At 62.4% G+C, this 115343-nt stretch carries 99 protein-coding genes, 3 tRNA genes and 2 pseudogenes (2 of these 104 only partly in view); 62 read left to right on the forward strand and 42 right to left on the reverse strand.

Translation table 11 applies throughout. The features are described from left to right. From Q0X18_RS10215 to Q0X18_RS10245, 7 genes are all read right to left on the reverse strand, one after another. A protein-coding gene (locus tag Q0X18_RS10215; protein ID WP_297561890.1) for a carboxypeptidase regulatory-like domain-containing protein crosses the window boundary here: on the reverse strand, positions 1-692 show its 5' portion. 1183 nt of this gene lie to the left of the window's left edge; 692 of the gene's 1875 nt are visible here — the first part of the coding sequence; its start codon is at positions 690-692; the stop codon falls past the left edge of the window. 8 nt (positions 693-700) lie between these two features. After that, positions 701-1807, reverse strand: coding sequence for a YncE family protein (locus Q0X18_RS10220; RefSeq protein ID WP_297561892.1), 1107 nt, complete (start codon positions 1805-1807; stop codon positions 701-703). A gap of 13 nt (positions 1808-1820) precedes the next feature. Then, positions 1821-2912: a hypothetical protein gene (locus Q0X18_RS10225; RefSeq protein WP_297561894.1), complete on the reverse strand. Its 1092-nt coding sequence runs from the start codon at positions 2910-2912 to the stop codon at positions 1821-1823. Between the two features lie 43 nt (positions 2913-2955). Next, on the reverse strand, positions 2956-3138 hold the full coding sequence (locus Q0X18_RS10230) for a hypothetical protein (protein WP_297561897.1): 183 nt from the start codon (positions 3136-3138) through the stop codon (positions 2956-2958). Positions 3139-3220: 82 nt separating this feature from the next. After that, positions 3221-5314 (reverse strand): fibronectin type III domain-containing protein, encoded by a 2094-nt coding sequence (locus Q0X18_RS10235; RefSeq protein ID WP_297561901.1) that lies wholly within the window; start codon positions 5312-5314, stop codon positions 3221-3223. 538 nt (positions 5315-5852) lie between these two features. Beyond that, a complete protein-coding gene (locus tag Q0X18_RS10240) occupies positions 5853-9287 on the reverse strand; it encodes a BTAD domain-containing putative transcriptional regulator (RefSeq protein ID WP_297561904.1) in 3435 nt (1144 codons plus the stop codon). A gap of 79 nt (positions 9288-9366) precedes the next feature. Next, positions 9367-10002 (reverse strand): hypothetical protein, encoded by a 636-nt coding sequence (locus Q0X18_RS10245; RefSeq protein ID WP_297561906.1) that lies wholly within the window; start codon positions 10000-10002, stop codon positions 9367-9369. Positions 10003-10139: 137 nt separating this feature from the next. On the opposite strand from Q0X18_RS10245, the gene Q0X18_RS10250 reads away from it, so the two are divergent. The 4 genes and pseudogenes from Q0X18_RS10250 (at position 10140) to Q0X18_RS10265 (ending at position 14599) form a co-directional block, all read left to right on the forward strand. Beyond that, the gene (locus Q0X18_RS10250) at positions 10140-11969 is read left to right on the forward strand and encodes a tetratricopeptide repeat protein (protein ID WP_297561909.1); all 1830 of its coding nucleotides are present in this window, start codon (positions 10140-10142) and stop codon (positions 11967-11969) included. A 69-nt stretch (positions 11970-12038) separates the two neighbouring features. After that, entirely contained in the window at positions 12039-12923 is an 885-nt protein-coding gene (locus Q0X18_RS10255) for a pseudouridine-5'-phosphate glycosidase (RefSeq protein ID WP_297561912.1), read from the forward strand. Between the two features lie 54 nt (positions 12924-12977). Continuing rightward, positions 12978-13910 (forward strand): RodZ domain-containing protein, encoded by a 933-nt coding sequence (locus Q0X18_RS10260; protein ID WP_297561914.1) that lies wholly within the window; start codon positions 12978-12980, stop codon positions 13908-13910. A 64-nt stretch (positions 13911-13974) separates the two neighbouring features. Next, positions 13975-14599 (forward strand): annotated as a pseudogene (locus tag Q0X18_RS10265) (transposase). 6 nt (positions 14600-14605) lie between these two features. Here the strand turns inward: Q0X18_RS10265 and Q0X18_RS10270 are convergent. Then, positions 14606-15190, reverse strand: a complete 585-nt coding sequence (locus Q0X18_RS10270) for a DUF937 domain-containing protein (RefSeq protein ID WP_297561917.1) — start codon at positions 15188-15190, stop codon at positions 14606-14608. A gap of 169 nt (positions 15191-15359) precedes the next feature. Here Q0X18_RS10270 and rimO point away from each other — a divergent pair, with 169 nt between their 5' ends. The 5 genes from rimO (at position 15360) to Q0X18_RS10295 (ending at position 21735) form a co-directional block, all read left to right on the forward strand. Further along, on the forward strand, positions 15360-16736 hold the full coding sequence (gene rimO / locus Q0X18_RS10275; protein ID WP_297561920.1) for a 30S ribosomal protein S12 methylthiotransferase RimO: 1377 nt from the start codon (positions 15360-15362) through the stop codon (positions 16734-16736). Positions 16737-16913: 177 nt separating this feature from the next. Then, positions 16914-18251 (forward strand): Trk system potassium transporter TrkA, encoded by a 1338-nt coding sequence (gene trkA, locus Q0X18_RS10280; protein WP_297561923.1) that lies wholly within the window; start codon positions 16914-16916, stop codon positions 18249-18251. Continuing rightward, positions 18226-19710, forward strand: a complete 1485-nt coding sequence (locus tag Q0X18_RS10285; protein WP_297561925.1) for a TrkH family potassium uptake protein — start codon at positions 18226-18228, stop codon at positions 19708-19710. Before trkA ends, Q0X18_RS10285 begins: the two co-directional genes overlap by 26 nt. 12 nt (positions 19711-19722) lie before the next feature. Beyond that, positions 19723-21210 carry a TrkH family potassium uptake protein gene (locus Q0X18_RS10290; protein WP_297561927.1) on the forward strand — a complete coding sequence of 496 codons (1488 nt, stop codon included), beginning with the start codon at positions 19723-19725 and terminating at the stop codon, positions 21208-21210. A gap of 21 nt (positions 21211-21231) precedes the next feature. Then, entirely contained in the window at positions 21232-21735 is a 504-nt protein-coding gene (locus Q0X18_RS10295; protein WP_297561931.1) for an S-ribosylhomocysteine lyase, read from the forward strand. Here Q0X18_RS10295 and Q0X18_RS10300 read toward each other — a convergent pair. From Q0X18_RS10300 to Q0X18_RS10315, 4 genes are all read right to left on the reverse strand, one after another. Next, positions 21714-22496, reverse strand: coding sequence for a PilW family protein (locus Q0X18_RS10300; protein ID WP_297561940.1), 783 nt, complete (start codon positions 22494-22496; stop codon positions 21714-21716). The two genes, Q0X18_RS10295 and Q0X18_RS10300, sit on opposite strands and share 22 nt — an antisense overlap. Positions 22497-22505: 9 nt before the next feature. Further along, complete coding sequence (locus Q0X18_RS10305) at positions 22506-22943, reverse strand: prepilin-type N-terminal cleavage/methylation domain-containing protein (protein WP_297561944.1); 438 nt, start codon at positions 22941-22943, stop codon at positions 22506-22508. A 64-nt stretch (positions 22944-23007) separates the two neighbouring features. Then, complete coding sequence (locus Q0X18_RS10310; protein ID WP_297561947.1) at positions 23008-23508, reverse strand: type II secretion system protein; 501 nt, start codon at positions 23506-23508, stop codon at positions 23008-23010. 9 nt (positions 23509-23517) lie between these two features. Further along, a complete protein-coding gene (locus tag Q0X18_RS10315; protein ID WP_297561950.1) occupies positions 23518-26313 on the reverse strand; it encodes a pilus assembly PilX N-terminal domain-containing protein in 2796 nt (931 codons plus the stop codon). A gap of 156 nt (positions 26314-26469) precedes the next feature. Here Q0X18_RS10315 and mtnN point away from each other — a divergent pair, with 156 nt between their 5' ends. Both mtnN and Q0X18_RS10325 read left to right on the forward strand, forming a co-directional pair. Continuing rightward, positions 26470-27147, forward strand: coding sequence for a 5'-methylthioadenosine/S-adenosylhomocysteine nucleosidase (gene mtnN, locus Q0X18_RS10320; RefSeq protein ID WP_297563067.1), 678 nt, complete (start codon positions 26470-26472; stop codon positions 27145-27147). A 153-nt stretch (positions 27148-27300) separates the two neighbouring features. Then, a complete protein-coding gene (locus tag Q0X18_RS10325) occupies positions 27301-28281 on the forward strand; it encodes a ribose-phosphate pyrophosphokinase (RefSeq protein ID WP_297561954.1) in 981 nt (326 codons plus the stop codon). On the opposite strand, the gene Q0X18_RS10330 is transcribed toward Q0X18_RS10325, so the two are convergent. The 3 genes from Q0X18_RS10330 to Q0X18_RS10340 all read right to left on the reverse strand — a co-directional run bounded on the left by Q0X18_RS10330 (position 28278) and on the right by Q0X18_RS10340 (position 34777). Continuing rightward, positions 28278-29903: a S8 family serine peptidase gene (locus Q0X18_RS10330; RefSeq protein ID WP_297561959.1), complete on the reverse strand. Its 1626-nt coding sequence runs from the start codon at positions 29901-29903 to the stop codon at positions 28278-28280. The genes Q0X18_RS10325 and Q0X18_RS10330 overlap by 4 nt on opposite strands. 70 nt (positions 29904-29973) lie before the next feature. After that, positions 29974-32352, reverse strand: a complete 2379-nt coding sequence (locus tag Q0X18_RS10335; RefSeq protein WP_297561961.1) for a tetratricopeptide repeat protein — start codon at positions 32350-32352, stop codon at positions 29974-29976. Positions 32353-32464: 112 nt separating this feature from the next. After that, positions 32465-34777, reverse strand: coding sequence for a hypothetical protein (locus Q0X18_RS10340; RefSeq protein WP_297561963.1), 2313 nt, complete (start codon positions 34775-34777; stop codon positions 32465-32467). A 425-nt stretch (positions 34778-35202) separates the two neighbouring features. Between Q0X18_RS10340 and Q0X18_RS10345 the strand changes: the two genes are divergently transcribed. From Q0X18_RS10345 to Q0X18_RS10355, 3 genes are all read left to right on the forward strand, one after another. Beyond that, the gene (locus Q0X18_RS10345) at positions 35203-36522 is read left to right on the forward strand and encodes a hypothetical protein (protein ID WP_297561966.1); all 1320 of its coding nucleotides are present in this window, start codon (positions 35203-35205) and stop codon (positions 36520-36522) included. A 265-nt stretch (positions 36523-36787) separates the two neighbouring features. After that, positions 36788-39319: a S8 family serine peptidase gene (locus Q0X18_RS10350; protein ID WP_297561967.1), complete on the forward strand. Its 2532-nt coding sequence runs from the start codon at positions 36788-36790 to the stop codon at positions 39317-39319. An 88-nt stretch (positions 39320-39407) separates the two neighbouring features. Then, the gene (locus Q0X18_RS10355) at positions 39408-40043 is read left to right on the forward strand and encodes a hypothetical protein (RefSeq protein ID WP_297561969.1); all 636 of its coding nucleotides are present in this window, start codon (positions 39408-39410) and stop codon (positions 40041-40043) included. A 66-nt stretch (positions 40044-40109) separates the two neighbouring features. On the opposite strand, the gene rplS is transcribed toward Q0X18_RS10355, so the two are convergent. The 7 genes from rplS to truD all read right to left on the reverse strand — a co-directional run bounded on the left by rplS (position 40110) and on the right by truD (position 45068). Further along, positions 40110-40553 carry a 50S ribosomal protein L19 gene (gene rplS, locus Q0X18_RS10360; protein WP_297561972.1) on the reverse strand — a complete coding sequence of 148 codons (444 nt, stop codon included), beginning with the start codon at positions 40551-40553 and terminating at the stop codon, positions 40110-40112. A 133-nt stretch (positions 40554-40686) separates the two neighbouring features. Then, on the reverse strand, positions 40687-41421 hold the full coding sequence (trmD, locus tag Q0X18_RS10365; protein WP_297561974.1) for a tRNA (guanosine(37)-N1)-methyltransferase TrmD: 735 nt from the start codon (positions 41419-41421) through the stop codon (positions 40687-40689). Positions 41422-41430: 9 nt separating this feature from the next. Continuing rightward, positions 41431-41919 carry a ribosome maturation factor RimM gene (gene rimM, locus Q0X18_RS10370; protein WP_297561977.1) on the reverse strand — a complete coding sequence of 163 codons (489 nt, stop codon included), beginning with the start codon at positions 41917-41919 and terminating at the stop codon, positions 41431-41433. A gap of 15 nt (positions 41920-41934) precedes the next feature. Beyond that, entirely contained in the window at positions 41935-42153 is a 219-nt protein-coding gene (locus tag Q0X18_RS10375; protein ID WP_015586465.1) for a KH domain-containing protein, read from the reverse strand. A gap of 75 nt (positions 42154-42228) precedes the next feature. Next, positions 42229-42474: a 30S ribosomal protein S16 gene (gene rpsP / locus Q0X18_RS10380; RefSeq protein ID WP_013013291.1), complete on the reverse strand. Its 246-nt coding sequence runs from the start codon at positions 42472-42474 to the stop codon at positions 42229-42231. Positions 42475-42558: 84 nt separating this feature from the next. Further along, positions 42559-43863, reverse strand: a complete 1305-nt coding sequence (gene ffh / locus Q0X18_RS10385; protein WP_297561988.1) for a signal recognition particle protein — start codon at positions 43861-43863, stop codon at positions 42559-42561. A gap of 125 nt (positions 43864-43988) precedes the next feature. Further along, on the reverse strand, positions 43989-45068 hold the full coding sequence (gene truD, locus Q0X18_RS10390) for a tRNA pseudouridine(13) synthase TruD (protein WP_297561991.1): 1080 nt from the start codon (positions 45066-45068) through the stop codon (positions 43989-43991). A gap of 75 nt (positions 45069-45143) precedes the next feature. On the opposite strand from truD, the gene tilS reads away from it, so the two are divergent. The 3 genes from tilS (at position 45144) to Q0X18_RS10405 (ending at position 47319) form a co-directional block, all read left to right on the forward strand. Continuing rightward, on the forward strand, positions 45144-46652 hold the full coding sequence (gene tilS / locus Q0X18_RS10395; protein WP_297563069.1) for a tRNA lysidine(34) synthetase TilS: 1509 nt from the start codon (positions 45144-45146) through the stop codon (positions 46650-46652). A 71-nt stretch (positions 46653-46723) separates the two neighbouring features. Continuing rightward, positions 46724-46815 (forward strand) — tRNA-Ser (locus Q0X18_RS10400). Positions 46816-46911: 96 nt separating this feature from the next. Further along, positions 46912-47319, forward strand: a complete 408-nt coding sequence (locus tag Q0X18_RS10405; RefSeq protein WP_297561994.1) for a YbjN domain-containing protein — start codon at positions 46912-46914, stop codon at positions 47317-47319. A gap of 6 nt (positions 47320-47325) precedes the next feature. Here Q0X18_RS10405 and Q0X18_RS10410 read toward each other — a convergent pair whose 3' ends face one another. After that, on the reverse strand, positions 47326-48030 hold the full coding sequence (locus Q0X18_RS10410; RefSeq protein ID WP_297561996.1) for a YkgJ family cysteine cluster protein: 705 nt from the start codon (positions 48028-48030) through the stop codon (positions 47326-47328). Between the two features lie 102 nt (positions 48031-48132). On the opposite strand from Q0X18_RS10410, the gene glgP reads away from it, so the two are divergent. The 5 genes from glgP (at position 48133) to Q0X18_RS10435 (ending at position 54015) form a co-directional block, all read left to right on the forward strand. Further along, positions 48133-50649, forward strand: coding sequence for an alpha-glucan family phosphorylase (glgP, locus tag Q0X18_RS10415; RefSeq protein ID WP_297562000.1), 2517 nt, complete (start codon positions 48133-48135; stop codon positions 50647-50649). A 69-nt stretch (positions 50650-50718) separates the two neighbouring features. Beyond that, positions 50719-51882: a serine hydrolase gene (locus Q0X18_RS10420; RefSeq protein ID WP_297562002.1), complete on the forward strand. Its 1164-nt coding sequence runs from the start codon at positions 50719-50721 to the stop codon at positions 51880-51882. Between the two features lie 9 nt (positions 51883-51891). Further along, positions 51892-52875, forward strand: coding sequence for an S-methyl-5-thioribose-1-phosphate isomerase (gene mtnA / locus Q0X18_RS10425; protein WP_297562005.1), 984 nt, complete (start codon positions 51892-51894; stop codon positions 52873-52875). A gap of 3 nt (positions 52876-52878) precedes the next feature. Then, positions 52879-53505 carry a ComF family protein gene (locus tag Q0X18_RS10430; protein WP_297562007.1) on the forward strand — a complete coding sequence of 209 codons (627 nt, stop codon included), beginning with the start codon at positions 52879-52881 and terminating at the stop codon, positions 53503-53505. A 96-nt stretch (positions 53506-53601) separates the two neighbouring features. Further along, positions 53602-54015 (forward strand): DUF4258 domain-containing protein, encoded by a 414-nt coding sequence (locus tag Q0X18_RS10435; RefSeq protein WP_297562010.1) that lies wholly within the window; start codon positions 53602-53604, stop codon positions 54013-54015. Here Q0X18_RS10435 and ribF read toward each other — a convergent pair. Together ribF and Q0X18_RS10445 are read right to left on the reverse strand one after the other, a co-directional pair. Further along, positions 54012-54899, reverse strand: coding sequence for a riboflavin biosynthesis protein RibF (gene ribF / locus Q0X18_RS10440; RefSeq protein WP_297562012.1), 888 nt, complete (start codon positions 54897-54899; stop codon positions 54012-54014). The two genes, Q0X18_RS10435 and ribF, sit on opposite strands and share 4 nt — an antisense overlap. A 67-nt stretch (positions 54900-54966) precedes the next feature. Continuing rightward, complete coding sequence (locus Q0X18_RS10445; RefSeq protein ID WP_297562014.1) at positions 54967-55479, reverse strand: NUDIX hydrolase; 513 nt, start codon at positions 55477-55479, stop codon at positions 54967-54969. Between the two features lie 271 nt (positions 55480-55750). Between Q0X18_RS10445 and Q0X18_RS10450 the strand changes: the two genes are divergently transcribed. From Q0X18_RS10450 to murJ, 12 genes are all read left to right on the forward strand, one after another. Further along, on the forward strand, positions 55751-58402 hold the full coding sequence (locus Q0X18_RS10450) for a phosphoenolpyruvate carboxylase (protein ID WP_297562016.1): 2652 nt from the start codon (positions 55751-55753) through the stop codon (positions 58400-58402). Positions 58403-58429: 27 nt separating this feature from the next. Then, a complete protein-coding gene (locus Q0X18_RS10455; protein WP_297562018.1) occupies positions 58430-59398 on the forward strand; it encodes an esterase family protein in 969 nt (322 codons plus the stop codon). 13 nt (positions 59399-59411) lie between these two features. Beyond that, positions 59412-60113 carry a DUF475 domain-containing protein gene (locus Q0X18_RS10460; protein WP_297562021.1) on the forward strand — a complete coding sequence of 234 codons (702 nt, stop codon included), beginning with the start codon at positions 59412-59414 and terminating at the stop codon, positions 60111-60113. Positions 60114-60115: 2 nt separating this feature from the next. Continuing rightward, entirely contained in the window at positions 60116-60664 is a 549-nt protein-coding gene (locus Q0X18_RS10465; RefSeq protein ID WP_297563070.1) for an SAM-dependent methyltransferase, read from the forward strand. Positions 60665-60713: 49 nt separating this feature from the next. Further along, positions 60714-62384 (forward strand): glycerol-3-phosphate acyltransferase, encoded by a 1671-nt coding sequence (locus Q0X18_RS10470; RefSeq protein WP_297562024.1) that lies wholly within the window; start codon positions 60714-60716, stop codon positions 62382-62384. A 265-nt stretch (positions 62385-62649) separates the two neighbouring features. Continuing rightward, positions 62650-63810 (forward strand): glycosyltransferase family 2 protein, encoded by a 1161-nt coding sequence (locus Q0X18_RS10475; protein WP_297562026.1) that lies wholly within the window; start codon positions 62650-62652, stop codon positions 63808-63810. Between the two features lie 8 nt (positions 63811-63818). Then, positions 63819-64478 (forward strand): futalosine hydrolase, encoded by a 660-nt coding sequence (gene mqnB, locus Q0X18_RS10480; RefSeq protein WP_297562029.1) that lies wholly within the window; start codon positions 63819-63821, stop codon positions 64476-64478. Next, positions 64475-65077 (forward strand): cyclase family protein, encoded by a 603-nt coding sequence (locus tag Q0X18_RS10485; RefSeq protein WP_297562032.1) that lies wholly within the window; start codon positions 64475-64477, stop codon positions 65075-65077. Before mqnB ends, Q0X18_RS10485 begins: the two co-directional genes overlap by 4 nt. Before the next feature lie 57 nt (positions 65078-65134). Further along, entirely contained in the window at positions 65135-66073 is a 939-nt protein-coding gene (locus Q0X18_RS10490; protein WP_297562034.1) for a DUF1385 domain-containing protein, read from the forward strand. A gap of 98 nt (positions 66074-66171) precedes the next feature. Continuing rightward, on the forward strand, positions 66172-67323 hold the full coding sequence (locus tag Q0X18_RS10495; RefSeq protein WP_297562037.1) for an exonuclease SbcCD subunit D: 1152 nt from the start codon (positions 66172-66174) through the stop codon (positions 67321-67323). 8 nt (positions 67324-67331) lie between these two features. Beyond that, positions 67332-70052: an SMC family ATPase gene (locus tag Q0X18_RS10500; protein ID WP_297562040.1), complete on the forward strand. Its 2721-nt coding sequence runs from the start codon at positions 67332-67334 to the stop codon at positions 70050-70052. Between the two features lie 229 nt (positions 70053-70281). After that, complete coding sequence (murJ, locus tag Q0X18_RS10505) at positions 70282-71784, forward strand: murein biosynthesis integral membrane protein MurJ (protein ID WP_297562048.1); 1503 nt, start codon at positions 70282-70284, stop codon at positions 71782-71784. Here murJ and hspR read toward each other — a convergent pair. The 5 genes from hspR to Q0X18_RS10530 all read right to left on the reverse strand — a co-directional run bounded on the left by hspR (position 71781) and on the right by Q0X18_RS10530 (position 76830). Further along, positions 71781-72503, reverse strand: coding sequence for a heat shock protein transcriptional repressor HspR, fused homodimer type (gene hspR / locus Q0X18_RS10510; RefSeq protein WP_297562051.1), 723 nt, complete (start codon positions 72501-72503; stop codon positions 71781-71783). The genes murJ and hspR overlap by 4 nt on opposite strands. Before the next feature lie 163 nt (positions 72504-72666). After that, positions 72667-73538, reverse strand: a protein-coding gene (locus Q0X18_RS10515; protein ID WP_297562055.1) for an IS5 family transposase whose coding sequence is annotated in 2 segments (ribosomal slippage) — positions 72667-73190 and positions 73190-73538 — 873 coding nt in all. Because the reading frame shifts where the segments join, the coding sequence is not laid out codon by codon here. Between the two features lie 253 nt (positions 73539-73791). Beyond that, positions 73792-75429: a chaperonin GroEL gene (gene groL, locus Q0X18_RS10520; protein ID WP_297562058.1), complete on the reverse strand. Its 1638-nt coding sequence runs from the start codon at positions 75427-75429 to the stop codon at positions 73792-73794. A 46-nt stretch (positions 75430-75475) separates the two neighbouring features. Next, positions 75476-75757 (reverse strand): co-chaperone GroES, encoded by a 282-nt coding sequence (gene groES, locus Q0X18_RS10525; RefSeq protein ID WP_374707529.1) that lies wholly within the window; start codon positions 75755-75757, stop codon positions 75476-75478. A 284-nt stretch (positions 75758-76041) separates the two neighbouring features. Continuing rightward, positions 76042-76830, reverse strand: a complete 789-nt coding sequence (locus Q0X18_RS10530) for an RNA methyltransferase (protein ID WP_297562063.1) — start codon at positions 76828-76830, stop codon at positions 76042-76044. Between the two features lie 158 nt (positions 76831-76988). Between Q0X18_RS10530 and Q0X18_RS10535 the strand changes: the two genes are divergently transcribed. Next, the gene (locus Q0X18_RS10535) at positions 76989-77828 is read left to right on the forward strand and encodes a trypsin-like serine protease (protein WP_297562065.1); all 840 of its coding nucleotides are present in this window, start codon (positions 76989-76991) and stop codon (positions 77826-77828) included. Positions 77829-77978: 150 nt separating this feature from the next. On the opposite strand, the gene Q0X18_RS10540 is transcribed toward Q0X18_RS10535, so the two are convergent. Then, positions 77979-78407, reverse strand: a complete 429-nt coding sequence (locus tag Q0X18_RS10540) for a hypothetical protein (RefSeq protein ID WP_297562068.1) — start codon at positions 78405-78407, stop codon at positions 77979-77981. 27 nt (positions 78408-78434) lie between these two features. Next, on the reverse strand, positions 78435-79256 hold the full coding sequence (locus tag Q0X18_RS10545; protein ID WP_297562070.1) for a Fumble domain-containing protein: 822 nt from the start codon (positions 79254-79256) through the stop codon (positions 78435-78437). A gap of 85 nt (positions 79257-79341) precedes the next feature. Here Q0X18_RS10545 and Q0X18_RS10550 point away from each other — a divergent pair, with 85 nt between their 5' ends. The 22 genes and pseudogenes from Q0X18_RS10550 (at position 79342) to Q0X18_RS10655 (ending at position 104719) form a co-directional block, all read left to right on the forward strand. Beyond that, positions 79342-80121, forward strand: coding sequence for a VOC family protein (locus Q0X18_RS10550; protein ID WP_297562073.1), 780 nt, complete (start codon positions 79342-79344; stop codon positions 80119-80121). Between the two features lie 130 nt (positions 80122-80251). Then, complete coding sequence (locus tag Q0X18_RS10555) at positions 80252-81595, forward strand: GH1 family beta-glucosidase (protein WP_297562075.1); 1344 nt, start codon at positions 80252-80254, stop codon at positions 81593-81595. A 26-nt stretch (positions 81596-81621) separates the two neighbouring features. After that, positions 81622-83463: an oligoendopeptidase F gene (gene pepF, locus Q0X18_RS10560; RefSeq protein WP_297562078.1), complete on the forward strand. Its 1842-nt coding sequence runs from the start codon at positions 81622-81624 to the stop codon at positions 83461-83463. Between the two features lie 268 nt (positions 83464-83731). After that, positions 83732-87475, forward strand: a complete 3744-nt coding sequence (locus Q0X18_RS10565; protein ID WP_297562081.1) for a PKD domain-containing protein — start codon at positions 83732-83734, stop codon at positions 87473-87475. A 605-nt stretch (positions 87476-88080) separates the two neighbouring features. Next, positions 88081-88803: a hypothetical protein gene (locus Q0X18_RS10570; protein WP_297562084.1), complete on the forward strand. Its 723-nt coding sequence runs from the start codon at positions 88081-88083 to the stop codon at positions 88801-88803. A gap of 31 nt (positions 88804-88834) precedes the next feature. Beyond that, positions 88835-89173 carry a hypothetical protein gene (locus Q0X18_RS10575; protein WP_297562087.1) on the forward strand — a complete coding sequence of 113 codons (339 nt, stop codon included), beginning with the start codon at positions 88835-88837 and terminating at the stop codon, positions 89171-89173. 727 nt (positions 89174-89900) lie between these two features. Beyond that, a complete protein-coding gene (locus Q0X18_RS10580; protein WP_297559156.1) occupies positions 89901-91079 on the forward strand; it encodes an IS256 family transposase in 1179 nt (392 codons plus the stop codon). A 21-nt stretch (positions 91080-91100) separates the two neighbouring features. Continuing rightward, complete coding sequence (locus tag Q0X18_RS10585; RefSeq protein WP_297562090.1) at positions 91101-91520, forward strand: hypothetical protein; 420 nt, start codon at positions 91101-91103, stop codon at positions 91518-91520. Positions 91521-91537: 17 nt separating this feature from the next. Continuing rightward, positions 91538-92383 carry a hypothetical protein gene (locus tag Q0X18_RS10590; protein ID WP_297562092.1) on the forward strand — a complete coding sequence of 282 codons (846 nt, stop codon included), beginning with the start codon at positions 91538-91540 and terminating at the stop codon, positions 92381-92383. Between the two features lie 63 nt (positions 92384-92446). Next, positions 92447-92842 (forward strand): annotated as a pseudogene (locus Q0X18_RS10595) (transposase); the annotation flags it as partial. A 508-nt stretch (positions 92843-93350) separates the two neighbouring features. Beyond that, entirely contained in the window at positions 93351-94220 is an 870-nt protein-coding gene (locus Q0X18_RS10600; protein WP_297562094.1) for a hypothetical protein, read from the forward strand. 88 nt (positions 94221-94308) lie between these two features. After that, positions 94309-95271 carry an EndoU domain-containing protein gene (locus tag Q0X18_RS10605; RefSeq protein WP_297562098.1) on the forward strand — a complete coding sequence of 321 codons (963 nt, stop codon included), beginning with the start codon at positions 94309-94311 and terminating at the stop codon, positions 95269-95271. Positions 95272-95658: 387 nt separating this feature from the next. After that, positions 95659-96129, forward strand: coding sequence for a hypothetical protein (locus Q0X18_RS10610; RefSeq protein WP_297562101.1), 471 nt, complete (start codon positions 95659-95661; stop codon positions 96127-96129). A 166-nt stretch (positions 96130-96295) separates the two neighbouring features. Further along, entirely contained in the window at positions 96296-97324 is a 1029-nt protein-coding gene (locus Q0X18_RS10615) for a transposase (RefSeq protein ID WP_297562104.1), read from the forward strand. 23 nt (positions 97325-97347) lie between these two features. Next, positions 97348-98157, forward strand: coding sequence for a hypothetical protein (locus Q0X18_RS10620; protein ID WP_297562106.1), 810 nt, complete (start codon positions 97348-97350; stop codon positions 98155-98157). Between the two features lie 88 nt (positions 98158-98245). Then, positions 98246-99259: a DNA/RNA non-specific endonuclease gene (locus Q0X18_RS10625; protein WP_297562108.1), complete on the forward strand. Its 1014-nt coding sequence runs from the start codon at positions 98246-98248 to the stop codon at positions 99257-99259. A 249-nt stretch (positions 99260-99508) separates the two neighbouring features. Then, complete coding sequence (locus tag Q0X18_RS10630) at positions 99509-100030, forward strand: hypothetical protein (protein WP_297562110.1); 522 nt, start codon at positions 99509-99511, stop codon at positions 100028-100030. Positions 100031-100140: 110 nt separating this feature from the next. Next, complete coding sequence (locus Q0X18_RS10635) at positions 100141-100863, forward strand: hypothetical protein (protein ID WP_297562113.1); 723 nt, start codon at positions 100141-100143, stop codon at positions 100861-100863. Positions 100864-100894: 31 nt separating this feature from the next. Beyond that, positions 100895-101233, forward strand: coding sequence for a hypothetical protein (locus Q0X18_RS10640; RefSeq protein ID WP_297562115.1), 339 nt, complete (start codon positions 100895-100897; stop codon positions 101231-101233). 134 nt (positions 101234-101367) lie between these two features. Then, positions 101368-102501 (forward strand): glutamate 5-kinase, encoded by a 1134-nt coding sequence (gene proB, locus Q0X18_RS10645; RefSeq protein WP_297562117.1) that lies wholly within the window; start codon positions 101368-101370, stop codon positions 102499-102501. A 15-nt stretch (positions 102502-102516) separates the two neighbouring features. After that, positions 102517-103770, forward strand: a complete 1254-nt coding sequence (locus Q0X18_RS10650) for a glutamate-5-semialdehyde dehydrogenase (protein ID WP_297562119.1) — start codon at positions 102517-102519, stop codon at positions 103768-103770. A 55-nt stretch (positions 103771-103825) separates the two neighbouring features. Then, entirely contained in the window at positions 103826-104719 is an 894-nt protein-coding gene (locus Q0X18_RS10655; protein WP_297562122.1) for a YhjD/YihY/BrkB family envelope integrity protein, read from the forward strand. 211 nt (positions 104720-104930) lie between these two features. Here Q0X18_RS10655 and Q0X18_RS10660 read toward each other — a convergent pair whose 3' ends face one another. The 5 genes from Q0X18_RS10660 to Q0X18_RS10680 all read right to left on the reverse strand — a co-directional run bounded on the left by Q0X18_RS10660 (position 104931) and on the right by Q0X18_RS10680 (position 108698). Next, entirely contained in the window at positions 104931-105227 is a 297-nt protein-coding gene (locus tag Q0X18_RS10660; protein WP_297562126.1) for a transposase, read from the reverse strand. A 123-nt stretch (positions 105228-105350) separates the two neighbouring features. Beyond that, entirely contained in the window at positions 105351-106487 is a 1137-nt protein-coding gene (locus tag Q0X18_RS10665; RefSeq protein WP_297562128.1) for an AI-2E family transporter, read from the reverse strand. Positions 106488-106493: 6 nt separating this feature from the next. Next, positions 106494-107603 carry an AI-2E family transporter gene (locus tag Q0X18_RS10670; RefSeq protein WP_297562130.1) on the reverse strand — a complete coding sequence of 370 codons (1110 nt, stop codon included), beginning with the start codon at positions 107601-107603 and terminating at the stop codon, positions 106494-106496. A 20-nt stretch (positions 107604-107623) separates the two neighbouring features. After that, positions 107624-108337 (reverse strand): M23 family metallopeptidase, encoded by a 714-nt coding sequence (locus tag Q0X18_RS10675; protein WP_297562132.1) that lies wholly within the window; start codon positions 108335-108337, stop codon positions 107624-107626. 64 nt (positions 108338-108401) lie between these two features. Next, positions 108402-108698, reverse strand: a complete 297-nt coding sequence (locus tag Q0X18_RS10680; protein ID WP_297562135.1) for a L28 family ribosomal protein — start codon at positions 108696-108698, stop codon at positions 108402-108404. Positions 108699-108801: 103 nt separating this feature from the next. On the opposite strand from Q0X18_RS10680, the gene lspA reads away from it, so the two are divergent. Continuing rightward, entirely contained in the window at positions 108802-109290 is a 489-nt protein-coding gene (gene lspA / locus Q0X18_RS10685; protein WP_297562138.1) for a signal peptidase II, read from the forward strand. Positions 109291-109376: 86 nt separating this feature from the next. Here lspA and Q0X18_RS10690 read toward each other — a convergent pair whose 3' ends face one another. From Q0X18_RS10690 to Q0X18_RS10710, 5 genes are all read right to left on the reverse strand, one after another. After that, a complete protein-coding gene (locus Q0X18_RS10690; protein WP_297562141.1) occupies positions 109377-109892 on the reverse strand; it encodes a bioflim formation protein in 516 nt (171 codons plus the stop codon). 42 nt (positions 109893-109934) lie between these two features. After that, positions 109935-111023, reverse strand: a complete 1089-nt coding sequence (locus tag Q0X18_RS10695; protein ID WP_297562144.1) for an aromatic ring-hydroxylating dioxygenase subunit alpha — start codon at positions 111021-111023, stop codon at positions 109935-109937. Between the two features lie 238 nt (positions 111024-111261). Beyond that, on the reverse strand, positions 111262-112125 hold the full coding sequence (locus Q0X18_RS16180; RefSeq protein ID WP_374707513.1) for a DUF4384 domain-containing protein: 864 nt from the start codon (positions 112123-112125) through the stop codon (positions 111262-111264). A gap of 177 nt (positions 112126-112302) precedes the next feature. Further along, positions 112303-112378, reverse strand: a tRNA-Val gene (locus tag Q0X18_RS10705). A gap of 3 nt (positions 112379-112381) precedes the next feature. Next, positions 112382-112457, reverse strand: a tRNA-Glu gene (locus Q0X18_RS10710). Between the two features lie 422 nt (positions 112458-112879). Between Q0X18_RS10710 and Q0X18_RS10715 the strand changes: the two genes are divergently transcribed. The 4 genes in view from Q0X18_RS10715 to Q0X18_RS10730 are tightly spaced (at most 56 nt apart) and all read left to right on the forward strand, a layout consistent with a single transcriptional unit that may run on beyond the window. Continuing rightward, positions 112880-113437: a hypothetical protein gene (locus tag Q0X18_RS10715; protein ID WP_297562146.1), complete on the forward strand. Its 558-nt coding sequence runs from the start codon at positions 112880-112882 to the stop codon at positions 113435-113437. Between the two features lie 56 nt (positions 113438-113493). Then, the gene (locus Q0X18_RS10720; protein WP_297562149.1) at positions 113494-113706 is read left to right on the forward strand and encodes a hypothetical protein; all 213 of its coding nucleotides are present in this window, start codon (positions 113494-113496) and stop codon (positions 113704-113706) included. Positions 113707-113717: 11 nt separating this feature from the next. Continuing rightward, positions 113718-114176 carry a hypothetical protein gene (locus tag Q0X18_RS10725; protein ID WP_297562152.1) on the forward strand — a complete coding sequence of 153 codons (459 nt, stop codon included), beginning with the start codon at positions 113718-113720 and terminating at the stop codon, positions 114174-114176. Next, positions 114169-115343 carry the start of a bifunctional DNA primase/polymerase gene (locus Q0X18_RS10730; protein WP_297562154.1) on the forward strand. It continues 1603 nt past the right edge of the window, so only the first 1175 of its 2778 coding nucleotides appear in the window; the start codon lies at positions 114169-114171; its stop codon lies off the right edge, out of view. The genes Q0X18_RS10725 and Q0X18_RS10730 overlap by 8 nt, the downstream gene beginning before the upstream one ends.

The raw sequence follows: 115343 nt of genomic DNA on the forward strand, positions 1-115343 counted from the left end.
GCGTAGCAGTGGATCTTGTCACCAATCTTGTACTGGCTGCGCAGCTCCGGGGGGATGGGCAACTCTACGATGGCGCTCGAGCCCGGCTTGAGGTTGATGCGGCGGTTTTGCGAGTCGAGGATGCTGAACTCGGCAAAGGTCACCGGAGCCAGCGGCGTGGGGCTGACCCCTCCGGCCACCAGATCGCCGGGCAGGGCTGCGTCTTCCTTGGTAGGGTCGAGCGGCGTGACCACCACCCGCAGGTTGGTATCGGTGGTCTCGAGGCTGTTGGGCTGGAAGATGACCGCATACGGCCCGGCCTCGGTGCGCTGGAAGAGGGTGCGGGCCTGGGTGGGGTTGTAGCTTTGCTCGGTTCCGTCTTTCTTCAGGGCCACCAGCACGGTCTGGGCGCTGTCGGCCGACTCCGCGATGCCGTGGCCGGGGGCGTAGCCAGTCTTCTCGAAGTCGAGCTTGACCAGGCCTGCTGGTAAACCGCGCAGCTCGAACTCGCCCCGCGCATCGGTGGTGGTGGTACGGCTGCTGCCCACCACCCGCACCGTCACGCCCGAGAGCCGCGCCCCAGAGCCAATATCCGTTACCAGCCCCGCCACAGTGTTGGGGGCGCTGGGGGCCGTATTACCCCCACTGTTGTCGCCGCCGTTGCAGGCCCCAAGGAGCCCCATCAGAGCCACCAGCCATAGTCTGTTTCGCATAATTCCTCCTATTGCCGACGAACCACCACCACATCGAACGAGAGGCCATCTATCGGGATGGCCTGGGTTACTTGCTTGCGCTCCAGGTCGAAGACCACCAGGTGGCCCTCGGTACCGCTGCTCACGATGTACACCCGCCTGCCGTCGGGCGAGAGGGCCGCGTGGGTGGGGTTGACAAAGACTTTATTGGCGAGCTCGAGCCGGAAGTTTTGCACCTGACCCGAGTCCAGATCCACCAGCGAGACCGCGTTGGAGTAGTAGTTGAGCGATAGGATTTTCCCCTTGCCCACGGCCAGCATCCCCAGCGGCCCCGGCGTAACGGTGAAGCTTTTGGGGCTTGCGCCGGGCGCGTGCAGGCTGAGGGTGTTGGACTCGAAGTTGGAGACCAAAGCCCCCTCCCCCAGCGGCAACACAAAGGCCGGGTCGGAGCCGGTAGGGGCCTCGGCCAGGGTTTGCCAGGTGTCCTCATCGAGCCAGCGCACCGCGCTGGCCTCGGTGCTGGGCTGGCGGGGGCGCAGCGCCACCACCAGCCGGGCGTTCACCCGCGCCACATCGGCAGCCTCGTTCGCGCTGCCCGAGGGCGGTAGGTTGACGGCCCGCACCACCTGCCCGCTGTCCAGGTCAATCTCGCTCAGGCGGCCCTGGCGGATGTGGGAGACGAAGAGCCTGGCAAAGTCGCTCGAGAAGGCGATACCCACCGGTCGTTCACCCACGATGAAGGGCCTGGCCCCGCCGGGGTTATGACAGGCAAAGCAACTGGTCTGGGAGAAGGCATCCTGCTCGAGGTGGGCCTGGATCACCGTACCGTCGGGGCGGCGCTCGGGCACCGGGGCAGTCAGGAAGGTGCGGCGAACCGATAGCGTGCGCATATCCACCTCAGCTACCGCCTGCGAGCCCACCAGCACCACGTATACCTTGTCTCCCTCCGGGCTCACGACCATCCGGTGTGGCAACCCCCCCACGGTGATGTGCTGGAGGGTTTTGCCCTGCACAGGATCTACCACGGCCACCGTACTCGAGCCGGCCTGGCTCACCAGCACATAGTGGGGACTGACCGCCGGCGCCCCCGAACAGGCTGTCAGTAAAACCCAGCCAAGGAGCATTGCCTTTCGCATAACAGCCCCTTATCTATTGCCGGCGCTCGAGGTTGTACCAGGGCCCCTGCCCGCTGGTGTAGCAAATGTAGGGGCTCCAGGCGTGGCCTGGGTAATGGCAGCCCAGCATGAAGTCCTCACGACCCGCCGGCAGGGTATAGCTCCAGCGGTGGTAGCTGGTGAGGGGCTTGAGGGTGTACTCCTGCACCCCATCCTCCGAACCACACTCACGGATGCGCACGATCAGCCTGGCCTGGGTGGCCTCGAGGCGCACATCCCCCTGGTAGGTGTAATCATCGCGCTGGTTGGTGATCTTGAACAGGGCGTTGCCCTTTTCGAAGTAGATGAGGTCTTTTTTGCAGACCCCCTCCAGGTTAACCCGGACATACGCCAGGGCCAGCTCGTAGCCACCCGGTAACCAGCGGATGAACCTGTGATGCCCGGTACCCTCAGGAAACTGGTAGGCCCCGGTCTGCGGGTTGTAGAACTGGGTATCCCGGTGTCCCCACACTCCCAGCATCTCTCTGTAGGGGCCATCGGTACCCAACTGGAACTCTTGGGGCTGGGGGGGCTGGGCAGGGTCTGCGGGTGGGCTGGGGTTGAGCAGCTTAAACTTGAGGGGATAGGGGCCACCAGAGAGAACCATCTGCACAGTGGTGTCCAGGAAGGTCTCGTAATTCGAGAGCGCTACATCAAAGATCACGGGATCGAGCGGCAGGTTGAGAGTGGCGGGGCTGGTACAGTTTTGCACGTCCAACCGCCGCTGACGGGGCCGCAGAATTAAGCGGCTGCCGCTCAATTCGGCCTGCCCTACCATCTGGTCGAAGAAGCTGACCAGCGCGCAGTTTGATGACACACCCTGCGAGTAGTGGGCAAAGTAGTACTCGCCGTTGGGCATAACCTTGAGCTGCGCCGAGTAGCCCTGGGTCATGTTGAAAGTAATCCCGGTATAGAGGTTGGTGAACTCTCCACCGCTGGCCAGGGTGTCCTGCCAGATGCCGCTGAGTTCGGCTGGAAAGCTGCCAGTGGGGGGACTGCCCCCGCCAGGAGGATTGCTACCGCTGCTGCCACCACCGCAGGCCGCTAAAAAAAGGGGTATTGCCAGTAAAAAAATAGCCTTGTACATGTTTTCCTCCTTGTGCCAGGGGTAGCGAACCCCACACAACCCCCTACTCTGGAGCCTCCTCTTGCTCGGCTTCCATTTCCTGCTTCAAAAAATCGGTGAGGCTTCGGGAATCCGCAAAGTAGTGGCGCTCCTCACCGTGGCTCACCGAGGCCCGCCAGACCTCGCCCTCGAGGCTAGGTTCGTACCAGATGCGAACCACATAAATCTTGCTAGGCGGTGTATTCACAAGAGTTCCTTCGGTCATTCGGTTAGGGGTTTGGTAGGTTGGGTGTCGGCAGGAGGAGGCACTCCACCGACACCCCGAGGTTCTACTTCTGCACCGTAATGGTCGCACCGGTAATAGGTAGACCACTCACGGTGGGGCTCCCTTGAGCGCTCAGTGCGGTTAGGTTGATCTGGTAGGTCTTGTTAACTGGAACCGTGTTCTGACCTCCGCCCCCACAGGCTGCCAGTGTGAGGGCTAGGGCCAGCGCCAGGAAGCCCACCCGCAAAGAGCGCATACGCCATGCACCCAGCAGCATCAAGGGCAGCATGGTAAGCAGCAGTGGCGCAGGTAGAGCCGGGAGGCTTTGGGCTTTCAGCACCGCCGGACGAGCAGCCAACGTACTGGCGATATCGGCTACCACCAAGAACTGGCTGTTGCCCGGACTGAGGGCCAGTGGGCTGGACAGGCTGAAGGTGAGGGTGCCGTTGTCAGCACTGAAGTTACCGGTGGCGATGGGTGTCTCACCTGAGTCAATTTGACCGTTAGCGTTGGCATCGCGGATCAGCTTGACCGCCGTGAGGTCGAGGCCGTCGTGGCCAGTACCCGTGGCCTGCAGGGTGATGCTTTGGAGCTGGGTAGCTTGCGAGGGATTGAGGGTGAAGGCCAGCATCGAGACGTTACTCTGGCCCTTGTTGCGGGTGGCATCGGTGGGGGCGTTGGCGGGCTTGGCGGCGGTAATGGTCGGGCTTCCTGCCGGTGTGGTGTTAAAGGTAGCCGTGACCGTCTTGGCAGCATCCATCGTAACCGAGCAGGTACCTGTACCTGTACAGGCCCCACTCCAGCCAGCAAAAGTAGAACCGGTATCGGCCACCGCACTCAGGATCACGCTAGCCCCCGAGCTAAAGGCAGCGTTGCAGGTCGCACCGCAGTTGATGCCCGCCGGGCTGCTGCTCACCGTGCCGCTGCCGGTACCACCTTTATTCACTGTGAGCGCGAAGCTGGCTGCAGGAGCCTGGGTGTAGTTAACGCTGGCGGTAGCGCTACCGGTGGTCACGTTCACGGTCTGGCTGGCTGGGTTGGGGTTGTAGGTGACACCACCCACCACCACACTGGGTGCGGTAACCGTGTATGTACCTGTTACCACATCGGAAAGCGACTGGCCGGTACCGGTCAGGATGGTGCGCTGCTGGTTGAAACCGTTCGGGCCGGTGATGGTGAGGGTCGCGCTGTTGCCGCTGGGCAGACCCGTCACTTGCAGGTTCAGGGTACCGAAGCTCTGAGCAGTATTGAAGGTAGCAGTCACGTTTTGCGCTGCGTTCATGGTTAGGGTACAGGTGCCCGTACCGCTGCAACCACCCCCACTCCAGCCAGCAAAGGTAGAGCCGCTGGCAGCAGCCGCGCTAAGGGTAACGGCCGTACCTGCATTGAACGACGCAGAGCAGGTAGCTCCACAGTTGATGCCACTTGGGCTGCTGGTGATCGTGCCGCTACCGGTGCCGCTTTTGTTGACGGTAAGGTTGAAGGTAGAGGTGGGCGCGGTGTTGAAGGTTGCGGTGACGCTCTGAGCCGCACTCATCGTGACCGTGCATGTACCTGTACCACCACAACCACCTCCACTCCACCCTGCGAAAACCGAACCCGACGCTGGTGCCGCGGTTAGCGTTACCGTGGTTCCCTGGGCGAAGCTGGCGGTACAGGTGGCCCCACAATTGATACCCGCTGGGCTGCTGGTTACGGTTCCTGAACCTGTGCCGTTCTTATTGACCGTGAGGGCAAAGGTGGGAGCAGCCGAGGTGGTGAAGGTCTGGGTAGGGCTGTTGAAAGTTCCCGCGTCGGTAACGAAGCGGTAGCGCCAGAAATAGGTGGTGTTGGGGGTAAGGCCGGTTAGGCTGGTGCTGACGCTGGGAAAATTGAGGGCGGTGTTGGGCACGGTAGCTGGAGGCACCGAGTTGCCGAAGGAATTGGTGGTTCCATAATCCACATACAGCAGACCACCCTTGAAATAGCTAAAAAGATTCACCCCAAGGGTCGCAGTGGTAGCGCCAATCCCGCTGCTTTGCAGGTTCTGGAAGCTGGCCTGATAAAAGACCGTCACCGGCTGCACCGGTGCAGCGTTGCCATAAACAGTCACTGCGACGGCGGTAAGGCGGTGGGTGTTGGGGCCTGCGAGCCCCAGCAACTGCTGGTTGAAGCGCACCGGTACTCTTATCTGCAGTTGCCAACCACTGGGTATAGGGGCAAACCCAAACGAGACTCCGCCCGCGTTGCCAGGTTGTGCCGCCTGTGCGCAATATCCTTGAAACCCTGATGGGTTACCAGAAAAATCAACCACCGTGCCATCGGAAAGTCTAATTAGGTAACAATAGACTGGATTCTGGGCGCTTACTTCAAAGCTGGCCCCAGTGGGTAAGAAAAAGTCAAAACCAACCGTATCATTTGTACAAGGGCTGACGTTGGTGGAACTCGCCCGAATATAAGCCAGGTCGCCGGTTTTTGGGTATGGCTCGTTAGGGTCGGCAAAGTACCCAACGGAGTTTTGTGTCGCTGTTACGGTGTTACCTGTGACCGGGCATACTGTTTTGACGGACACAGGTTGACTATCCAAATAGGCCCGCGCGGCGTGGGATAGGCTATTCAGAGCCAAGAAAAGCAGTAGGAGCAAAACCCTCGAGAGCTGGTTTTCTTTCATGCCTCCCACGGTAGCCTGGGCAGCATGACTGGAGGATGACTGTAGCCTAGAGGCTCGAGAGGCCGGCCGATCGAGCCGCCTGAAGAATCGCCTGGCTCAGAGGGTTCTGGCTTAAGAAACTGGGTCGGTGCTGGGAAGGCACTTCGTTTTCAGCGATTCTCATCAAGTAGCCCAGCACCTGCTCTATCAAGGATAGATCAGCAGGCAAGCTGGCCGCCTGGGCAGAGCAATGCACCCAGAGCACCTCGAGTTTTGTGCAACCCGTCGGCCAGTAGCCTTCCAGCAGCTTTATAGCTGCCTGTGCGTGCGCTTGAGCTTCCTTCAAACCACCTCGGGACGAACCAGACCGACACAATAAGGTCTCGGCCAGCAGGGTATGGGCGGATATTTGCAGGGCGGGAAAGTCTCTTTCCTGGGCCAGCGCCAGGGCTTCTTTAAGGTACACAGGTGCTTCATCGGGCAGTATGCGGGCTTTGGCCAACAAAAAGCGCCCATAGGCCTGGCTTTGCTGGCCATCAAAAAGTTCACTCAGCTTTTCCAACCACGAGCCGACTTCTTCTCCCCGACGGTGCGCCAGCAAAAGGCCCAGGATGCGGTAAGTGGCCTCGTCGCGCCGGGGCAGGTCGGGTGCGCCCAGGGCCCGGTTCAGCCAGTCCGAGGCGGCATCCCACGCCCCCCACACCCAGTGGAGCCGGGCCATCTGGTACTCGCTAAAAGCCCGTGTCCAGCCCCACTCCTCCGGAACAATCTCCAGTGCGCGTTCCAGGGCTTGCTGGGCCTCTGCGTAGCGCTCGAGGTCGTGGTAGCGCAGGGCCAGGTTGTTGAGGTGGTGCACCTCGCGGCCTGTAACGCCTTGCGTACCCTCGAGCAAGCGCCCGGCCTGGAGCTGCGCCTCCAGGGCTGCTTCGGCCAGACCCAGCGCAGCCAGCGAGACGGCACGGTTGAGGTGCAAACCCACCCGCATGATGCGGTTTTCGGAGCGCTCCAGAACCGGTTCGGCCTCCTGGTAGTAGGCCAGGGCCTCGCGGTGGCGCTCGAGCTGATCGTAGGCGATGCCCAGGCGCGAGGTGCAGATGGCGGCCTGAAGCACATCGCCCCGTTCCCGATGAAGCTGCCGGAGTTGCTCCAGGGCCTCGACCAGGGCAGGGGTTTTGCGCTGCACATACAGCGACTGGGCCAGCGAGTCCAGCAGGCGGATGCGGAGCTCGGGCAGCCCGGCTTGCTCGGCAGCCTGCAAGCCCTGCCGGGCCGCCGCTTCGGCCTCAGACCCATAGCCATGCTCGGCCTGCCGGATGGCCTCGCACAGCCAGGCTCTGGCCTGCTTCTCGGGGGTATCGGCCATCGTCTGCATACGCTCAATCAACCTGGCGTGGCGCTGGCCGGTATCGAAGCGAACCATCACCCGGCTTAAAACCTCCAGCAAGTCGAAGGCCTGGGCCTCTCCTGTGTGCTCGAGGGCCTGCTCGTAGAACTGGGCGGCCTCAGTCAGTCGGTAGGCCTCCTCGGCCCTGCGGGCGGCCTGTACCAGAAAAGGAACCGCCCGCGCAGGCTCAGCCCCCAGCCAGTGGCCTGCAATGCGGGCTGGATCGGCCCCTACTCCTTCCAAATACGCCGCGATTTGCCGATGTAGATAGGCTTTGATGCTGGCCGGTATGCTCCCCAGGGTAGCCTCGTAGAGCAGGTCGTGGGTAAAGGCGTTGCCCCGCAACATCTGGGCCGCCTCGAGCTCGGCCCAGGGTTCCAAGAGCTCCCAGGGGGTGGCCTCCAGCACCGAAGCGGCCAGTTCGGGCGAGAAGTCGGGCCCGGCCACAGCAGCCGTGCGAATCAGCCGTTGGGCTGGCGGAGAAAGACCCTCGAGGCGGGCCTGAATGAGGGTACGCACCCGGCCCGAAGCCGGGAGCTTTTGTGGAACCCCTTTCTGCAAGGCCCCCGACTCCACCAAGCTACGGGCCGTCTCAAGTACAAAAAATGGGTTACCCCCGGTGTAGCGCACCAGTGTTTGCGAGAGCGACGCCAGACCCGGCACCTCGAGGCTTTGTACCAAGGCTTCGACCTCGGCGGGCTGCAATGGCTCCACGTCCAGCAGCACCGCCAACCCTGCCTCCACCAGGGGCAGAAAAATGCCCTGCTCGACCTCGGGCGCAATCTCGCCCCGACGATAAATCTCGATGGTGAAGGGGGGCTGTCCTTGGCCCCCCACCCCGCCATATTTGTTGAGCTGATAAAGCATGGCCTCGAGGCTGGCCCGGTCGAGGTACTGCGCGTCGTCGCTAACCTGAATGCTGGGTCTGTCCGCAAGATGTGAATACAGCGTGAGTTCGGCCAGGGCATCGTAAAAGCGCAGTTTTTCGGCTTCGGATAGCAGGGGTGGGGGCGCATCCTGCGCCAGCTCGGGCAGGATACGGGCCACCTCGCGCCGTACCCAGGCCGGTAGGTTGTGCAGCAGTTCGGGCCGCTCGGCAAAAGATTCGCGCAGGCTGCGGGCATAACTCGAGTAAGGCACCCCGGCATCGCCAGGACGAGCCGCCAACAGCACCACCCGCCCCTTCGATGCTGCGAAATCGAGCGCAAGTCGAGTTTTTCCCACCCCTGGCTCGCCGCGCAACAACACCACCTGGCCTTTCTGGTAGGCCTCCTCCATCTGGGCCCAAAGCTTTTCCCGGCCCACCATCACCGGCGGGCGCAACAAACTGAGGGGGATGGCGCTTTTTTGCGGGGGGGCGCTTTGCTCGAGCCCCGCACCCTGGGTAATCTGTGCCGCCAGCGCCTGGGTTTCGGCCAGCGGGGCCACCCCCAGCTCGCGCTTTAGGACAGTCTGACAACGCTCGTAAGCCTTGAGCGCAGCGGGCCGATCCCCGCTCAGGTACAAGAGCCGCATCACCCGGCGGTGGGCCACCTCCGAGAGCAGGTCCTGCTCGAGCAGCCGTTCGGCGTAGGCCAGGGCCTCGCGGTACTGCCCGGCCTGCTCGAGCCCATCGGACAGCGCCGCCAGCGACATCCGTCGCAGCTCGGCCAGCTTCTCCCGCTGCACCAAGAGCCAGTCGTCGAAATCGGGGCAGTCGTCGTAATCGCAGCCCTCCAGCAACACCCCACGGGCTTCAGCCAGCTCTAGATGCCGTCCCGCAAAGTGGGCTACCTGCAACAGGGCCACATCCACCGCCAGGCCCAGCAGCTCGAGCACATCGCCTCCCCGCACCACCTCGGCCCCGGCGGCCTGCTTGAGCCGCCTCAGGGCCTGGGCCAGGTTGTTGCGGGCGGTGGGCTCGGTGGATGCGGGCCACAACAGGCCCGCCAGTTTAGAGCGGCTGGTGGAGCCTTCAAGGCTCAGGTAAGCCAGCAGACCCGCCGTCTTACGCTCGAGCGGGCGCAACTGGCGGTTCTGGATGTGCAAAGTCGGAACGCCCAGCAGCTCGAGGCGGCCCCGAGGCGGGGCGGTCTCGAGGGGTTCCGAAGCCCTTGCCAGGCGCTTGCGATCTGGCATTTATATATTGTAAAAAAACCAGGGCAGATTCGGTGTTTTTTTCGCACAAAGCCATCGAGCAGCTTCTTGGTTTTGCTCCCTACAGCCCAAACCAGGTGAAAGGATAGTAGCTCACCAGCTCATCGCGAAAAGGCTCCACCAGCCGCACGTTGGCCGCCGGGGCTTCGGGTTTGGCGAGTTCCACCCTGGGATTAAAGTCCCTGGCCCCAATCTGGCGCAGAAGCTCCTGGGGGTTGAGATTGGGTACTCCGTAGCCCAGGGCGGCATAGGTCTGAGTACGCACCCAGGCATACTCCTCGAGCGAAAAGTTCTGCCGGTTGAGCGCCTGTACCTGTATTCTTTTGGCGTCCAGCATCAGCGAACCCCCTTCGCGGAATAAATCCAGCGCAGTGCGATAATCCAGTACGAGCTGCCCTACCTGTTGGTTGGCCAGCTGATTGAGCCGGGCTTCCACGCGCCGGTAACGCTCTCCCAGTTGTTGCTTGACGCTTTGTTGCACCTTCACAAAGCGCTGCACCTGCTCGGGGCTGAGCTGCCCGTTTTCAGGGGGTGTATAAGCGGTCTGTCGCACCACACCCTGATCCAGGGTGATGATCTGTCGAAAGTCGTTGACCAGCGTCTGGGCTGGACGAATCAGGAGTGCGTAGGCGGCCCAGCCTGCCAGGGCTAAAAGCAGCAAAAAACCAGAAAGGGCTAGCATCAACCATCTTGCCACAAAGGCAGAATGCCATACGACGAACCGTCCAACTGCGGTTTCCGGTGCAATTTGGCACGTCGGCCCTGCCTAAGATCCCTGCACAATTGTGAGAAGTCCGATAAACCCGTAGTATTTGGGTATAAGGCCAGCAAGCTATGAATCAGACCCTCCAAGCCCTCGAGGCCCAGCTCAACCAAACCCAGGCCCTATCGGAGAAACTGCGTCTACTCGACGAGCTGTACCAGTTCCTGCGGCATAGCGATCTGCGCCGGGCCGGACAGGTTGTCGAGGAGATGCTTATCCTCTCGAAAGAGATAGCCTATCCAGCAGGGCGGGGCTTAGCGCTTAAAAACCTGGGCGATTTCCACTTTCGTCAGGGCAATCTGCCCGCCGCTCAGGGCTGTTTGGAAGAAGCTCTTTCGGTTCTGCGCAGATTGGGTGAGTTTAGGGGCGAGGCCAGCGCTCTCAACGCACTGGGCCACTTCCATTATTTTCAGGGTAATTTTCCCAAGGCCCTCGAGTACTACCTAGAAGCCCTCGAGGTAAGCCGAAAGTATGAACACAAAGTGCTCGAGGCCGAGGCCCTGAATGGCGTTGGTCTGGTGCAATACACCCTGGGCAACCACCAGGAGGCCGCCAAATACTTCCTGCGCAGCCTGGCCCTCAAGCGCGAGTTGGGCGATCATCTCAGCCAAGCCGAAACCCTAACCAACCTGGGCATGGTGTACCTCGAGCTTGGCGACCTTGCGGGTGCAGCCCAGCTCTACCGTGAAAGCCTGTCTATTCAGCAAGCACTGGGCGACCGTCAGGGCGAAGCCAGCGCGCTACGCAATCTGGGCGTGGTATTTCAGCGGCTGGGGCGCGTCCAGGAGGCCCTGGACTACCACCAGCAAGCCCTGCAGATTGCCAGCCAGCTAGGCAGTCCCCAGATTCGGGCCACCTGTTTGGAGAACCAGGGCCTCGCCCACGTGGCCCTGGGCAATTTGGACACGGCGCTGGAATTGCTTCAGGCCGCCAAGGCTCTCTACCAGGAACTAAGCCATCGGCTGGGCGAGCTGAGCACGCTGCTGCAAATCGGCTTACTGCTGGGCCGTAAGGGGCAGCCGGACATCGCAATTCAGGCTCTGCAACAGGGCCTCGAGCTGGCTGAAGAGCTGGGTACGCAAAAGCTGCTGCTCGAGTTTCACCAGGCCATAGCCAGCGTTTTCGAGGCAGGGCAGAAACCCGCATTGGCCCTGTACCACCTGCGGCAGGCCCTCGAGATTGAGCGCAAGCTACACAAAGAGCAGCAGGCCCAAAGAACCGCCGCCCTGCTGGCTGGGTTTCAGGTAGAAAAAGCCCGTCAGGAAGCGGAAATTGAACGGTTGCGCAGCACCGAGCTGGCCCGTGCCAACCGCGAACTGGCCCTGGCTATAGAAAGTCTGAGGGAGGCCAACGCCGAGAAGTCGCGCCTGCTGGATAAGCTACGCCAGCAGTCGGCTGAGCTGGAGCGCCTGGCCCGCCAGGACCCCCTAACCCGACTGCATAACCGCCGCTACCTGGAGGAAAACCTCGAGCGTGAGTTTGCTGCCTCCAAGCGCTACAAATTCCCCCTCAGCGTAGCGCTTGTAGATATCGACCATTTCAAGCAAATCAACGATACCTTTTCTCATCAGGTTGGCGACGACGTGTTACGGATTGTTGGACAAATTCTCGAGTCCGGCTGCCGGGGGGTAGATTTTGCCGCCCGCTATGGGGGTGAGGAATTTGCCCTGGTCTTCTCTCAAACCGACCTGGCAGGAGCCCTGATTGCCTGCGAACGGGTACGGCAACGCATCGAACAGCATCACTGGGCCGCTCTGCACCCCGATCTGAAGGTAACGGTAAGCATCGGGGTAAGCTGTGACCCCACCCTCCCCAACCACGAAAAACTCCTGGCCGCCGCCGACGAGCAACTCTACAGGGCCAAGCGGGCTGGGCGGAACCGGGTATTCCCGCAAAGCTAGCTTCGGGCTCAGGCGCATGCGGGGGTCTCCCCCGTTGCCTTTTGAGTCCGCTGCAAGCAGAATCGGTTTATGCGTCTGCACTCCGAAGTAACACAGGCTCTGCAAAACCGCCAGGCAGTGGTGGCCCTCGAGTCCACCGTTATCACCCACGGCCTGCCCCGCCCCCTGAACCTGGAGCTTGCCCGCAAACTCGAGGATACCGTGCGCCAGGCAGGGGCCGTCCCCGCCACCATTGCCATCCTGAGGGGCGAAGTGGTGGTGGGGCTGACCCCAGACGAGCTCGAGGCCATTGCCACCGACGACACCGCCGACAAAGCCAGCCTGTGGAACCTGGGGGCCCTGCTGGCCCAGGGCAGGAGCGCAGGCACCACCGTGGCCTCCACCACCTTTCTGGCCCACAAGGCCGGCATTCAGGTTTTCGCCACCGGCGGCATTGGCGGCGTGCACCCCCACCCCTACGACGAATCGGCAGACTTGCTCGAGCTCTCCCGTACCCCCATTGTGGTGGTTTCGGCAGGCCCTAAAAGCATCCTCGACCTCGCGGCCACCCTGGAGCGCCTGGAATCGCTGGGGGTAGCCCTGTTAGGCTATAAAACCAACCACCTGCCCGCCTTTCACAGCCCCTCCAGCCCCTATCTCCTACCGGCTCGGGTGGAGTCGGCCCAGGAGGCTGCCCGGGCTTACAAAGCCGCCCGAACCTTGGGGCTACCGGGGGCCAGCCTGGTGCTTAACCCCATTTCCAAAGGGCTGGACTTTACCCAGGTGCAGCGCTGGGTGGAACAGGCCACCCAGGAAGCCGCCCGGCTTGGGGTAGGCGGAAAAGCCCTCACACCGTTCTTACTCCGGCGCATCTCTGAGTTGAGTGGGGGCCAGACCGACGAGGTCAATCTGCGGCTACTGGAAGAAAACGCCCGCCTAGCAGCCCAAATTGCCCTGGCTCTAACCCAGGAATAGGCCCTTTTGCGTTACTTATACGCATCCAAACTTTGTGGCTTAGAATAAAGCGAAATGTGTGAGTTGGGGAAGCGGCTAAAGGAAGCCCGCGAGGCCAGGGGGCTGGAGCTAGCCCAGGCCGCAGAGGTGCTTAAGGTGCGGCGGGCCATTCTGGAAGCCCTAGAAGACTGTCGATTCGATGAACTACCCGAACCGCCCCTGGCTCGAGGCTATCTCAAGCGCTATGCCCAACTGCTGGGCCTCGACCCCGCACCCCTGCTGGCCCTTTATCCCAGCAGTGCCCCGCAAATCTCAGAGCCCGTATCTCCTCCCAGCGACAAACCCTCCGCTACCTCGAGGCCTGGCTGGCTCTGGGCCGTTCCCTTAGCGGTGCTGCTGGTACTCCTGGGCTGGTGGGGGTACCGCACCCTCAACCGCCCTAGCACGTCCACACCCACCCCCCCGCCCTCTGCCCCCGTCACGCCCCCACCCCCCAAACAGGTTAGCTTGCGCATCGCCACCCAGCCCCCCGGCGCCCGGGTCTACCTGGATGGTTTCTTGTTGGGCCAGGCCCCACTGGAGGCCAGGGTCGAAGCCGGAGAACGTACCCTCCGCGTCGAGGCAGCCGGCTATCAAAAATACGAGCAGGTGCTCACCCTGCAAACAGACCGCAATCTAAGCTTTGCCCTGACGCCCGTTCCTCCCGCATCCAGCGCCCCTGAACCCCCCGCTCCAGGAACTGTGCCTCCCACCAATCCCACCTCTCCCACACCCACTACAGGTCTTGTGCTGAGGCTCGAGGGCACTAGCTGGGTTCGTGTCACCGATGGCCGCACGGGCCGGCTGCTGTATGAAGGCACCGTAGCCAGCGGAACCCAGCTCAGCTACCCCCTGCCGGTGGTGGTGCGGGTTGGCAATGCCGGGGTGGTGCGGGCCATCGTCAACGGTCAGGATCGGGGCCGCATGGGCAATGTGGGACAGGTGGTCACACAGCGTTTTGGGGAATAGCCCAGGCCCCCTAGAGGCTCCTAGGAACCTATCCCAAACGCGGTAGGCAGATTATGTTCAGGACATGGAGCCGACAACACGCAAGCCCTACCCATCCGACGTGAGCGATGAGGAGTGGGCCTTTGTGATGCCCTACCTGACCCTGTTGCCCCTGGATGCACAGCAGCGCAAATACCACTTGCGGGAAGTGTTCAACGCCCTGCGGTGGCTCGTAAGAACCGGCGCTGGATGAACAGGGGCGTATCTGAGGATTTGGTGCATGACCTGCGGGAAACGCTGCGCCTGTTGCAGGGGCGAGCGGGCTAGGATGGGGCCAAAAAGCGCAAAGGCAGCAGGGTGCACATGGCCGTGGATACGCTGGGGCATCTGCTGGCGATGGTGGTCACCCCGGCCGATGAGCAGGAGCGTGCCCAGGTAGCGGAACTCTCAAAAGCGGTGCAAGCTGTTACCAACCAGCAAGTCGAGGTGGCCTTTGTGGATCAAGGCTGAGCAAGCCGCTGCCCAAGAGGGGATAGCGGCAAAGCCGCTACCCGAGGGTGGTCGAATGCAGCTTTGCCTGGATGGCTCGTTTTCGCCGTCTGGCCCGTGGCTACGAGCGTCTTACTGAGACCCTCGAGGGTTTTCACTGGCTGGCTTTCTCCATTCTGCTTTTGTCGAAAGCTCTGGATGGTTTACGTTTGGCTTCCTAGCAGGCTCTAGCGCTTGAGGAAATTACCCAGCATCCGTACCACATCGTCCATCACGTTGCCGTCGCGGTTCTGATCAAGCAGCATATTAACCAGGTTGAAGGCCTGAGGTTGTTGCTGTTGCATCTGGCCAGTGGCTTGCCCCAATAAATCCATCAAGCTGCCAACGTCCGCGCCCTGCTGGCGGGTGGTCTTGCCCAACGCCCCCATTACCACCGGGGCCAGCATCTCCAGTAGGCCCCCAATCTGGCTGGGGTTGATGCCGGTAGCTTGCCCAATCCCCTGCTGCACAACCTCGCGCCTATCTCCTAGCACATGGCGCAGAATACCGGCCCCCGGCCCCTGCTGGGCGTTGCTCAAAAAGCCCATCAGGTCATCCAGTATTCCGCCATCGTGATCACGCTGCAAAGCATTGGTCAGCGACTCAGCCCCTTGCGGGTCGGCGGCATTGCGCTGTAACCCTTGCAAAAGGGCTGGTAAAGCCATCCCAATTGCGCTTTGCACCTGTTTATCCTCAGCGCCGAGCTGCTTTGCCATCTGTTGAATGACGTCTTCTGAAAGAGCTGCGCCCAACAAATCTGTAAGTCCTGCCATACGATCCTCCGGTTTCTAGTAACCACACAAGCAGTTCTCAGGAAACCTTGTCCATCGTAGCGTCGCCATGTGCAGAAGATTTGTAGCCCCCTCGAGCCCGCACAGCCAACCAGCGGCAAACCTGCTATACTCGGTGCTGTTGTCGTGCCGTTGGCGCGCAGGAGATTAGATGGCAGGCAAGGTCGGGTTTGTAAGTCTGGGCTGTCCAAAAGCCCTGGTAGATTCGGAGCAGATACTCTCGCGCCTGCGGGCCCAGGGATACGAAACCTCGCCCACCTATCAGGGGGCCGATGTGGTGGTGGTCAACACCTGCGGCTTCATCACCCCGGCGGTGGAGGAGTCGCTCACGGCCATCGGCGAAGCCCTGTCGGAGAACGGCAGGGTGATTGTGACCGGCTGCCTGGGGGCCCGGCCCGAGGTCATCCAGCAGGCCCACCCGCAGGTGCTCGAGGTCACCGGCCCCGGCGAGGTAGACCGGGTCTTGGCCGCCGTACAGCGCGTGGTTCCTCCGGAGGAAAATCCTTTCACCGCCCTGGTTCCTCCGCAGGTCAAGCTCACCCCCCGCCACTACGCCTATCTGAAGATTGCCGAAGGGTGCAACCACAAGTGCAGCTTCTGCATCATCCCCAAGCTGCGGGGTCTGCAACAAAGCCGCGACGCCGCCGAGATTCTCTTCGAGGCCACCCGGCTGGTAGGCACCGGCACCAAGGAGCTGCTGGTGATCGCCCAGGACACCTCGGCCTACGGGGTGGACATCCGCCACCGCGACTCAGACTACGCGGGCAAGAAGGTACGGGCCCATCTGGTGGATCTGGTCAACGAGCTGGCCGGCCTGGGGGCCTGGCTGCGGCTGCATTACGTCTACCCCTACCCCCACGTGCGCGACCTCATCCCGCTGATGGCCGAGGGCAAGCTGCTGCCCTACCTGGACGTGCCGCTCCAGCACGCCAGCCCCAGGGTTCTGCGGGCCATGCGCCGCCCCGGGGGTGCTGAAAGCCACCTGAAGACCATCCAGGAATGGCGGGCCATCGCCCCCGACCTGGCGATTCGCTCGAGCTTTATCGTGGGCTTCCCCGGCGAAACCGAGGAAGACTTCGAGCTGCTACTGGAGTTTATCGCCGAGGCCCGGCTCGACCGGGTGGGCTGCTTTACCTACTCCGAGGTGGAAGGGGCCGACGCCAACAGCCTGCCGGGGGCCGTTCCCCAGGAGGTCAAAGAGGAGCGCCGGGCCCGCCTGATGGCCCTGCAGCAGCAGATTAGCCTGGAAAAGAACCAGGCCCGGCTGGGACAGACCCTCGAGGTCATCGTGGACGACTACGACGAGCTACCCGGCCTGGTGGTGGGCCGCTCCAAGTACGACGCACCGGGCATCGACGGGCTGGTCTACGCCGAGACCGACGGCACGGTCAAAATTGGCGACATCATCCAGGTGCGGGTTACCCAGGCCGAGGCCTACGACCTGCACGGGGAGATGGTGGGCCGGGTGGCCTGGAAACCCAGTGTTCCGGTGATGAACAACGTAGCCACGGAAACAATTCGGGTGTAAGCTAGGCCAAGTTTGGGTTATGGAACCTTCTCGAGTCGGTCTGAGCCTGAACATATCGAAAAATCGGGAGTATGGGTTTATCCTCCCTGTCAAAGTCTGTGCGGGGAGTGCACATCTTATGTATCTTCAGCATGAGGGTGTCCTCGAGGTTCGTCGCATACTCCAGCGGAGCCAGCTATGTACATCGTAATTGCCGGTGGCGGCGAGATCGGCTCACAGATTGCCAAAGCCCTGCACACCCAGCACGACCTGGTGGTGGTGGACACCAACCCCGAGGCCAAGGAGCGCCTGGGCGGGTTGGACGTGCAGGTGATTATAGGAAGCGTCACCGACCCCGAAGTTCTGCGCGAGGCCAAGGTGGATCTCTGCAACACCTTTATCGCCACCACCAACTGGGACGAGGTCAACCTGATTGCCTGCATGCTGGCCAAGGGCCTGGGGGCCAGGGAAACCCTGTGTTTCGTGGGGAAGCAGTCGTATGTGGACATCCTCACCGACCCGCGCACGGTGGAAATTCTGGGCACCCGCATCGACCAGGTCTTCTGGCCTCAGCGCTCGCTGGCTAAAGAAATTGTGGAAGTAATCCGGATTCCCGGCGCGGTGGACACCGAGGTGCTGGCCGGTGGCCGGCTGCGCTTTGTGGAGTACCAGGTGCGGGAAGGCGGCCCCTACATCGGCAAGCAGCTCGCCCTGCTGGACTGGCCTCCGGGCAGCCTGCTGGCCGGTATCCTGCGCGAGGGCCGTTTTATTGCGGCCACCGACCCCGAGTTTGCTTCGCTCGCCCTCGAGGCCGAGGATCGCATTTTCTTCATGACCACCCCCCAGGGCTTCGACGCCATCCAGGCCTGCTTCGCCCCGCGCGAACGGGTGCGCCGGGTGATGGTGGTGGGGGGCGGCAATGTGGGGTACATGGTCACCAAAGAGCTGCTCAAGCACCGCCTCGAGGTCACCATCATTGACCACAACCCCGACCGCTGCGCCTGGCTGGCCGAACACCTGCCGGGGGCGCTGGTGCTCGAGGGCGACGGCACCGACCTGGAGCTGCTGGAGTCGGAGGGCCTCGATCACGTGGACGTGATGGTAGCCGTGACCGAAAACGACGAGAAGAACCTGCTGGTCTCGCTCCTGGCCAAGCAGGTGGGCGTGGCCAAGGTGATCACACGGGTCAACCGCGGCGAGAACCGCCGCCTCTTCGAGCACGTGGGCATTGACATCCCCCTCACCCCCCGCGCCGCGGCGGTGCGCGAGGTGGTGGACTGGATCGCTCCCGATAACGTAGACCATCTGGCGCTGATCGAAGACCAGGTGGAGCTGCTGGAATTCGAACTGCCAGCCGACTTCCGCGAGACACCCTTCGATAAGCTGCAGCTCCCCCAGGGGGCCATTGCGGTGGCCCTCGAGCGCGGTACCCGGGTCTACCTGCGCTCCCCCATGCTGGCCGTTACCGGTGGCGATAAACTCCTGGTTCTTACCGACCGGCAGGTAGCCGATGAAGTCCTGGCCCAGGTTCGCTAAGGCGCGCGCAACCAACCCCATCCCGGTCGCCACCTACATGACCGGAACCGTATACGTCGCCCTTGGGGGCGTGATGGGGATTCTGGGGCTGGCCGATACCCTGCTGGGCGAGGATGCCCTGGGGTTTTTCGTAGGTGCGGCCATTGGGCTGTTGCTGGGGGCCCTTCTCCGGCGGCTGGGTAGCCCCCAGGCCGAGCCGCGCCGGGCCGAGGCCCTGCTGACGGTGGCCGGGCTCTGGATAATGGTGCCCCTACTGGGGGCCTTCCCCTTCTGGATCTCGGGGGGCCTTAGCTACCTGGACGCCCTGTTCGAGGCCACCTCGGGCTTCAGCACCACCGGCGCCACCATTCTGGCCGACTTCGAACAGTTCAGCTACGGCCTTTTTTTCTGGCGGAGCCTGAGCCAGTGGTTTGGCGGCATGGGCATTCTCCTGCTGTTCATCGTGGTGCTGCCCCACCTGGCCCTGGCCGGACGGCAGATGTTTTTTGCCGAGACCACCGGCGTACAAAAGCAACAGCTCACCCCCAAGCTGCGCCAGACCGCCAATTACATCCTGCGGGTTTACCTGTTGCTCACCCTGTTTACCCTGACCGCGTACCTTCTAACCGGTGTACCCCTATTCGAGGCAATCACCAACACCTTCTCGAGCGTCTCTGCGGGCGGCTTCAGCCCCAACCCCCAGAGTTTTGCCAACTACGCCCCCCTCACCCAGTGGATTGCCGCCGGGGTGATGTTCCTCACCGGGGTGAACCTGCTCTTGCAGTACCGCGCGATTTTTGGCCGCGAGTACGCCGCCCCCCTGCGCGACCCCGAGTTCCGGGCCTACGCCCTGATTGTGTTGGTAGTAGGGCTGGCTATGGCTGGCATCCTGTTCGTGCGCCACGACTACACCCTCGAGCCAGCCCTGCGCCACGCCTTCTTCCAGACCACCTCCATTATCACGGGCACCGGTTTCGCCTCCGCCGACTTTGCTCAGTGGGTCATCCCGGCCCAGACCCTGCTGGTCATGCTGATGTTCATCGGGGGTAGCGCCGGCAGCGTGGGGGGCAGCATCAAGGTCATCCGCTGGCTGATTATCGGGGCCCTGGTGCGGCGGGAGCTGCAGCGGGCCCTCCACCCCCAGGCGGTACTGCCCTTGCGGGTAGGCAACAAGAACATCGGCGAGGACGTAATGCGCTCGGTGGCGGCTTTCATCACCCTGTACGTGAGCCTGTTTGCCCTGGGGGTGCTGGTGATGGGAATACTGGAGGAAGATTTCGTGGTGGCTTTTTCGGCTTCGGCAGCGGCCATTGGGAATGTGGGGCCGGGGCTGGGCATGGTGGGGCCCATGGCCCACTACGGCGACCTGCACCCCATCTCCAAAGCCGTGATGATCTTCCAGATGTGGGCCGGGCGCATCGAGTTAATTGCGGTATTTTCACTGTTTACGCCTGAGCTTTGGCGCAGGCTCAGGGCCTGAGGAACCAGCCCCATGAAAAGAAAAACAAAACCCTGGCTGATAACCAACCTGCGCTTTGCCTACTATTTTCTGGGCGTGGTCTACCTGGCCCTGGGCGCGGTCATGCTGGGGCTCGAGGTGCTCTCGCTGGCGCTGGGCGAGTCGCCCTGGGGGTTTCTTTTGGGCGCCGGGGTGGGGCTTTCGCTGGGCTGGTGGTTCCGTAGCCTGGGCGACCCTAGGCACGAGCCGGGGCGGGCTGAAGCCCTGCTTTCTATTGCGCTGATTTGGCTGCTGGTGCCCCTGCTGGGTGCGATTCCCTTCTGGGTGGCGGGCGGCATGAACTACCTCGATGCGGTGTTCGAGGCCATGTCCGGCTTCACCACCACCGGCGCAACGGTGCTAGCCGACTTTGAGCAGTTCGGCTACAGCCTGTTTTTCTGGCGCAGCCTGATGCAGTGGTTCGGGGGCGTGGGGATTCTGGTGCTGGTGGTGGCTTTGCTGGCCCATCTGGCCGTGGCGGGCCGTCAGCTTTTCATCACCGAGAGCACCGGCATCCAGAAAGAACCCTTTACCCCCCGTTTGCGCACCGCCGCGCTGAGCATTCTCAAGGTGTACGCCACCCTTACCCTGGCGGCTGCTCTGTGCTACTGGATCGCCGGGGTGCCGGCCTTTGAAGCCATCTGCAACGCCCTCACCACCCTGCCCGCCGCTGGGTTCAGCCCCAACCCGCGCAGCTTCGAGACCTACAGCCCGCTGGCCCAGTGGTTCGGAACGCTGTTTATGTTCCTGGGGGGTGCGGGGTTCGTGTTGCAGTACCGGCTTTTCTTCACCCGCGACCCCCGTCCGCTCCTGAGGGATGTGGAGTTGCGGGTCTATACCCTTATTGTTCTGGTGTTTAGCACAGCACTGGCCGCCTTCCTGATGACCCACCACGCCCAGGACATGAACTATACCTGGAGCGACGCCATCCGCCACGCCTTCTTCAACGTCACCTCCATCATCACCACCACCGGCTACGCCAGCGCCGACTTTGCCCTGTGGGTTCCGGCGGCCCAGGCCATTCTGGTGGCGGCCATGTTCGTGGGGGGCTGTGCAGGCTCGGGGGCGGGCGGCATCAAGGTGATTCGCTTGCTGGTGGTGGGGGCGATCGTGCGGCGGGAGCTGATCCGCTCGCTGCACCCCCAGGCAGTCATGACCCTGCGGCTGGGCAACAAAAGCCTGGGGGAAGACGTGATGCGCTCGGTGGCGGCTTTCATCACCCTCTATGCGGCCCTGGTGGCGGTGGGCGCGGTGCTCATCTCCTTGCTCGAGAACAACTTTGTGGTGGGTTTTACCGCCAGCGCTCAGGCGGTGGGCAACATCGGGCCGGGGCTGGGCGAGGTGGGGCCCATGGGCAGCTACGCCGGCCTCGAGCCCCTCTCCAAGCTGATCCTGATTGTTCAGATGTGGGCGGGGCGCATCGAGCTAATTCCGGTGTTTGCGCTGCTCACCCCTGAGCTTTGGAAGAAGCTGCGCGGCTAGGCGGCGCGGTAAACTAAGGCCATGTCCAGACCCCTGGTTTTTCCCGAGTCCTTTCGCCTCGACCACAAAAAAGTTCGGGCTCCCTACGTGCGTTTGGCGGGGGTGAAGGCAACCCCCAAGGGCGACCTGATCGAGAAGTACGACCTGCGCTTCGCCCAGCCCAACCAGGAGGCCCTTAGCACCGGGGCCATCCACACCCTCGAGCACCTCTTGGCCACCTATATCCGCAGCCACCTGGACGGGGTGGTGGACATCTCACCCATGGGCTGCCGCACCGGCTTTTACCTGGTGGTGCTGGGCGAGCCGGGGCCCCAGAAGGTGCTGGAGGCTTTTCGGGCTACGTTACAGGACGTAGTCCATCACGCCGAGCCGGTGCCGGGGGTGAGTGAGCTCGAGTGCGGCAACTACCGCGACCACGACCTTCAGGGTGCAAAAGCCTGGGCTGGGCGGGTGCTGCACAGCAACCTCCATGTACAGGAAACCATCGAGATCGCCCAGGAGGCCTACGGAGCCAACACGCCCTGATTGCGGGGCTGCACGGTTGCGCTCAGCGAGGTACCTGAACCCCCCACGCTAAAGGTGCGCCCTTGCACCACCCGGCTAAATTGCAGGCTAACGCTCACCTGGCGGATGGCCGGAGGCCCTGCAGCAACCTCTGTAATGTTGAAGAAAGAACGCCTGGGGGCGAGGTAATCGGCCACCAGGGCCACGCTGATGCCGCCCAGTGCGCCCACAGCCCCACCGGTAGGGGCTGCGCTGCCTGAAACCACCGTGGAGGGCTCTAGAAAGCCGGTGTACTGCATCAAAACCCAGGCATCCGGATTGGCTGCATCGGGTGGCAGGCGGTCGAAGATGCTGCTCGAGTTGGCCACATAGACCGCCCGGCTAAGTGGGTAGTAGGCGAAAAAGCGGTAACAGCCCTCGGTCTGGCCAGGGGTGGCGGGGCTACAGGCAGCCCCTACCCGCAACGGTGGCAAAACCACCGCCACAAACTGGTCGCCCACCGTCCAGGCATTGCTTCCCGAAACGGGGTTAATGGTTTGCCAGGCAGCCGGCCCGTTCAGGACGATGTTCTGGCCAGCGGGGTATACAAACCAGGCCTCTTGCAGCCTCGAGACCAGTAGTTGGTGGGCAATCTGGCCGTCCAGCAACAGCTCATTACGGCGATCAAAATCACTGGTCGCGCGCAGGGTAGAGACAAAAAACCCCGTAAATGCTGCAACCAAAACACCCAGGATAGCTAAAGCCACCAGCAGCTCGACGAGGGTAACCCCATATTTGCGCATAAACCTCTCCTAGGGTCGGGGCAGATCCAGGGTGAGACGGCTTTGTTCGCGACCGTTGCGTACAACCGTAACCTGCACCCTCTTAAGCGGCTGGCTATAGCTGCCACCCGGACAGCTACCCGCCGGGGGCACCACGTTAAGAGGTTGGGGTGTATAGGCATCGGTGGCTGGATTAACGGCGCCTACGGTAATGCTAGCCCCTTCTGGCAATGCGATTTTAATGCAGTTGGCATCGTAGGCTGCCCGGGCCGCCGGCCCGCTGACCCACTGCACCCGCACGGTCTCCATAACCTCACGCGCTTGTGCATTGGCGTCTATCCCCGCTTGCGCGCTGCGCGTGGCCCCAAAGATGGTTGTCACCGCTCCGGCCACCGCAGCCAACAAAGCCCCCAATAGCACAATGGACACCAGCAGTTCAACCAGGGTTACCCCCGCTGAGGCGCGCATACTGCCTTTGTTTGAGCCGACATCCCACTGCCTTGCGCACCGGCGGCCCTCCTCAAACGCTGTGCTAATTGAACACCACCACCTTTCCAACCAAACCCACCACACCCACCACACTTCGGGGTGCAGCGGTTGGCGAAGTATCACAAGGCACATCCTGACTGACCAGCCTGAAGCAAAAGGCGGCGCCCCCACCGTCCAGCACCCCAAACGGAGCGCGGTAGGTCAGTGTTGTGGCCCCTCCCGCAGGCACCTGGGCCACCGTCCCGGCCGGCAACCGAACCGTGCGGCTGACCAGCGATCCGTTGCGCACCTGACGGATGGTGAAGGCCGTACCCCCCCCTTCTAGCACAACCACAACGTTGCTGTTGTAGCGCTGGGCCTCACTACGAGCCTGCAACAGCGCTGTGGCCACCGAAGCCGCCGCTTCACGCACCAGTGCCCGTTGGCGCGCGCCGTTGAGATTAACCGAAGCAATAGCCAGCAGAATACCCAGAATGGCCATCACCACCAGTATCTCGACCAATGTAAGGCCCGATTTTTTTAAGAGGACGGGCTCGAGGCGCATAAATACCCCCTACTGACCAATCAACCGCCAGAAACCCTGGCCAACTGAGCCTCCACTTCCCTGCAAAAGGGTGTTGACGATGGTGTTGAGGGTAGTATTGCTGGCGTCTGGGAAGCTCGGGGGACGGTAGGCTGCATTGAGCAGGCGTTTATCGTAGGTATGGTTCGAACGATACCCTCGGAAGGTGCCGCTCACCGTGCCACAGTTGACCGCTCCCAGGCGGTTTTGGATCACACCTCCAAACACCCGAAAACTACCGCCATCCCGCAAACTGGTGGCATTGGCGCAGGTGTTAAAGGCGGAACTATGCCCACGTACCTCGCCATTCTGGGCCATAACCACCCCGTCAATCAGCAGGTTGCGGTTGCTGTTGCTGGTGATGGATAGATAGCCTTGAGGATCAAGTCGCACATCCTTGCCGGCATACAAACCTAGCAGGTTACGCGGCCACTGGTTCGGGTCGGCAGGGAGTGGATCAGGAATGGGGGTCTGATAGCGCAGGTTGGATTGAACCAGTACGTTGTTTCTAGCCGAAATGGAAAGCTGCTGATAGCTGGCTACCGCCCGGCTGTTGCTAGCCTCGTCACCACTATTGACATTACTGACACTGCGCACCGCCAGATCACCACTACTGTAGATCACACCATTAAAGCGCTCCCCGGGGGGTGGCCCCTGGATAGGAGGGATGGCCGGCCTAGGCACCACGCTATTGCTCAAAATCAGACCGCCACTGGCAAGAGTCTGGATTCCCGTGCTGTTGTCGGCAATCTTGCTAACCTGACCGTCTTCGTTGATTTCATAGACCACCGTAACGGTCTGGCGCAGGCTAGGTCTGGGGTTCTGGATGATGTTGGGGTCGGTCGGGTTGTTGGTCCAGTAGGTGCGGTAGCGCGGCGTTCCTCCGGAGCAGGTGATGGTGAAACTCTGGGCCTGGGCATGGGCTATGGAACCCAAATTGAACAGATAATCTGCTAGCTTCTGCAATTCCGGTAGCCACACCCCACCGCCGCCACCACCGCCACCACCGCCGCCACCGCCGCCACCGCCACCACCACCGCCGCCACCGCCGCCGCCACCGCCGCCGTCACCTGGGGAAGGTGGCGTGTAGCAATCCTGCTGGACTGCCAGGGCATAACCTGTAACATGGGTGGCAGTAATGCTAATCCGCTGACGGCCATTCTCCACATACACGCGAATGGTTGGCGTTCCCACATAGCGGCCGGTGTTGTTTTGCAGCACGTCGGCACTCGGCCGGGGAACCGTCGCCGGGTCGATCACCACTGTACCACCTGAAACATTCTTCCAATCGCTAGAAGCCTGGTTGCTGGTCGAGGCCGTAAACAGGCTGCTGTCGACAAAGAAGCCTGCGGTATCAGTAGGACTGCTTACCACAATCCGCCCGTTGGTATCGCGAAGCAGGTTGCCGTTATCGTCTCTGCTGGTGGTAGGGGTGCCACCGGCCGCGTTACGCTCGAAACGGGTGATAGCATCGCTACCGGGCATGGGTATCGGGTTGCGCTGCCAGTTCACGTCGTACAACCAGGTGCTGGCCGGTGCATCGTCGGCACAAACCACCTGGCCCCCGTTTTCATCCCGACACAAAAAGTTTCCTGCTGGGTTACGCAAACGGGCAAAGCTGGGATTAATCCCTGCAAGCCCGGTGGCCGAGTCGTTTTCCGGAACGGTTGTAAAAGTGCTGGTGGTGTTACCATCCCCCAGGTAATAGCCCCTACCAGCCAGCCGCTGCGCCTCGGTGCAGGTCTCAGCGCCCTGCTCGCAGCCCGCACTGCCGAACTGGTCATTGAAGTTAAAGGTGGCGGCCGGTATACGCTGCTCAAAAGCCCAACGACCATTGGTAAAGGCAGGGCCGTTGACCGTGAAGCCATCACGTAGCACCACCCGACTGCCGTTGGCGCGCACAGTGTTGTTTACAAAAAAGGCGAAATACGAGAAGCTGGGGGTTTGGATAGCCACGCTGGTTACGCCCAGGCCGCTGCTTGCTGGTACCCCTCGAGCCACCCGGCGTTCAGCCAGCACCGTATTTCCCCGCACGACACGGCCCGTAGCGATAATGGCATTATTCGGATCGCCAAACACCAGCACCGGTGCGCCATTTTGGATGACAATGCGGCGCGGCGTAAAATCGACCTGCACCACGTAACGGTCTTCCAAACCATCCGACGAACCCAACACCCCCTCCGAACCCCCCAAGCCCAGGGCCAAGCGTCCCCAGTACTCCGCTGGGTTGCTCACCTGGCCGTTGTATACAGTGTTATCGAATAACAGGGGGTCGATGAGGATGGTCAAGCGTTCGTTTGCCACCTCGGCCGGCGAACGGGTCGGATCTATGGGTAAAGCCTCACACAAAGTACCGGCCTGCATGGTGCTCAAAGTGCTCTCGAAAGTACTCAGGGAAGGCCCGGCTGTGCTGTTGCCGTAGCAGAAGTGGTACAGTGCCTGCACATAGGCTGTGCGTACAATCGCTGCGTTGGATCCAGACAAATCCACCCTGATCCCCTTGAGGTAGTTGAGGGCAGTTTGATAGCCCTGCAGCCCTCTAAGTAAGCCAGACTCCGCGGCAAACTGTGCGCGGTTGGCCAAACCCTGGTTGGTTGCCACCTGGCGGTTGCTCACGGTCAGGCTGGTGGTAATGGAGAGCAGCGAAATAACCATAATCAGGGCCACCAAGACCGTGATGACAAGTGCGTTTCCATCGGGTCTCAACCCCATTGGCATTGGTTTAATACGACCTCTTTTCATAGCCTCCCCAGTTATGCGTCCTAGGTACAGATTGGCATAAACCACCCTGATTAATCATCCCCCCGGATAGGGGGCGTTGCGTTATCTGAATAACCGCGTTGGTTGCAATTTTGGTGCAAAAATCACAAAAGCTTTTGTACCCAGACCAACAAAATGCTGGCATCCGTTATCAGTGGGTGCTAGTCTAACCCTGGTATGTCCATGGTTGCTCTGTTCGCCGCCGAAGGCCTCGAGGCCCAGGCTTTGCGCCGCTTGCTAAGCCTAAAAGAGGTCTTGGATGGCCCCTGGATCATCCACCAGGGGACGCTGGGACGCTACCCTGTGGTGCTGGTCGAAACCGGGGTGGGCAAGGTGGCCGCCTCGGCCGCGGTGGCCTACGCCAAGGTTCGATTTAACCCTGCGCAGGCTTTCTGGGTGGGGGTGGCTGGGGCTTTGAACCCCGAGCTCAAAACAATGGACCTCATACTGGCCCAGGACGCCGTACAGTACGACGTGGATATCACGGCTTTCGGACGCGCCCCAGGCGAGCTGGCCACCGGCGAACGCTTTATCCCCGCCGATGCCGGCCTCACCTCCAAAGTCTTGCGCACGGCTCAGTCCCTGGGCCTGCCCATCCGCCTGGGGCGCATTGCCAGCGCCGACCGCTTTCTAGCCCACCGCAACGAGGCTGAGGAGGTGCGACGGGTATTCGCCGCCGACGCGGTCGAGATGGAGGGGGCCGCGGCTTTGTGGACGGCCAAACGCCTGGGCCTGCCCATGGCCCTGCTGCGGGCCATTACCGACCAGGCAGGCAGCGAGGCTCCCATCGCTTTTGAAACCTTTTTAGAAGGCGCCTCCGAACGTCTGGCACAGTTAATCGGCCAGGTCTTGAGCAGTTAGAAAAACTGCCGCTTGCAGGCCATAAAAAGCACCCAGGGCCCCTTTTAATTAAGGGCTGCCAGGGTTTGTGGGCAGGGGGCTCAGGGTATACTGAAAGCACCAGATTATTAGGAAGACAGGGTCGGCTGTGCAGGTACTCGAGGAGGAGACAGCATGGGGGGCACATCCGTAACAGAGCAAGCAGAGCAAAGACAGCACGCCAGTGGGGGGCGGGTCAAGCTGTTTTGCGGCAACGCCAACCGTCCCCTGGCCGAAGCGGTAGCCAAGGCCCTGGGCATCCAGCTAGGCCAAGCCACGGTCGAGCGCTTCCCCGACGGGGAGGTACGGGTGCGGCTTTTGGAGAGCATTCGCGGCGACGATGTGTATCTGCTGCAGTCCACCGCCCCCCCGGTCAACGACCACCTGATGGAACTCCTGGTGCTGGCCGACGCCGTACGCCGCAGCAGTGCAGGGCGCATCAACGCGGTGATTCCCTATTTTGGCTATGCCCGTCAGGACAAACAGACCCAGGGGCGCGAGCCCATCACCGCGCGCCTGGTGGCGGGGCTTTTGGAGCATGTGGGCATCCACCGGGTGATTACCGTAGACCTGCACGCCCCACAGATTCAGGGCTTCTTTTATCAGCCGGTGGACGAGCTCTCGGCGGTGCGGCTTTTTGCCGAGTATTTAGAGCGTCAAAACCTCACCGAAAACGCGGTGGTGGTCTCTCCCGACTCGGGGCGGGCCGAGCAGGCCCGGCGGCTCTCCGAGCGCCTGAACCTACCGCTGGCTATTCTCGCCAAACGCCGCACCGGCCCCCGCGAGACCCAGGTGAGCTATGTGATTGGGGACGTGGCGGGCAAGCGCCCCCTGATTATTGACGACATCATCTCCACCGGCGGCACCATCCGGCGCGGGGTGGAGGCCCTGCTTGCCGCGGGAGCGGCCCCGGAGGTGATTGTGATGGCTTCGCACGCCGTGCTGGTAGGCAACGCCCGCGAAAACCTGGCCCACCCCGCCATCCGCGAGGTGGTTTTTACCGACACCATCGCACTTAATCCGGCCCTGGGCTATACCATCCTGCCCACCGCACCCCTGCTGGCCCAGGCCATCCGGCGGGTGCATACCAATCAGTCGGTGAGCGTGCTCATCTAGGGGCCGCGGGTCATGTCCAGCAGGCCCCGGCCCTGGGCCTCTTCGGGTGCGCCAGGGGTGGCTGGGTCGGTGTAGTTGGCAAGAAAAGCAAGCTCGAGCGCCTCCGGGGTAAGGGGCACCAGGCCCGTGGCCTGCCGAATAACCGCCACCGCCCCGCTCACCACGGGGGCCGCGAACGAGGTGCCGGTATACTCCTCCAGGCTGCCGGCAGGACTCAGGCTCAAGACCCGCTCGCCGGGGGCCACCAGGTCTACAAAATCGCCCTGGCCGCTAAACCCGCTCACCCGCAAGGTGCCAGAGTAGTCCCCCACCGCTCCCACGCTGAACAGCCCCTTGAGCACGGTCATGGAGCGCCCGGGCTCGCGCCGCAGGGAAAGCCCCCGATTGCCGCCAAAGGAGGCCGGGAAGTGGTGCAGCACCCCGTGCTTGCTGCTGCGGATGGCCCAGTCGTTGCCGGCTGCGGCCACAACCGAAATCCCGTTCACGCCGCGCTTCATCAGGGCATCCTTGAGGATGATGTAGACGATCTCGCTGGGGGTGTCGCTGCCCAGGCTCAGGTTGAGCACCAGCCGCTCCTGGGGGTTCTTCTCCGCATAGGCCACCGCGTGGCAGATGCCGCGGATGACCGCCTCGAGCCGGCACTTCCCGTCTTGGTCGCAGCTCTTGATGGGCAGGATACCGGCCCCGGGAGCGATACCGTAGGTTGCGTGTGCGGCCAGCACCGCCGCCGCAGTGCCGTGCCCCACCACCACCCCGCCCTGGGTGTATTCGTCTAGTAGGGGGTCGGGCGCGTCTGGATTAACAAAGTCGGCCCCGCCGCTTTGCAGGGTGAGGCCGCTCAGGTTCTTAACCCCGGTGTCCACAACGGCGATGGTGATGCCCGCCCCGGTAAAGTTGCTGCCCGGCTTGACCTTGACCACGCTGCGGGCGTTGATGGGCTTGGTGTCGGGGCTGGGGCTGGCCAGCAGGCCAGGGTCGGCGTCGTAGCCGGTGATGGGGTCAATGCCCAGGGTTCCGTCCACGTCCACCACCCGCTCACCCCCTGCCTCCTCGAGGCGCTCGAGCAAAGCCCCTACCGCAAGGGGTGTGGTCAGCCGGGCCGGGTCACGGGCCACCCGCGCCAGCCGGCCCGCGCAAGGCCCACTGGCCCCGCCCAGCGGAACCGAGGTTACCCCCGGCGCGATGGGCACCATCCGCAGGCCACCCACCGCAAGCTTCTGACCAAAGTCGCTATCGGATACCTCGGGTCGGATCAGGGCCAGGGCTTCCGGCTCGGGCTGCTCGAAGACCGTCTGGCCCAGCACGGTGAGGCTGCCGGTAGCCCGGTTGGCCCCCTCGAGGAGCTCCAGGGTCTGCGGCCCGCCCCAGAAGTTGTCGGGTACCTTGAAGACCACCCCACTACCCCCGGCAGGGTCGGGCTCGGTGCGCAGCACCTCGAGCGGCCCCCCGGCCAGCCTAGCGCTCAGGCCCGGGCCAGCCCGCCAGGGCAGGGTCACCCGGACTTCCTCGCCCCAGGTCGCCCTGCGGGGGGAGGGGTAGGCAGTACCAGAAACCGGTGGCCCAACCGTCGGGCCACAACCCAGCAAGCTCACCAACAGCAACAGGAACATCCCCCCTCGCATCTTCCACCTCCAGCCAAAGCATGTCCTCGAGTAAATATGCACTCTTCGGCATACCGGTAGCATGCCCCATCTAGCCTGAACGCTCCATGAACGCCCGCAAAAGCGTGCGCTGCTGCTGGGCCAGGTCGAGGTAGCCGGCGTTCTCGGCCACCGCGATGGCCTCCTGCCAGGCCTCGAGGTCGCCCTCGAGCTCAGCCAGGTTGCCCAGGGCCATGGCCAGAATCTGCAACTCACCCCCCTGCTGGGCGGCCTGGATGGCCCGATGGTAGTAGGTTCGGGCCGGGCCAGGCTGGTTTTGCAGGTGGAAGATGGCTCCCAGGTTGTTCTGGGCCAGGGCCACCTGGCGCAGGCTGCCCACCTCCAGGGCCAGCGCCTCGGCCTGCCGGTAGCTCTCCAGCGCTGCTGTCAGCCGCCCGCTGCGCTCGTACTCCTTGCCCAGGTTGATGAGCAACTGGGCTTGCAGGCGGGGGTTGTCCTGACAGAGGGCCAGCACCTCCTTGAAAACCTGCTCGGCGTCCTCCTGCATGCGGGCCCGGGCGATGGCCACATTGCTCAGGGCGGCAATGCGCCGGGGCTCGTCCCCCAAACCCAGCCACAGCGCCGCGGCCCGGCGGAAGGCCGACGCCGCCTCGGCAAAGCGGCCCTGGGCCAGGTGGATGAGGCCCAGGGTGTTCTGGGCCTCGGCCCGGGCCTCCATGCCGCCGGCCAGGGCCCGCTCGGCGCAGGCCTGGGCCGCCTCGGCCCGGCCCAGCCGGTGGTGGAGGGTGGCCTCGAGGGCCAGCCGCTCGGGGGTCTCGGGCAGGGTCTGGATGGCCTCGAGGGCCTCCTTGTACATCCCGGCCCGCTCAAAAGCCCTGGCCCGCAGCAGCACAATTTCGGGGTGGTTGGGGGCCTCGCTTAATTCCTCGGCGGCACGTTTAGGAAAACCCCGCCGCATGAGCTCGGCGGCCCAGGTCAGGTAGGCCCGCCGCACCTGGGGGAGGTCGGCCTCCTCGATCAGGGCCCGCGCCCGGCGGTAGAGCGGGAGGGCCTGTTGGGGCTTGAGCAGCCGGGCCAGCCCCAGGCTGAGCTGGGCCTCCTGGGCCTTGCGCTCGGCTAAGTAGCCCTGGGCGACCTCGCGCCCAAAGACGGCCCCATTCAAATCAATCAGGCCAGCCGAGAGCAGCGCATCCACCGCCTGGGCCATCTCGGAGGCCCCCAGCCCCAAAGCCTGGCGCACCAGCAGCAGGTCGGGGGTCTCCAGTAGCGCCAGGCACATATACACCTGGCGGGCCGACTCGCTCAGATCCCGCAAGCGGGCCTCGAGCGCCATCTGGATGGGCTCGCCGCGCAGCCAGGCCCCCACCAGGGCCGGCACCCCTCCGGTGGCCTCGTAGGCCCCTGGAAAGCCGGCCAGCTCCTCGGGGGACAAAGGCTCGAGTTCCAGCAGTCTGTCCACGCCCAAAGGCGGCTCGCCCCGGCCCGCCAGCACCACCCGGATGGGCGGGCGCAGCCCCCGCAGCCGTACCAAGAGCTGCCGGCTCTCCTCGTCCATCTCCTCCCAGCCGTCCAGGAGCAGGTGCTCGTGCAGGGCCAGAGCCCGCCGCAGCAAAGCCTCCTCGCCGCCCTGAAGGTTTTCCAGCAGGGGCTCGAGCGTGGCATAGGGCAGCCCAGACCGGGCCGGCAGGTAAAGCCAGCCGGTACGCACCTCGAGCTCGCGCAGCAGGGCGGTCTTGCCCAGCCCGGCTCCGCCCCGCACCCAGGCCCAGGCCCCCTCCTCCAGGGCCAGCAACGCCGCCAGCTCGCGCTCGCGCCCCACCAACCCCTGGCGCAGGCGGCCCCGCGCGGCCTGGCTCGAGCCCCCCAGGGTAATCCCCAGCTCTCTGGCCTCGCGCTCGAGGCCCTCGGCCAGGGGGTGCTCGCCCGCCAGCAGCAGCCGGTAGACCCTGGGCAGTTCCTCGGGTTCCAAAGGCGGCGCCCCGGCCACCCGGTAGGCCTGCTCGGCATAGGCCGCGGCCTCGGCAAAGCTGGCCTGGGCAGCGGCTTTCTCGGCCAGCACCAGGTAGGCCTGGCGCACCTCGCGGGCCAGGCGCTCCCGCACCTCGTAGACCCACTCCTCGAGCTCAGCCCCCGCCTCCTCGGCCCGGAAGCCCTCGGCAAACGGCCCGGTATAGAGCCCCACCCCCTCTTCCCAGCGCCCCGCCCGCAGCGCGTCCTGCAGGGCCAGGGCATCGCACTCGAGGTCTACCCAGGCCCGGCTCTCGTCGTTGTAGGCCACCCCCAGCTTGCGCAGCTTGGCCAGCGCCACCGCCAGCGAGTTCATTGGGTCGGCGGCCTCGGGCCAGAACAACTCGGCCAGAAACCGCCGGGGCTTGGGGCCCTCCAGGGCCAGGTAGGCCAGCAGCAGCAGGGGTTTTTCCCTGCTAAAGTTGCTTTCGGCCAGCCGCAGCCCCCCCAGCGTGTACAGCATGACTACAGTGTATGGGGCAAAGGCGCAACAGGTTTCGTTAATTTCACCAAGTTAATATCGTTGCAAGCGGATGGTTTTACGATTCTCGAGCGCAACCAGCCTCAGAAACCCGTCACTTGATGCAGACCGGAAGCTCGAATCGTTGAGACATGATCACCGGCCGCGGCCAGGTGCTGGAAGTAACCCCGTCCGAGACCTCGAGGTAGGCCACGAACTGCTGCTTGTACCCAGGGCAGGTGCTAATCGAGGGGAAGAGCACGGCCAGGCTGGGGATGGTAACACCGGGCAGGGTCGCGTTGAGGCGCTGCCCAAAACTGTCGGTGGTGATGTTCACGCTGCCCGAACCCCCAGGCACTGCTTTCTTGGGGCCGGGATACCCCCCCACCACCTCGGCAAGGTACCAGGCGTAGTTCAGGGTATCGGTATCGGCATCGAAAACCCTGCCCTCCAGCACGATATTGGTGCTGCCAAGCGTGGGGTTGGTAACTTTATCCTTGGCAAAAGTCGCTACCGGACGGGTAATTTTGGCCAGCGGCGGCTGGTTGGTGCGGGGTGGGTCGGGCTCCGCCACATTCACCAACACAAACTTTTCCACCGCCACGCCCTGGGGGTTGGTGTATTTGAAGGTGATGCGCCGCCAGCCGGGCTGGTTGCTCAGGCGCATGCGCGTGGCGCAGCCGAGGCTGGGCACTTCGTCGCCCATATCGGCGTTGGTGTCGCGGTTGCGGCTTCGCCACTCGCCGCGGGTACAGTCGGGCACGCTCAGCGATTTATCTTCCCAGACGGCCTGCAAGAACAGGTAGCGGCCCGCGGGTATGGCCTTGGCCTGCGGCAGCGTAGGGTTGAGGCTGGGCAGCGGCTGGATGATCTGGGCCAGCGGGGGGATGTCCTGCACGGTCAGGGTGGTGGTGGCGGTGGTGCTCAGGTTCAGGGAGTTGGTGGCCCTGGCCGTGAGGGTGCGGGGGCCCAGGGTAGAGAAGGTGTAGGACACGCACTTACTGCTAGTGGGGGCGGTGCCCAGGGAGCCATCCGAACTCGAGCTTATCTGTACCGGCAGCGGGCCATCCTGCGGATCGAAAGCCGTGGCGCAGATGTAATAGGGCCGGTTGATAAAGGGGCCGCCCTCGAAATTAACCAAACTCCCACCCCCAAAAACCACCGAGGGCGGGCCCGGCTGGGCCTGGGCGATGGTGCCCAGTTTTTCGTTGAAGATCTCGAGGTCGGTATCCAGGCGGAAGAGCCAGAGGTCGGCGTGAATGCCGATGCTGCCCTTGACCCCGGCGTCCAGCTTCCAGACCGGGTTGCCGGGCACAGTGGCGCTCAGCTCGAGGTACGCCCCCAGTTTGGCATAGGGCCCCACCAGGCCGTACAGCAACACATCCACCTTGCCGTTCATGGAGCCCGTGACCTTCAGGGTGCTGTTGGCCTGGGCGATGCCGGCCTCGAACTTTTTACCCAGACTCGAGCAGTTCTTGAAGCCCCCCTTGTACTCAAAGCAGGCCTGCGCGTTGAGTTCCTCGCTGGCCCCCAGCACCAGGTTGGCCGAGACCGTACCCTCGGCGCTGATGGTGATGTAGAGGTTGGGAACGAACACCACCGGCACCGGCCCCACCATCACAGTGATGGGCTTGAAGGTGTACTTGGCAAGCTCGTACTCCTTCTTGATGGTTTTGCCCAGGGTGGAGAAGATCTTTACGCTGGCGTTGTGCTTGATGCCAAAAGCCGCCTTGAAGTAGACCCCGTTTGGATAAACTGGAACGCCCAGCACCCTTTTCCAGGTAACACTGGCCGAAAAACCGCTCTGTAGGTCAAAAAATACCTTGCCCTCGGCCCGCACCTGATCCAGGGTGGTGGAAAGGTTGCCGTCTTCGTCGTAGATGATTTCGTTGAAGGCAAAATCGAGGACATTCATGGGTTGCACACCCGGCCGGGCCTGGTAGCGGGTCTGGCCGTTGGCAAACCGAACCCCCGGAGAAAGGCCCTCGGCCTGCACCAGGTCGCTGGCCCCCAGGTTCTTCTGGAAGCTGGCCTCGCCCTCGGTGATGGCCTCGGCCAGACCGGCCTCCTCGGCCTCCACCACCACCTGCTCGCTGCCTGCGGTGATTTGCATTACTTTGAACAAAAAGCCATATGGCGCGTGGGGGCCCGGCTCGCTGGCCAGAATCTGGCCGACCTCGAGCTCCCCCAACTGCGGGCTACCCGCCTTAAAGGTTAGGGTTGCCTGGCACAGCGGGCGGCTTGGGTTGGTGTACTCGAGGCACTCGTTCAGGTTGTTGATAACCAGGCCCTCGAGGCTCTCGCGGGTCTCGAGGCTCAGCACCCGGGTCTGCGGGGAAATTTTGGGCTCGATGAATGCTGGCTCCTGAGGCCCCCTCCCGCAAGCTGCAAGAATTCCTGCCAGAAACAAAGCGATTAACGTTCGCATACCCCCTCCCCTCTTGTGTGATGGAGGCAAGGACGGAAAGTATGCAGAACCCCATCACGTACCGCAAAAAACCCCGCACCAGGCTGTGGTACGACCACAATAAACTCGCATTACACCTTTCCCTGTTGCACCTGACCCAGGCGACGCATAACGCATACCCGGTTCAAAAAACTTACCCGCGCTGACAAGAGCAGGGTGCAACCCCGAACTTTAGGCACTGGGGGTTTGTGGTTTCGGCCCATAAAGACGCACCTTCCTCGGGCCTGCCAGTTCGTGTTGTGCTACCTAGAAAGCGCAAAGGCAACCTTTCTGGCTGTGGTGCTCAGACCGTTCATGGAGCGTTAAGGGGTGTTTCGTTAATCTCCGGGGGTGCTCGAGTATGGCACACTAACTGAAAAAAGGAGGGGAAAAAGAGAAGAACCTGGATGGGATTGTTGGGCGCGGCGGCTTTGCTCATGAGTGCGTGCGGGCCGGGCGGCGGGGCCGGCTGCGACCCCAACGGCACGGGCAACTTGGTGGTCAACGTAAGCGAATTGCCGGGCGGGGTGAGTGCCAAGGTGAGCGTAACCGGCCCCTCGGGCTTCAATCAGAACCTCACCGGCAGCCAGACCTTCACCGCCATCGCTGCTGGCACCTATACCGTCACAGCCGATAAGGTAGCCAATACCGACCCCCTGATCCGCACCGCCTACAGCGCCAGCGTGACCGGCAGCCCGGCCTGTGTGCGCAACGGACAGGCTACTACCGTGAACGTGAGCTATGCCCAGATTCCCAGCAGCAACAAGCTCTGGATGGTCAACGGCAACCCGCCCAGCGGAAGCTCGCCCTTGCTGGGCTTCGTGGCCTCGCTCCTGAGCAGCACCGCCACCCAAAGCCCCAGCGTGAGCGCCGGCACCGTCAACCTGCGCGACCTCACCTTTGACCCCGACGGCAACCTCTGGGGCATCGGGGGCACCACCGCAGACCCCAACCTGGTGCGCTACCCGGCCAGCAGCCTGGGCAGTTCGGACAGCAAGACCCGCGACCGCAGCATCAATATCGGTGGCTTTAGTTGCTTACCTGGGCCCACCCGGCTGGCTTTCGACGCCAGCGGCAACCTGTGGGTGAGCATCCCCTGCGCCAACAAGGTGGTGCGGGTCGCGGCCAGTCAGCTAAATGCCTCGGGTACGGTTACGGTTACGCCGGGGGTAGAGATCACCGGCCTGGACGCGCCGGAGGGTCTGGCCTTCGACGCCAGCAGCAACCTGTGGATTGCCAATGCAGGCGCTGCGCGGGTGGTCAAGTTCAACGCCAGCCGGCTGAGTGCCTCCACCAGCGGCCCCGACCTGACCATCGAGTCTAAAACGCCCTCACCCGTCATCAACACCCTGGACGCCAACCTGCCGGCCTTCGACGCCAGCGGCAACCTGTGGGTGATGGCTTTTGGGGCCAACGTCTTATACCGGCTCACGCCCACCGACCAAAGCGGCAGCGGCAGCAAGACCCTTACCCCAGCCATCCAGGTGAGCGTTCCGGTTTCAGCTGTACTGGAGGGCATGGCCTTTGACGAGGGCGGCGGGCTGTGGATCACCTACTCGGCAGGTAAGTTTGCCCGGCTCTCCCCTGCCCAGCTTGGCACCAGCAGCACCTTGGGCAGCCCCACCACCTCCGAGCGCATCATCACCAGCAGCAGCATCGGCAGCGCCGGAGGCTTGGCCCTCTATCCGGCCCCGGCTGGCCTGCCGCTCTTCCACAAGCTGCCATAGGAGCGGTCACAAGGGAGTCTCGCCATTCACTTTAGGATTCAAAAGCTGCTTTTCTTAAGCGCAAATTGGATAGTCTGGTCATGCCCAGAGTAAGCCAGCAAAAAGGCCCCCGCTTTGTCGGGGGTTGCTGGTTATTTAGCAACACTCGCATGGCATTGTTTTGCTACAGCCGAGCTAGGCAACAACCGTTCATGGGGTGTTCAACCTGGCTCTTCTACACTTCGGGCAACTTCGGGAAGCCCGAAGCCCCCTGAGGAGGAAGACCATGAAACATCTTTGGAAGTTGGCTCTGGTAAGCGTGCTTGTGCTGATAGCAGCCTGCAACGGGCAAAGGCCAAACGGAACCGCTCAGATTGTCGTAGACAATACCCTTACACCTACCCAGGCTACGATACCCGGCCCGGACGGCCCACGCCCGGTGGCCCGCATGGTGGGTGAGAGTGGTATCGCAATGGATTTTGTTCTTGGAGAGCTGATAATCAGCACCGACGACCCTGCCAAGCTCAACGCCTTCCTTAGCCGCTGGGGTGGGCAGGTGCTGAGCGAGACCGAAAAGGTGGGTGACGCACCCAAAACATATCAAGTGCGCCTCAACCCTTCCGGTGCCCAGGTGGAGGCCATACTCCAGCGGCTCAACCAGTCGCTACCAGATTTGAAGGGAAGGTTTAGCACCTCGAGCCCGGAAGCAGCCCAGCTTTTGGCAGTAGCCCTGAGCGAAGCCAACCAGGAGAAGATGACCGTCACGCCTAACTTTGTGGTGCAACCTGCTGCCATTGCAGACGGCATCACCACCGAGGCCCCCACCCGCTCGAGCCTTTCCCCTGATGTCCCCTACACCCCCAACGCCTTCAACTGGACTTATATGAACCGGGGCAGCGCCCAGGACATCGGGGTGGGCGAGGCCTGGCGGCTGCTCGAGCGGGCCGGACGCTTGAGCAACAGGGTTCGCATCATGATTTTGGATGGTGGCTTCGCACTCAACAACGACTTCCCCGCAACCCGTCAGGTGGTGGGGAGCTGGAACGAGCCCAACCTACTCCAGTGCTCCGGGGGCAACTCCTGCCCTTGGCACGGTACCCACGTCACCACCGCAGCCATGGGTCGTCCAGACAATGGCTTCGGGGTTGCTGGCCCAGCAGGCCCGGTTGGAGAGCTTTTGGCAGTTCCTTTTCAAGGAGACTTTATTGGTATCATCTCCACCCTCGAGCGCATCATTACCGCTACCCTGTTCGGGAACCCCAAGATCATCAATATGAGCTTTGGTTTTGAGCTTGACCTGGGCTGGGACATCGCAGTTAAGGTGGCTTGCTTAGGGTTATGCCCCTCTCCCAGCGAGGTGATGGATGGCTTTGCGGTAGCAGTTTCAGCAACCGGCAAACTCCTTTTTGCTGCTGCTGGCAACGAGGGTAAGGATGTAGACAACGGTGGTGGCATCGAGGGTTCAACCCATATCCCTTGTGAACTACGCTCGGTAATCTGTGTAGGCGGGATGGCCCACGACAGCACCGCCCGCGACCCTGGCTCCAACTTCGGAACCAAGCGAGATGACAACAGCGTAGACATCTATGGGCCTTACTGGATATGGGCCGGCCCAGATCGTGACAGCCCTGCCAATGAGGCCCGGCTCCGAGCAGGTACCAGCTACTCCTCTCCCTTCGTGGCCGGCGTAGCCGCGCTGGTCTGGGCTGCCAACCCCTCCCTGAGCGCCAGCCAGGTCTGGGCCATCCTGCGCGACACCGCCCATGTGGGGGGGGTGGGGGTCAGGGGCTTTGAACGCCGGGTAAACGCTTTTGCAGCGATCTCCAGGGCGCTGGAAGTGGGCAGCAGCGGCCCCAGCGTGGCCCTGAGCGGTGCCAGCACTGCCAACCTCAACCGCGAGTGGAGTATCACCGCCAACGTTACCGACTTTGCCGGGAACAACTGCCCCCCTGTCTTCTGCCCGCTAACCTTTGACCCAGCCCCAACCCGAACCGTTGGCAACACCGCCTATTATCGCTTCAATACTGCCGCGAGCCGCACCATACGGGTGACCACCCGCGATCTGCTGGGCCGCGAGGGCAGCGCCACGCGCGAGGTCACCGTCATCAACTCGCCGCCGGTGGTTCGCATTGACGCACCCTCCAACGGCGCCTCGTTCTACCAGGGCCAGACCGTCAACCTGGTCGGCACCGCCACCGACCTCAACGAAGGCCCCGACCCCGGCCCTGGCCCCATTGCGTGCCGCTGGGAGGGCAGCGCCGCCGACGGTTTCCCCCGCACCGGCTGCAACCTCTCGGTTACCTTTAGCACGACCGGCTCGCGCACCCTTACACTTCGGGCCACCGACCCCCAGGGCCTGAGCAGCACTGCCAGTGTAACCATCAACATTACGCCCCCGCCGGCCAACCTGCCCCCCAACATTAACACCTTCGGCCCCCTGTCCCCTTCAACACCCAACTACTCTGGCGGATTCTCCTGGAACACCACCTTTACCGCCCCCGCCAGTGCCACCGACCCCGAAGGCAACAACCCCATCACCTACATTTGGCGGGCCACCTCCTACCGCCCCGATAACGATAGCGTGGTCTGGCGCAGCAACGTGGTGCTGAGCACCTCCACCACCAGCGGCAACCTGAGCTGGACGCCGAGCACCAACAACCCCAGCGACCTCCTGGTTGATTTCTCAAGCACGCCACCTGGTAACGCCTGCTATAACGGCCAGCTGGTGCGTCTCGAGCTGGTCGCCCGCGATTTCCTGGGCAACGAGAGTACCCGGAGTTTCGCCGCCATTCGGATATACCGCTGCATCGTAATCTAGGAGCTCCCGCATGCTTTGGAGGGCCTTTCAGGGCCCTCCAAGCTCACCCGCCCGCCTGGGCCGTACAATGGCCCATCAAGGAGGCAGTATGAACAAACTACTGGTTGGCATGGGAATCTTCCTTTCGGCCCTGGTGCTGGCTCAGGCCGCCCAGCGAACCTACCGGCTCATCGTCAACGGGCAGGCCCAGACCACTCCGGCCATTGTGGTGAACGGCAAAACCTACGTACCCCTCGAGGCCCTGCAAAAAGCCGGGGCCCAGGCCAGCCTGCAAGGGGGCGAGCTGCGGGTGCAGTTTATCCCGGTAGGGGGGCAACAGCAGGCCCTGCTGCTCGAGGGCAAAAAAGGCGAGTGGCTCTCCAACGGCACCTGGCGGCTGCGGGTGCTGGATGTAGCCCCCGGCACCAACCCCTTCTTCGGCTCGGGGCCGGGGTATGTGGTGCGGGTGGAGGTGCGCAACCTGACCAGCGGCAAAACCTCGCTGCTCAAGACCGGCTTCGATAGCTTCCAGCTTCTGGACAGCCAGGGCAACCAGCTGGTCGCGGCCAGCTTTGGCGAACAGTACACCGACATCCCCCAGGCCGACGGGGTAGTCATCGCCCTGCGCTTTGGGCCCAACCCCAGGCTCGAGGCGATTGGGGCGCCCGACAAGCTGCTGGTCAACTTCCGCCCCAGCGGCGGCAAACCCGCCCTGAAGGGTTTCCGGGTATTCCTGGCAGAGTAACCAGGTAGGCAACCACAGCACAAACCGGGGAGGTCGTCCCTCCCCGGCTTTACGCATTCCGGCCGATTATTCTTTGTTTTCCTCGGCCGCAGCGGCTGCTTTGGCTTCGGCGGCCTCTCTGGCAGCAGCAGCCCGGGCCTCGACATCTTCGTTGAGGCGCTTACGGTCGCCCTTGATGCGGGCAGCCTTGCCGCGCAGCTCGCGCAGGTAGTACAGCTTGGCCCGGCGCACCTTACCGCGGCTCATCACCTGCACGCTCTCAATCAGGGGCGAGTTGAAGGGAAAAATGCGCTCTACGCCCTCGTTAAAGGAGATTTTACGCACCGTGAAAGCGCTGTTGAAGCCGTTGCGCTTGATCTTGATCACCACGCCTTCGTAGGCCTGCACACGGGTACGGTTGCCTTCGACCACCTTGTAGTTGACCCGTACGGTATCGCCCGGCTTGAACTGGGGGATGTCGGTACGGGTGTACTTCTTCTCGACTACCTTCAGCAATGCGCCACGGTTCATGGTCTGACTCCTTGCTCCAGCGGAACCTACTTGTGCGCCCTTTGCCATTGCGGCCAGACTGCGGGTTCATGGATGGTTGCCCTCAAACGTATCCGCCCTGCAGATACTCGGGACAGGTCAGCAAGTTGTGATTCTAGCAGCCAGGACACTCGTTGTCAAAGTCGCTTTCCTCGAGCCAGACCAGATCCTTGGGGGTCAGTTCGGCCCGCTCGAGCAGGTCGGGGCGGCGGGCTTTGGTTCTTTTAAGGGCCTGTTTGCGCCGCCACTCGGCAATTTTGGCGTGGTGGCCTGAGGTCAGGATTTCCGGCACCGCCAGGCCCCGGAACACCGGCGGGCGGGTGTAGTGGGGGTAGTCCAGCAAACCCGTAGAGAAGGAGTCTTGCCGATGGCTCTCGGCCTCCTTGATGACCCCCGGAAGCAGGCGGGCCGTGGCCTCCAGAATCACCAGGGCGCCCAGCTCACCCCCCATCAAGACATAGTCACCGATTGAGATCTCGCGGGTCACAAAGTGCTCTACGCGCGCATCGATACCCTCGTAGCGGCCACAAACCAGCACCAGGTGCGACTTGCCGGCCAGTTCTTCCACCAGAGGCTGGGTAAGCGGCCGGCCGGCCGGGGTCAGCAAAATCACCTCGTCGGCGGGGCCGGCGGCCTCGATGGCCCGCACCACCACATCCACCCGCATCACCATCCCCGCCCCGCCGCCGTAGGGGGTATCGTCCACGGTTTTGTGCTTGTCCTCAGTGTGGGTGCGAATATCGCGGATGTCTACTTCAATCAGACCCTTCTGGATGGCTTTCTGGATAATAGATTCCTCTGTCCAGGGACGCACCAGATCGGGGAACAGGGTCAGGATGGTGTATTTCATAACGCGCGGCTAATCGAACAGGCCGGGTATGGCCTCGATGTAGATACCGTCGAACTCCACCTTGACGTACGGGGCCTGAAAGGGCACCATATAGGTTTTGTGCTGGGCCCGCAAAGAAGTACCCCTGGCTTTGATAATAAGCCGCTCCTGCGCGCCATCCTCGACGTCCACCACTTCGCCAAAGGGCTGTCCGTCTACAAAAACCGGCCGGCCAATCAGCTCGAAGTAGTAGTACTCGCCCGCTTCCAGCGGGGGTAGGTCGGCCTGATCGGCATATACCCGCAAACCCACCAGTTGCTCGGCTTCCTGGCGGCCCTCCACACCCGTTAGAAACAGCACTATTTCCCCACTGTGCTCTTCAATTTCTTCGATGGCGCGGTAGCCCAGGCCCTCGAGGTAGATGCGCTCGAGGTCAAAAATCACCGGCTCTCCCCGAAACTTGAGGCCCCCCGCCATGCCATAGGCTTTTCCGATGCGTCCAATTTCAATGCGCCGCATACTGTACGGAAGTGCTTAACGAACTTCCACCGAAACCCGGCCCTTGGCAAACGAGCGCACCACCGTGCGGATGCTCTCGATAACGCGGCCCTGCCGGCCGATAATCCGGCCTTTGTCTTCGGGGTGGGTCTCGATGTAGTACACCAACCCTTCGCGCCCCCGGCGCTCATCCACACGAATCGAGGCCGGGTGGTCGACCACTGCTTTTGCCAGGTACTCCACGAGGTCTTTCATAAACATTAGCCTAAAGCCTTAAGTCGAAAGCCGAAAGCCCGGGGTTTTGGGCCTTCGGCTTTTGCTGGGTTGCTATTAGGCCCCAGGGTTGGCCTGTTTGATGAGCTTTTTTACGGTATCGGTGGGCTGGGCACCCACCCCCAACCAGTACTGCAAGCGCTCCTGGTCGATCTTCAGCCAGTCTTTGGTGGTCTTGCGGGGGTCGTAGTAACCGATGCGCTCGATGTAGCCACCATCGCGCTTGGTACGGCTGTCCATCACCACAATGCGGTAATGAGGGTTGCCTTTGGAACCGAAACGGGACAAACGAATCTTGGTCATGTTTTACTCCTTTGTGTTGTCTGAAGCGCCCTCTGGACGCACTGTCAGCCACAGGCTTTGGTATTTCTGCCTGCAACCCAAGACCTATCTCCTGAACAAACCCCGCCCCCCTCGAGCCTGCTGCTTGGCCAGGGTTTTCAGCATCTGCTTGGTGTCCTCGAAGGTTTTGATGAGGCGGTTAACCTCCTGCACCGTGGTGCCAGAGCCCGCCGCAATGCGCTTGCGGCGCGAGGCATTCAGAATGCGGGGGTCGCGGCGTTCTTTGGGGGTCATGGAGAGCACGATGGCCTCCATACGGTTAACCTGCTTTTCGTCGACCGAGAAGCCAGGGGGCAGCATTCTGGATATACCCGGTATCATGCCCAGGATCTCGGTGAAGCTGCCCATCTTGCGCATCTGGCGCATCTGGGTGATGAGATCCTCGAGGGTGATCTCCTTGAGGTCTTTTTGCGGGGCCTCGAGCTCGGCCTGCCTGGCTTTCTCCAGAAGGGTCTGCAGGTCGCCCATGCCCAGAATGCGCTGGGCCAGCCGGTCGGGATAGAAGGGCTCCAGGCCCTCGATTTTTTCTGAAACCCCCGCAAAGTAGATGGGTTTGCCGGTCACGTAGCGGGCCGAAAGCGCCGCGCCGCCCCGGGCGTCGCCGTCGAGCTTGGTCAGGATCAGGCCGGTGACCCCAATGCGCTCGTCGAAGGCTTTGGAGACGCTCAGGGCCTCCTGGCCGGTCATGCTGTCCACCACCAGCAGGGTCTCGGAGGGGCCCAGCACCTGCTTGAGCTGGGCCAGCTCGTCCATCAGGGCCTGGTCGATCTGGAGGCGGCCCGCCGTGTCTACGATCACCAGGTCGCGGTAGTCGAAGGTCAGGTGTTGTTGCAGGCGCGCGCGGGTGGTCTCGGGCCGCTCGCCATCGGCGACCTCGAGAACCGGCACCCCAATTTTCTCACCCAGGATGCGGAGCTGCTCGCGGGCCGCGGGCCGCTGGGTATCGGCCGCAACCAACAACGGGCGCCGCCCCTTGGACTTGTAGAAGTGGGCCAGCTTACCCGAGGTGGTGGTCTTACCCGAGCCCTGCAACCCCACCATGAACCACAGGTTGCCTTCGTTCTTGAGCAGGGGCTGTTTGGCCTCCCCACCCAGCATCTCAACCAGCTCTTCGTAAACCACGCTCAGGATCTGCTCCGCCGGGGTCAGGCTCTCCAGCACGGCCTGGCCCAGGGTTTTCTCCTGCACCTTGTTTACGAAGTTTTTAGCCACCTCGAAGTTGACATCGGCCTCCAGCAACGACATACGAATCTCGCGCAGGGTGGCCTTGAGGTCGGCTTCGGTGATACGCCCCCGCCCACGCAGCTTGTCAACTGCGGCTCGGATGCGCTGGGAGAGGCTTTCAAACATAAGTATGCCCAAGAAACCACTAAAGGCGTTTTTGCGATTTTTGGCCCACGTTTTGCAGGCCGCTCGCTAGGGTAGCAGCAAAAGGTTGAGCGTGTCAATATCAAGGTTGCTCGAGGCCGAGGCCTCTACTCCTCCATTTCGGCTTCCAGCTCCCCCTCCTCGGGATTTCGCTTCATCACCTCGCGCAGCACCGCGGTAGCGTAGGCCCCCTTGAGCAGAAAAAAGCTCACCCAGAGCCCTTCCGCAGCTTCTTCCACACCCCACTCGGTAAGGGGGAAGCGGATCAGGCGGCGATCCCCCCGGCGCGAGGCAAAGTGGCCGCGCTCGAGTTCGTATTTCTGCAGTACCTGGTCTTCCAGGGCGCGGGCCGGCCCCTGGGCCTCGCGGTATTTTTTACCGTAGAGGGGCCCGGTTGCGCTGATTTCAAAACGCAGGGCTCGAGGGTTCTCGGCCTCGGCGTCCTGCACCACAAACTCTCCGCCGGTGTCGTGTTTTTTGGCTACATCCCCTTCGATCACCTGCCCAAAGAGTCCCATCTGCAGGCGCAGGGCCAGCCAGTCGTTGAAGAGCAGGCTTTGCAGGCTCGAGACCAGAAATTTCTTTAGCCAGGAGGGGGCGTGCACCTTACCCTGCTTGACCAGCTCATAGCCCTTGAGCGGGTTCAATCCTCCGATGCCAAACCGCTGGGGGCCGTAGTAGTTGGGCACCCCCTGGCGCTCAAGCGCCAGAAAAATAGCCTCGGCTCGATACCGGGACAAGCCGGCCCCATCCCCGCTGCGGATCAGAATGCGGAAGCGATTGCCCCGCAGATGCCCCACTTTGAGCTTGTGGGGGTGCAGGGCCCGCTCCAGCACCCGCACCCCCTCCAGCCCGGCCAGCCCCTCCAGGCGCGCCTCGTAACGGGCCGGGATGCTGAACCACTGCCGGGTGAGGGCGTGCTTGTCCTTGAGGCCGGCCACCCCGATCTGGGCCTCGTTAATCTGCAGGCGGTCGCGCAGGAACTCGAAAATTGCCCGGGTGGTCAGGCCCACTTTCTCGATGCGCACGAAGAGGTGCTCCCCACTGCCCAGCGGGCTGTAGGCCGGTACCTCGTCCACCTGGAAATCCTGGGGCTGGTGGCGAATCACCCCATCCACCCCCGGCAGGTCTGGGGTCAGGTACGGATAGGCGTTGAAGTCGAAGCGTAGGTTGGGCAAGGTCGGCATAGCCTATAGCATATAGGCGTGGATTTAGTGGAGGCCAGCCAGCTTGAAGCCCAGTTTGCTACGCACCTGACCCGCATGGTGCCCGAAGGAAGCCTGGTGGCCGCCGTCTCGGGTGGGGGTGACTCGGTGGCGCTTTTGCTTTTGCTTACCTCCACCCCCCGCAAGGTGGTGGTGGCCCACCTCGATCATTCCCTTAGGCCCGAATCGGCCCAGGACGCGCTGTGGGTCAAAGCCCTGGCCGAACGCCTGGGCTATCCCTTTGAATCGGAGCGGCTGGACGTGGCCAAAATTGCCGCGGAGCGGGGGGGGAACCTCGAGGCCACCGCCCGCGAGCTGCGCTATGGCTTTCTGGCTAAGGTAGCCAAAAAGCACCAGGCCCAGGCCATTCTGACCGCCCACACCGAGGACGACCAGGCCGAAACGGTGCTGTTGCAGCTCGTGCAGGGCACCGGCCGGGGCCTGGGCATGCGCCCTAAACGGGGGAAGGTGGTGCGACCTCTGCTCGAGCTGAGCCGCAGCACTTTGCGGGCCTATCTGAAGTGCAAACAGCAGGACTGGCTCGAGGATGTCTCCAACGCCGATACCTCGCTGGATCGGAACTTCCTTCGTCACGAAATTTTCCCCCGGCTCAAAGCGCGTTTTCCCCAGACCCAGACCGCCCTGGCCCGCTTCGCCGCCATCTCCCAGCTCGACGACGAAGCCCTCGACCCCCTGGCCGAACAACTCCTGCTGCGTGACCGGCGCTGGCCCTGCCCGGCCTACCGCATCGCGCCGTTGCTTCAGGCCCCGACGGGTCTGCGCCGGCGGGCCTTGCGGCAGATGCTCGAGCACCTCAAGCTGCGCCCCGAGATGGGCTGGGTGGTGCAGCTCGAGCGGGCCTTACAGGGCGAAGCCTTTACCCTCCCCGAAGGCTGGCAGGTGCGCCGGCGCGACGGCACCCTGTTTCTGATTCCCCCGGTGATAGACACCTTCCCCCCCTGGCAGGGCTCGAGGCTCCCCCTGCCCGGCGACCTGATCGACCTGCCCAGGGGCCTGGTGCGGCTGGTGGACTTTTTCACCGAACACAGCCTCCCCCCCGAACTCAAGCAGGCCTGGCCGGTGCGCGCGGTGGGCAATGTGGTGCGCGAGGTCTGGAACCTCTGGCCCGAGTCGGAGGATCTGGAGCATATGCGCAGCGCCCTCGAGCAGGCCCGGCTGGCCCAGCAAGAAGGCGAAGTGCCCATCGGGGCCGTGGTGGTCTGGGATGGCGAGGTGCTGGCCGGGGCCCATAACCGGGTGGAGCTAACCCGCGATGCCACCGCCCATGCCGAATTGCTCGCCTTGCAGCAGGCCCTCCACAAACGGCACAGCAAGGTGCTGCCCGGCGCTACCGTGTATGTAACCCTCGAGCCCTGCCCCATGTGCTTCGGCGCGCTGATGGAAGCCCAGGTGCGGCGGGTGGTGTATGCGGTGGAGAACCTGAAGGCCGGGGCCGTGACGGTGCATCGTATGAAACCCCCCTTCGAGTGGGAAGGGGGCTGGCTCGAGCGCGAATCGGCCAAACTGCTGCGGGACTTTTTCTCCCAGAAGCGCGCGCAGCCCTGAGGGTGACTTTGCCGGCAAGTTGTGCTAAAGTCTCTATTCGGCACTACCAAACCGTTCGGTTTGGCGGCTATGGAGGGGTGCCGGAGTGGTTGAACGGGCCGGTCTCGAAAACCGGTATAGGGGTTGCCCCCTATCGAGGGTTCGAATCCCTCCTCCTCCGCCAAAACATGCAACCCATGGTATTGGTGCCCATATCGCTGGTGGGATGCTGGGTTGTATTTCCCTACCAGGGTTCTGGATTTAGTTTATAACGAGACAAATGGATACGGTTCTGCGTGAAGTCACCACCGAAGAGGTGCGAATCCTTCTGGATCAGTTTGGCCTCAATGCCGAGCAGGTCAAAGAAGACCTGTTTAACCTAGAACTGCCCAACGGCCTGCGAGGCCATCTGATTACCTATGGTGATCCGCATGTAAGCAGCCTGCAATTGCGGGCCGGATTCTCGGGCTTCGACCGGGTAGAGCCACGCCATCTGCTCAACTGGAACCGGCGTTACCGCTTCAGCAAGGCCTACTTCGACGCCGACAACGACCCTGTTTTGGAAAGCGACCTGCGCCTTGAAGGGGTTACTCCAGAGGCCATCCACGCCTTCGTGCGCGATTTCGGCGACCAGGTCACCCTGTTTTTCTCTTATCTGCGCATGATTGATGCCGGCTTGGTGGAGTAGCCCGCATCAACCCACCCAAAAGCCATGGCCTCCCCCCAGCAGCCGGCGTTTTTCCAGGGTTTGCCGAACCGCTTCCAGTCCCCCTTGTAAAGCCGCCTGGAAGTCCCGCTGTCCGAGCAGGAAAATTAAGCCTATTAGCTCCCCAATCACGGTGAAGCCGCGCTCCTGCTGTTCTGTGGCCCAGAGTTTTTGGGCGGTGCGTTCGGAAAGCTGCCAGGGTACTTTCAGGTAGTGTTCGGGGCCATGCCAGGGCTTCAGCTGCGCCTTGTACGCAGTTTTTTCACGGCCCCGAAGAGCTGGCACAACCCCCGGCACGCAATAACGAGCTGAGAGGTTGGTCAATAGCCCGCGGCAGGCCAAAGGACGATATGCGTGCACCGAGCAGGCCCCCTCCGGCGTAAGCAACGGGCAGGGACGGTTTTCCAGGAAATACCGGGTGGGAAAATCGGGCTGGTGCTTTTGTCGAGCAATGCGCGCAAGTCTTTTGGGGCCTTCGGCCTCGATACGGGCCAAGGCCTGGGGCTGGTGGGCCTCGAGCGCCTCCCGCAGATACTCCGCCTCCGCCAGTCCAACCACCACCCAGGCTGAGCAGCAGGCCTTGCAACCCGGGCCACAGCTCACCCGTACCCCGCGCTCCGCAAGATAAGCCGCGGTGCGGCGATCGAGTCGCTCATGGGCTTTGGCTACCGTCCGATGCAACGAATGGTTCATCGTCCAATGATAGCTTCGCCCCTCCTTAAAACCCACCCGAAACAAAGCTGTCCGGATTCTGATCGTTCTTTACCGGATGTAGTGTAAAATCTCACCTTGATTATGAATGCAATCGGCCGAATCGTCAGCATGCCCAGCCTACCCGAACCCCTCAAGGGCCTCGGCGAGCTGGCCTATAACCTGTGGTGGAGCTGGAACCCCGAAGCCCAGCACCTCTTCGAGCAGATCAATCCTTCGCAGTGGAAGCGCTTCCGCGCCAACCCAGTTCGGGCTCTGCTAGAAGCCGACCCCGAGCGTTTAGCGGTGCTGGCCGAGAATGCCGGCTATGTGGGCGCCGTGGAAGCCACCCTCGCCAACTTCCACCGCTACCTGCAAAGCCGCCCCAAGAAAACCCCGCGCATTGCCTACTTCTCGATGGAGTACGGCTTTCACGAGTCGCTGCCCATCTACTCGGGCGGTCTGGGTATCCTGGCCGGCGATCACATCAAGTCGGCCTCCGACCTGGGGCTTAGCCTGACCGGCATCGGGATGTTCTACCACGAGGGCTACTTCCGCCAGCAGCTTACCCCCGAGGGCCAGCAGCGGGAAGTTTACGAAGACCTGCTGCCCGAAGAACTGCCGCTGGTGGTGGTCAGCAAAGATGGCAAGCCTCTCAAGGTGGGGGTGGAGTTTCCCGGACGCACCGTATATGTGATGGCTTACAAGGCGCAGGTAGGCACCATTCCGGTCTACCTGATGAGCACCAACCTGCCCGAAAACCGGCCCGAAGACCGCGCCCTCACCGCCCGGCTCTATGCGCCTGGGCAGGAAATTCGCATCGAGCAGGAGATGATTCTGGGTATTGGCGGGGTGCGCCTGGTGCGGGCCCTGGGCCTGAACCCTGAAGTCTGGCACATGAACGAGGGCCACGCGGCCTTTTTGGGGCTCGAGCGCATACGCGAGATGGTGGCCGCCGGAAGCTCTTTCGGCGAGGCCCTCGAGGCCACCTCGGCGGGGGCGCTCTTCACCACCCACACCCCCGTGCCCGCCGGACACGACAGCTTTCCGCTGGATCTGGTGGAGCGCTACCTGGACGGCTGGTGGAACAAACTGGGCATCAGCAAGGAGGAGTTTATCGCCCTGGGCCGCGAGGAAAAAAGCTACGGCCCGGTCTTCAGTATGTCCAACCTGGCCCTCCACACCTCCCGCGCCGCCGGGGGGGTCTCGGCCCTGCACGGCGAGGTCTCGCGCGAGATGTTCCAGCACCTGTGGAAGGGCCTCGAGCCCGAGGAAGTGCCCATCGGGCACATCACCAACGGCATTCACACCTTTAGCTTCCTGCACCCCGAGATGCACGCCCTTTACGAGCGTAGCTTCCCCAAAACCTGGGCCGAGCAGCTCCACGACCCCAGCCAGTGGACGGTAGACCGGCTCGAAGAGGACGAGCTCTGGCATATCCGCAACAAGCTGCGGGCCAGGCTGGTGGAGGAAGTGCGGGTACGTTTGTTTGAACAGCGCCGCCGCAACGGCGACCTCCCGGCCAGCCTGCGGGCAGCGGAAAAAGTGCTCGACCCCAGCGTGCTGACCATCGGCTTTGCCCGCCGCTTTGCTACCTACAAGCGGGCCATCCTGATGTTCACCGACCCCGACCGGCTGGTCTCCATCCTGAATGGCCCCCTGCCGGTGCAGTTTGTGTTTGCTGGTAAAGCCCACCCCAAGGACGAGCCGGGCAAGGAGTTCATCAAGAAGCTGGCCGAGAAAATCAAGGAACTGGGTCTCGAGGACAAGATGATTCTGCTCGAGGACTACGACATGGGCCTGGCCCGCACCCTGGTGCAGGGGGTGGACGTCTGGCTCAACACCCCCCGCCGCCCCATGGAAGCCTCGGGCACCTCGGGCATGAAGGCGGCCCTCAACGGCGCTTTGAACTTCTCGGTTCTGGACGGCTGGTGGGCCGAGGCCTTCAACACCACCAACGGCTGGGCCATCGGCGACGACCGCACCTACGCCACCGAGGAGGCCCAGGATCACGCCGACGCCCAGAGCTTCTACGACACCCTGCAATACGAGATTATCCCACTGTTCTATGCCCGGGGCGCGGTAGGCACCCCCAGCGGCTGGCTGGCCATGGTGCGCGACAGCATCCGCACCTGTGGCCCCACCTACTCGGCTCAGCGCATGGTGGACGAGTACCATCGCAAGTTCTATACCCCACTGGCCCAGCGGTCGGCCCACCTGATGGAGAAAAACGCGGCCGCCCTGAAGGAAGTGGCCCGCTGGAAAGCGCAGGTACAGGCCGCCTGGAACAACGTAAAAGTCTGGGTCGAGGCTCCCCATGCCGCCGCCAACCAGCCCTTGCAGTTGCGGGCGTTTGTGCAGGCCTACGGCATCCCCACCGAGACCCTGCGGGTCGAGCTGGTGGTGCGGCGCAGCAGCGGCGATCTGGAAGTGGTGGCCCTCCAGCACGCCGGCCAGGAGCGCGACGCGCTGCTCTACACCGGCAGCTACCTTCCGGCCCGCCCCGGCAGCTACGAGTACGGGGTGCGGGTGAGGGCTATACACCCCGAGCTATCCAACCCCCGCGAAGTGGCCTTTGTGCAATGGGCTGACACGGCGGCAGAAGAACTGGTGAAAGTGTAGCGCTGCGTAGAAAACCAGATTACTGGCCAGAGCCGCCCTTCGATCTGCTAGGGTAAGGGTATGTATCCCATGCGTTTGGTAGTCCTATTCCTGTTCGGCGTGCTATTCGCAGTCGCACAGGCCCCCATCACCCCCAAAGCGGCCCTCGAGCGCCTCTTCACCGAGCGCCCGGCCAGGGCCGGGTGGTTTGCCCCGGCCTTCTTGCAGCAGGTGCCGCTGGCCCAGGTAGAGGCCATTCTCCAGCAACTGCTGGGCGGGCTGGGGCGCTACGAGGGCGTGGAGCCGGACGGCCCCAACTTTCGGGTGAGCTTCGAGCGCGGCGTGGTGCCCGCACAGATCTCGCTGGACAGCGAGGGGCGCATCCAGGGGCTGTTCTTCCGTCCGCCCCAGCCCAAGGCCGCCCTGACCCCCGAACAACTCCTGGCCGAGTACCGCAAGCTACCGGGAGAGGTCAGCGTGCTGGTGCTGGAAGGCCCCCAGGAGCGCCTAAGCCTGAACGCCGACCGCGCGCTGGCGGTGGGCTCGAGCTTCAAGCTGGCCGTACTGGAAGCCCTGCGCCAGCAGATCGAGGCCGGGCAGCGCCGCTGGAGCGATACCGTGCCGCTGCGCCCGGAGTGGAAAAGCCTGCCCAGCGGCACCCTGCAAAACCTGCCCGACGGAACCCTCCTGAGCCTCGAGCAGTACGCCACCCAGATGATCTCCATCTCCGACAACACCGCCACCGACGCGCTAATAAGCATTGTCGGGCGGGCCGAGGTGGAAAAGCTCGCCCCCCGCAACCGGCCTCTCCTGACTACCCGCGAGGCTTTTGTGCTCAAGAACCCGCAAAACCGGGAGTGGCTCGAGCGCTACCGGGCCAACCCCGCGGAGCGGGCCACCCTGCTGCCCCAACTGGCCCGCCTGCCCCTGCCCGACGTGAGCGTGTTTGCCGGGGGGCCGGTGGCCATTGACGTAGAGTGGTTTTTCAGCACCCGCGAGCTTTGCACGCTGATGGGCCGGGTACAGGCCCTACCCCTGATGTCGCTCAACCCCGGCCTTGCCAACCCCGCCGACTGGCAGCGCGTGGCCTACAAAGGGGGCTCCGAGCCGGGCGTCCTGAACCTGACCACCTGGCTTACCGCCAAGGATGGCAGGCAGTACTGCGTCTCGGCCACCTGGAACAACCCCCAGGCCCGGCTCGACGAGAACCAGTTCTTCTTGCTCTACACCAGCCTGCTAAACAGCTTGAAGTAGACTGACCCCATGCGCGCAGTGCCCTTTCGCTTTGAGAACAACACCTTCTGGCTCCTGGATCAGCGCAGGCTCCCCTTCGAGGAGGTCTGGGTGCCCTGCCAAACCGCCCGGGATATCGCCGTCGGCATCCGCGAGATGGTGGTGCGCGGGGCCCCGGCCATCGGGGTGACCGCGGCCTATGGGATGGTGCTGGCCCACCTGTCGAGCGAAGACCCAGCCGAAGCCGACGCCCTGCTGCGCCAGAGCCGCCCCACCGCGGTCAACCTGTATTACGCCCTGGATCGCATGAAACCGCACTGGGGCAGCCTCGAGGCCTCGCTCAGGGAAGCCCAGGCCATCTGGGACGAGGTGCAGGAGACCGAGCTAGCCATCAGCCGGCATGGGGCAAAGGTGCTGAGGGGCCAGGTGCTCACCCACTGCAATACCGGCCCGCTGGCTACCGGGGGCTACGGCACCGCTTTGGGGGCCATCGTTGAGGCGCACCGGCAGGGCCGGGTGACCCACGTCTGGGTAGACGAGACCCGCCCCTACCTGCAGGGGGCCCGCCTGACCGCCTACGAGCTGCAAAAAGCTGGGGTGCCCGCCACCCTCATCACCGATAACATGGCCGCCTACCTGATGGGCCAGGGCCAGGTGGACGCGGTCATTCTGGGCGCCGACCGCATGGCCCTGAACGGCGACTTTGCCAACAAGATCGGCACCTACGGCCTGGCTATTCTGGCGCGGTACCACGGCATTCCGTTCTACCCGGCCCTGCCGCTCTCCTCGGTAGACCCCCGGCTGGAAAACGGCAACAGCATCCCCATCGAGCAACGTTCGGCGAGGGAAGTAACGGTGATTCGGGGCCAGCCCATCGCACCCGAGGGCTTTCCGGCAGCCCACCCCGGCTTCGACGTAACCCCCCATCACCTGATTACCGGCATCGTAACCGAGAAAGGCGTGCTTTATCCCCCTTTCGATGAGGCCCTGCGGGCCGCCCTGGGAATGGAGTAAGGCATGAACCCGTTGCTGGGCTGGTGGGAGCAGCTGACGGGGGCCCGCTGCCCCGGTTGCGGAGCACCTTTAAGCCAGCCTTTGCTGTGCTCGAGCTGCCGGGCCGCCCTCGTACCCCGTCACCTGCCCCATTTCGTATACCTGGGCGACTACAAGCGGTTGGGCCGGCTGCCCAAGGCCATCAAGTACCAGGGGCAGCGCAGGCTGGCCCACTACCTGGGCGAGCTGCTGGCGCTGGGGGTGCGGCAGGCCGAGTGGGGCCTGGACGGTGTAACTGCGGTGCCCACCCTGCCCCACCGCCAGCTCCGGCGGGGCTACAACCAGGCCGAGCTGCTGGCCCAGGCGTTGGCCCAGACGCTGAAAGTTCCCTACCAGCGGGTGCTGAGGCGCACCAGTTGGGAGACCTCGCAAACCCAGAAGACCTTGCGCCAGCGCCTGCAACTCGCCGAGACCACCTTCCAGCCAGCCCGCCGGGTGAAGGGCCTCTGGCTGCTGGTAGACGATGTGGTGACCACCGGCGCAACGTTCGAGCGCGCGCGCAAGGCTTTGCTCGAGGCCGGGGCAGCCAAGGTCTACGGTGCGGCAATTGCGGTCAAGAGCCCACACGATCTGTCGCGGTATTCCCTATAATCAAAAATAACAGAACCCCGTTTCCGGGGTTTTTGGCAGCCGTACACCCAACCTCACCTCTTTTGAGCGTGGGGCTTTTTGCTAAAGGGGGGAACCATGATCAGACGACCGCGCATCCGTAGGCTCGAGGAGCTCCTCCCCTACATCCGCGAAGGCCGCTACCGCATTGGCCCCCACGTGGCCAAGCACATGCTGCAAGAGGGTTTTATCGAGCACGATGTGTTGCAGGCGGTGGAGTGGGGCCGTGAGATGGCCGTCTACCCCGAAGACCAGCGCATGCTGGTGCTGGGCTATATGGTTTTTCCGCCCCAGCTCAGGCTGCCATTGCACGTGGTGCTGGAGTACCGCGAGCCGCGCTGGGTGGATATCGTGACCGCCTTTATTCCCAAAAAGCCCCACCAGGTATATTCGAGGGCCCGCATGGCCGCCATTCTGCGCTTCGACGGCACCTTTGAAGAGGTGCGCTGGGTGCGGCCCCGCTTCATGACCGCCGAGGACATCCCCCGCTAGATGCCCAGCAGCCGGCGGGCGGTCTCGGCGTCCTGGGCGAGCTGGGCTTTCAGGGCTTCCAGGCTTTCAAACTTCATCTCGCCGCGCAGCTTGGTGAGGAATTCCACGCTGAGTTCCTGGCCGTACAAATCGTCGGCAAAACCAAAAAGATGCACCTCAAAGCGTAGGGTCTGGCCCGCCACCGTGGGACGGTAGCCGACATTGGCCATACCGCCAAACCGGCCCTGGGGGGTCTGCACCCGCACCGCGAACACGCCCAGCGGCAGAATCTTGAGCGGGGCGACCTCGAGGTTGGCGGTGGGGAAGCCCAGCTTTCGCCCCAGCCTATCACCTTCGCGCACGATGCCCCGGGCGGTATAGGCCCGGCCCAGCAGGAGCTTGGCCTCGTCTACGTCGCCCGCGCGCAGCAGGTCGCGGATACGGCTCGACTTGACCGGCCCCCCGCCCAGCTCGAGCAGGGGCAGAATATGAGTGGGCGCAACTGCGTTCAGGTCTTCCAGCCCCCCGGCCCGCCCCTGCCCAAAGCGGAAATCGGCCCCCACATAGATCTGCCGGGCCTCGAGGGTGCGCAAATCCTCCAAAAAATCGTCCTTGCTGCGCTTGGAGAAAGCCTCGGTAAAGGGCACAATCAGGGCGATCTCGACCCCCAGGCCCCGTAGAAGCTCGAGCTTTTCCGACAGATCGGTCAGGAAGCCCTCCCCCCTCATAAAAACCTTGCTGGGGGGGTCAAAGGTGTAAACCAGCAGCGGCGCGTGCAGGTGCTTGGCCGCCTGCTGGGCCTGGTGGATCAGATGCTGATGCCCGAGGTGCAGGCCATCGAAGCTGCCGATGGCCACCACCTTGGGGCCCGCGGGTGCGTCGGAGGGGTCGTTGATGAGCAGCATAGGTTATCGGTTGGCGTCCATGCACGGGGTCTGGCGGGGAGCGAAGGCCATCTGGCAGTTATCAGGGCTATTCGTAAGCCGGGGTGTCGTCTTCCAGCGCCCGCTCGCTCAGGTAGAACAGGATACCGGCCAGGGCCGAGGCCGATATCTGCACCCTGCCTTCGCGGGCATCCCGCAACACCTGGCGCGGGAAATGCCATTCTACTGTGATGGCCTCGTCGTCGTCGGGCTCTGCGTAGGCCTCGCGGGTGTGGGTGGCCCGAAAAACGTGCAGCTTCTCGTTGCAGAAGCCCGGCGAGAGGTAAAAACCCGTCAGGTATTCCAGGTTTCCGGTGAGCTGGGCCTCCTCGGCCAGCTCCCGCCGCGCGGCTTCTTCGGGAGTCTCGCCGGGGTCTATGAGGCCCGCGGGAATCTCGAGGGTCTCGCTGCCGACGGCCGGGCGGTACTGGCGCACGAAGAGCAGCTTACCGTCCCGCTCAACCAGCACCGCCACCGCGTCGGCGTGCTCGACGATCTCGTAGCGGCCCTCGAGGGCCAGATTAAGAACGCGGCCTTTGTACAGGTACTGCCGTGCAGGCATGCCTTCAAGCTAACCACAAAAAAACCCCACGTCAAACCGGTGCAGCCAGAACAGGGCCGACGTAGAGCGTTTGGGAATCATTTCCGAACCCGGTATACCGGATTCAAAAAGACAATCGTCCATCAAAAATTCCGTGGGGCTGTCTTTTTGAATCCCAGAGAACTCCCTTCAGGGGGCGGTATCACCCTCCACTACGCGGATAACTTCGGTCGGGTTGTTTGGTCGCTTTTCGGCGACAAGACAAGCGAATCTGGTATTACACTATCGCTGGATGAGCGAGGATCAGCTATTTGAGCAACTTAAGCGCGAAGTGGGTGTGCTGGGGCGGGCTTTGGGAAAAGCCATCCGCACACTTTCAGGCGAGCGCATTTTTCAACTGGAAGAACAGGTGCGCGAGCTGACCAAAAGCCTGCGGCAGGGCTACTCCCCCGAGGCTCGACAGCAGCTCCTCGAGATCGTGCGGGGCCTCTCGCTATCGGAAGCCGAGAACGTGATACGGGCCTTTTCGACCTACTTTCACCTGGTGAACCTGGCCGAAGAGCGTCACCGGGTGCGGGTTAACCGGGAACGGGAGAAACGAAGCACCCGCGATGCCCCGCGCAGCGAGTCGTTTCTGGCGCTGGTAGGGGAGCTCAAACGCCTGGGTCTGAGCTACGAGCAGACCGTGGATGTGCTCTCCCGGCTGCGGCTGCACCTGACCTTTACCGCCCACCCCACCGAGACCCGCCGCCGTACCCAGCGCTACCATATCCACGAGATCGAGAAGCTACTCGAGCAGGGCCAGGAGCTGCCCCTGGAACCCCGCGTGGCCCTGCTGTGGGGCACCTCGGAACTCCGCAAATCCCGGCCCACCGTGATGGACGAGGTCAAGGGCGGGCTTTTCTACACCACCTCGACCCTGTGGCAAACCATTCCCAAGCTGGTGGATGGGCTCGAGAGCGCCGTGGAGGCCCATTATGGCCAGCGCCCGGAGCTTTCGCCCCCGCTGGTGTTCCGCAGTTGGATTGGCGGCGACCGGGACGGCAACCCCAATGTGCTGCCCGAGGTGACGGGCTGGGCGCAAACCTACGCCCGCGAAACCGCCCTGCGCAAGTTTGTGGAGGATGTGGACGGCCTGATACGCGACCTATCGCTCACCGACGACCGGATTACCATTACCCGCGAGCTGCGGCTGGCCCTGGAAGACCACGCCAGGCACCTGCAACTGCCCGAACGTTTTCAGGGCGAGCCCTACCGGCAGTTTGGCATGGGGCTGCGCTACAAGCTGCGGGCACTGCTGGGCGAGCAGCCGGGCCCTGGCTACAGCGGAACGCCTGAGTTCGTGGCGGATGTGCGCAAAGCCGAGACCAGCCTCAACCAACTGGGCCTCGAGCAAATTTCCAGAGCCATCGTGCGGCCTCTGCGCCTGAATGCCGAAGCCTTCGGACTGGATCTGGTGAGCCTGGATCTGCGCGAGGAGTCGCGCGCCCTGACCGAGGCCGCCGCCGAGCTGCTCAGAATTGGCGGGGTGCACGAGCAGTACGCCGCGCTCCCCCCTCAGCAACGGGAAGCCTTGCTGACCCAGGAGCTGGCCACGGCCCGGCCGCTGGCCCCCGTGGGATATCGTCCCCAGACCAAGCCGCTGCAAACCGCCCTCGAGGCCCTGCGCCACTGGAAAGCCCGCGGGGCTCATGTGGTCTCGATGACCCACCACCCCAGCGACCTGCTCGAGGTGATGCTGCTGGCACGGGAGGTGGGGCTCTACCGCCCCGGACGGGCCCTGCCCTTCGATGTGGTGCCGCTCTTTGAAACCCTGGGCGACCTGCAAAACGCGCCCGAAGTGGTGGCGCGGCTGCTGGATAATCCGGTCTTCAGGGCCCATGTGCAGGGGCGGGGGGGCCTCGAGGTGATGATCGGCTACTCCGACTCCAACAAGGACGCTGGCTTTCTGGCAGCCAACTGGGCACTTTACCAAGCGCAGGAGGCCATCACCAGAGTCGCCAGGGAACGCGGCGTGACGGTCTACTACTTTCACGGACGGGGTACTTCCACCGCCCGCGGCGGGGGCACGGCGGGGCGGGCCATCGCCAGCCTGCCGCCCGGCACCGTGGGCAGCCGGATGCGCCTGACCGAGCAGGGCGAGGCCCTGGCCGACCGCTATGCCCACCCCGAGCTGGCCTACCGCAACCTCGAGCAGATGCTCTACCACATGGCCCTGGCCTCGGCCCGCGACCTCTATGGGCAGGCTGCACCGCTCAAACCCGCGTGGCTCGAGGCCATGGAGCGGGCCGCCGAACGCTCCACCCAGGCCTACAGGGAACTCTTGGGGCGCCCCGGTTTCTTCGAGTTCTACGAACAGCTCACCCCCATCCGCGAGATCGGAGCGCTCAACATCGCCAGCCGCCCAGTCTACCGCTCGGGGCGGGTGCGCGAGATCAAGGATCTGCGGGCCATCCCATGGGTGATGTCCTGGACGCAGGTTCGCTTGCTGCTGCCCGGCTGGTATGGGCTGGCCGAAGGGCTACAGGAGATTCCGCTGGCGCTGCGGCAGGAGATGTTTGAGCAGTGGCCCTTTTTTGCCACCACCCTCGATAGCGCCGCCATCGCATTGGCCAAGGCTGACCTGGGCATCGCCCGCGAGTACCTGCGGCTGGTCAAGCCCGATCTGGCCGAACGTTTCTTCCCCGATATCGCCCGCTCATTCGAGCAAACCAAAGCCATTCTGGAGGAAACTTTTCAGAACACCCTGCTCTTCAAGCACCCCGTGCTGGCCCGCCAGACCGAGCTGCGCAACCCCTACGTAGACCCCATCTCGCTGGTGCAGGTGGAGCTACTGGAACGCTACCGGCGCACCCCGCCCGAGGCCCCCGAACGCACCGGCCTCGAGCGCGCCCTGATGCTTTCTCTGCTGGGTATCGCGGCAGGACTGCGCAACGCGGGCTAGCGCACCCACCCATATCATGGGAGCGGTATGGTTGAGGTACACAACCGTCACGTCACCTTCCACCCCCCCGCGGGGGCCCGGTTTCTGGTTGGCGATTTCACCGACTGGAACCGCCGCCCCATACCCATTCAAGCGCCCCTGACCCTCGAGTTCCCCGCCGGGGCCTACGTGGAGTACGCCTTTCTGGACGAAAACCATCAGCCCTTCCCCGACCCCGACAACCCCCACAAGGCCCAGAATCCCTGGTGGACGTATCCCCGGGCTATCGAGCTACCCGGTTTTCGTTACACTGCACCCCCCCAGCCCTCGCGCGCGGCAGAGGTGCACCGGCACCGGCTGGAGTCGCGGGCCTTTGGCAGCACCCGCCGCTACTACGTCTACAACCCCGAACCGCCGGCCCAGGCCACCCTCTTCGTCCACGATGGGGTGGCCTACTACCGCACCGCCAAGCTGGCCGAGGTGGCCCAGGGGCTTCTGGAGCAGGGCCAGATCAAACCCGTGCGGATCGTATTCATCGAGCCTGAGGATCGCCGCAGCGAGTACTGGTTCAGCTCAGCTTACGAACAACACGTGCTGGAGGAGATTATCCCAGCGGTGGAGGCCCACTACGGCCCCACAGCGGAAAAGGGCTTGCTGGGGGCCAGCCTGGGGGGCCTGGTCTCGGCCTGGCTGGGCTGGCGGCATCCCCAGACCTTCCAGAAAATCGCCACCCAGTCGGCCTGCCTGACCGCCTCGCCCGAGGGGGGCGACTCCTTCACCGACCCCGAGTGGCTCACCGAGCAGTACCAGGCCACCCCGACCCTGCCTTTGCGCTTTTACTGCGAGACCGGGCAGATCGAGTGGCTGCTGGCCCCCAACCGCCGTTTTGCCGCCATGCTGGCCGACAAGGGCTACCCCCACGCCTACCTCGAGCGCCCCTCCGGCCACAACTGGATGACCTGGCGGCAGGGGCTGGCCCCGGCCCTGGTGTACCTGTTCGGAACTGAGGCCGGATGATAGGCTTAGGCTTATGGAGTTTGGATCGGCTTTTGCAGCCATTCTGATTATCGTTGCGCTCGAGGCCGTTTTATCTGTAGACAACGCCATGGTGCTGGCCGTGATGGTGCGGCCTCTGCCCGAGCACCTGCGCTCGAGGGCCCTGCTCTACGGCATCATTGGGGCCTACGTGCTGCGCGGACTGGCCCTGCTGTTCGCCACCATCATCATCCAGATCTGGTGGATTCAGTTGCTGGGCGGGCTTTATTTGGTGTATCTGGCCGTGAATCACCTCTTCAGGCACAAGCCCCCCCAGGCCTCCGAGTCGGAGCAGGCTCAGCTACAACAGGCCGCTGCCGCCAGCTTCTGGCGCATTGTGGTGATGATCAACGTGGTGGATCTGGCCTTCGCGGTGGACTCGGTGCTGGTAGTGATTGCCTTCAGCCGGGAGTTCTGGGTGATTTTTGCCGGGGTAGCCATCGGGATTCTGCTCATCCGGCTGGCCGCTGGCATCATGGTCACCATCATCGAGCGCTACCCCAGGCTCGAGTCGGTGGCCTATGCGGTGGTGGGCTGGGCCGGGCTCAAGCTGATGCTCGAGGGCTGGGGCCACGGCAGCGAGGTCTGGCTGCACCGCCCCGAGCTGGCTTTGCACCTTCCCCAGGCCTTTTTCCTCAGCGTGACCTTCGCCATAATTGTTCTGGGCAGCCTGTGGGCCTTCCGCCGCTCGTCCTGACCATGTCCAAAGACTGGGACGCCCACTACCTGAGCCAGCCGTCCCATAGCCAGCCCGCAACGGTGGTAGCGGCCTACGCCCACCGGCTTCCGGCAGGGCCGGTGCTCGACCTGGCCGGTGGCATGGGCCGCAACGCCTTTTTTCTGGCTCGGCGGGGGCATCCGGTGATTTTGCTCGAGCAAAGCCGGGTGGCCCTGGAGTTCGTGCAAAGCGAAGCCGCCCGCCAGCAGCTCCCGGTCTGGGCCATAGAGGCCAACCTGGAAGCCCCCTCCCCCAGCCTGCCCCCAGGCCCGCTGGCTGGTATTGTCAAGTCGTACTTCTTGCACCGCCCGCTGCTGGAACTGTTCGCCCCGCGGCTAATGCCCGGCGGTCTGGTGCTCCTCGAGGGTTTTACGGTAGTAGAAGCCCAGCGGCGCGGCAGCCAGGCCGCACATTACTGGCAGGAAGGTGAACTCCTGCACCCACCCCAGGGCCTCCACCTGCGGGCCTGGGCCGAGGGTTGGATGAACGGACACCACCGCACCTGGGCGGTGTGGAAGAGGGTAGGATAAGCGCAAGCCACCCTCCTCGCCCCTGGGTAAATCTGGTAAGGTTGTGCCGATGGTTTTTGTACTGGCAACCCTGGCCTACCTGTTGGGCGCGCTGCCCCTCGGCTACTGGGCCATCCGACGCCTGACCGGCCAGGATCCCCGCCTGGCCTCGGCCTATAACCTGGGCCTCGAGAACACCCTGGAACACCTGGGCCCAGGCCCGGTGCTCCTGGCCTGGGGCCTGGACTTTCTCAAGGGGCTGCTAGCGGTCTGGATAGGAGGGCAGTTTGGGCTCTCCTGGGCGGTAATCTTTGCGTTCCTGGTCTATCTGGGCCACCTCTACCCTCCCCGGTTTTTGGCTCAGGGAACCCTGCTGCGGGGGCGGGGTGCGGGCGTGCTGGTGGGGGTGGTGCTGGGCCTGTACCTGAGCGGCCTCTCCTACCTGCTCACCCTGGTGGTCTTGCTGGTAGCGGCCCTGAGCCTCTTATTCAGCCGGTACGCCTCGCTGGCTGCCCTGACCATCCCCGGCACACTGGCCCTTTTGCTCACCTTCGAGCCGATTACCGGCTGGGCCAGGCTGGCGGCCTGGGGGCTGCTCCTAGCCGCGCTCTGGCGCTACAAGGAAAACATCGGGCGGATGCTGGAAGGCACCGAGCCCCGCCTGGGCGAACCACCACCGCTGCCATCAGACAAGCAGGTGGTCTGCGCCTTCATGATTCATCCCCTCACGGTGGACGACCTGTTCCAGAGCCCCCGCTTCCGCTGGGCCCGACCGCTGGTAGAGCGGGGCCTCATCTCCCAGAGCCTGGTGGAAAACCTCGCCGAGGCCATCCGGCCCATGAAGGTGGGGGAGTTGCGCGGGGTTAAGACCACCGACGGGCGGGAGATTCGCTGCCACCTGATCTCGGCCCCCCTGCTGCCCCACCAGATTACCGGCAAGCCCGAGCTGGCCACCCAGCGGGCCATCCAGGGGGCCCGGCTGGCCAGGGAGCTGGGCTGCACGGTGGTGGGCTTAGGGGCCTTCTGGAGCGTGGTGGGCGAGAAGGGCCGGATGGTGCAGGAGGCCGTACCGGAGATCGAGGTGACCAACGGCGGGGCCTACACCGCCGGAACCGTCAAGGCCGCCATACCGGGCATCCTGGCCCACTTCGAGCAGTCCGGGCGCCGCCTTCAGGAGGCCACCGCGGCAGTGGTGGGGGCCAACGGGGTGGTGGCCTTTGGGATTGCCCGGCAGATTGCGCCGCTGGTTGGGAAGCTGATTCTGGTGGGGCGCAACCAGGAGCGCCTGGAGAAAAGCGCCGCCACACTCAAGCAGAACCTCGAGCGCAAAGGCCAGCCCGTCCCCCAGCTTATCGTGAGCACCGATATATCGACCATCCGCGAGGCCGACCTCATCTTCACCGCCACCTCCGACCCCCAGCCGGTTATCTTCCCCCAGCACGTCAAGCCCGGTGCCTGGATCTACGACGAAGGCGTACCGCCCGACGTGGACGCCTCGGTGAAGCAGGTGCCGGGGGTGCGGGTGATTCCCGGTGGGGTGGTGCGGCCGCCGGGGGCCATGACCGGCAACCTCGACCTGCACTTCGGCGAGGGGGCGGTGCCGGCCTGCCTGGCCGAGACCATGATTCTGGCCGCCGAAAAGGCCTATGAGCGAAAGAGCCTGGGCGGCGAGACCAAAAGCGAAAACATCCAGTTTTTCGTGGAGCGGGCCGAGGCCCTGGGTTTCAGGGTAGTGGACTAGCGGCGTTCCCTGAGCCTGTCGAAGGGAACCCCGATCCTCCGAGCCTCGTTCCGCTGGCTTCGACTGCTTCGGCAGGCTCAGCAACCGGCTCAGTCAACTGTCCCAGGGGCAAGAGGCGCTGTTGGGGTTTCACCCGGTCAGTATCCTGGTTTTTACATCGGCGATGACTTCGGCGGGCGTTTGAAGCGCTCTCAGGGTGGGCCATGCGCGAACCAGTATAGCGCGCCGGCCCCCGGCCGGGGGCCGCTGGGGTATCCTGTACCCGATGCTCTCCTGGCTGGTGTGGCTGTTCCTGGGCGTGGCGCTCCTCTACTGGCTGACCTACGCGGCGTTCGCCGCCCTCAACCTGCGCCTGATGCCCGCCCTGCGCGAGCTGCACCCCGCCGAGCCCCCCCGCCTCCCCCGCCTGAGCCTGATCGTCCCGGCCAGCAACGAGGCCGACACCCTCGAGGCCGCCCTCGCCAGCAAGCTGGCCCAGGACTACCCCCACCTCGAGTTCGTCCTGGTCAACGACCGCTCCACCGACGGCACCGGCGAGGTCATGGAGCGGATGGCCGGGGGCGACTCGCGCATCAGGGTGCTGCACGTCCGCGAGCTGCCCCAGGGCTGGCTGGGCAAGGTGAACGCGCTGCACCAGGGCGTGCGGGCCGCCAGTGGCGAGTGGCTGCTGTTCAGCGACGCCGACGTGCACTTCGCCCCCGGGACGCTGCGCAAGGCGGTGGCCTACGCGCTCCGGCGGGGCCTCGACCACCTGGCCGTCATCCCCCACCTGCACTCGAGGTCGTTCTGGCTGGACGTGGCGGTGGCCTTGTTCTCGCGGGTCCCGGTGGTCTCGATGCCCTACTGGGCGGTCGAAAACCCCAAAAGCAAGACCTCGGCGGGGATGGGAGCCTTCAACCTGGTGCGGCGCGAGGCCCTGGAGAAAACCCCCGGCCTCGAGTGGCTGCGCATGGAAGTGGGTGACGACGTGGGGCTGGGCCTGATGCTCAAGCGCACCGGGGCCAGGCAGTCGCTGGTCCACGGGCGAGGCACGGTAGGGGTGCTGTGGTACGAGAACTTCGCCCAGATGCTACGCGGCACCGAGAAGGTCTGGCTGGCCAGCGTGGGCAACTACAGCCCGCCAGGCATCGGGGCGTTCGCTTTGGTGTTCTTGCTCCTCGAGATGAGTCCTTTTCTGGCTCTGGCGGTCAACCCCTGGCTGGCCGTCGCGTTGTTGATCCTGAGTTTCTACACCGCCGTCGTCGCCAGCCGCTTTAACGAACAGGCCCTGGCTCCCGCACTGGCCTGGCCCATCGGCTCGCTGATTCTGGTCTACTCGGCCCTCCACGCCGCCTGGGTCGCCCAGCGGCAGGGTGGGCTGGTCTGGCGTGGCACCTTTTATCGCCTGAGCGAGTTGCGCAAAGGTAAGCGCTTTCGCGCCTTCTGAGGAGACCCATGAGCCTATTGTTACTAAGTCCGACCCGATTTGAAGCTGCTTTCCTCAAAGGCCAGAAGTTCGATTTTCACGGACGCGCGGGGCTGCGCGGGGCGGGCTGGGTCTGGCTGGAGTGCGGCATTGGCAAGGTCAACACCGCCGCCACCCTGGCCGCTTTCGTCCAGCGGCGCAGGTTCGAGCGGGTGCTGCTCTTTGGCATTGCGGGGGCCTATGCCGATTCGGGCTTGCAGTTAGGCGATTGCGCCCTGGCCGAGCGGGAGATTCAGGCCGACCTGGGCGTGCGGGATGGGGGCCTGAAGGGCCTGGGCTTCCCCAGCCTGGTGGTGGCCTCCAGGCCCTACCACAACCGCTTTCCGCTGGACAAAGCCTTCACGGACGAACTTAAGAGCAAACTGGGCCTGCCGGGCAAACAGTTTCTGACCCGCGACCTGGTCTCGGAGAACCCCACCGAGGCCCACCAGCTCGCGCGCAAATGGGAGGCCGACCTCGAGAACATGGAGGGGGCCGCCTTTGCCCAGACCTGCTTGTGGCTGGGCCTGGCCGGGGCCGAGCTACGGGCGGTATCGAACATGGCCGGCGTGCGCGACAAAGCCCAGTGGCGCATCCGGCAGGCGGTGGAGGCCCTCGAGCACCACATTTTGCGTATCATCGGGTCATGATCGACATTTCCCGCCCCATCTACCCTGGCGTGCCGGTATGGCCCGGCGATACCCCGTTTAGCTACCAGCTGGTCGCGCGAATCGCGGGCGGCGACAGCGTGAACGTGGGCAAACTCACCACCACCACCCACCTGGGCACCCACCTCGACGCCCCCTGGCACTACGTGGACGACGGCGGCAAGCTGGAAACCGTCCCGCTCGAGGTGCTCATAGGCCCCTGCCGGGTGGTGGATGCGCGTGGACAGGAAGCCCTCACGGCCGACTTCCTCAAAACCATCCAGCTCGCCGAGCGCACCCTCTTTTACACCGGACAGCCCAGTATCTGGCCGAGCTTCCCCCACACCTTTATGCACGTGCTGCCCGAGGCCGCCGGGTACATGGCCGCGCAGGGTGTCAGGCTCTACGGCACCGACGCCCCCAGCGTAGACCCCCTCACCTCCAAAGACCTGCCGGCCCACAAGGCCTTTGCCCAGGCCGGGGTTTATATCGTGGAGGGGCTGGCCCTGGAGGGGGTGGCCCCGGGCGACTACGAACTCGTCTGCCTGCCGCTGAAGCTCGAGGGGGCCGACGCCGCGCCGGTGCGGGCCATTTTGCGATAGAGCTGTTTCTCATCCCCTTCTGTCGTGCGATTGCGCCAATGCGCTAAGATGGTTCGGATGAAGTTTGGATTACCCGGCATAAAACTTTTCCGCAAACTGGGTTTTTTTCTCAATCAGGCCGCTCTAGGGGGTAGCGCGGCCCTCGAGGGCGTGATGATGAAGGCCGCCGACGCCTGGGCCCTGGCGGTGCGGCTGCCCAACGGGCAGATTCACGTCGAGCGACACGAGGAAGAGGCCCTGACCAAAAAGTACCCCTGGGCCCGGCTGCCCCTCATCCGGGGCGTGGTGGCGCTGTGGGATGCCATGAGCATCTCCTACAAGTCGCTGTCGCGCAGCGCCGAACTGGCCGGGGAAGAAGACGAGAAGGTCTCGGGGGCGGCCATGTACGGCACCCTGGCGGTCTCGCTGGTGATCGGCCTGGCTTTGTTTGTGTGGCTGCCGGCCCGGCTGGCGGGTTTGCTGGTGGACGAGGAGCGCTTCCGCTTTTTGTTTTACGTGGTGGCCGGGCTGTTCGAGACCGCCATTCTGATTGGCTATCTGGTGTTTATCGGACGCATGAAGGATATGCAGCGCTTCTTCATGTACCACGGGGCCGAGCACAAGGCCATCGCCGCGCACGAGAAGGGCCTCGAGCTCACCGTGGAAAACGTGCGGGCCCAGCCGGCCTACCACCCCCGCTGCGGCACCAGCTTCATCGCTTTTACCGCGGTGGTGGGGGTGTTTGTGTACAGCTTCTTCCCGCCCCTCACGGTGGCCTGGTACTGGATTTTCCCGCGCCTTCTGATGATTCCGGTGGTGGCCGCGGTCTCCTTCGAGGTGCTGCGCTACTCCGCCGCCCACCACGACCCCCTCTCGAGGTTTTTCCGCTGGCTGGGCTTCAAGTTCCAGATGCTCACCGTCAGAGAACCCACCGACGACATGATCGAGGTCGCCATCGAGAGCACCAAGGCCGCCCTGGCCCAGCAACCTGCCGAAAAGCCCGTAGCGGTGGCCTGAGCGCTGCTAACGTAGGAGCCCCCGGACGCAGAAAATTACTAGTAGGGCACCTGGCAAACACAATACCCAAAACCGGCAGGTAAAAGTACAATCAGCCCATGCGTATTCTGCACACAGCAGACTGGCATCTGGGCAAGGTGCTCAAAGGACGGGAACGAACCCCGGAAATTCGGCAGGCTTTGCAGGCGCTCTTGGGGCTGGTGCGCTCGGAGCGCATCGAGCTGGTGCTGGTAGCGGGCGATCTGTTCGACCGGAGCGTGGTGTCCACCGAGGCCGAGGCCGCCGCCTTCGAGTTTTTTCTGGGCCTGCGCGAGCTGGGGGTTCCGGCCCTGGTGATTGCCGGCAACCACGACAGCCGCGAGCGGCTCGAGGCCCTCTCGCCCCTGCTCTCCCTGACCGGGGCCACCGTGTTTGGCAACCTGCGCTTTGCCGAGCAGGGCGGGGTGGTGGAGGCCCTGGGCGCCAGCGTGGCCCTGCTGCCCTTTTTGTCAGAGCGCCGGCTGGTTCGGGCCGGCGACCTGCTGCAGGGCGATAGCGCGGATTGGAAGCGAACCTACGGCCACAGCCTGGAACTCATCCTGAAGAACCTGGCGACCGGCTTCAGTGCCGACCTCAACCTGCTGATGGCACACCTGACCGTGGAGGGGGGCCAGCTTGGGGGCGGCGAGTTCACCTTCCACACCACCAACAGCTACGCCATCCCCAAAAGCGCCTTTCCCCTGAGCCTGAGCTACGTGGCCCTGGGCCACCTGCACCGCCAGCAGCAGGTCTCCGAGGCCCCGGTGGCCTGGTACGCGGGTTCCTTGATCCAGCTCGATTTTGGCGAAAGCGAGAACAGCCACCAGGGGGCCCTGATTGTGGAGCTCGAGCCGGGCCGGCAACCCCTGGTTCATCCGGTGCGGGCGCGCTGGGGCAAGCCGCTCAAAACCTTCCGGCTGAGCCGCGAGACCCTGGATCGCCGCTGGGAGGAGATCCGGGCTTTTCCTGGCTACAGCAAAATTGTGATCGAGGGCCCCGGCAACGCCGCCCTGCGCGAGCGGTTGTTCAGGGAGCTGCCGGATCTGCTCGAGGTCGAGTTCCACACCCCCGAGGCAGAAATAAAAGGCCCCGCCGTGGTAGACACCGAAAACCTGGACTGGGTGGAGGCCTACGCCGAGTACCGCCGAACCGCCACCGCCAGGGAAGCCAGCCCCGAGCTGCTGGAGGCCTTCCGGCAGGTCTACGAAGAAGCCCACGCACCCACGCACTGAACGTTGCCATGAGACCCCTCAAACTGCTCCTCGATGGCTTTGGCCCCTATGCCGAAGCCCAAACCATCCACTTCGACCATGACGTGAGCCTGTTTGCCATTACCGGCCCCACCGGTTCGGGCAAAAGCACCCTGCTCGACGCCATTACCTACGCCCTCTACAAAGCCACCCCGCGCATCGGCTCGAGCGGCCTCAAAGACCTCAAGCACCCCCAGGCCGACTCGGCCCGGGTGGAGCTGACCTTTGCCATGGGCGAGCAGGTCTGGCGGGTGGTGCGGGTGGTGGGCAGGGAGAACCAGAACCGCCTCGAGTACCTCCAGCAAGACCAGTGGAAAACCCATCCCGCTTCCGAGAAGGTACGGGAGCTCGACGCCAAGCTGGCCGAGATTCTGGGCATGGACTACGAGACCTTTACCCGGGCCATCCTGCTGCCCCAGGGCCAGTTCGACCTGTTTTTGCGCGGCTCGCCCAGAGAGCGCCGCGAGACCCTCATCAAGCTGTACGGCCTGGAAGCCCTCCAGGCCATGCGCGAACGGGCGGCGGCCCGCCTCGCGGCCCTGAGCCAGCAGAAAGCCCGCCTGGAAGGGGAGCTGGCTACCCTGGCCGAGGCCGAGGAGGAGCGCATCGCGGCGCTGCAAGAGGAAATTGCCGCGCTGGAGAATAGCGAGAAGGAGCTGAGCCGCCAGGAGAAAAGCCTCGAGCAGACCCTAAAAGCCCTGGAAACGCGCCTGGAGCTTTTTACAGCCCTCGAGGCCCTGCGCCGCCGCAAGCAGACCTGGGAAAGCGAGCAGCCCCGCATCGCCGAAACCACCGCCAGACTCGCACGCGCCGAGCAGGCCGAGCGCATCTGGCCCCAGGTCGAGGCCCTTCTGGCCGGCCAGGGCGAGCTCGAGCAGGCCCAGCGTGCCCTGAGCGCCCACCAGTCGGCGCTGGAAAAGCTCGAGGCCCTGCTCGAGACGCTGCGCCAGGGCTTCGATCCCGAGCGCCTGGAGACGCTCAAGCACAGCCTGGCCCAGATACCCCTGCTCAAAGACCAGGAGGCCCGCCTCAAGCGCTATGGGGGCCAGCTCGAGCTGCACCACCCCAGCCCGCTGCCCTTCGACGAAGACCGCCTCGAGCAGTTGCGCGAGGCCGAGCGGCTGTTTGCCGACCTCACCACAGCCCGCACCCAGGCCGAACGGGCCCAGGCCCGCCTGCAGGCCGCTCTTCGGGAAGCGGAAAAAGCCCAGGCCGAGCGCGCGGAACTGGAAAACAAGCTCCAGAGCCTCAAAGACCTGGGCCAGAGCAAAAAAACCGAGCTGGAAGAAGCTAAAACGAACCTCGAGCGCGAAAAACTCCGGCAGGGCATCGCGCACTACCACCCCCATCTCAAGGTGGGTGAGCCCTGCCCCCTCTGCGGCCATCCGGTCGCTGCCCTGCCTCCGGCCCCGCCCCTGTCCGACCTGCAGGGTTTGCAGACCCAGGTAGAGGCCCTCGAGGCCACCCTCACCGAGCTGCGGGCCGACTACAAAGCCGTACAGAAGCGCCTCGAGGATCTGAACGAGCAACTGCCAAAGCTACAATCACAGGTGCAAACCCTGCAAGCCGAGGCCGATGAGGCCAGCAGAGCCAATGCAGACCTGGAAGCAAAGAGCCGGGCGCTGGGCAGCCTCGAGCAGGTTCGGGAAGAGCGTACCCAGCGCCTGGCCGGACTGGCCCAGGAAATCCGCGCCATAACCGGCGGCCAGACCCCAGCGGCCCACGAGCAGCAGCTTCTGAAAGAACTCAAAGCCGCCCAGGATCGGGCCGATCAGATCGCCCAGGCCGAGGCCAGCCTGACCGAGGCCAGGGGCAAAGTCCAGAGCCAGACCGAGGTGGTGCGGGTGCTGGAAGGCGGCCTGGCCCGGCAGCAGGAGATTGTGGAGAACCTCTGGCGCGAGGCCCGGTTCGATGGCCTCGAGGCCGTCCGGGCGGCCCGCCTGAGCCCAGCCGAGGCGGCGGCCCTGCGCAAACGGGTACAGGAACACGAGCTCGAGGGGGCCCAGATAGCCCGCGACCTCAAGGAGTTAGAAACAAAGCTACAGGGCCAGGAGCCGGTGGACGCGGCCCAGGTGGCCGAACTAAAGCAGCGCCTGGCCGAGCTAAAAGAGGCCCTCAAAGCAGCCCAACAACACCTGGGCAGCAAGAGATCCGACCTCGAGCGCCTGCAAAAGCAGCTCGAGCGTAAGCGCCAGGCCCAGAAAGAGAAAGCAGACCTGGACAAACAAACCGACCTCTGGGAGCAGCTCGAGCAGGATCTCAAGGGCAACCGCTTCCAGGACTTCTTGCTGGAGCGCTATCAGTCGGGCCTGCTCTCCAGGGCGTCCGAACTCATCCAGTCGCTCTCGCACAACCGCTATACCTTGCGGCTCGAGGAGGGCGATTACTTCGTGTTCGACCGCTGGACCGAGGCCCTGAGGCTGGTGCGCACCCTTTCGGGCGGCGAAAGTTTCATGGCCAGCCTGTGCCTGGCGCTCTCACTCTCCGAGCACCTCTCGCGGGGCCGAATCGGCGCGCTGTTTCTGGACGAAGGGTTCGGCACCCTCGACGCCGAAACGCTGGAACAGGTGGCCGGGGTGCTGGAAGCCCTGCCGAGCCAGGGCCGCCTGGTGGGCATCGTCACCCACGTCGAAGCCCTGGCCGAGCGAATGCCCGCGCGCTTGGAGGTCTCCAAGTCGCCCGCGGGGAGCCGTGTGCGCTGGAGGGATTGATTGACTCCGCGGAGTATAAACCGCACCATCTCTTACCGGCTTATTCGTCTAGAAACTGAACCATACCGTTTCCGCTCAAATCCTTCACCGCCATCTGCAATTAAATGATTCAAGCCGACCGAAGGGCGTAGAAAAGCATCTCGCCAGTATCGCTTAGGCTTGCCGAGGTGAACGATACTGCCCAGTCTGGTATAACCCTGGAAGCATTGGAGGCTCGAGGCCCTTCCCTATGTCACGCATCCTTCGCAACACCTTTTTGGTTATGGCCGGCACCCTATCAAGCCGCCTGCTGGGCCAGGTGCGCCAGACCATTCTGACCAACTTACCCCTCCCAGACGTTATAAAAGACGCTTTCTGGGTGGCCTACCGCATTCCCAACCTGCTGCGCGAGCTGCTGGCCGAGGGGGCCATCCAGAACGCCCTGATTCCGGTGCTAACCGGCCTTCCACCCGAGGAAGCCCGCATATTCGCCCGACGCTTTGGGGCCTTTCTGCTGGGGGTAAATCTGGTGATTCTGGGTCTGGGTCTCCTCTTCGCCCCCCAGATTGCCAGCGCCCTGCTCTGGCTGGCCGAGCTTTCGCTGACCCAGCCCAGCCCCCTGCGCGACCCGGCAGTATTCGAGCAGTTGGTGCTGCTGATTCGTCTGGTGATGCCGTTTTTGCTCTCGATCTCGATGGCCTCGCTGTTTTCCTCGATGCTGCAATCGGGCGAGCGCTTCGGTGTCACCAGCTTCAGCCCCATTGCCTTCAATGTGGGTTCCATTGCTCTAATGCTGTTGTTTCCAAGTAGCGTGGTGGCCCTTGGGTTGTCGGTGGCGGTGGGGGGTGCGTTGCAGGCCCTGGTGCAGCTACCCGCCCTCAAGGGCTTTGGCCTCGAGTTCAGGTGGCACCCGGCCTTCCGCACCGCCCTGGGCCGGATTGGCCCCTTCGCCTTCACCACCTCGGTGCGGCAGTTTTTGAACCTGATACTGCTTAGCATTCTGGCCGCCTACCCCACCGCCGCCGTGACCGGCTTCCAGAACGGCGAGCTGCTCTTTACCACGGCACTGGGCCTGCTGGCGGTCTCGCCGGCCATGGCTGCCTTTCCCCGGCTCTCCGCCCTGGCCGGCAACGGCGAGGTGGCCGCCGCCCGCGAGCTGCTCTTCCGCATCATGGCACGGCTGGTGGTGCCCCTGGCTTTTGCCTCGGCCTTGCTGGTCGCGCTGGCCCCCTGGATGGTGGGCACACTCTATGCTTTTACCGACAATTTCTCCGCGGCCAACCGGGCCTATACCACCCAGACCGTGATGGCGCTGGGCTTTGCGCTGCTCCCCTGGGGCCTGAACCAGCTCATGCTGCGGGGCTTCTATGCCGTGGGCCAGGTAAGCCAGGCAGTTAGCGTGACGGTACTGGTGGCCCTGCTCAACACCCTGGGCTACTGGCTGCTGCGGGAGCAGGGCTTGTTCATGCTCAACCTGGCTACCGGGGTGGCCGGCTGGCTGGGCCTGGCAGTTTATGCCCGGCGGCTAGAGGTTTTTCAGATGGTGCGGCCAGCCCAGGTATGGGGTATAACCGCCAGGGCCGCGCTGGCTGCCGCCCCCGCGGGGGGGGTGGCCTACCTGGTGGCAGTTCAGTTTGGCGTCCCGGCCTTCTTTTTGCACAACATTTTGCCCCTTGCGCTGGGGGGGCTGGCGGGCTTGCTGGTGTTTGTGGGGCTGGCCTATGCCCTGCGGCTGCCGCTCAGGCTGCGCTAGCCCGCCGAAGACTTAGCCCTCTTCTGGTCGCTTTTTTCCGGTTTTAGCTCGCGCAAAAGCGCCAGGCGCAGCCGGGCGATCTCGGACTCGAGCCGGTTCTGCTGGATGTCCAGCTCATCGCGCAGGCGGATGATTTCTTCAACCCCTGCCAGATTCACCCCCAGCTCCTGGGTCAGGCGGCGAATCTCCCGCAGCTTCTCCACGTCGCGTTCGGAGTAGAGGCGGGTTTTGCCAGAGGTGCGGCTGGGGGCTACCAAACCCTCCCGCTCATACAGCCGCAGGGTCTGGGGGTGCATGCCCACCAGTTCCGCTGCCACCGAGATGATATAGACGGGCCGCTCCTTATCATCGGCCTTTTTGCTTCTGGGCTCGCCGGGGGGTGGTAGGGCCGGGGGTGTCTTGAGGGCCTCGAGCTTCTCACCCAGCTCCTGCTTGAGCCGCTCGGCCTCCTCGCGAAACCGCTGCTCGAGCGCCCATAGCTCGTCGCGCAGTTTCATAATTTCCTCCACCCCGGCCAGATTCACCCCCAGCTCCTGGGTCAGGCGGCGAATCTCCCGTAGCTTCTCCACGTCGCGTTCGGAGTACAACCGGGTCTTGCCGCCTGAACGCTTGGGCTGAATAAGGCCCTTGCGCTCGTACAGACGCAGGGTCTGGGGATGCATATCCACCAGTTCGGCGGCAACCGAAATGATGTACACCGGACGGTCTTTTTTATCCATATATAAACAGGGCTAAAAGCCCTTGACGTCTTAAGTATACGAAAATCTGCCAGGTTTTATACCAAATTCGGTTAGTACGTTAGCAAAGGGTCGAACACCCTTCTGACCAAGGGGGGTGAATTGCGCTTCACGAAGCCCCAATAAGAGACTGTCTTAATACTTTCTAGGAGGCCAATCTTCTGACCATAAGCCGGATCATCGCTGTGTGGATGAAGGTCTCTGAGCTCTCAGGTAGAAGCTCATAGTCCCGGTTCAGCCTCCGATTGAAGCTCAGCCAGGCAAACGTCCGCTCCACCACCCATCTGCGGGGAATCACCACAAACCCCCGATGCCCCCGCGTCCTCTTCCGCACTTCCTCCTCCAAGTCCTCCGGAAGAGGCTGGTCTTTAGGCCACCAAATACCCCGGAAGTTGGCATCCGGCCTGCGCACCACCTCCACCGTCCAGCCCAAGGTGCGCCGAACCCATTCCTCAAACCTGCGCTTGTACCCCCCATCCACAAACAGATGCGACAACCGCTTCGACAGCCCCCTGGCCCCCTCCAGCACCTCTCGCCCGCCCTCCGCATCCGTGAGGTGGGCGGGCAGCACCTTGACTCCCAACACCAGCCCTTGTGTATCCACCAGCAGATGCCGTTTGCGCCCCTTTACCTTCTTGCCCGCGTCATACCCCCTGACCCCCCTTTTCCCGAGGTCTTCACGCTCTGGCTATCCAGAATCCCCGCGCTGGGTTCGGGCAGGCGTCCTGCTTTACGGCGGGTTTTCTCGCGCAGGGTGGTATGTATCTGTTCCAGAAAACCCGATTTGCGCCACAAACGGAAGTAGTGATAGACGGTTTTCCAGTGGGGCAGGTCATAGGGCATCATGCGCCAGGCGCAGCCGGCGCGGGTGATGTAGAAGATGCCGTTCAGGATTTCCCGCCAGGGATTCTCCCGGGGGCGATGGGGGGCGGCGGAGGGCTGGGGCATCAGGCGTGCCAGTATGGCCCATTCCTGGTCGGTCAGATCGCTGGGGTAGCGGCTTTCTCTGAGTTCCATGCGTGACTATAGCATGAGGGAGGCTATTAAGACAGTCTCTGATACCGTTTCCGCTTGAATCCTTCACCGCCATGCGTAGTCAGAGGTGAAGGATTCAAGCCGACCGAAGGGAGTAGAAAAGCATTTCGGCAGTATCGTTTGGGCTTTCAAAAGTGAACGATACTGCCGAAATGCGTATGATTGAATCCCGCGAAAGCGATTACCCCCTCTCCTTTTCCAAGAAGAGGGGGTAAGAACGTTTTGGATGCTACGATTAGAAGTCCATGTCGCCGCCCATGCCGCCAGCGGGTGCAGCAGGGGCCTTCTTCTCTTCGGGCTTCTCGGCCACCACAGCCTCGGTCATGAGGATCAGCGAGCCGATGGAAGCGGCGTTCTGCAGAGCAGTGCGAGTCACTTTGGCCGGGTCTACAATGCCCCACTCCATCATGTCGCCGTACTCGCCGGTGGCCGCGTTGAAGCCGTAGCTCTTATCCTTCTTGCTGAGGATGTTGTTGACCACCACGCTGCCTTCGTAGCCGGCGTTGGCGGCAATCTGACGGGCGGGTTCTTCGATGGCGCGGAGCACAATCTTGGCACCGGTGGCCTCATCACCCTCGAGCTCCTTGATCAGGTTCTTGATGGCGGGCACGGCGCGCAGCAGGGCCACACCACCGCCCGGCACGATACCTTCCTCTACCGCAGCGCGGGCCGTGGAGAGGGCATCCTCGTAGCGGTGCTTCTTCTCCTTGAGCTCGGTCTCGGTGGCAGCGCCCACGCGGATCACGGCCACGCCACCGGCCAGCTTGGCCAGGCGCTCTTGCAGCTTCTCTTTGGCGTATTCGCTGTCGGTGGTCTCGAGCTCCTTCTTGATGCCGTTGATGCGGGCCTCGATGTCTTCCTTCTTGCCCTTACCACCCACCACGGTGGTCTCGTCTTTGGTGATGCGTACGCGCTCGGCGCGGCCCAGCATGGAGAGGGTAGCGTTCTCCAGCTTGAAGCCCAGCTCCTCGCTGATCACGGTACCACCGGTGATGGCCGCCAGGTCTTTGAGCATCTCCTTGCGGCGGTCACCAAAGCCAGGAGCCTTGACGGCAGCGATGTTCAGGGTGCCGCGCAGGCGGTTGACCACCAGGGTCGCCAGGGCTTCACCCTCGACGTCTTCGGCAATGATGAGCAGGGGCTTGCCGGTCTGGGCGACCTGCTCGAGCACCGGCAGCAACTCGCGCACGTTGCTGATTTTCTTCTCGGTGATCAGGATGAAGGGCTCATCGAGCTGGGCCTCCATCGCGTCGGGGTTGTTGACGAAGTAGGGCGAGATATAGCCCTTGTCGAACTGATACCCTTCCACGAAGTTGAGCTCGGTCTCGAGGCTCTTGGACTCCTCAACGGTGATGACGCCCTCGCGGCCCACCTTCTCCATGGCATCGGCAATCAGGTTACCGATCTCGGCGTCGTTGTTGGCCGATACGCTGGCCACTTCGAAGATGGCCTTGCGATCGTTGACAGGAACGGCCAGCTCCTGGATGTTCTTGATAGCCACTTCCACGGCTTTTTCAATGCCGCGCTTGAGGTCGAGGGGGTTGGCCCCGGCGGCCACGTTGCGCAGACCTTCGCGCACGATGGCCTGGCCCAGCACGGTGGCGGTGGTGGTGCCGTCACCGGTGATGTCGTTGGTCTTGGAGGCGATCTCGATCATCAGCTTGGCGCCGATGTTCTCGAGGTGATCCTCCAGTTCAACCTCCTTAGCTACGCTGACCCCGTCCTTGGTAATGGTGGGGCTGCCGAACTTCTTCTCCAGCACTACGTTACGCCCGCGGGGGCCCAGGGTCACTTTTACAGCATTGGCTACCGCGTTCATGCCGCGCTCGAGGCTACGGCGTGCAGCTTCATCAAAAACTAGCATTTTCGCCATGGTTCTGCTCCTTTCAAAACACCCTTAATAAACGACTTCTGTCGGTTTACAAAACAGCCAGCAGATCGCGCTCGGAGAGAATGATGTATTCCTCGCCGTCGATTTCGATCTCGGTGCCGCCGTACTTAGCAAACACCACGGTATCGCCCACTTTCACTTCCAGGGGCACTTTAGTACCGCTGTCTAGCACCCGCCCGCTGCCCACGGCAATTACCTTGCCCCGCTGGGGCTTTTCCTTGGCGGTATCGGGCAACACGATGCCCCCTTTGGTCTTGGCTTCTTCTTCGATGCGCTTGACCACCACACGATCACCGAGGGGTCTGAGCATGGTTGCGGTTGCCATAGAATTTCCTCCTTACAGGGTTTATTGACAGTCGTGGGTTTTGAGTGTCAACCCAGCTCTATATTATTCGGGTCTTTCCATAAGAATGTCAAGAGGGCTGGGCAAGAAGACCTAAGACACTTGAGTCTACTTATGTCAAGCTGGGGTCAAAAATAAGGTAATCCACAGGGCTTCTCGGTTTTTCTGAGCAGCCGGAGTCGGCTTTGACGGGCTTAGTCGGTTTGGGATCAGCCGTATCTTGCAGCGGCTAGCTGATAGGGTCGGCTAGGTCAATTTCGGCGTTGCCTTTGGGCCTCGTATAACATCAGGGCTGCCGTTACCGAGACGTTAAGACTATCGGCCTGGCCCTGCATGGGAATCTTGACCTTTAGCGTGGCCCGCTCGAGCCAGGTTTGGCTCAATCCCTGGTGTTCCGTGCCCAGCACAATGGCTACAGGCCCGCGCAGGTCCACGTCCCAGTAAGTTTGGTGGGTGTGCGGGGTGGTGGCTACTATGGGGATATTATGCTGCAGTAGCCAGTCCAGCACGGCCTGCTCGGGGGCGGCAAAGGTGGGCAGGGAAAACACCACACCCGTGGAGTTGCGGATGACCTGGGGGCTGTGGAGGTCTACCCCACCCGCCACCAGTACCGCATCGGCCCCGGCGGCGTCGGCCGAGCGCAGCAAGGCCCCCAGGTTGCCAGGTTTTTCCAGCCCCACCGAGACCAGCAGCAGGGCGTTTTTGGGAGGGTGGAAGGTCGCAAGGGAGGGCCGGGGCATCCGGGCCACCACCACCACCCCGGCCGGGTGCTCGCGGCTGCTGATTTTCTTTAAGGCCGCTTCGGAGAGTTCGTGCACCTCCAGGCCAAGCCCTCGAGACAGGTCGGCAACGGTGCGGGCCTCTTCGGGGCTGAGGTGCTCGCCGCAGTAGGCTTCGATTACCTCGAGGCCCGCCGCCAACGCCCGTTCAATCTCACGCGAACCTTCAATCAAAAACGTACCCGTTCGCTCCCGGCCCCTGCGCTCTTTGAGTTCAGCAGCAGCCTTGATGCGAGGGTTGGCCGTCGAGGTAATGCGCATGGGCCCATCTTAACGAAGTTGGTGCGAATCGGGCGCATTCGCTCTGGAAGCACGGCCTGTAACACCAGGTAATGATGTAATTTCTCGTTAATGTGAGCATTTTGGATTTATGCTAGGTGAGCCCATCCATGTTTGGGACAATCAAATCGGGAGGTCGTATGAAGCAGCTCGTTCGGTTGACATTACTCACGGTGCTGGCCCTGGCCCTCGCGGCGTGTGGAAGTTCCATGCAGAGCACCTCGAGCGAAGGGGTTTCCTCGCAAATCACCTACGGCGAACTCGACGGCAACCGCCACCCCTATGTGGGCTTGATGGTCGCTCAAGACGCGAATGGAAACCCGCTGTGGCGGTGCAGCGGGACGCTGATGTCTCCTACGCTTTTCCTCACCGCCGGCCACTGCACTGAACCCCCCGCGGCCAAGGTTGAGATCTGGTTTGATGCCGACGTAGACGCAGGCAGGCCCGGCAATGGCTTCCCCTTCACCGGCCAGACCGGTGGCACGCCCTATACCCACCCACAGTACAACCCCAACGCTTTCTTCCGCTACGACCTGGGGATGGTCGTACTCGATGCCAACCGGCCCATGCTAATGAGCCAGTACGGCGCCCTGCCCAGACAGGACGTGCTCGACCGGTTGGCCCGGCAGCGCGGCCTGCAAAACACCACCTTTACCGCGGTGGGCTATGGCCTGCAACGAATCAATCCGGTCTTTGTCGAAGCCGCACGTGTACGCATGCTGGCAAGGCCGCATCTGGTTCAGATCAATACGGGCTTCACCGGCGATTTCTCCATCCTGCTGTCCAACAACGCCAGCACCGGCGGCACCTGCTTTGGCGACTCGGGTGGCCCCAACTTCATCGGGGACTCCAACGTGATAGGCGGGGTCACCTCCTTTGGCATCAACGGCAACTGCGCCGGTACGGGCGGCGTCTATCGTATTGACAGAAAAGACGACCTGGACTGGCTCGCCACTTTTGGGCTCTTTCCCCAGCCCTAGCTCTATAGTGCACAAACCGACCGATAGCGGCTATCGGTCGGTTCTTTTTTTGGATTGCGGGCTTGCTTCATACGCATTCTTACTCCCTTCGGTCGGCTTGAATCCCTCACCTTTTACATCCAAAGGTGAAGGGTTCAAGCGGAACCGGTATCAGTGGGGCAGCAGCGGGCGCAAGTAGGCACGAACCTGGTCGTATACAAAGGTGTAGACCGAGCCGTTGGGGGTGGTGATCTCCAGCAGATCGCCCCCCTCCTCTACCACCCGGCGTAAAAGCAGGAGGCCCGGTGGGCTATAGAGCTCGACCTGGGCCGCGCGGTAAGCCCCCTCGAGGCGGGGGTGGTGCTGGATGGGGCTATAGGCCGAAATACTTGTTTCGAGAGCCTCCACCGACTCGTGCGACCAAGCCGACTCGTTGGGGTCGAGTAGGTCGTCTTCCTCCAGATGGGCCAGACCCTCAGCGAGCTCGAGCGCCGAGAGCCACAGCACCTCCTCCCCAACTCCATCCGACAAAACCAGTTTGAGGTTGTCGTAGTTGTTGTCGTCTTCTAGGTGGGCCCAGAAGCCCTCGGGGGGTTTCATGGTTTCAGTTTACGACAGGTTTTTGTGTCAAACGTCCTGCGCCAAAAGCGCCGCCCCGTAGGCCGTGGCCCAGCCGGCCAAGGGGGGAATGAGGGGCCTGGGCTCAATCTGGTAAAAGTACCAGACCCGCTCAAAGGCCTCACGCACAGGCGCTAAGTCGGGCAGGTGGCCCACAATCACCATCTGCTTGAGCCCGGCGGCCTGCGCCGCGTTGATGGCAATCATGGCAATTACCTGGCCTACCAGCGTCACCAGGCCGGCGGCCAGGTCTTCGCGGGTAGGGTTGGTTCCGTCTACCAGCCGACCAAAGTTGACCGCGGTGGCATCGGGGGGCAGGTGTCCAATGCCCCCGCCAATCACGTCCACCAGCGTGGAGTCCACGCCGCTGGGGTTACCCCGTTCAGCCAGGCGGGCCACCTCGAGGGGATCGGCAGTCCCTAGCAGCAGCCGGGACAAACCCAGCAAGGTTCCACCCCCCACCGCCGAGCCTGTGAAGTGCTGGGCTTCGCTTCCCCGCGCGGCAACCATGGCCGTACCGGTGCCCGCCGAGACCACCAGGGCCTCGTCCAGGCCCGCCAGCCGCAGGGCTCCCCGCCCCACCGCCTGGGCCTCGCCGATTTTCTGGATGGGAATCCCCTCGAAGGCATCGGGCAGGCGGCGTGACAAACCGCCCGCGCTGGCAATGGTGCGGAGTTCGGCGGGCCGCACGTCCAGGCTTTGCAACACGGCGGCCAGGGCCTCGCTGCTGGCTGGCCCGGTTTTGATGGTCTGGTGCGCCAGGATGGTCTCACCCTCGAGCAGCACCGCATCGGTGTTGGAAAGGCCAAAATCCACGCCAAGTTTCAACATCAAGCCAGAATAACCTCTCCGAGTGCGGTTTTGTGTTTCGCCCCTTATACTTTGCATTTTATAGCACTTTGTATATCATACAACTATGACACAAGACTTGAAAAAAACCCTGGCCCTCACCGGCCTGACCCTGCGGGTGCAGAACCTCGAGCGCCAACTGGCTTTCTACCGCGATTTGCTGGGCCTCGAGCTCGTCCAGCACCAGGGGCCGCAGACCGAGCTGGCCCTGCCAGGCCGCCATTTCACCCTCACCTTGCAGCATGAGCCCAGTGCTCCACTGCGCCCCCAGCCCACCCTGGGGCTGTACCACTTTGCCCTGTTGCTCCCCAGCCGGGCCGCTCTGGCTGCAGTCTTCCGGCGGCTGGTGGAGGCCCGCTACCCCCATTTTCAGGGGGCCTCCGACCATGGCGTCTCGGAGGCAATCTACCTGGCCGACCCCGAGGGCAATGGGATTGAGCTCTACCGCGACCGTCCCATAAACGAATGGCCCTTTCGGGGAAATCGCCTGGCTATGGTCTCCGAGCGGCTCGAGCTAGAAGCCCTCCTGGCCGAAGCAAGGGCCGCTCAGGGGCTCGACCCCCAGACCACCCTGGGGCATATTCATCTGCATGTGCGCGATCTGGACGAAGCGCAGGCTTTTTTCGAGGGGCTGGGGATGAAGCTCATGCAGGGGGATTATCCCAGCGCTCGTTTCCTGGCCGCCGACGGCTACCACCACCACATCGGCATCAACCTCTGGGCCCGGGGCCGCACCGCGCCCCCCGATGCGACTGGCCTGCTGGCTTATCGGATGGCCATACGAGGCGCAACCCCCCAGCGCCTTACCGACCCCAATGGAGCGTTGGTACAGGTTGAGCCGCTTTGAGAAGCCTGGCCCCTAAGCCTCCAGCCAAGTTTCGCTGTTCAAAAACCCTTGGCACTTCCCGCGGGAACCCCAGGATTTGGCAACCTCGCAGCGGTGGAAAAGTGAGCCTTAGCTCCGGTAGATTGAGGCGATGACCACCTTTAGCAAAAGTGACTTTGGCCCTGGCTTTCTGTGGGGGGTGGCTACGGCGGCCTACCAGATTGAGGGTGCGGTAAACGAGGACGGGCGCAGCCCCTCCATCTGGGATACCTTCTCCCATACCCCCGGCAAGATCAAAACCGGCGAGAACGGCGATGTGGCCTGCGACTTCTACCACCGCTACCACGACGACATCGCCTTTATCCGGGAGATGAACATGCAGGTGCACCGTTTTTCGCTGGCCTGGCCACGCATTCTGCCCGGTGGAACCGGCCCGGTCAACCAGAAGGGGCTGGACTTCTACCATCGGGTGATTGACCGGACGCTCGAGCTGGGCCTGCAGCCCTGGGTGACCCTGTACCACTGGGATCTGCCGCAGGTGCTGGAGGATAGGGGCGGCTGGACCAGCCGCGAGATCGTGGGCTGGTTTAGCGAGTATGTGGAAGTATGCAGCCGGGCCTTTGGCGACAAGGTCAAGCACTGGATGGTGCTGAACGAACCCACGGTGTTCACCGTGCTGGGCTACCTGCAAGGCACCCATGCCCCAGGCCGCAGGGGCTTTGGCAACTTTTTGCCGGCCGTCCACCACGCGGCTTTAGCCCAGGCCGAAGGGGGACGGGTTCTGCGGGCCCATGTGCCAGATGCCCAGATCGGCACCACCTTTTCGGCCTCCTATGTGCAGCCGGCAGGCCCCACCTGGCTGAGCCGCATGGCCGCCGCCAACTACGACGTGATCGCCAACCGGCTGTTCCTCGAGCCCGCCCTGGGGTTGGGCTACCCCTGGAAAACCACCCCGTTTCTCTTGGGGCTCAAGCGGTACATTCGTCCGGGCGATATGGAGCGGCTGACCTTCAACTTCGACTTTATCGGCTTACAGACCTACTTCCGCCAGCTGGTGCGCTTCGACCTGCTGAGCCCCGGCACCTGGGGCCGGGAGATTCCCCACGCCGAGCGGGGCAGCGGGGAGCTCACCGAGATGGGCTGGGAGGTCTGGCCGGAAAACATCTATCACCTACTCAAGAAATTTGCAGCCTATAACGGGGTGAAACGCATCATCGTTACGGAGAACGGGGCGGCCTTCCCCGACAAACTCGAGGGCGAGCAGGTGCACGACCCCCAGCGCATCCGGTTCATCCAGGATCACCTGGCCCAGGTCTTACGGGCCAAACAGGAGGGGGTGCCGGTGGAGGGGTATTTCTACTGGAGCCTGCTGGACAACTTCGAGTGGGCCGAGGGGTACCGGCCCCGCTTTGGGCTGGTGTACGTGGACTACCCCACCCAGAAGCGCGTTCTGAAGGACTCCGGCAAGTGGTTCCGGGAGTTTCTAGCCAGCTGACCGGCGGGTCAGCTAGAATGCCCTGGATGAGTACCTTACCCAAACGCGCCGAACTGCCCAAAGAACAGACCTGGAACCTGGAAGCCCTGTTTGCCTCGGAGGCCGAATGGCGGGCGGCCCTGGAAAAAGCGGCCCAAAGCGTAGAGGAGGTCAAGCCGTTTGCCGGGCGGCTGGCCGAGTCGCCGCAGGTGCTGCTACAGGCCCTGGAGACCTACTACACCCGGATGCTGGGGGCCATGAAGGTGGCCCAGTACGCCTCGCTGCAGCTCTCGACCGAGGGCACCAACCCCCATTACATCCGCATGGTGGGCGAGGCCCGCGCCGTGGTCGCGGAACTCGCCGCCGCCGGGGCCTACCTCGAGCCCGAGCTATTGAGCCTGCCCAAAGAGACCCTCGAGGCTTTCATGCAGGCCGAACCGGGCTTGGCCGTCTACCGGCACTACTTTGAAGCCCTGCAAGCCCGCAGGCCCCACGTGCGCAGCAGCGAGGTGGAAACCGTGCTGGCCGCGGTTTCCGACCCCCTGAGCGGGCACAGTGCCACCGCTGCGGCAGCCACCAACGCCGATATGCAGTTCAGGCCGGTGGAGTACCAGGGCCAGACCCTCCCGGTCTCGCACAGCACCATCGGCGAGCTTCTGGTGCACGAGAGCCCCGAGGTGCGCCGGGCTGCCTGGGAGTCCTATGCCGATGGGCATCTGGCCTTCAAAAACACCCTGGCCTCCACCCTGCAGGGTAGCGTCAAGAGCTTTGCCTTCCAGGCCCGCACCCGCGGCTATGCCAGCAGCCTCGAGATGGCCCTGGCGGTAAGCCGCACCTGCGGTGACAACATCCCCAAAGCCGTCTTCGACAACCTGCTGGCCACCTTCCAGGCCCACCTGCCCACCTGGCACCGCTTCTGGCGCATCCGCAAAAAGGCCATGGGCGGCCAGCTCAGAAGCTACGACGTCCCCATCTACGACGCGCCGGCCCCCCTGGTGCCAAGCCCCAAAATCACCTTCTGGGAGGCCGCCGAGACCATCTGCCGGGGCATGGAACCCCTGGGGCGGGAGTACGTGGAGCCCATGCGCCGGGGCCTGTTCGAGGAGCGCTGGGTGGACTGGGGGCAGAACCAGGGCAAGCAGGCTGGGGCCTTCTCCTCGGGGCTCAAGGGCACCTTCCCCTACATCTTCATGAGCTGGTCGGACGACCTTTTCTCGCTCAGCACCCTGGCCCACGAGCTGGGCCACTCCATGCACAGCTACTTCACCCGGCAGACCCAGCCCATCGTGTACGCCCGCTACAGCCTGTTCGTAGCCGAGGTGGCCTCCAACTTCAACCAGGCCATGGTGCGGGCCATGCTCCTGCGCGAGGCCCCGACGCCCGAGTACAAGCTGGCGGTGCTCGAGGAGGCCTTTAGCAACTTCCACCGCTACCTGTTCGTGATGCCCACCCTGGCCCGTTTCGAGCTCGAGCTCTACCAGCGCATCGAGAAAGGCGGGGCCCTCACCGCACCCTTCCTGATCGAGCGGCTGGCCGAACTCTTCGCCGAAGGCTACGGCGGCGAGGTGGAGCTGGACAAGGAGCGTCTGGGTGCGGGCTGGATGAACTTCTCCCACCTCTACAGCCCCTTTTATGTCTACCAGTACGCCACCGGCATTGCCGCCGCCAACGCCCTGGCCAAGGATGTGCTCGAGCAGGGCGAACCCGCTGCGGGGCGCTACCTGGACTTCCTCAAGGCCGGCGACTCGGTCTATCCGCTGGACGCGCTGAAAATCGCCGGGATTGACATGAACAGCCCCGAGCCGGTGGAGCGGGGGTTTGCGGTGCTAGCGAGCATGGTGGACGAGCTCGAGCACCTGGTGGACTCAAACCTGCAAGCAACGCGCTGAAAGCAGCTCAGGGCCACCCCGAGGGGGAAGGAAATAGGCCTTCCCCATCTCACGATTTATACTCAGTAAACACACCCAGCACCATCTTGTTTTTTTTTTTGACCTTCCCGGTATCCTCCTGGCAGCACTCTCTTTCCGCCCTGCAACCCAGGAGGCTTGGTTATGCTGCATCAAAAAGGGCATTGGCTCGGTCTGTGGACATGGCTCCTGCTGGTATTGCTGGCTTGTAGCCCGCCCCCCCCGTCCGGCCACCCCCACCGCCACCGCGGTGGGCCTCAACGCCCAGTTCTACCCCAACCCCAGCTTTAGCGGCCCCGCCCTGGCTCGCCTGGAACCCCGCCTGGCCCTTGCGGGGCAGGTGCCCGGCCTGCGTCCGGGGCCCTTCTCGGCCCGCTACGAAGGCGCCCTGCTACCCCCCAGGGACGGCGATTACACCCTGCACTTGGTGGGCCAGGGCCAGACCTGCGTCTTCGACGACCTCTCGCTTTACGCGGGCAGCAAGCAGCCCCTGGGGCCGGCCCCCGAGCTGGCCTCCAACCGGCTCAACAACCCCGCCTTCGAGCAGGGCCTCACTGGCTGGACGCTGGCCACCGGCAACGCCACCACCCCCGCCGAGGGGCAGAGCGGCCAGGCCCTGGCCTACCAGGCCTGGAGCTGGGTCTACCAGATCGTCCCCCTCACGGGATTAACCCCTGGGGAGCGGCTGGTCTTGCGGGGCTTTTTGCGCAACCCCAACGCCCAGGCCTGCACCCTGGGCCTGCAAGGGGGCAGCGAGACCGCCCTCACCTTCGACCAGCCCGTACACTACCGGGCCCTGGACTGGCAGGAGGTCTACACCGAGGTCACCTTCCCCAGCGGCACCACCTGGCTGGGGGCCTACCTGGCCGGGCCGGAGGGCTGCCGCTTCGACGATCTGCAGTTGGGGGTGCCCGAGAGCGGCGGCTCCCCCCTGCCCACCGGCATCAGCCTGAACGCCCGCACCGCCTTGGCCGGCAGCGGCTTCAACCTGGCCGCTGAGGGGGGCGAGGAGGGGGTGAGCTATAGCTGGGAACTGGGCGACGGCACCACCGCCACCGGCGAGACCGTCTACCACGAGTACCGCCAGCCGGGTTACTACACCATCACCCTCACCGCCACCGCGCCCGACGGCCAGACCGCCACCTTCCAGCAGCAGGTGGCCCAGCTCCCCAGCATCCACGCCATGCCGGAGTTCCGGGCCCTGGCCGACCCCTTCCCGCTGGCCTTCGATGTGCAGTACCCGCTGAGCGGCCATACCTACGAGTGGCGCTTCAGCGACGGTGCGGTGCTGAACGGCCCCCGGGTGGAGCGAACCTTTGAGAACCTGGGCTTCTACGGCCTGACCCTGGTCATCTACGAGGAGCCCAGCCCCACCGGCCTGGGCCGCCAGAGCAGCGAGCGCCGGGTGGTGGCCGTCGAGCAGACCCGCATCAACCGCATCGCCGAGGTGCCCATCGCCGACATCCAGGGCTTCCAGACCGGCCCCACCAGCTTCATCTTCAGCGCGGCAGCCTCCGAAGGGGAGGGCCCCCTGACCTACACCTGGGACTTTGGCGACGGCACCAGCGCCACCGGGGCCGAGGTCAGCAAAACCTACAGCGGCAATGGGCGCTACCCCATTACCCTCACGGTGCGCGACCGCTTCGGCCAGACCGACCAGGAGGAGGCGGTGGTCACCCTGGGCACCCAGTACGCCCCCGGTAGCCCGGCCACCCGGGTCGAGGCCGGTTACAGCGGGGGGTTGCAGGGACAGTCGGCCGTTGCCAGCCCGGCCGCGCCCAACCCCTTTGCGGGCGCGCAAACCTCCAAGCTGCGCGTGCGCCCCCGGCCCGACCGGGCCCTCCAGGCCCTCTCGCTGGAGGCCGAACTCAACCGCCGCACCCAGCGCAGCCGCATCCGCTACCTGGCCCCCAACACCGCACCCGGCCCCAGCCTGCGGGCCCAGGCCGCCAACCTGGAACTCAGCAACCCCTTCCCCTTCGTGCTCCACAGCGGGGTGAACAGCCTGGGCGCTGTCCACGAAGCCCCCAGCACCAGCGACCTTTTCCGGCTGGGCTCGGCCAGCGTGCAGGTGCGGGGGCTCCCACAGCCCCAGGGCCTGGCCTGGGACTACGAGGGGGTAGACCCCCAGGCCAACACCGCCGCCCGCATCCGGGTCTTCCGCCCCGCCTTCCCCAACCCGCTGCCCGCCGGCCGCACCCCCCTGCGCACCCAGGCCCAGCTGCAAAGCGGCGCCACGGTGGCCCTGGAAAGCGACCTGGCCGCCTTCGCCGGCCTGCGGGTGCCGCGGGTCACCCTCTCGGTGCTGCCCGATACCCAGTTCCCCAGCGGGCCCAGCGTGCAGGAGTACCTGGTGCAGGTGGGGGGCCAGACCGAGCTGATGGCCCAGGTGAACATCCGGGTTGGCCAGGTCTCACAGAACGGCTTCGTCTTCTTCGAGCTGCCGGTCTATGCGGTGGACGAGGCTGGCAACCTCCTGAGCGACGTCTCGGGGGTCTTCTACGCCCGCTTTGCCGACCCCCGCATCCTCTCCATCAGCGGCGAGATGGTGCGGGGCCGGGCCAGCATGACGGTGGCCCTCAACCTGGCCAACTTCGCCGACGGCACCACCCAGTTCGACCTGCGACCCCTCACCCTCTTCTCCGGCAACCCCCAGAACCCCTGCGGCCCCAACAACCAGTACGCCCCCTTCGGCGCCACCCTCGCGGGCTGCACCCAGCTCACCGCCAGCTATGCGGCCCCGGCAGGGCTGAACCTGGAGGCCTACCCCTACACCCTGCCCGAGGACTACCCAAGCCGCACCAACCGCATCCTGATTGGTAAGAACCTGGACGAGGTCGGCCTCTACGACCAGAACCTGCGCGACGCCATCGAGACCGGCCTGGAGCTATCCGGCCAGGGCCTGCGGGCCCAGAGCAGCGCCGGTGAGATCGCCCGGCTGATCCTGGGCTTCATCCCCATCGTGGGCGATGCCGTGGACGGCCTGGAGCAGCTCTACAACGCCGCCACCGGCAGGCAGGTAGACCCCGTTTTGGCGGTGCTCTCGGCGGCAGGGCTGGCGTTAGACCTGGGCACCGGCGGGGTGGGGGACGTGACCGCTGGGGTCAAGGCCGCCTACCGCGTCAGCCTGGCCATCAGCCGGCAGGGCGGGGGCCTGGTGGCCCTGGTCATCCGCGAACAGTTCGTCCAGTTCACCCGCGGGCGGCTCTCGCCGCAGGCGCTGGTGGACGGCCTGCGGCAGCGGTTCGGCAGAATGGTAGACCTGGCCAGGGCGCGGGGGTGTGGGGGGTTCTCGCTCAATAATGTATGCCTGAAAAAGTATGACCGAATAGCAACTGTTGTTAAGGGTCAGCAGAACATAAGCCCCTCGACTGCACTGAGTAGAGTTGACTCGTCACTTGAAGTTGCTCGTACAAAAACCAATTATGCACCCTTTCAACTGAGTTATGCCAATGTACGCCTAACTTGCACTCGGCAAGCAGTTGGCCAGAAAGTAACATCACAGTCTGTATTCTGCGACGGAGTGAACATAGCACACATTTTCGAAGGTGAGATTAAAGGCAGCATTGATAATCCTAGGATCGTAGGTTTTCACTATTTTGGTGACGGCACTCTTGCCGCAAATAGGGCACGAGTTACGGCAGTAGTTGAGCGGTATCAAGGTGGTTTTTACGCTGCCAAGGTGCGATTGCGAGACCCTCGCACAGGACGAGAATGGGATAAACCAAATCGACAAACCACAAAATCTGGCTCGAACCTGCAGTATGCTTCTTCAATGTGGCCAGACTCTTGGACACCGCAAGAAGTTTTTGACGACATCGTGACGGCCTTCAATAACTCCGTTGTAGTGGATGGTAGGTCGGGAAAATGGAGGGGCACCTCATCTCGTGGAACACTGATTGAAGGCTATATAGTGCCTGGAACGGTAGTAAACTCCAAACCCGACATCAATACGGCGTACCCGGTTCTTGACAACTTGCCAGTTCTGCCATGATATTGCGGTTTTTCTATCAAAGTTTTGGTGAGCACGGTTCCCCGGAGCCGACTTGTGAGGTCGTTGGTTACCCCTCTTCATTTCTCCTTGCATCTTTGCTCAAGTCGGTTATATCAATGGAAGGAGTCAGCAAAGTTGCAGAGGGGAACCAGAGAACTGCTGAGTATATTTACGCTGAAATTACTCTACTAATGAAAGTAGCAAAGGGATTAGAGACCCAGTACAAGGATTATGATCCACATAGGTTTTTTACACGTTTAGTCCTTAAGGACCTGATTTATCTAGAGGGTGACATAGATTTCGTTGGTCAATCACCCTCGGGAGAGCCTTGGCGTTTTGAGATTAGCCACTTTGCGTACATCAAAGCATTGTTGTTCTGGAGGGAGTTCTTACTGGGTGGTTTGGGTCGAGAGTTTATCATTGATTTGCCACAAATTCAGTAGTCAGGTTCGACTACGAAGGAAGCCCTTCGGCCCTGCGGCCCAGCAGGATCACCTACACGTATACTAAAATAGACGGGACGCCGATCTCGCTTCCTGACTACGGCACCAGCTTTACTTTCATCAACCCCACCACGCGGGGTCAGCGCTAGGGAAGGAAAAGAGATGGAACCGCTTTTGTCCAAAGTCTCCTACAAACTGGTTCCAGGCCCCACCCGCCCGCAGACCGAGGCCGACATCTCCTTCCGGGGTGGTGTGCCCCGGATGCCGGCCGAGCTGGAGCTGCCGCGCTGCCAAAGGTGTGGGGACGAGCAAACCTTCTTCTTCCAGGTGGCCTTCCCGGAAAAGCACCTCTGGCACGGCTGGGTGATGTGCGTTTTCAGTTGCTCCAGTTGCTTCGATAAATACGACCCCTCCCCGAGAGGACATTACACCGCGCCTGATGTCCTCCCCGATGGCTACCTAGATAGGCTGGAGACAGACTACCGGATCATCCTCTACCCCGCGGACAGCCCCACCGCGCGGATGCGCACCGAGGCCCGGCAGCTTCTGAAGTTCGAGGAGATTCGCTTCGAGAAGCTGCGGGTCAACAACCGCCACTACGAGACCAAGCTGGGCGGGAAGCCCTTCTGGATAGACGATCCACGGCCGATCGAAGAGATTGAATACATGGGGGGGCACTTCGTCTTCATCGGGCAGTTTATGGAGGAGTTCAACTTCTTCCCCGCCCTGGAGGATGCCCCCCCACCCAAGGCATCCGGCCAGTGGATACGAACCAAGCCGGTGAAGGCCTACGGCCTGTTCCATGTCGGGGGCAACTTCTTGTTCTTCGGCACCACCAGCCCGCGCGTTATCCCCCCGAGGGTTCTGATCGTCCCTACCAAGTAGCGCGGGACGCGGCGGGCCTGGGTATCGAGCCATGGCTACCATCATTCTGTACGAAAATGGCCCTGGTTGGTTCGGGGCTGGCGGCATGTACGACGTGATCTGCGAGTATGCCCTGACCCACCCCAGCGTGCAGGCCCTACCCGAGTTTGCCAAGGCTATTGAGAACTCGCTGTGGTATAGAAACCTTGAGTTACACGAACACGGCGATGCGGCCATCAAAGCCTTCACCGAGGCGGTGGGCGACCTGGTGCGCTACATTGACTCCCCGGAGGGCAAGGCCCGTTGGGGTGAGCGTCATCCGGTCATCTTGGAGGGGGTTCAAGCGCTCTACGACCTGCTCCTCAACTATGACCCCGAGCGGTACAGGTGAGGCTTGCTGGAGGGGGGCATTTGGTACGGCCTACCACCACTTGCATAGGTTCGTAAGCGGCTAGCCGAGTGCTTTAGTACCAAACAGCCAGGGCCTGCGGGCCCAGAGCAGCGCCGGTGAGATCGCACGGCTGATCCTGGGCTTCATCCCGATTATTGGAGATAGCGTAGATTTGCTGGAGCAGCTTTACAACCGGGCCAGCGGAAGAGGAGTTGACCCCGTGATCGCCTTCCTGGCCGGGGCAGGTCTCGCGCTGGACGTGACCACTGGCGGGGCAGGGGACATTACTGCTGGGCTCAAGGGGGTCTACCGCTTTAGCAAGAGCTCGGCGGGCTTCTTCGCGCTACAGATCCGTACCACTGTAACCGGCCTAATAACCGGGCGGGCTCGACCATCCGTTGCTCTGTCAACCCTCAGAGCCCAGTTCCAGACCGTTTCCACCCTGTTCTTCCGCGAGGGCTGGAGAGGTGTTGTTAGTGCCGACCGTTTAGGTAGGGGTTTGAGAAACACTCCGGTGTGTCCTATCACCGCAACAGTTACCACACTAGCTTGTAACCCCACCGAGATTCTTCAAATCGTGCAGCAAATTGCTCAAACCGCCTTCCGTGTGAAATATTCCGCAACAGAACTGTCGTCGGCGCTTATCCGAGTATGCGGTCGTGTAAGGAATTATGTGTAGGGGTTTGTGTAAAAAGAGGGGGTACCGCAATCAACAAGGAGGTACCCCATGGATCAGGATACCCTACAGATGATTTTGCGCGAAGCGGTAAGGGAAACAGCCACCGAGGTCTTGCAGATTCTGCTGGACGCCGACCGGGAGGCCTTCTTGCGGGAACACGGAGGACGCAAAAACGGCTACTACCCCAGGCGGCTTTCGACCCGCTTTGGTTCAGTGAACCTCCAGATGCCCAGGGATCGCGAGGGGTGCTACTATCCCAGCTTCCTGGAACCTTATGCCCGGCGCCTGGTGGACGTGGGGGAGGTGGCCGTGGCCCTGTATGCCGCCGGGGTGACGCAGCGCAAAGCGGCGGAGGTGCTGAGCCTGTTGCTGGGGCACCGCTATACCCACGAGACCCTTAGCAGCCTGACCGACCAGGTCTTGCGGGCGGCGGAGCAGTACCGCCAGCGGCCTTTGCCGGAGGAACTGGCCGTGGTCTACCTGGACGGTCTGTTTCTGAGGGTCATGCGGGACGACCTGGGGGTTCAGCAAGAGGCGGTGTATGTGGCGCTGGGCATCACCCCCAGCGGGGAGCGGCAGGTGCTGGGCTTCTGGCTCCTGCCCGCAGAGAGCGCTCTGGCCTGGGAGGAGGTGTTGAAGGGCTTGTGGCAAAGGGGCCTACGGCGGGTCTTGCTCTTCGTGACCGATGGCCTTCCCGGCATGGAGGCGGCCATCCAAAGGGTCTACCCCGGCGCCGAATGGCAGCGCTGCGTGGTGCACATGGTGCGCTCCAGCCTGGCACAGGTGCGTGCACGGGATCGGGGGGCGGTGGCCGAGCATCTACGCGGGGTGTACCGGGCGGAAAGCCGACAGGAAGCCCTGGAAGGCCTGGAGCGGCTGCGGCGAACCTGGGGGTCGAGGTACCCGCGGCTGGTGAGCGGTTGGTGGGAGGACTCCGCGGCGCTGCTGCGGTTCTATGGCTATCCCAAGGTGCTGTGGCCCTACCTTCGGAGCACCAATCCGATGGAACGGTTTATCCGGGAGATAAGACGCAGTACCAAGGTACGGGATCACAAGTTTCCTACAACGGAGGCGGTGTTCAAAGTGCTGTATCTGGAGAGCGAAAGGCAGGAGGGCAAATGGACAGAGCGTACACTCAGAGGCTTTGCCGAGGCAAAGGAGATGCTAGAACAGATGCTGAAGGAGCGGTACTTCCCCTCTACACAGACTGCTACACATAAATCTTGACACGACCGAGTATGCTGCTCTGTGTCAGATGGTGGTGGTGGATATATCCGCGGAGCTGAACGACTTCTTGAGAAAACCCGGCGGTTAGCTAACAACTCCGCGGCACAACCCAAAAATGTTAGAGAGATCGTTGGGGAGGCTAGAGCAGGTGATGTGTTACGAGGTAGGGGGTTCTCCGAGCTAGAGTACCCAGACCCAATTGACGGTGTTCAAGTCGATTTGCTGGCAACAGATAGTACGGGGATTCGACGTATTGTTGAAGTGAAAGATGGAAGCAGAATTCCTGATGATGAACAGATACTTAGGTATAAACAAATTGCACAGCAGACTGGCAGAAGATTTACTGTGATGACCATGGAACGGCTCTCCAGGGGGCAACTTGAGAAACTCAAGAGGGTGGGTGTAGATGTTCTTGACCCGAGCGGCGAACTTGTGAACTGAGGATTGGCGACGTGGGCATGTTTTACGATTTGGTATATTTCGTCTCAAAAAGCAAATTACCTGAGTATTTACTTCAACTCTTGCCTTACGAGGTGAACCCCCACACTGAACGCGTACTGCGGGAGCAGTTTCAAGTCTTCGCCCCCGATCCTTTTTCTTACGTGAAGAACACTCCTATTAGGGATATAGTAACCGACTTCCCGAAGTTCTTGGAGCGTATTCAAAAGGAATCACTGGACGACGAGGAACGACCTGAAAACATGGCCAAGTTCTATCTCTGCCGCAATCCGGAGGAAGGCATATTGGTTCTGGCTATGTCCACGGTGGCCCAAAGAGCGTTTCAACTTACTTTTAGCGGCGAATACCTGATGCTATTTGTGGGTATCAAGTTGGATAAAAGCCAAGATTTCATCCCCCGTGACCACCAAATGGTTTTGTTTTTGCGGGAGGTTACTCAAATTCTTCAGCCATTGTACGGTTACATAGAAGGTGAATGGGTTCCGAACCCCAGGTATATTTTAGAGGATTACCCTGAGCTGGGAGCTGCCCCAGCAGAGGGCTGCCCCTGGTGGATACCGTGCAACACAAAGATAGTTGGTGAATCACTGGCTCATGCATTGAAACGACAGGTCAATCTGGATTACCTTTGTCAGAATGTGCCGGGCTTTGAGCGATGGGGCGAAAACCTTTACTTTTTCAGCTCAATCGCTACCGTGGACGACTGGTATACCCACCGGCTGGGGTGGTGGCATGAAGTTTATGCTGGTACCGAACTTGGGGAGAAATACTCGAAGGCGAAGAGGAATCTTGAAGAAGCATTGCAAAACATTTCAGTTTCTGAACTTCTGAACCAGAGCGGTTGAGAAGAACCCCTATAATCTACAAACCACCTTACCCAAATCAGGCCATGCGATTATGTTTAGATCATGAACCGTCGTACCTACCCATCGGACGTCAGTGATGAGGAGTGGGCCCTGGTGCTGCCCTATTTGACCCTCGCTCCGCTAGAGGCTCCCCAGCGCAAGTACGACCTGCGCGAAGTGTTCAACGCCCTGCGTTGGATGGTTCGAATCGGTGCTCAATGGGACTACCTCCCCCACGACTTCCCACCCCCCCATATCGTTCAGGCGCAAGCCTACCGATGGATGAACCGGGGGGTCTTCGAAGACCTGGTACATGATCTGCGCATGACCCTGCGAATGCTCCAGGGCAAAGCCGCCCACCCCAGCGCTGCCATCTACGACGCTCGCACCTCGCAGTCCACCCCGCAAAGTGGGGGGCGGGCCGGGTATAACGGGCACAAGCGACGCAAGGGTGTCCGCAGCCGACCTACAGCAGGCCCTGATCCGCGTGTGCTGCTCGCCTGCCGACGGCGGGGGTGGGTATATAACGGGTGCCGAAAAACTTGTCATCGAGGCAAGTCGGCGGCAAACAGCAGATGGAATTCGAGGAGTCATCAGCGAGGCCCGAGGCGGTGACTTACTGAGAAATGCAGGCTGGATCAATCTTAGCTTCCCGACTGCTAAGGTTAGACTTACTGATGGCAGGGAAGTAGAAGTAGACTTCTTTGGTACGGGTAGGGACGGAGTGGATCGTGTAGTAGAAATTAAGGCAGGAGGGAGAGGGGTGAGTAGGTCTCAGGAACAGAACTTGATTGATGCTGCAAACGCTCTGGGGAAACGACCTGCAACGCTCGTTACTGTAGAAGCCAAGCTGCACGACCCGCAGTTCCTCAGGAACTTAAGAAGCAAAGGGATAGACGTGATTGATGGAGCAGGAAATGTTCGCAACTAGCTAGTACACGGTCAACCTCACTCCTAGGTGATCAGGATGAGTTTTACCTGTTCTATCAACTTGGCGGTACCAGAAAGGTTTTTTCTAACACGTGTAGCCCAACTCAGAAAGTTTGAATTGGGCTACACCTACGAGGAACTTGAGGGCATATGGGCCAACGACCCTACCTTCCCTAAAACCAATGACATCGAATACCACATTGACGCAATACCACTAGATGATTTTGCAGAACTTTTTGCTAAAATCCGGCCACTAGCACATGATCTGGTGCGAAGAAAAGATTATTCGGTTAGGGACACGCTGGCCAAGGTAAATCTTTACCGTGGTAAGAGAGAAGAGGGAATCCTCACATTGTCATTTAGTCCCTGGTCACAACACCCACCGCTACTGGATAGCGGCTACTTGGTTTTGGATCTAGCGTACCCGTCTGAGAAGAATCAGGATTTCATTCCTATTGATCACCCTAGTTTAGGTTTCATCACCGACATTGTGGAAATCCTCGGCCCTGTATACGGCTGGTTGGAAAGCGACTGGACTCCTCTCCCTCCTGACACGGATTGGCTCACCGGAAGGCCTTGGTACATACCTTCTCTGCCCGTGTGGCAAGAAAGTAAGAACCCACTTATCGTTGGGTTACCGCTCAGCCGTGCGATAAAAGGCGAGTTCGACTTAGGCGCGAAGAGCAACGGGCTATACTTTTGCAAAGAGTTGGGCGAGGGTAGATATTGGATCACTCAGCCCGGCACACAAGCCGAGTGGGAGCAGTACCGCTCGGAGATGTGGGACAGGCTCTACAAGGGCACCGAAGTCGGTGAGCGGCACCAGGCAGCCATGCGCAGGCTGCGCGAGGCCCTGGCCAAAATCCCAGCCTCTGTTCTTAACGACCTGAACGGCTCGGGTGTCTAGCCGCCGGGGCCGCAGCGGGCGCTAGGGCGCCCGTGCCCGTAGCACCACCGGGGACATCACACGGCTGATCCTGGGCTTCATCCCCATCGTGGGCGATGCCGTGGACGGCCTGGAGCAGCTCTACAACGCCGCCACCGGCAGGCAGGTAGACCCCGTCCTGGCGGTGCTCTCGGCGGCAGGGCTGGCGTTAGACCTGGGCACCGGCGGGGTGGGGGACGTGACCACCGGGGTCAAGGCCGCCTACCGCGTCAGCCTGTCCATCAGCCGGCAGGGTGGGGGCCTGGTGGCCCTGGTCATCCGCGAACAGTTCGTCCAGTTCACCCGCGGGCGGCTCTCGCCGCAGGCGCTGGTGGACGGCCTGCGGCAGCGGTTCGGCAGAATGGTAGACCTGGCCAGGGCGCGGGGGTGTGGGGGGTTTTCGCTCAATAACATTTGTTTGAGACGCTACGACAAGATAGCCACTAGCGTTAGGGTCGCGGGAGGTCTCACCCCTGAATCTGCGTTAAGTAGGGTAGACGAGACCCTCACGATAGCAAAGCCTAAAACACCCAACACCGTACTCCAACTGGTGTTCACAGATGTGGTGCTAAGCTGCGTCCGGGGAGCCGTCTCACCGTCGGGCGTCCAGGCAGCAAGCGCGGTGTTCTGTGACAAGGTAAACATCGCCCACATATTCGAGGGCGAGATTAATAAAAAGGGCAAGGCTGTTGGTTTCCACTACTTTGGCGACGGTACACTAGCTATGGGGAAAGCTAGAATAGATCAAGTTGTCGACCCACCGAACGCCAAAGGGTTCTACCGTGCCAAAGTCAGCGTTTTTAACCCCACAACGCGCCAGTGGGTCGCGAAAGGCCCTGTATCCAGCATGTGGCCCGATTCATGGACGCCCCAGGAGGTCTTCGACGATATACTGTCAGCGTTTCAGAACGCGACATTCAAGCCGGGGTCCGCCGAGTGGACAGGGATCTCGGCAAGAGGGACTCAAGTCAGAGGTTACTTACTTGACGGCACAAAAGACTTGATCAACACCGCTTTTCCCATAATCCAATGAGATACCGTTTCTTCCTCAACCAAAATCTCAACTGGAATCCGGACGTTGAAGCCCTAGACCCAGGCAACGGTTCATGCCATTTGTGCAGTTTCCTGACGGCGGAGGTGACGACTGGGTTGGGTGCGCTCATAGCAGAGGGTGGATGGGACGACTTCATATACGCTATTTTTGAGGAACCGACCGGCAGGAAAGAGACGGGCATTGGCAACGCTCATATGCTCCATAGCGATGATGGAGACGTGATAATTACTAATGTATTCTCCAGTCCTGAGGGCAACTCCCTAAGAATCAAGCCTTGGGAGTTACTGAGGGCCATGAGCATTTGGCGCGAGTATATATGGGCTGTACGACTTGGTCGAACTGAGTCGTTAGAAGTTGACATACGCCATGAAGGCGTGGAGAGTCACCCCGAGCTATTCTCAGGCTAAGCGTACTACTTATTGCAAAACACACATTTTTGGCGACGTTGCCCGGCTGATCCTGGGCTTCGTGCCGGTCATCGGCGACTCGGTGGATCTGCTGGAGCAGCTTTACAACCGGGCCAGCGGAAGAGGAGTTGACCCCGTGATCGCCTTCCTGGCCGGGGCAGGTCTCGCGCTGGACGTGACCACTGGCGGGGCAGGGGACATTACTGCTGGGCTCAAGGGGGTCTACCGCTTTAGCAAGAGCTCGGCGGGCTTCTTCGCGCTACAGATCCGTACCACTGTAACCGGCCTAATAACCGGGCGAGCTCGACCATCCGTTGCTCTGTCAACCCTCAGAGCCCAGTTCCAGACCGTTTCCACCCTGTTCTTCCGCGAGGCCAGGATGCGGGAGAGTAAGGCTTGGGCTGCTCGGGTCATGGCACCCGTCATCTGACGGGAAACCGGCAGCCCCTTTCAAGTGGTTCCCCCGCATAAACCTGAAGCCGGAAGTATAGGTGCAAGTTTTGAGTCAATTAAGTAGGAGTTACGCAGTTGCCTTCCTCCCCTCTCCTCGGCTACCCTTTTCTGCAAAGCACACAGACTAAGAGGGATTAGCTGCTATGAACCCACCAAAGTGCAACGACCTGGACTACATCCACTTCCTCATCGCTGCCCAGAGGGTCTTTACCTGCAGCGAAGCCGCCCGCTGCCAACCAGAGGCTCCAGCCCACGATGCCTTCACCCGTCTGCTCCAGCGACAGCCTCCCGACACGGAGGCGCTGTGGCAGGAGGCCAGGGCCTTGGTGGAGCCCACCCGAGGGCTTTTGGTGCTGGACGATACCACCCTGGATAAACCCTACGCCCGGCGGATGGAGTTGGTGACCTACCACTGGAGCGGCAAGCACCAGCGGGTGGTCAAGGGGATCGCCCTCATGACCCTGCTGTGGACGGAGGGCCAGGCTCTCATCTCCCTGGTGCACGGGCACAGCCCGTCCCGAGAGGGGATCGTCCCCTGCGACTTCCGGGTCTACGACAAGCCTTCGGGGGGCCCGAGCAAGAACGCGCACTTTCTGGAGATGCTGCGGGTGGCCAAGGGACGGGGCTTTGCCCCGGCGTACGTGCTGATGGATAGCTGGTACGCTTCGCTGGAGAACCTGAAGGGGATTGCTGGCCTGGGCTGGCGCTTCCTCACCCGGCTGAAGGGGAACCGCCTGGTGAACCCTGAGGGGGCGGGGCTGCGGCCGGTGAGCGAGGTAGAGATACCCCCGGCGGGGAGGGTGGTGCACCTGAAGGGTTTTGGTTTGGTCAGGGTGTTCCGGACGGTTTCAAAAGACGGGGACGCGGAGTACTGGGCGACCAACGACCTGGGGATGCGCGAGGAGCAACGGGGGGAGCTGGAGCGGGCGGGATGGGGTATAGAGGTCTACCACCGGGGCCTCAAGGGGTGTTGCGGGGTGGAGCGGGCCCAGGTGAGGAAGAAGGTTTCGGTCTTAGGCCACCTGCTGCTGGCCCTGCGGGCTTTCCTCAGGCTGGAGGCATACCGCTTGCGGACGGGGGTGAGCTGGTACGAGTCCAAGACAAGCATCATTCGCGAGGCGATACGAAGTTACCTGGCCAATCCCATCCACATCCTTCACCCAACTGCGTAACTCCTACTCCTATTAAGTTCACCATGAGCGTAGACTACTCCTTGGCCCTGTTCACTAAGAGAGTTGATCTTGTCAACGGCCTTCAACAACTGCTGTCTTACGAGACGTTGATTGTGGGTTCGGGAGACCATCACTGGTACATACCAAATAAACCGGTAGCTGCCGTCGCCGACCTAGTTACCGAGTACAGCAAACGCATAGACACACCGGAGGATGAAGAGCTAGGCGAAACCAATTTGGCAAAGTGTGCCTTCCGTGAAGGTGATCAAGTAGTGACACTTTCATTCACTCCCTGGACCCAGCGCATATATGAATTCACTAGGAGCGGGCACTACTGGATGTCAATCCTTGAGTTTTCTATGGGCAAAAACCAGGATTTTGTCCCTGCTGATCACGCCTGCTTGCCCCTCTTATTTAAGATTGTGAGAGCGGTTAAGCCATTGTTTGTAGGTCTAGAAGGTGAGCTTAACCCCACACCCTCCACCTATTCATGGGCTATGGCTAAACCCAGCCCGATCATCGAACCTCCCTGGTCTTTAATGGAACCAGTAGTTCTCGGCAACCCACTTAGCGAAAGGACACGCCAATTATTCGACTTCTGCCAGCCCGAGAGCGGAATCTTCAACTGTAAGCACTTAGATCCTGGGTTGTTTTGGATTTTTCAGCCTGGCACACAAGCCGAGTGGGAGCAGTACCGCTCGGAGATGTGGGACAGGCTCTACAAGGGCACCGAAGTCGGTGAGCGGCACCAGGCAGCCATGCGCAGGCTGCGCGAGGCCCTGGCCAAAATCCCAGCCTCTGTTCTTAACGACCTGAACGGCTCGGGTGTCTAGCCGCCGGGGCCGCAGCGGGCGCTAGGGCGCCCGTGCCCGTAGCACCACCGGGGACATCACACGGCTGATCCTGGGCTTCATCCCCATCGTGGGCGATGCCGTGGACGGCCTGGAGCAGCTCTACAACGCCGCCACCGGCAGGCAGGTAGACCCCGTCCTGGCGGTGCTCTCGGCGGCAGGGCTGGCGTTAGACCTGGGCACCGGCGGGGTGGGGGACGTGACCACCGGGGTCAAGGCCGCCTACCGCGTCAGCCTGTCCATCAGCCGGCAGGGTGGGGGCCTGGTGGCCCTGGTCATCCGCGAACAGTTCGTCCAGTTCACCCGCGGGCGGCTCTCGCCGCAGGCGCTGGTGGACGGCCTGCGGCAGCGGTTCGGCAGAATGGTAGACCTGGCCAGGGCGCGGGGGTGTGGGGGGTTTTCGCTCAATAATGTATGCCTCAAATTGTATGACCAACTTGGACTGATTGTTAAAAATCAACGTGGAATTGATGGCATAGCAGCTCTTAGTCGGCTCGACACACTATACATAGACAACGTTAACTACGTCTCCATAAGGGCCAGTTTTCGGGAACGACTGGAGAACATCAATATATCCGAAATTTCTTGCCCAGTTGGTCGGTTTGCCTCTCAAAGTGCGATTGAGGCACTTGCTATCTTCTGTCCCAGAAACGTTGTAGTAGACCAGCTAGACCGACCAGAGCTAGTTAGTGCCACTTTGGATAATAGTTATGTCGGCACAAGAGCTAATCAGACTACCCAACGCTGGGTGCGTGGAGGGATAGATCCTGTTACTGGTGTCCGCTATCCAGGTATTGGTCTGCCTACAGATGAGGCTGGACATATTCTGGCGCGTCAACTAGGCGGGCCAGGGGGCATTTTGTCCTACAACATCGTCCCTTTGGCCAGAGCTGCAAATAGAGAAATGGAAGCGATAGAGAACTTCCTCAAGTCGCAATTGGGTCGCAGTCCCCAACCTGTAATAACAGTCCAGATAAGTTTGCAGTATCTAGACACTCAATACCCCAGGAGACCCACCAACATCCTTTATTCTTATACAATTAACGGTGTGCGCACGACTAAAGTAATTTCAAACCCTCGGTAAAAAGTTGTGTTGAAAAAGGTTATTTATCCAATCTAGATTTCGCTTGTGTCGAGAGGGTTCTACATGGGGTTCTATGCAGTTTTGAAATCTAGGCGTAAGGAGCAAACAGGCTTCACCCTAAGTTTCTGTGGTGGAAAACCCATAATCCCTAGCAGCATTCAGTGGCCACTTTGCATGGACTGCTACAGACCATTAACATTTTTTTTTCAGCTCCAGCTCCCACCTGGTACCCCTGCTCAGGGCAGAATAGTGGCGGTTTTCTACTGCGTCGAGTGTGCATCAGAACAAACAAGCTATCCTCGTCTGGAAACCCGACCCATCCTCGGGCGTGGCTCTGCCCATCCAGCCGAGGAAGTACTAAATCCCAGTCTCTGGGATTATCAGATCAACTTCAGGGTCTTGCTATTTGATAACGACGATTCGCTAGTGCTTCGGGATGATATCCCCCCTAGAGTTCGGTTCTGTGAGTACGAGCTAAAGCCGAAACCCGACTTCTCCCCAGCGCAAATGGTAGTATACGGGCAACCTTCGCAAGAAGCCGATCCCAACGATGTTGCTTACTTCTACCAGGGTTTGGAAGTGGCGAAAGTGCTGCACATTCCCCGAGGATACACCTTCCCAAAAACCGCCGATGCACCCCTGCAACGAATGCCACCGATGGGTGGTGAGCCCTGGTTCCGGAAAGAAGATAACTATGTCCTGTTCTCTGGTGCAAAACTCACTATTTGCGCAGCCATTGTAGACGACACTCTTGTACCTTTTATTTTGTAGTTGAAGATCGTTCGCATAGTTGAGTCTTGCTGTGGTACCAACCATAAACTTTTCTTAATCGTCTTACCGTGTATAGATTGGATTCATCTAGGGTAGCAAAGGATATAACTATGGAACTGCCCACCTCCAAAGTCTCCTACAAACTGGTTCCAGGCCCCACCCGCCCGCAGACCGAGGCCGACATCTCCTTCCGGGGTGGTGTGCCCCGGATGCCGGCCGAGCTGGAGCTGCCGCGCTGCCAAAGGTGTGGGGACGAGCAAACCTTCTTCTTCCAGGTGGCCTTCCCGGAAAAGCACCTCTGGCACGGCTGGGTGATGTGCGTTTTCAGTTGCTCCAGTTGCTTCGATAAATACGACCCCTCCCCGAGAGGACATTACACCGCGCCTGATGTCCTCCCCGATGGCTACCTAGATAGGCTGGAGACAGACTACCGGATCATCCTCTACCCCGCGGACAGCCCCACCGCGCGGATGCGCACCGAGGCCCGGCAGCTTCTGAAGTTCGAGGAGATTCGCTTCGAGAAGCTGCGGGTCAACAACCGCCACTACGAGACCAAGCTGGGCGGGAAGCCCTTCTGGATAGACGATCCACGGCCGATCGAAGAGATTGAATACATGGGGGGGCACTTCGTCTTCATCGGGCAGTTTATGGAGGAGTTCAACTTCTTCCCCGCCCTGGAGGATGCCCCCCCACCCAAGGCATCCGGCCAGTGGATACGAACCAAGCCGGTGAAGGCCTACGGCCTGTTCCATGTCGGGGGCAACTTCTTGTTCTTCGGCACCACCAGCCCGCGCGTTATCCCCCCGAGGGTTCTGATCGTCCCTACCAAGTAGCGCGGGACGCGGCGGGCCTGGGTATCGAGCCATGGCTACCATCATTCTGTACGAAAATGGCCCTGGTTGGTTCGGGGCTGGCGGCATGTACGACGTGATCTGCGAGTATGCCCTGACCCACCCCAGCGTGCAGGCCCTACCCGAGTTTGCCAAGGCTATTGAGAACTCGCTGTGGTATAGAAACCTTGAGTTACACGAACACGGCGATGCGGCCATCAAAGCCTTCACCGAGGCGGTGGGCGACCTGGTGCGCTACATTGACTCCCCGGAGGGCAAGGCCCGTTGGGGTGAGCGTCATCCGGTCATCTTGGAGGGGGTTCAAGCGCTCTACGACCTGCTCCTCAACTATGACCCCGAGCGGTATAAGTGAGGCTTGCTGGAGGGGTGCGGCCTAGAAGGGATGGGCTGCATACCCTCAGGGAATGAGAGTCCAAGCAGCCACGGAGGGGTGGGTGGCCTGCCTGGGTGAGAAATGGCCCAAGAAGCGTTACGATAACCCAGGCTATGCACGGTCGTCTTCCCCTCACCGCCCAAACCCATCGCCGGCTGGTAGTCAAGGTGGGCAGCGCCGTCCTGAGCGGGCCCCAGGGGCGGCAGCACCAACTGGCCATTGCCGCCCAGGTGGCCGCCCTGCGGGCCGAGGGGCGCGAGGTGGTGCTGGTCTCCTCGGGGGCCCTGGCCACCGGCATGCAAAAGCTGGGCCTGACCGAAAAGCCCAAATCCATGCCCGGCAAACAGGCCCTGGCCGCCGTCGGGCAGCCCACCCTAATGCTCCTGTGGGAGCAGGCTTTTAGCTGGTACGACCTGAAGGTGGCCCAGGTTTTGCTCACCGCCGAAGACCTGGCCCACCGCCACCGCTACCTGAACGCCCGGCAGACCCTGGAGACGCTTTTGGCGTGGGGCATCGTGCCCATCATCAACGAGAACGACACGGTAATGGTGGAGGAGATCAAGTTTGGCGACAACGACCAGCTTTCGGCCCTGATTGCCTCGCTGGTAGGGGCCGATCTGCTGATCTTGCTCTCCGACATCGAGGCCCTGTACGAGGCCGACCCCCGCACCCACCCCGAAGCCCAACCCATCCCCTACGTGGAGCGGGTGGATGCCGGGGTGTTGCGCATGGCGGGCGACAGCCCCAACCGGGTGGGCACAGGCGGGATGAAAAGCAAGCTGCTGGCCGCAGAAAAAGCCCAGGCCGCCGGGATTCCCACCCTGCTGCTGCCCGGAACCCGGCCCCAGAGTATCGCCGAGGCCCTGCAAGGCGCGCCGGTGGGCACGCTGTTTGCCGGGGGTCAGCGCCGCTACAGCGGCCGTAAGCTCTGGCTGTACCAGCTTCCCAAGCCCCAGGGGGAGGTGGTGGTGGACGCCGGGGCGGCAAAAGCCTTACGCCAGGGCGGGGCCTCGCTCCTGCCGGCGGGCATCCTCGAGGTGCGCGGGCAGTTTGGGGTGGGCGAGGCGGTGCGGTGCCTGGACGAACAGGGCAACCTGATTGGGGTGGGCCTGGTCAACTACAGCGCCGCAGAGCTCACCCGCATCAAGCGCCGAAAAACCAGGGAGATCGAGGCCCTGCTGGGCTACAAAAACACCGACGAGGCCATCCACCGCGACTACTTTGCCCTGGCCTCGGAGCTCGAGTGATATGTTGGAATGACCATGGTCACCTCCCCCGAACTCAAGGCATACGCCCAGGCGGCCAGGGCCGCCGCACGGGCTTTGTCGGTGGCCTCACCCAGGGCCAAGAACACCGCACTTTTGGCTATAGCAGCGAAGCTCGAGGCCCAGCAAGAGGTTCTTTTCGCCGCCAACCGCCAGGACCTCGAGGCCGCCCAGGCCGCGGGCCTCTCCAAGGCCAAGCTCGACCGGCTGCGACTGGACGAAAAGGTGCTGCGCGACCTGCGAACGGGCCTGCAGCAGGTCGCCGAGATGCCCGACCCAGTCGGCGAAATTGAAGGCTTGCAGATCCGGCCCAACGGCCTGCAGGTAGGGCGGATGCGCGTCCCCTTGGGGGTGATTGGCTTCATCTACGAGTCGCGCCCCAACGCCACGGTGGAGGCCAGCGCCCTCTGCCTCAAGGCCGGGAACGCCATCCTGCTGCGGGGGGGCAAGGAGGCCTGGCACTCCAACCGCGCCCTGGTCGGCCTGATGCAAGCCGCCCTGCAGGAAGCCGGGCTGCCCAGGGAAGCCATCCAACTGGTGCCCACCACCGACCGCAGCGCCATCCTGGAGATGTGCCACCTGGCCGGCCTGTTGGATCTGATAATCCCCAGGGGCGGCAAGGAACTCATCGAGCTGGTGCAGCGCGAGGCCCGGATGCCGGTGCTGGCCCACGCCGAGGGGGTCAATCACCTGTTCGTGGACGAAAGCGCCGACCCAGGGGGCGCAGTGCAGATAGCCCTGAACGGCAAAACCCAGCGCCCTAGCACCTGCAACAGCCTGGAAAAGGTGCTGGTGCACCAGCGCATCGCCCCGGTGTTTTTGCCCATGCTGGCCCAGGCCATGCAGAAGGCCGGGGTGGAGCTGCGCGGCGACGAGGCCACCTGCGCCCTCATCCCGGCCAGGCCGGCCACCCCGGAGGACTGGCAGACCGAGTATCTGGATCTGATTCTGACCGTGAAGGTGGTGAACTCGCTGGAGGAGGCGCTCGAGCACATCGCCCGCTACGGCTCCCACCACACCGAGGTCATCTGCACCAACCACCACGCCCACGCCATGCGCTTTTTGCGGGAGGCGGACGCCTCGCTGGTGCTGGTCAACGCCTCACCCCGCTTCAACGATGGCTTTCAGTTGGGCCTGGGGGCCGAGATCGGCATCTCCACCAGCAAGCTCCACGCGTATGGCCCCATGGGGGTCAAGGAGCTTACCACCACCAAGTTTGTGGCCCTGGGCAGCGGGCAGGTGCGCGACTAACTGTCAACATCCAGACCCAGATTTATTATGTATTGAGCAGACGCAATTCCCACCCATGCCGCACATCATCGGGCAGGTTTACCAGCTATATACGCGCTCGCACATCCCGTTTTTCGCGGCGGCGCTGGCCTACTATGCCCTATTCAGCCTAATGCCCCTGCTGATTCTGCTGGCCGGGGTCTTTGGCTTTGTGCTCTCCGGCAACGAGGGCCTGCGCAGCGCGGTGCTGGTGCGGCTCATCGAGCTGGTGGTGCTGCTCTTCCCTACCCAACCCGACCTGGCCCAGACCCTGGTGAACTTTCTGACTCGAGGGGCCTTTCCCCTCACGCTGGCCAGCCTGCTGGTGTTGCTGTGGGCCAGCAGCAATTTCTTTGCCGCCCTGGCCTACGCCCTGGGCATCATTTTTGGCGGGGTTGGCCCACGGCCCGACCTGGCCGCCACGCAAGCATCTACCTCCAAAACCAGCCACCCGGAGCGGGCTTTTGGGCGGGCGGCGGCGTTGCTGGCCGTCCTGCGCGGGCGCATTGCGGGCCTGCTGGCCCCCTTGCTGCTGGGGCTGGCCCTGATCCTGCTGGCGCTGCTGGGCCTGGTTATGGGCTTTTTGCTGCGCTACCTGCCCGCTGAGCTAGGCTTTTTGCGCAACGGGGTGGAGGTAGTGGTGCCCATTCTGGGCGCACTGCTGCTCTTTTTCCTGACCTATATGCTGCTGCCCGTCCCCACCCCCAGGGTGCTGGCCGCTATGGCCGCGGCTACTCTGGCGGCTCTGGCCTGGGAGGGCGTGCGCCTGGGGCTACCCCTGCTTCTCCCCCGCACCCAGTACGAGCTGATCTATGGCCCCATTGCGGGCTTTCTGCTGGCCCTGGCTGGGTTTTACCTGACCATGTGGATTCTGCTGGTGGGGGCCGTTTTAGCCAAAATTCTGACCGACCGCTCGAGCGACACCATCTGAACACCAAAGCCCTGGCAACAGCAGTTCTGATTCCACTTCGGTACCACGCCGCAGGTCTGGGTTGGAAGTCGAAAAGTGATGCAGAGGCTGCTATTTGCCTCATATCCCAGCAGGGAAAATAATAAAACCACGGTAGGAGACCGGCGAAAACTGCCATAGGCGTACAGACAAGTAGACTCTCGTGCCTTGTTTTCGCAAATATTGATTGTACTTAGCTCAAATAAGCATCGGCTAACTTGACGTTACTGGCTTTTTGCATTAGGGTTCGGCTAACGAGCTGCAAAAAACGGAAGTAGTGATAGACGGTTTTCCAGTGGGGCAGGTCATAGGGCATCATGCGCCAGGCGCAACCGGCGCGGGTGATGTAGAAGATGCCGTTCAGGATTTCCCGCCAGGGATGCTCCCGGGGGCGATGGGGGGCGGCGGAGGGCTGGGGCATCAGGGGTGCCAGTATGGCCCATTCCTGGTCGGTCAGATCGCTGGGGTAGCGGCTTTCTCTGAGTTCCATGCGCGACTATAGCATGAGGGAGGGTATTAAGACAGTCTCTTAGTGTGCTAGTCTCGGTTGAGACGGACTTGCTACCCACCCTTCCCAACTCGGTATAACTCCCTAGGAAGATGAGAGCCTTGATCAGCCTTCTCGGTAAAAGCGGCTATTCAGGTAATAGTCGGTGTATAGGATTTTGACAAAAGCCACCAGCGGTACTACCAGCAAAGCCCCAGCCACCCCAAACAGCGAGGCCCCAATCAGTACTGCGGCAATGCCTGTGACCGGGTGCAGGCTGGTGGTGCGGCCCATGATGATTGGCCAGACTATCCCTTGAATCTGGTTGCAGACCCACAGCACCAGGGCCACCACCGCAAAAGCCAGCCAGCCCAGCGGCAGGGCCAGCAGCAGGGCCGGTATGGCCGAGATAATCACCCCCAGCACCGGTACGAAGCTGAAAATGAAGGCCAGAAAACCCAGGGACATGGCCTGGGTGAGCACCCCTACCCCAAACCCCTGAAAAGCCCCAAACGAAAGGTACATGGCCACGCTGATAAGCACCCCGTTAAACAAAGCGCCCAGCAGGGTGCCCCGCACATATCCCCCAAAAGCGGCATCGGCCTTTTGGGCAAGCTCGTGTACCCTAGGCTGGTAGGGCAGCGGAACCGCACGGAACAGCGCCGCCCCCACACGGGGCAGGTCGTAGAGCAGGTAGATCGAGAGGGTGATGACCGTTAGGAGTTGGAAAGCACCCCCCAAAAGCCCAGTAAAAAAACCCAGCAGGTTGCCCCCCTGCGCTAGCAGGCTTTGCAGGCCGCGCAGCAAGGTCTGGGTGAAGGCTTGCAGCAGGGTTTGCAGGTTCAGGGTGGCCTGGTTGAGGGCCTCGAGCAAAACCGGTGGTAGATCAATCCGCCCAATCTGATCGGGCAGACCCCGCGCCCAACCCACCAACGGTTCCAAAAGGCTGGGCAGGTTGTTGACAAAGCGGGCGAGCTGCGTTGTCATGCCGGCCAGCAGTACAGTAGCCAGCCCCAGGAAAAAGAGCATGCCCACAAACACCACCACCACACCCAAAGCCCGCGTCAGACGCCGCTGCTCAAACCAGCGCACCGCCGGGCTTGCCAGATACGAAAACACAAACGCTGCCGAAACAATCCCGATGGCGGTACGCGCACCATTCAGCACCCAGCCCAGCAGCCAAAAAACCAGCCCCAACAGCAGCAAATATGCCGCTAGCCGTATCCAAGGGTTCTGCCAGGCCCAGCTCAGCGTTGCGCTCATACCTCTTTATCCCTCGCGGTAGAACCGGCTGTTCAAGTAAAGCTCCACATAGAGCACCTTGAAAAAGGCCAGCAGTGGAACCGCCACCAGCGCACCCACCAGCCCGTAGAGGCTCGAGCCCACCAGAATGGCCCCAATCACGCTCACCGGGTGCAGGCTGGTGGCCTGCCCCAGGATGCGCGGGCTCAGGATATGGGCCTCCACCTGGTTGGCTACCACCACCACCCCCAGAACCGCCACCACCTGCGGCCAGCCCACCGTGAGGGCCAGGAGCACCGCCGGAACCGTCGAAACAATTACCCCGGCAAACGGAATCAGGTTGAATACCGCCGCCAGGAACCCCAGCGATCCCGCCAGCGGCACCCCAGATACCCACAGGCCCACCGTCACAATCAGGCCCACCCCAGCCGCCACCATTAGCTGCCCCCGCACATAGCCCCCCACCGCCCTATCCAATTTGGCTGCGATATCAGCGGCAAAGGGCTGGTACGGCAAGGGAACCGCCTGGAAAAGGGTCTTGGAGATTTGCGGCAGGTCGTAGAGCAGGTAAATCGAGATGATGAGGGCCGCAAAGAGCTGGAGCACACCCCCCAGCAAAGAAGCAAAGAACCCCACCAAATTGCCCCCCTGGGCCAGCAGGGCGCGCAACCCCTGCAATAGGGTCTGGGTGAAGCCCTCGAGCAAGGTCTGCAAACCCTGGGCCGCCTGGACAAAGGCCCCTTCCAGGGCCGGGGGAATCTCAATCTGCCCCACGCGCGAGGGCAGATCCTCGGCCCAGGCCAGGAGGGGGGTTAAAATGCGGGGAAGTTCGTTCGCAAAGCCAGCCAGCACACTCACCATGTCGGCAATCAGGAACGAGGCCAGCCCCAAAAAAAATCCCAGCCCTAGATATACCAGGAGCACCCCCACAAACCGCGGTATCCTGCGTTTTTCCAAAGCCCGCACGATGGGCGAGGTCAGATAGGCAAAAAGAAAAGCCAGAGATAGCGTGACCAGAGCCCCCCTGGCCCCTCCAAAGACCACCCCCAAAAGCTGAAGGATTAGGTAGGCCAGAATCGCATAAACTGCAATTCGCACCCACAGCAGCTTCCAGATTTCGGCAAGGTCGCGGCGCATGGGGATTAAGATACCCTACCTCAGGGAAGGCCGAACTCGAGCTTGGCCCTGGCCCGCACTGCCTCGGGCGCCAGACCCTGACCAAAGTATTTGTCCCGGTCGGGCTCACCATCCCACAGCTCAAACAAGAGCCGCGCGCCTTCAGCACCACCGCGCAGGGCCGCCTCGGTGCCGCTGTTGCCCACCCGTCCAATCCACTGCCCTTTGTGCACCCTGCTGCCCACCTTCAGACCCGGCGCGATCTCGGAGAGGTGGGCATATACCGTGGTAAACCCACCCGGGTGGCGAATCCAGACCTCACGCCCCCGCAGTTTGTCCATCTGCTCGGGGCTGGCGCCCTTGGCCACCGCCCGAATCAGGGCCTCGAACTCGGCGCGGGTCAACTCTTTGTAGCTGGTCTCGGCTTTGACAACCTCGCCGCCGGCTGCTGCCACCACCCCCATGCCAAAGCGCACCGGCACGCAGGCGTCCCCGTTGGTAAACACAAAGCCGGGGCTGGTGCCCTTGCGGTACTCGCGGGGGGCGCCGGGCAGGTTGGCATCGCTTTTGGGCAGGCAGGCGCCGGGCAGGGGCAGCGTGAAGCCCTCGGGGCCTTGCTCGAGGCTCTGCTTAAGCTTGGCAATTTCCGACTGCAACCCCGCAATCTGCCGGCGGGCACCGGATAGCTGCGCACTCTGCCACAAAGCCAGAAGGGTCACCAGAGCGAGCACAATCCAGCCTGGCTTGATCGGCATGGGCTCATTTTATGCCAAAAATAAAGAGACACAGCGGGCTGTGTCTCTGCTGGTAATGGGTTGCTTAGAGCAGGCTCAGCAGGCGGGCTTTGATCTGCTTGGCGGTGAGGCCCTCGAGCTTCATGCCCTTGGAGCGCTCCACCAGCTCGTACACCTTGTGGGCGTGACTGTTGGCGACCCGGAAGGTGATGGCCTGCCCGGCAACCGTTACGGTTACTTTGCGCAGGTTGGGCTCTTGCCAGTGCTTGGTGTAGCCGGTAATCTTCTTACCCACCCCACCTTCCCGTTTGGCCTTACCACGGGTAATGATGCTATAGGCCACCGTGGGGCGCTTGCCGCTAATCTCGCAAATCTTCGACATCGCAGGACTCCTAACTGCCAACGCAAGGGACTGCCCCTTGCTTCAGGGCAACGGCAACGAGTATAGCATACCCTCACACAACCGTGCTAGACTTCCCAGCGGTATGAACATTGCCACCTGGCTGGTTCCCGCCCTGCTGGTCGCCGATCAGACCATCAAACTTATGGTGTTGTGGGCGGTAGGCCCCCGAATTTTTGATGATGGCGTGGGCGCGATCTTCCTGACCAATTTATTCTGGATTGTAGATGCCACCTTCATCAAAAACACCGGCGCGGCCTTTGGAATTTTCCAGGGCGGCGCTCGCATTCTGGTCTGGGTCAGCCTGGCGGTAGGCATCGGCATACTCGCCTACCTCAGCCTGAATCAGCGCCGAACCTCGCGCCTCAGCCAGCTTGCGCTATCGCTTATTGCGGCGGGGGCTTTGGGTAATGCCATCGACCGCCTGGGTCATGGCTGGGTAGTGGATTATGTGGATATTAACCGTACGGGTATATCTGTTCTGGATAGCTTCCCTATCTGGAACTTGGCCGATGCGTGCGTGGTAGTGGGGGTCTTGTTGCTTCTACTGCCCCAGCGCAAACGGCGGTATTGAGGCCGTACCCATACTTTTGGGCAATCCGTCAGCGCATGGTGGCGATCCAGCCAACTCCGGTATGAAATACGGCCTGCTAGCTTTTGCTACCAAAGGTAGAGCAACGCGACTTTGAAGGGGTAGCGATCGGAGATGCCCACCTCGAGGGCCACCGGGTCAAGGTAGAGCCGCCCACCCAAGCCATAAGCCAGGTTAAACCCTCCTTCAATACCCAGCCCCACGTAGCCCGAGATGGCCCCACCGGGAATCTCGAGGCTGGCCACCGGCCCCAGATGGAGGCCAAAAATGCTGCCCACCGTGTTAAAGCTCAGGTCTAGCCCCAGGCCCGCCGATAGCGAAAGATCGGCCACCGTGAGGGCCGGCAGCAGATTGGCCTTCAAAAGCGCCCACACCTCCAGCGCATCAAAGCTGGTGGGCACAATTACCTCCATATCCAACCCGGTGTCGATCCCCAGCGGACTGAAAGGCAGGCCCGTGCTGCCCTGTACCACCAGCCCACGCCCAATCCCAAACCCCACCCCTACGGTGTTCTCGGGGTAGGCCGGAGCCTGAGCAAAGGCCATTCCAATCGCCAAAATTAGCACAGCAAACAGTCGCTTCATGGTTCCTCCAAACGCTGCCCCATCATAACAGGGCAGCCCGAACTACCCTAGGGCCCGCGCCAGCAACCGGTGAAAATGGTGCACCCCCTGCTCCCGCTTGACGCTAAAGCGGCCCCGGTCGTAGAAGCGCGACTTAACCCCCTTCTGCACCGCCTCCACCACCACCTCGTCTTCGCGCTCCACCCGGTCGAGGGCCGCCCCAGCCCCGGCCTCCAGCTTGCTGGCATCCCACACATAGGGCAAAAACGAGACTTTGGTAAGCTCGGGCCCCAGCGGGCGCACCACATTAACCGAGAGGCCCCAGGGGTAGAAGTTCAGCATCAGGTTGGGGAAAACCCAGTAGTAGTAGGCCGCAATGCGCTGGCCGTAGTCGGGTGAGTCTTTGGGCAGGTCGAAGCAGGGCTCGCCGGGGGCCGCCACCCCGAGCTGTAGGTTGCACCAGTCGTAGACCTCGGTGGTGTAGCTGCCGTAATCAATGACGCTATTGAGCGAGGCGTGGATGTAGGGGATGTGGAAGCCTTCCAGGTAGTTGTCGCAATACAGCGCCCAGTTGGCCCGCACCAGGTAGTCGCGGGCGCGGGAGGGCTCGAAGTAAAACTCCCGAAAGGGCAGCCAGCCTACCCGCTCCTGCACAGAGCGCAGCACCTCTTGCAGCGAAACCGGCGGGTTCAGGCTGGCAAACAAAAACTTCCCCTGGCCCCAGGTCTCGAAGGCCACCTTGGGCAGGTCGTCCTTGGGGCTGGGGAACCCCGCTACCCCCTCGAACTCCGGCATGGCCTGAAAGCAGCCATCCAGCCCAAACCGCCGCCCGTGGTAGCGGCAGCGCAGGTAGCGGGCGTTGTCGCCGGTCTCGGCCACCAGCATCCCCCGGTGGGTGCAGACGTTGGAGAGCAGGTGCAGTTGGTCCTGGTGGTCGCGGGTTAGCACCAGCGGCTCGTCCAGACAGCCTTCCAGCAAGGTAAAGGGCTTGACCGTGCCGGGGGCCTTCAGGTCGTCGGTATCGCCCACCCACTGCCAGCTTCGGGCAAACACCTTTTCTTTTACCGCTTCGTATACCTGGGGGTCTTGGTAGAAGCGGGCCGAAAGGGTGGAAGCCTGGGCGATGTCGGGGTGAACCTCGAGGTTGTTCATGCTTGCTCCTTATAGCGTTTGGAATTGAGGGCCAGGGGTCGGGGGCTCAAAAGACAAAACCCGTACAGCCTCGCGACTGTACGAGGACGAAAGAGGTTTTATTTACCCGCCGCAATAATCGCCCTGGCAAAGCGCAGTTGTTTGGTTGGAATATCCAGCCAGGGGCGCATAGAGCAATTATAAAAGCAAAGCCCCCGCGCCTCCAGCGGGGGCCAAATGTGGGGACTGTGGACGCGACTTATCTACCCCACTCCAGCTTGACAATCATCTCGGTGCCACGGGGGGCTACTTTGACCTCGAGTTTATCCCCACCCCGGCGGTACTCCGCCTCGTAGGCCAGGTTCTTCTTGCCCCCTTTGGACTTGAAGCTCACCTTCACCCAGCCTTTGGAGGTCAGGTCGCGGTGGTAGTAGCTGAAAATTTGCTCCACATCGCCGCCGCGATAGGCCACGCTGTACTCGGTGTCGTCGCGGTCTTCCCAGTTCACCCAGTACCCCGGCATGGGTGAGATGAAGTAGATGGGCGGCCTGGGCACCACGGGCTGCGGGTTGGCCGCCTGGCGGGGCTGTACGTTGTAGCGCACCGCATCGCTCACCCAGTCGCGGTCGGGCAGTGGGGTGACCACAATCGAGAGCGCCCTGGCCAGGTTGCCAGCCCCCTGCACCCGCATCTGCCCGCTGCGAATATCGGCAATCTGCGCGAGCGAGAGCGGCTGGCGGCTTGCTACTGCCAACACCTGATCTATTCCTGCGGGCCCGCTGATGGTGAACTCGTAGCGCGCCCCGGGTTCCGGAAAGCTATAGGTCTCCCTCGCCCGCAAATAGTTTCCAGGGTTGTAGGCATTGGGCAGAATCAGGTCAATCTGCCCATCGGCGTTGATGTTGAACAGGTAGACATAGGCGTTCTGGTTGACGCGGGTGTAAATCCTGATTTTGTCGCCAAAGAAGTAGGTCGCATTGCCCAGGCCCGCGGGGTCGCGGTCTACCCAGGTCTGCACCTCGAGGTCGGTGGGAACCGGGTTGACGATGATCCCTTGGGGGCTCAGTACCGGCGTGGCATAGGCCATCAGGCCCAGCAGGCTTGTTGCAATCAGTCGCTTCATCTCGCTCCTCCTGGTTCAAGGGTAGGAAAGGAGCAGCCCCCAGCCATGAAGTTCACATCAGCAAAACTTAACTTTAGCGTTGAGCAATTCTTTAGCCAGTCAAACAATGGCACCCTGGTTGCACCAAAAACCCCCCTTATGCACTCTTTGCATAAAGGGGGTTTCTCGTCCTGGACGTGGTGGGCGACGAGGGACTCGAACCCCCGACTTCATCCTTGTAAGGGATGCACTCTACCAACTGAGTTAGTCGCCCGTGTGGTGACCCCAAGGGGATTCGAACCCCTGTTACCGCCGTGAGAGGGCGGCGTCCTAGGCCACTAGACGATGGGGCCGCTGGAGTCTTGGGTCTGTGGGGATAGACCCACCAAAAGACCGTTCATAAGGGTAGCACAGGGTCGCCCTTTCGTAAAGATAAGCCCCCGGTTTTCGCCAGGGGCTCTGTGGTGGACCGCACAGGACTCGAACCTGTGACCAACCGATTAAAAGTTGCCTTCCAGTCCTACGGCTACTTCCGCTTGCTTTCGGACAATCCCGTCCTTATCGGAAATATCAAACGAAGGGGTTAGGTTGTATTCGGCTGTTTTTGGTTCCATAAACCGTAAATAAACCGTAAAACCGTAGGGCTATTTTGTGCGTTCTCTGGCCCTTTCTTGCGGTTACATGCGAGATGGTAGGATGAACAAAACCCCTGGCCGGAACCAGGGGGCCTTTGCGCGGCTCCCCTATTCTACCGGCCACGGACTGGAGGGACAGCGTGGCCGAGTTGTTTACCCACCCTGAGCAAGAGGACTACCTGAAGCGCCGCTACCTGTGGGAACTGTGGACATCCCTGCTCGAGCTTGCCCCAACCTGCATGGCTTACCTGAGGGAACAAGGTGTGGATGCCTGGCTCGAGCACTGCGGGCTGCCCGAGGAGTTGCGCGATTGGGCTGAGGAATACCGCGCTGACCCCCACGGGTATGTGCCTTTAGGTTGGGACTGGCAGTATCAAACACCGTTCACAGTGCGCCTGACCTGGCACTGGGAGCCTTTTCCCGAATACGACCCTACCCGGATGCCCCCGCATCTGTGGAAAGCGAAGGCTATTGCCTGGCTCGAGTCTTACATGCAAGCTGTAGAAGACGCTTACAAGCAAGCGGGATGGGTGGAAGCGCGGATCAAATACAACCCTGAGCACTTTGCGTGGCTGGCGTTGCGGCTCGAGGGGTTGAGCTACAAGCAAATAGCCGAGAAGTTGGAGCTCAAAGAGGATTACACCGCTGTGAGGATGGCGGTAAAGCGTTTGGCCAAGCATCTAGGGGTGAACATTTAGTCATCAAGCAGTTGTTCTATCCAAGAGAGCCATGACCGCTGCACCATGCGGGATGTATGGAAAACATCCCGCATCTTTCGACTCTTTCTGAGGTTCACAGGCTCATTGGCTATGACCGGGTAGGGCGTGATGTCCTGTATGCCGTTGCGCGTCGGTATGGCGTGAAGTTGGGCAAAAGGTACTTGTTTCCCCGCCGCGTGGTACTGGCCCTGCTCGAGGGCCGTCTAGACGAGTTGGAAAACCCCGCCGGGGCTGGCGGGGCTGAGTAGGGGGGCTGACTGTGGGAATCCCTAACGACATTCTACGCGACCGGTTGACCTACCTGGCGTATTTTCCCCCCGAGCAACGGAGCACCGCCGCTAACAGCCTGCTCGAGGCGGTGCGCGCCGGGTGCTCCGAGCCTCACCAGGCGGTGAGCTACGCCCTCGAGAAGGCCGCCCGTCGCACCTGGAACGAGGCCGCCCACACCTTGAGGTTGCTGGCCGAACTGGACTTCGAGGCCCTGCTAGCCGGGGCACGCTGGGCTTTGTGGTGGGAGAGTCTGTCCCCCGAGGAGAAGCGCCGTTTTCGGGAGGGGCGGGCTGAGGAAGCCATAGAGCGCTGGATGGAGCAAAACCCACCCACAGACAGGCAACTCGCCTATTTGAACCGCCTGGGCTACCGTGGCCCGACACCCGCTAATCGGCTCGAGGCTTCCCGGCTGATTGACGAGCTCGTGGAAGGGGTGCGGCATGTCTAACCCTCTTCTGCAGGCCGCCCTCGAGTACGCCCGGCTGGGGTATGCGGTGCTGCCCCTGCTGCCCGGTGAGAAGCGCCCGCACAGCCGGTTGGTGCCCCACGGGCTGCGCGATGCCACCACCAACCCCGAGGTGTTGCGCCGCTGGTGGCAGGCTGTGCCCACCGCCGGGGTGGGCATCCTGCCCCCGGCTGAGGTGCTGGGGCTCGACTTCGACACGCTCGAGGTGTGGGAGCAGCTGCGGGCTGAATACCCCGAGCTAGCCGAGGCCCCCCGGCAGCGAACCCCTCGGGGCGGGGTGCATGTCTTCCTGAAGCTGCCTAAAAGTCTGATAGGAAGCCTCACCAGCAGCACCCGGAAGATGCCGGGGCTGGACTTGCGCGGCCTGGGCAAAGCGTACCTTGCGGCTGCCCCTACCGAGCTACCAAACGGGGGCTATAGCTGGGAAGTCCCCCTGCTGCCCCCGACTGAACTGCCCCTGCCCCCCGAGGGGCTGCTAAAGCGTCTGCTGCCCGAGCCCCCACCCCCACCACCTGAGTACCAGCCCGTGAACTTCCGGGGCTTGAGGGACGACAAGCTGACCCGCCGCCTGGAAGGGCTCTTGCGCTGGGCCTGTGAGCGGGTAGCGGCTGCCCCTGAAGGGGTGCGGCATAACACCCTGCTCTCCTATGCCCGAATGGCGGGGGGCTACGTGCACCTGGGGCTGGACCCTGAGCAGGCCACCCGCGCCCTGACTGCGGCTGGGGTGCAGGCCGGGCTACCCCACCCCGAGGCTGAGGCCACCGCACGGGACGGGCTGAGGTACGGGCTGGATGCGCCGTTGAAACTGCCCGCTGATGAGCGGGGTAGGGTGAGTGCTGGGCAAAACCCCCCACCCGCTGACCCCCGCGAGTCCCACCAGCAGGTGGTGGGACTACTCGAGGGGCTGACCCCCGAGACCTGGCCCGAGCAAAGAGCCGCTTTCTTCGAGGGCTTGCAAAGTCTCGACCCGGTGAGCGTAGACCTGCTGCTCAAGAAAGCCGCAAGCAGGCTAGGGGTGGGAGCGGGAACTTTGCAGAAGGCCTTCAAAGAGCACGCCAAGAGGGGTGAGGAGGCCGAGCCCACCGCCGCTAAGGAAATCCTCACCCGGCTGGCCCTTGAGCACAGCGAACTGTGGAGGGACGGGGAGGG

This window comes from Meiothermus sp., from assembly GCF_026004075.1.
Classification (GTDB): domain Bacteria; phylum Deinococcota; class Deinococci; order Deinococcales; family Thermaceae; genus Meiothermus.

Excerpts from the sequence above, each read along its gene's own strand:
- Q0X18_RS10675 (WP_297562132.1), bottom strand. The coding sequence starts at position 108,337 with ATGCCGATCAAGCCAGGCTGGATTGTGCTCGCTCTGGTGACCCTTCTG.
- Q0X18_RS10255 (WP_297561912.1), top strand. The coding sequence starts at position 12,039 with ATGCGTCTGCACTCCGAAGTAACACAGGCTCTGCAAAACCGCCAGGCA.
- pepF (WP_297562078.1), top strand. The coding sequence starts at position 81,622 with ATGAGTACCTTACCCAAACGCGCCGAACTGCCCAAAGAACAGACCTGG.
- Q0X18_RS10250 (WP_297561909.1), top strand. The coding sequence starts at position 10,140 with ATGAATCAGACCCTCCAAGCCCTCGAGGCCCAGCTCAACCAAACCCAG.
- ffh (WP_297561988.1), bottom strand. The coding sequence starts at position 43,863 with ATGTTTGAAAGCCTCTCCCAGCGCATCCGAGCCGCAGTTGACAAGCTG.
- groES (WP_374707529.1), bottom strand. The coding sequence starts at position 75,757 with ATGCTCAGACCCCTCGGTGATCGTGTGGTGGTCAAGCGCATCGAAGAA.
- Q0X18_RS10290 (WP_297561927.1), top strand. The coding sequence starts at position 19,723 with ATGAAAAGAAAAACAAAACCCTGGCTGATAACCAACCTGCGCTTTGCC.
- mtnA (WP_297562005.1), top strand. The coding sequence starts at position 51,892 with ATGCGCGCAGTGCCCTTTCGCTTTGAGAACAACACCTTCTGGCTCCTG.
- Q0X18_RS10310 (WP_297561947.1), bottom strand. The coding sequence starts at position 23,508 with ATGCGCCTCGAGCCCGTCCTCTTAAAAAAATCGGGCCTTACATTGGTC.
- Q0X18_RS16180 (WP_374707513.1), bottom strand. The coding sequence starts at position 112,125 with ATGAAGCGACTGATTGCAACAAGCCTGCTGGGCCTGATGGCCTATGCC.
- murJ (WP_297562048.1), top strand. The coding sequence starts at position 70,282 with ATGTCACGCATCCTTCGCAACACCTTTTTGGTTATGGCCGGCACCCTA.
- Q0X18_RS10640 (WP_297562115.1), top strand. The coding sequence starts at position 100,895 with ATGGCTACCATCATTCTGTACGAAAATGGCCCTGGTTGGTTCGGGGCT.
- Q0X18_RS10665 (WP_297562128.1), bottom strand. The coding sequence starts at position 106,487 with ATGAGCGCAACGCTGAGCTGGGCCTGGCAGAACCCTTGGATACGGCTA.
- Q0X18_RS10655 (WP_297562122.1), top strand. The coding sequence starts at position 103,826 with ATGCCGCACATCATCGGGCAGGTTTACCAGCTATATACGCGCTCGCAC.
- Q0X18_RS10620 (WP_297562106.1), top strand. The coding sequence starts at position 97,348 with ATGAGCGTAGACTACTCCTTGGCCCTGTTCACTAAGAGAGTTGATCTT.
- Q0X18_RS10260 (WP_297561914.1), top strand. The coding sequence starts at position 12,978 with ATGTGTGAGTTGGGGAAGCGGCTAAAGGAAGCCCGCGAGGCCAGGGGG.
- Q0X18_RS10335 (WP_297561961.1), bottom strand. The coding sequence starts at position 32,352 with ATGCTGTACACGCTGGGGGGGCTGCGGCTGGCCGAAAGCAACTTTAGC.
- mtnN (WP_297563067.1), top strand. The coding sequence starts at position 26,470 with ATGGTTGCTCTGTTCGCCGCCGAAGGCCTCGAGGCCCAGGCTTTGCGC.
- lspA (WP_297562138.1), top strand. The coding sequence starts at position 108,802 with ATGAACATTGCCACCTGGCTGGTTCCCGCCCTGCTGGTCGCCGATCAG.
- Q0X18_RS10475 (WP_297562026.1), top strand. The coding sequence starts at position 62,650 with ATGCTCTCCTGGCTGGTGTGGCTGTTCCTGGGCGTGGCGCTCCTCTAC.
- hspR (WP_297562051.1), bottom strand. The coding sequence starts at position 72,503 with ATGGATAAAAAAGACCGTCCGGTGTACATCATTTCGGTTGCCGCCGAA.
- rimO (WP_297561920.1), top strand. The coding sequence starts at position 15,360 with ATGGCAGGCAAGGTCGGGTTTGTAAGTCTGGGCTGTCCAAAAGCCCTG.
- Q0X18_RS10445 (WP_297562014.1), bottom strand. The coding sequence starts at position 55,479 with ATGCCTGCACGGCAGTACCTGTACAAAGGCCGCGTTCTTAATCTGGCC.
- rimM (WP_297561977.1), bottom strand. The coding sequence starts at position 41,919 with ATGCGGCGCATTGAAATTGGACGCATCGGAAAAGCCTATGGCATGGCG.
- groL (WP_297562058.1), bottom strand. The coding sequence starts at position 75,429 with ATGGCGAAAATGCTAGTTTTTGATGAAGCTGCACGCCGTAGCCTCGAG.
- Q0X18_RS10500 (WP_297562040.1), top strand. The coding sequence starts at position 67,332 with ATGAGACCCCTCAAACTGCTCCTCGATGGCTTTGGCCCCTATGCCGAA.
- Q0X18_RS10285 (WP_297561925.1), top strand. The coding sequence starts at position 18,226 with ATGAAGTCCTGGCCCAGGTTCGCTAAGGCGCGCGCAACCAACCCCATC.
- Q0X18_RS10435 (WP_297562010.1), top strand. The coding sequence starts at position 53,602 with ATGATCAGACGACCGCGCATCCGTAGGCTCGAGGAGCTCCTCCCCTAC.
- proB (WP_297562117.1), top strand. The coding sequence starts at position 101,368 with ATGCACGGTCGTCTTCCCCTCACCGCCCAAACCCATCGCCGGCTGGTA.
- rplS (WP_297561972.1), bottom strand. The coding sequence starts at position 40,553 with ATGAACCGTGGCGCATTGCTGAAGGTAGTCGAGAAGAAGTACACCCGT.
- trkA (WP_297561923.1), top strand. The coding sequence starts at position 16,914 with ATGTACATCGTAATTGCCGGTGGCGGCGAGATCGGCTCACAGATTGCC.
- Q0X18_RS10720 (WP_297562149.1), top strand. The coding sequence starts at position 113,494 with ATGGAAAACATCCCGCATCTTTCGACTCTTTCTGAGGTTCACAGGCTC.
- Q0X18_RS10225 (WP_297561894.1), bottom strand. The coding sequence starts at position 2,912 with ATGTACAAGGCTATTTTTTTACTGGCAATACCCCTTTTTTTAGCGGCC.
- Q0X18_RS10375 (WP_015586465.1), bottom strand. The coding sequence starts at position 42,153 with ATGAAAGACCTCGTGGAGTACCTGGCAAAAGCAGTGGTCGACCACCCG.
- Q0X18_RS10600 (WP_297562094.1), top strand. The coding sequence starts at position 93,351 with ATGAGTTTTACCTGTTCTATCAACTTGGCGGTACCAGAAAGGTTTTTT.
- Q0X18_RS10530 (WP_297562063.1), bottom strand. The coding sequence starts at position 76,830 with ATGCGCATTACCTCGACGGCCAACCCTCGCATCAAGGCTGCTGCTGAA.
- Q0X18_RS10610 (WP_297562101.1), top strand. The coding sequence starts at position 95,659 with ATGAAGGCGTGGAGAGTCACCCCGAGCTATTCTCAGGCTAAGCGTACT.
- Q0X18_RS10690 (WP_297562141.1), bottom strand. The coding sequence starts at position 109,892 with ATGAAGCGACTGTTTGCTGTGCTAATTTTGGCGATTGGAATGGCCTTT.
- truD (WP_297561991.1), bottom strand. The coding sequence starts at position 45,068 with ATGCCGACCTTGCCCAACCTACGCTTCGACTTCAACGCCTATCCGTAC.
- Q0X18_RS10340 (WP_297561963.1), bottom strand. The coding sequence starts at position 34,777 with ATGCGAACGTTAATCGCTTTGTTTCTGGCAGGAATTCTTGCAGCTTGC.
- Q0X18_RS10325 (WP_297561954.1), top strand. The coding sequence starts at position 27,301 with ATGGGGGGCACATCCGTAACAGAGCAAGCAGAGCAAAGACAGCACGCC.
- Q0X18_RS10575 (WP_297562087.1), top strand. The coding sequence starts at position 88,835 with ATGGCTACCATCATTCTGTACGAAAATGGCCCTGGTTGGTTCGGGGCT.
- Q0X18_RS10305 (WP_297561944.1), bottom strand. The coding sequence starts at position 22,943 with ATGCGCGCCTCAGCGGGGGTAACCCTGGTTGAACTGCTGGTGTCCATT.
- Q0X18_RS10405 (WP_297561994.1), top strand. The coding sequence starts at position 46,912 with ATGGATACGGTTCTGCGTGAAGTCACCACCGAAGAGGTGCGAATCCTT.
- Q0X18_RS10420 (WP_297562002.1), top strand. The coding sequence starts at position 50,719 with ATGCGTTTGGTAGTCCTATTCCTGTTCGGCGTGCTATTCGCAGTCGCA.
- Q0X18_RS10570 (WP_297562084.1), top strand. The coding sequence starts at position 88,081 with ATGGAACCGCTTTTGTCCAAAGTCTCCTACAAACTGGTTCCAGGCCCC.
- Q0X18_RS10220 (WP_297561892.1), bottom strand. The coding sequence starts at position 1,807 with ATGCGAAAGGCAATGCTCCTTGGCTGGGTTTTACTGACAGCCTGTTCG.
- Q0X18_RS10430 (WP_297562007.1), top strand. The coding sequence starts at position 52,879 with ATGAACCCGTTGCTGGGCTGGTGGGAGCAGCTGACGGGGGCCCGCTGC.
- Q0X18_RS10660 (WP_297562126.1), bottom strand. The coding sequence starts at position 105,227 with ATGGAACTCAGAGAAAGCCGCTACCCCAGCGATCTGACCGACCAGGAA.
- Q0X18_RS10680 (WP_297562135.1), bottom strand. The coding sequence starts at position 108,698 with ATGTCGAAGATTTGCGAGATTAGCGGCAAGCGCCCCACGGTGGCCTAT.
- Q0X18_RS10545 (WP_297562070.1), bottom strand. The coding sequence starts at position 79,256 with ATGTTGAAACTTGGCGTGGATTTTGGCCTTTCCAACACCGATGCGGTG.
- Q0X18_RS10345 (WP_297561966.1), top strand. The coding sequence starts at position 35,203 with ATGGGATTGTTGGGCGCGGCGGCTTTGCTCATGAGTGCGTGCGGGCCG.
- Q0X18_RS10300 (WP_297561940.1), bottom strand. The coding sequence starts at position 22,496 with ATGCGCAAATATGGGGTTACCCTCGTCGAGCTGCTGGTGGCTTTAGCT.
- Q0X18_RS10450 (WP_297562016.1), top strand. The coding sequence starts at position 55,751 with ATGAGCGAGGATCAGCTATTTGAGCAACTTAAGCGCGAAGTGGGTGTG.
- glgP (WP_297562000.1), top strand. The coding sequence starts at position 48,133 with ATGAATGCAATCGGCCGAATCGTCAGCATGCCCAGCCTACCCGAACCC.
- trmD (WP_297561974.1), bottom strand. The coding sequence starts at position 41,421 with ATGAAATACACCATCCTGACCCTGTTCCCCGATCTGGTGCGTCCCTGG.
- Q0X18_RS10460 (WP_297562021.1), top strand. The coding sequence starts at position 59,412 with ATGGAGTTTGGATCGGCTTTTGCAGCCATTCTGATTATCGTTGCGCTC.
- Q0X18_RS10590 (WP_297562092.1), top strand. The coding sequence starts at position 91,538 with ATGTTTTACGATTTGGTATATTTCGTCTCAAAAAGCAAATTACCTGAG.
- Q0X18_RS10295 (WP_297561931.1), top strand. The coding sequence starts at position 21,232 with ATGTCCAGACCCCTGGTTTTTCCCGAGTCCTTTCGCCTCGACCACAAA.
- Q0X18_RS10240 (WP_297561904.1), bottom strand. The coding sequence starts at position 9,287 with ATGCCAGATCGCAAGCGCCTGGCAAGGGCTTCGGAACCCCTCGAGACC.
- Q0X18_RS10490 (WP_297562034.1), top strand. The coding sequence starts at position 65,135 with ATGAAGTTTGGATTACCCGGCATAAAACTTTTCCGCAAACTGGGTTTT.
- Q0X18_RS10455 (WP_297562018.1), top strand. The coding sequence starts at position 58,430 with ATGGTTGAGGTACACAACCGTCACGTCACCTTCCACCCCCCCGCGGGG.
- Q0X18_RS10580 (WP_297559156.1), top strand. The coding sequence starts at position 89,901 with ATGGATCAGGATACCCTACAGATGATTTTGCGCGAAGCGGTAAGGGAA.
- Q0X18_RS10495 (WP_297562037.1), top strand. The coding sequence starts at position 66,172 with ATGCGTATTCTGCACACAGCAGACTGGCATCTGGGCAAGGTGCTCAAA.
- Q0X18_RS10635 (WP_297562113.1), top strand. The coding sequence starts at position 100,141 with ATGGAACTGCCCACCTCCAAAGTCTCCTACAAACTGGTTCCAGGCCCC.
- Q0X18_RS10330 (WP_297561959.1), bottom strand. The coding sequence starts at position 29,903 with ATGCGAGGGGGGATGTTCCTGTTGCTGTTGGTGAGCTTGCTGGGTTGT.
- Q0X18_RS10555 (WP_297562075.1), top strand. The coding sequence starts at position 80,252 with ATGACCACCTTTAGCAAAAGTGACTTTGGCCCTGGCTTTCTGTGGGGG.
- Q0X18_RS10535 (WP_297562065.1), top strand. The coding sequence starts at position 76,989 with ATGAAGCAGCTCGTTCGGTTGACATTACTCACGGTGCTGGCCCTGGCC.
- rpsP (WP_013013291.1), bottom strand. The coding sequence starts at position 42,474 with ATGACCAAGATTCGTTTGTCCCGTTTCGGTTCCAAAGGCAACCCTCAT.
- Q0X18_RS10410 (WP_297561996.1), bottom strand. The coding sequence starts at position 48,030 with ATGAACCATTCGTTGCATCGGACGGTAGCCAAAGCCCATGAGCGACTC.
- mqnB (WP_297562029.1), top strand. The coding sequence starts at position 63,819 with ATGAGCCTATTGTTACTAAGTCCGACCCGATTTGAAGCTGCTTTCCTC.
- Q0X18_RS10470 (WP_297562024.1), top strand. The coding sequence starts at position 60,714 with ATGGTTTTTGTACTGGCAACCCTGGCCTACCTGTTGGGCGCGCTGCCC.
- Q0X18_RS10670 (WP_297562130.1), bottom strand. The coding sequence starts at position 107,603 with ATGCGCCGCGACCTTGCCGAAATCTGGAAGCTGCTGTGGGTGCGAATT.
- Q0X18_RS10355 (WP_297561969.1), top strand. The coding sequence starts at position 39,408 with ATGAACAAACTACTGGTTGGCATGGGAATCTTCCTTTCGGCCCTGGTG.
- Q0X18_RS10350 (WP_297561967.1), top strand. The coding sequence starts at position 36,788 with ATGAAACATCTTTGGAAGTTGGCTCTGGTAAGCGTGCTTGTGCTGATA.
- Q0X18_RS10540 (WP_297562068.1), bottom strand. The coding sequence starts at position 78,407 with ATGAAACCCCCCGAGGGCTTCTGGGCCCACCTAGAAGACGACAACAAC.
- Q0X18_RS10465 (WP_297563070.1), top strand. The coding sequence starts at position 60,116 with ATGTCCAAAGACTGGGACGCCCACTACCTGAGCCAGCCGTCCCATAGC.
- Q0X18_RS10650 (WP_297562119.1), top strand. The coding sequence starts at position 102,517 with ATGGTCACCTCCCCCGAACTCAAGGCATACGCCCAGGCGGCCAGGGCC.
- Q0X18_RS10270 (WP_297561917.1), bottom strand. The coding sequence starts at position 15,190 with ATGGCAGGACTTACAGATTTGTTGGGCGCAGCTCTTTCAGAAGACGTC.
- ribF (WP_297562012.1), bottom strand. The coding sequence starts at position 54,899 with ATGCTGCTCATCAACGACCCCTCCGACGCACCCGCGGGCCCCAAGGTG.
- Q0X18_RS10615 (WP_297562104.1), top strand. The coding sequence starts at position 96,296 with ATGAACCCACCAAAGTGCAACGACCTGGACTACATCCACTTCCTCATC.
- Q0X18_RS10485 (WP_297562032.1), top strand. The coding sequence starts at position 64,475 with ATGATCGACATTTCCCGCCCCATCTACCCTGGCGTGCCGGTATGGCCC.
- Q0X18_RS10695 (WP_297562144.1), bottom strand. The coding sequence starts at position 111,023 with ATGAACAACCTCGAGGTTCACCCCGACATCGCCCAGGCTTCCACCCTT.
- Q0X18_RS10550 (WP_297562073.1), top strand. The coding sequence starts at position 79,342 with ATGACACAAGACTTGAAAAAAACCCTGGCCCTCACCGGCCTGACCCTG.
- tilS (WP_297563069.1), top strand. The coding sequence starts at position 45,144 with ATGGTGCCCGAAGGAAGCCTGGTGGCCGCCGTCTCGGGTGGGGGTGAC.